This is a genomic window from uncultured Cellulomonas sp., from assembly GCF_947494015.1.
Classification (GTDB): Bacteria; Actinomycetota; Actinomycetes; order Actinomycetales; family Cellulomonadaceae; genus Pengzhenrongella.
In genome coordinates this window covers 230,687-344,779 of record NZ_CANLTL010000003.1, presented here as the reverse complement: position 1 = coordinate 344,779, position 114,093 = coordinate 230,687, and the positions used below count along the sequence as shown (strand labels likewise).

General features: G+C 74.8%; 103 protein-coding genes, 4 pseudogenes and 1 riboswitch (2 of these 108 only partly in view). Of the genes and pseudogenes, 55 read left to right on the top strand and 52 right to left on the bottom strand.

From position 1 onward, the window contains the following. Positions 1-357, bottom strand: partial view of a mycothiol transferase gene (locus Q0840_RS05280; protein WP_298457110.1) — the 5' portion only. The gene continues 156 nt to the left of window position 1, outside the view; the window shows 357 of its 513 coding nt (coding positions 1-357); it begins with the start codon at positions 355-357; its stop codon lies off the left edge, out of view. Between the two features lie 218 nt (positions 358-575). Between Q0840_RS05280 and Q0840_RS05275 the strand changes: the two genes are divergently transcribed. After that, complete coding sequence (locus Q0840_RS05275) at positions 576-2,360, top strand: thiamine pyrophosphate-requiring protein (RefSeq protein ID WP_298457108.1); 1,785 nt, start codon at positions 576-578, stop codon at positions 2,358-2,360. 25 nt (positions 2,361-2,385) lie between these two features. On the opposite strand, the gene Q0840_RS05270 is transcribed toward Q0840_RS05275, so the two are convergent. Together Q0840_RS05270 and Q0840_RS05265 are read right to left on the bottom strand one after the other, a co-directional pair. Then, positions 2,386-2,955 (bottom strand): DUF1697 domain-containing protein, encoded by a 570-nt coding sequence (locus Q0840_RS05270; RefSeq protein ID WP_298457106.1) that lies wholly within the window; start codon positions 2,953-2,955, stop codon positions 2,386-2,388. 17 nt (positions 2,956-2,972) lie between these two features. Next, positions 2,973-3,347, bottom strand: a complete 375-nt coding sequence (locus tag Q0840_RS05265; RefSeq protein ID WP_298457248.1) for a DUF5997 family protein — start codon at positions 3,345-3,347, stop codon at positions 2,973-2,975. Between the two features lie 116 nt (positions 3,348-3,463). Here Q0840_RS05265 and Q0840_RS05260 point away from each other — a divergent pair, with 116 nt between their 5' ends. Beyond that, positions 3,464-4,282: a LysR substrate-binding domain-containing protein gene (locus Q0840_RS05260; RefSeq protein WP_298457104.1), complete on the top strand. Its 819-nt coding sequence runs from the start codon at positions 3,464-3,466 to the stop codon at positions 4,280-4,282. Between the two features lie 320 nt (positions 4,283-4,602). On the opposite strand, the gene Q0840_RS05255 is transcribed toward Q0840_RS05260, so the two are convergent. Next, positions 4,603-5,790: a TerC family protein gene (locus Q0840_RS05255; protein WP_298457103.1), complete on the bottom strand. Its 1,188-nt coding sequence runs from the start codon at positions 5,788-5,790 to the stop codon at positions 4,603-4,605. A gap of 268 nt (positions 5,791-6,058) precedes the next feature. Between Q0840_RS05255 and Q0840_RS05250 the strand changes: the two genes are divergently transcribed. From Q0840_RS05250 to Q0840_RS05240, 3 genes are all read left to right on the top strand, one after another. Then, positions 6,059-6,274 carry a hypothetical protein gene (locus Q0840_RS05250; protein ID WP_298457102.1) on the top strand — a complete coding sequence of 72 codons (216 nt, stop codon included), beginning with the start codon at positions 6,059-6,061 and terminating at the stop codon, positions 6,272-6,274. A gap of 134 nt (positions 6,275-6,408) precedes the next feature. Further along, positions 6,409-6,828 (top strand): ChaB family protein, encoded by a 420-nt coding sequence (locus tag Q0840_RS05245; protein ID WP_298457101.1) that lies wholly within the window; start codon positions 6,409-6,411, stop codon positions 6,826-6,828. A gap of 196 nt (positions 6,829-7,024) precedes the next feature. After that, entirely contained in the window at positions 7,025-8,488 is a 1,464-nt protein-coding gene (locus Q0840_RS05240) for a sodium:alanine symporter family protein (RefSeq protein WP_298457100.1), read from the top strand. A 19-nt stretch (positions 8,489-8,507) separates the two neighbouring features. Here Q0840_RS05240 and Q0840_RS05235 read toward each other — a convergent pair whose 3' ends face one another. Together Q0840_RS05235 and Q0840_RS05230 are read right to left on the bottom strand one after the other, a co-directional pair. Beyond that, a complete protein-coding gene (locus Q0840_RS05235) occupies positions 8,508-8,747 on the bottom strand; it encodes a hypothetical protein (protein ID WP_298457099.1) in 240 nt (79 codons plus the stop codon). A 95-nt stretch (positions 8,748-8,842) separates the two neighbouring features. Further along, positions 8,843-9,685: a UbiA family prenyltransferase gene (locus tag Q0840_RS05230; RefSeq protein WP_298457098.1), complete on the bottom strand. Its 843-nt coding sequence runs from the start codon at positions 9,683-9,685 to the stop codon at positions 8,843-8,845. Between the two features lie 163 nt (positions 9,686-9,848). On the opposite strand from Q0840_RS05230, the gene Q0840_RS05225 reads away from it, so the two are divergent. The 8 genes from Q0840_RS05225 to Q0840_RS05190 all read left to right on the top strand — a co-directional run bounded on the left by Q0840_RS05225 (position 9,849) and on the right by Q0840_RS05190 (position 20,489). Next, complete coding sequence (locus Q0840_RS05225) at positions 9,849-10,928, top strand: type III polyketide synthase (RefSeq protein WP_298457097.1); 1,080 nt, start codon at positions 9,849-9,851, stop codon at positions 10,926-10,928. A gap of 3 nt (positions 10,929-10,931) precedes the next feature. Then, the gene (locus Q0840_RS05220; RefSeq protein WP_298457095.1) at positions 10,932-11,462 is read left to right on the top strand and encodes an isoprenylcysteine carboxyl methyltransferase family protein; all 531 of its coding nucleotides are present in this window, start codon (positions 10,932-10,934) and stop codon (positions 11,460-11,462) included. Next, positions 11,459-12,529: an NAD(P)/FAD-dependent oxidoreductase gene (locus tag Q0840_RS05215; RefSeq protein ID WP_298457094.1), complete on the top strand. Its 1,071-nt coding sequence runs from the start codon at positions 11,459-11,461 to the stop codon at positions 12,527-12,529. The genes Q0840_RS05220 and Q0840_RS05215 overlap by 4 nt, the downstream gene beginning before the upstream one ends. A gap of 34 nt (positions 12,530-12,563) precedes the next feature. Next, entirely contained in the window at positions 12,564-13,064 is a 501-nt protein-coding gene (locus Q0840_RS05210; protein WP_298457247.1) for a metallophosphoesterase, read from the top strand. Positions 13,065-13,230: 166 nt separating this feature from the next. Continuing rightward, on the top strand, positions 13,231-15,447 hold the full coding sequence (gene glgX, locus Q0840_RS05205) for a glycogen debranching protein GlgX (RefSeq protein WP_298457093.1): 2,217 nt from the start codon (positions 13,231-13,233) through the stop codon (positions 15,445-15,447). Continuing rightward, positions 15,444-18,032, top strand: a complete 2,589-nt coding sequence (gene treY, locus Q0840_RS05200; RefSeq protein ID WP_298457091.1) for a malto-oligosyltrehalose synthase — start codon at positions 15,444-15,446, stop codon at positions 18,030-18,032. Before glgX ends, treY begins: the two co-directional genes overlap by 4 nt. Beyond that, on the top strand, positions 18,029-19,852 hold the full coding sequence (treZ, locus tag Q0840_RS05195) for a malto-oligosyltrehalose trehalohydrolase (RefSeq protein WP_298457089.1): 1,824 nt from the start codon (positions 18,029-18,031) through the stop codon (positions 19,850-19,852). The genes treY and treZ overlap by 4 nt, the downstream gene beginning before the upstream one ends. A gap of 133 nt (positions 19,853-19,985) precedes the next feature. After that, positions 19,986-20,489, top strand: a complete 504-nt coding sequence (locus tag Q0840_RS05190; protein ID WP_298457087.1) for a GNAT family N-acetyltransferase — start codon at positions 19,986-19,988, stop codon at positions 20,487-20,489. A 54-nt stretch (positions 20,490-20,543) separates the two neighbouring features. On the opposite strand, the gene Q0840_RS05185 is transcribed toward Q0840_RS05190, so the two are convergent. Then, on the bottom strand, positions 20,544-21,632 hold the full coding sequence (locus tag Q0840_RS05185; RefSeq protein ID WP_298457085.1) for a DNA glycosylase AlkZ-like family protein: 1,089 nt from the start codon (positions 21,630-21,632) through the stop codon (positions 20,544-20,546). Between the two features lie 142 nt (positions 21,633-21,774). Between Q0840_RS05185 and Q0840_RS05180 the strand changes: the two genes are divergently transcribed. The 3 genes from Q0840_RS05180 (at position 21,775) to Q0840_RS05170 (ending at position 23,267) form a co-directional block, all read left to right on the top strand. Beyond that, on the top strand, positions 21,775-22,272 hold the full coding sequence (locus tag Q0840_RS05180) for a DUF2975 domain-containing protein (RefSeq protein WP_298457083.1): 498 nt from the start codon (positions 21,775-21,777) through the stop codon (positions 22,270-22,272). Next, positions 22,272-22,478 (top strand): helix-turn-helix transcriptional regulator, encoded by a 207-nt coding sequence (locus Q0840_RS05175; protein ID WP_298457081.1) that lies wholly within the window; start codon positions 22,272-22,274, stop codon positions 22,476-22,478. Before Q0840_RS05180 ends, Q0840_RS05175 begins: the two co-directional genes overlap by 1 nt. 102 nt (positions 22,479-22,580) lie before the next feature. Then, on the top strand, positions 22,581-23,267 hold the full coding sequence (locus tag Q0840_RS05170) for a DedA family protein (RefSeq protein WP_298457080.1): 687 nt from the start codon (positions 22,581-22,583) through the stop codon (positions 23,265-23,267). Between the two features lie 25 nt (positions 23,268-23,292). Here the strand turns inward: Q0840_RS05170 and Q0840_RS05165 are convergent, their stop codons facing one another. The 6 genes and pseudogenes from Q0840_RS05165 to Q0840_RS05140 all read right to left on the bottom strand — a co-directional run. Then, positions 23,293-23,961: a M23 family metallopeptidase gene (locus Q0840_RS05165; RefSeq protein ID WP_298457079.1), complete on the bottom strand. Its 669-nt coding sequence runs from the start codon at positions 23,959-23,961 to the stop codon at positions 23,293-23,295. Positions 23,962-23,974: 13 nt separating this feature from the next. After that, on the bottom strand, positions 23,975-24,835 hold the full coding sequence (locus Q0840_RS05160; RefSeq protein ID WP_298457078.1) for an ABC transporter permease: 861 nt from the start codon (positions 24,833-24,835) through the stop codon (positions 23,975-23,977). Further along, a complete protein-coding gene (locus tag Q0840_RS05155) occupies positions 24,832-25,953 on the bottom strand; it encodes an ABC transporter ATP-binding protein (RefSeq protein WP_298457076.1) in 1,122 nt (373 codons plus the stop codon). Before Q0840_RS05155 ends, Q0840_RS05160 begins: the two co-directional genes overlap by 4 nt. A gap of 2 nt (positions 25,954-25,955) precedes the next feature. After that, complete coding sequence (locus Q0840_RS05150; protein ID WP_298457074.1) at positions 25,956-26,945, bottom strand: hypothetical protein; 990 nt, start codon at positions 26,943-26,945, stop codon at positions 25,956-25,958. A gap of 507 nt (positions 26,946-27,452) precedes the next feature. Then, a pseudogene (locus Q0840_RS05145) lies at positions 27,453-27,593 on the bottom strand (DivIVA domain-containing protein); the annotation flags it as partial. Positions 27,594-27,620: 27 nt separating this feature from the next. After that, positions 27,621-27,881: pseudogene (locus Q0840_RS05140) on the bottom strand (DivIVA domain-containing protein); the annotation flags it as partial. Positions 27,882-27,962: 81 nt separating this feature from the next. Here Q0840_RS05140 and Q0840_RS05135 point away from each other — a divergent pair. The 3 genes from Q0840_RS05135 to Q0840_RS05125 all read left to right on the top strand — a co-directional run bounded on the left by Q0840_RS05135 (position 27,963) and on the right by Q0840_RS05125 (position 30,708). Continuing rightward, the gene (locus Q0840_RS05135) at positions 27,963-28,934 is read left to right on the top strand and encodes an oxygenase MpaB family protein (protein ID WP_298457072.1); all 972 of its coding nucleotides are present in this window, start codon (positions 27,963-27,965) and stop codon (positions 28,932-28,934) included. Positions 28,935-29,140: 206 nt separating this feature from the next. Beyond that, entirely contained in the window at positions 29,141-29,998 is an 858-nt protein-coding gene (locus Q0840_RS05130) for a hypothetical protein (protein WP_298457070.1), read from the top strand. 11 nt (positions 29,999-30,009) lie between these two features. Next, positions 30,010-30,708 carry a class F sortase gene (locus tag Q0840_RS05125; protein ID WP_298457068.1) on the top strand — a complete coding sequence of 233 codons (699 nt, stop codon included), beginning with the start codon at positions 30,010-30,012 and terminating at the stop codon, positions 30,706-30,708. 48 nt (positions 30,709-30,756) lie between these two features. On the opposite strand, the gene Q0840_RS05120 is transcribed toward Q0840_RS05125, so the two are convergent. Beyond that, entirely contained in the window at positions 30,757-31,488 is a 732-nt protein-coding gene (locus Q0840_RS05120; protein WP_298457065.1) for a glutamine amidotransferase, read from the bottom strand. Positions 31,489-31,603: 115 nt separating this feature from the next. Beyond that, positions 31,604-32,653 carry a cell division protein ZapE gene (gene zapE / locus Q0840_RS05115; protein WP_298457244.1) on the bottom strand — a complete coding sequence of 350 codons (1,050 nt, stop codon included), beginning with the start codon at positions 32,651-32,653 and terminating at the stop codon, positions 31,604-31,606. 72 nt (positions 32,654-32,725) lie between these two features. Between zapE and Q0840_RS05110 the strand changes: the two genes are divergently transcribed. Together Q0840_RS05110 and Q0840_RS05105 are read left to right on the top strand one after the other, a co-directional pair. Then, positions 32,726-33,550, top strand: a complete 825-nt coding sequence (locus Q0840_RS05110; protein WP_298457063.1) for a dihydrofolate reductase family protein — start codon at positions 32,726-32,728, stop codon at positions 33,548-33,550. Positions 33,551-33,560: 10 nt separating this feature from the next. Continuing rightward, positions 33,561-34,094 carry a hypothetical protein gene (locus Q0840_RS05105; protein WP_298457061.1) on the top strand — a complete coding sequence of 178 codons (534 nt, stop codon included), beginning with the start codon at positions 33,561-33,563 and terminating at the stop codon, positions 34,092-34,094. 37 nt (positions 34,095-34,131) lie between these two features. On the opposite strand, the gene Q0840_RS05100 is transcribed toward Q0840_RS05105, so the two are convergent. Next, positions 34,132-35,394 (bottom strand): hypothetical protein, encoded by a 1,263-nt coding sequence (locus Q0840_RS05100; protein ID WP_298457059.1) that lies wholly within the window; start codon positions 35,392-35,394, stop codon positions 34,132-34,134. Further along, positions 35,391-36,827, bottom strand: coding sequence for an NADP-dependent phosphogluconate dehydrogenase (gene gndA, locus Q0840_RS05095; protein WP_298457057.1), 1,437 nt, complete (start codon positions 36,825-36,827; stop codon positions 35,391-35,393). Before gndA ends, Q0840_RS05100 begins: the two co-directional genes overlap by 4 nt. A gap of 118 nt (positions 36,828-36,945) precedes the next feature. On the opposite strand from gndA, the gene Q0840_RS05090 reads away from it, so the two are divergent. The 7 genes and pseudogenes from Q0840_RS05090 (at position 36,946) to Q0840_RS05060 (ending at position 46,147) form a co-directional block, all read left to right on the top strand. Further along, positions 36,946-37,518: a DUF3000 domain-containing protein gene (locus tag Q0840_RS05090; protein ID WP_298457242.1), complete on the top strand. Its 573-nt coding sequence runs from the start codon at positions 36,946-36,948 to the stop codon at positions 37,516-37,518. Between the two features lie 582 nt (positions 37,519-38,100). Beyond that, positions 38,101-38,292, top strand: a pseudogene (locus Q0840_RS05085) (response regulator transcription factor); the annotation flags it as partial. A gap of 68 nt (positions 38,293-38,360) precedes the next feature. Continuing rightward, on the top strand, positions 38,361-39,620 hold the full coding sequence (locus Q0840_RS05080; protein ID WP_298457055.1) for an HRDC domain-containing protein: 1,260 nt from the start codon (positions 38,361-38,363) through the stop codon (positions 39,618-39,620). Positions 39,621-39,711: 91 nt separating this feature from the next. Beyond that, the gene (locus Q0840_RS05075; protein WP_298457053.1) at positions 39,712-40,986 is read left to right on the top strand and encodes a thiolase family protein; all 1,275 of its coding nucleotides are present in this window, start codon (positions 39,712-39,714) and stop codon (positions 40,984-40,986) included. After that, a complete protein-coding gene (locus Q0840_RS05070) occupies positions 40,986-43,166 on the top strand; it encodes a 3-hydroxyacyl-CoA dehydrogenase NAD-binding domain-containing protein (protein ID WP_298457051.1) in 2,181 nt (726 codons plus the stop codon). Before Q0840_RS05075 ends, Q0840_RS05070 begins: the two co-directional genes overlap by 1 nt. Before the next feature lie 125 nt (positions 43,167-43,291). Then, positions 43,292-44,911 (top strand): PQQ-binding-like beta-propeller repeat protein, encoded by a 1,620-nt coding sequence (locus tag Q0840_RS05065; protein WP_298457049.1) that lies wholly within the window; start codon positions 43,292-43,294, stop codon positions 44,909-44,911. Positions 44,912-45,157: 246 nt separating this feature from the next. Next, a complete protein-coding gene (locus Q0840_RS05060) occupies positions 45,158-46,147 on the top strand; it encodes a squalene cyclase (RefSeq protein ID WP_298457047.1) in 990 nt (329 codons plus the stop codon). A 7-nt stretch (positions 46,148-46,154) separates the two neighbouring features. On the opposite strand, the gene Q0840_RS05055 is transcribed toward Q0840_RS05060, so the two are convergent. Next, the gene (locus Q0840_RS05055) at positions 46,155-46,544 is read right to left on the bottom strand and encodes a VOC family protein (protein ID WP_298457045.1); all 390 of its coding nucleotides are present in this window, start codon (positions 46,542-46,544) and stop codon (positions 46,155-46,157) included. A gap of 111 nt (positions 46,545-46,655) precedes the next feature. Between Q0840_RS05055 and Q0840_RS05050 the strand changes: the two genes are divergently transcribed. Next, the gene (locus Q0840_RS05050; protein ID WP_298457043.1) at positions 46,656-47,255 is read left to right on the top strand and encodes a YdeI family protein; all 600 of its coding nucleotides are present in this window, start codon (positions 46,656-46,658) and stop codon (positions 47,253-47,255) included. A 43-nt stretch (positions 47,256-47,298) separates the two neighbouring features. On the opposite strand, the gene Q0840_RS05045 is transcribed toward Q0840_RS05050, so the two are convergent. The 4 genes from Q0840_RS05045 to Q0840_RS05030 form a co-directional block, all read right to left on the bottom strand. After that, on the bottom strand, positions 47,299-47,631 hold the full coding sequence (locus Q0840_RS05045) for a hypothetical protein (protein ID WP_298457041.1): 333 nt from the start codon (positions 47,629-47,631) through the stop codon (positions 47,299-47,301). Between the two features lie 143 nt (positions 47,632-47,774). Then, positions 47,775-48,242, bottom strand: coding sequence for an SRPBCC family protein (locus Q0840_RS05040; protein ID WP_298457039.1), 468 nt, complete (start codon positions 48,240-48,242; stop codon positions 47,775-47,777). Between the two features lie 71 nt (positions 48,243-48,313). After that, positions 48,314-50,206 (bottom strand): 1-deoxy-D-xylulose-5-phosphate synthase, encoded by a 1,893-nt coding sequence (gene dxs / locus Q0840_RS05035; protein ID WP_298457037.1) that lies wholly within the window; start codon positions 50,204-50,206, stop codon positions 48,314-48,316. A 64-nt stretch (positions 50,207-50,270) separates the two neighbouring features. Continuing rightward, complete coding sequence (locus Q0840_RS05030; protein ID WP_298457035.1) at positions 50,271-52,406, bottom strand: glycogen debranching N-terminal domain-containing protein; 2,136 nt, start codon at positions 52,404-52,406, stop codon at positions 50,271-50,273. Positions 52,407-52,651: 245 nt separating this feature from the next. Here Q0840_RS05030 and Q0840_RS05025 point away from each other — a divergent pair, with 245 nt between their 5' ends. The 8 genes from Q0840_RS05025 (at position 52,652) to Q0840_RS04990 (ending at position 61,443) form a co-directional block, all read left to right on the top strand. Beyond that, positions 52,652-53,740, top strand: coding sequence for a LacI family DNA-binding transcriptional regulator (locus Q0840_RS05025; protein WP_298457033.1), 1,089 nt, complete (start codon positions 52,652-52,654; stop codon positions 53,738-53,740). Between the two features lie 72 nt (positions 53,741-53,812). Further along, a complete protein-coding gene (locus tag Q0840_RS05020; protein WP_298457031.1) occupies positions 53,813-55,078 on the top strand; it encodes an ABC transporter substrate-binding protein in 1,266 nt (421 codons plus the stop codon). 119 nt (positions 55,079-55,197) lie between these two features. Further along, a complete protein-coding gene (locus Q0840_RS05015; protein WP_298457239.1) occupies positions 55,198-56,292 on the top strand; it encodes a carbohydrate ABC transporter permease in 1,095 nt (364 codons plus the stop codon). Then, complete coding sequence (locus Q0840_RS05010; RefSeq protein ID WP_298457029.1) at positions 56,289-57,209, top strand: carbohydrate ABC transporter permease; 921 nt, start codon at positions 56,289-56,291, stop codon at positions 57,207-57,209. The genes Q0840_RS05015 and Q0840_RS05010 overlap by 4 nt, the downstream gene beginning before the upstream one ends. A gap of 82 nt (positions 57,210-57,291) precedes the next feature. Then, positions 57,292-58,740 carry a GuaB1 family IMP dehydrogenase-related protein gene (locus tag Q0840_RS05005; RefSeq protein ID WP_298457027.1) on the top strand — a complete coding sequence of 483 codons (1,449 nt, stop codon included), beginning with the start codon at positions 57,292-57,294 and terminating at the stop codon, positions 58,738-58,740. Between the two features lie 7 nt (positions 58,741-58,747). After that, positions 58,748-59,455, top strand: a complete 708-nt coding sequence (locus Q0840_RS05000) for a CoA pyrophosphatase (RefSeq protein WP_298457025.1) — start codon at positions 58,748-58,750, stop codon at positions 59,453-59,455. A 2-nt stretch (positions 59,456-59,457) separates the two neighbouring features. Further along, complete coding sequence (locus Q0840_RS04995) at positions 59,458-60,345, top strand: aminoglycoside phosphotransferase family protein (protein ID WP_298457023.1); 888 nt, start codon at positions 59,458-59,460, stop codon at positions 60,343-60,345. A gap of 186 nt (positions 60,346-60,531) precedes the next feature. After that, on the top strand, positions 60,532-61,443 hold the full coding sequence (locus Q0840_RS04990) for a DUF4349 domain-containing protein (RefSeq protein WP_298457021.1): 912 nt from the start codon (positions 60,532-60,534) through the stop codon (positions 61,441-61,443). Positions 61,444-61,447: 4 nt separating this feature from the next. Here Q0840_RS04990 and Q0840_RS04985 read toward each other — a convergent pair whose 3' ends face one another. The 6 genes and pseudogenes from Q0840_RS04985 to Q0840_RS04960 form a co-directional block, all read right to left on the bottom strand. Continuing rightward, positions 61,448-61,960, bottom strand: coding sequence for a DUF1801 domain-containing protein (locus Q0840_RS04985; RefSeq protein WP_367183073.1), 513 nt, complete (start codon positions 61,958-61,960; stop codon positions 61,448-61,450). Further along, positions 61,940-62,287: pseudogene (locus Q0840_RS04980) on the bottom strand (DUF2200 domain-containing protein); the annotation flags it as partial. The pseudogene Q0840_RS04980 and the gene Q0840_RS04985, both read right to left, overlap by 21 nt. A 243-nt stretch (positions 62,288-62,530) precedes the next feature. After that, positions 62,531-65,356 (bottom strand): aconitate hydratase, encoded by a 2,826-nt coding sequence (locus tag Q0840_RS04975; protein WP_298457019.1) that lies wholly within the window; start codon positions 65,354-65,356, stop codon positions 62,531-62,533. A 140-nt stretch (positions 65,357-65,496) separates the two neighbouring features. Continuing rightward, positions 65,497-65,691 carry a translation initiation factor 2 gene (locus tag Q0840_RS04970; protein WP_298457017.1) on the bottom strand — a complete coding sequence of 65 codons (195 nt, stop codon included), beginning with the start codon at positions 65,689-65,691 and terminating at the stop codon, positions 65,497-65,499. A gap of 91 nt (positions 65,692-65,782) precedes the next feature. Next, entirely contained in the window at positions 65,783-67,033 is a 1,251-nt protein-coding gene (locus Q0840_RS04965; protein ID WP_298457234.1) for a class I SAM-dependent RNA methyltransferase, read from the bottom strand. A 67-nt stretch (positions 67,034-67,100) separates the two neighbouring features. Further along, complete coding sequence (locus Q0840_RS04960; RefSeq protein WP_298457016.1) at positions 67,101-69,104, bottom strand: APC family permease; 2,004 nt, start codon at positions 69,102-69,104, stop codon at positions 67,101-67,103. A gap of 89 nt (positions 69,105-69,193) precedes the next feature. On the opposite strand from Q0840_RS04960, the gene Q0840_RS04955 reads away from it, so the two are divergent. Then, the gene (locus tag Q0840_RS04955) at positions 69,194-69,841 is read left to right on the top strand and encodes a TrkA family potassium uptake protein (RefSeq protein WP_298457232.1); all 648 of its coding nucleotides are present in this window, start codon (positions 69,194-69,196) and stop codon (positions 69,839-69,841) included. Continuing rightward, positions 69,841-70,515, top strand: a complete 675-nt coding sequence (locus Q0840_RS04950; protein ID WP_298457014.1) for a TrkA family potassium uptake protein — start codon at positions 69,841-69,843, stop codon at positions 70,513-70,515. Before Q0840_RS04955 ends, Q0840_RS04950 begins: the two co-directional genes overlap by 1 nt. Here Q0840_RS04950 and Q0840_RS04945 read toward each other — a convergent pair. From Q0840_RS04945 to dut, 4 genes are all read right to left on the bottom strand, one after another. Then, entirely contained in the window at positions 70,448-71,176 is a 729-nt protein-coding gene (locus Q0840_RS04945) for a DUF3159 domain-containing protein (RefSeq protein ID WP_298457012.1), read from the bottom strand. The genes Q0840_RS04950 and Q0840_RS04945 overlap by 68 nt on opposite strands. Continuing rightward, a complete protein-coding gene (locus Q0840_RS04940) occupies positions 71,169-71,543 on the bottom strand; it encodes an OB-fold nucleic acid binding domain-containing protein (protein WP_298457010.1) in 375 nt (124 codons plus the stop codon). The genes Q0840_RS04945 and Q0840_RS04940 overlap by 8 nt, the downstream gene beginning before the upstream one ends. 11 nt (positions 71,544-71,554) lie before the next feature. Next, a complete protein-coding gene (locus Q0840_RS04935; protein WP_367183069.1) occupies positions 71,555-72,451 on the bottom strand; it encodes a DUF3710 domain-containing protein in 897 nt (298 codons plus the stop codon). 104 nt (positions 72,452-72,555) lie between these two features. After that, positions 72,556-73,020, bottom strand: a complete 465-nt coding sequence (gene dut / locus Q0840_RS04930) for a dUTP diphosphatase (RefSeq protein WP_298457007.1) — start codon at positions 73,018-73,020, stop codon at positions 72,556-72,558. Between the two features lie 135 nt (positions 73,021-73,155). Between dut and Q0840_RS04925 the strand changes: the two genes are divergently transcribed. After that, positions 73,156-73,641 (top strand): DUF3093 domain-containing protein, encoded by a 486-nt coding sequence (locus Q0840_RS04925; protein WP_298457005.1) that lies wholly within the window; start codon positions 73,156-73,158, stop codon positions 73,639-73,641. A 99-nt stretch (positions 73,642-73,740) separates the two neighbouring features. On the opposite strand, the gene Q0840_RS04920 is transcribed toward Q0840_RS04925, so the two are convergent. Then, the gene (locus tag Q0840_RS04920; RefSeq protein ID WP_146902053.1) at positions 73,741-74,040 is read right to left on the bottom strand and encodes a DUF4193 domain-containing protein; all 300 of its coding nucleotides are present in this window, start codon (positions 74,038-74,040) and stop codon (positions 73,741-73,743) included. Between the two features lie 236 nt (positions 74,041-74,276). Next, positions 74,277-75,116, bottom strand: coding sequence for an inositol monophosphatase family protein (locus Q0840_RS04915; RefSeq protein WP_298457228.1), 840 nt, complete (start codon positions 75,114-75,116; stop codon positions 74,277-74,279). Positions 75,117-75,292: 176 nt separating this feature from the next. Between Q0840_RS04915 and sepH the strand changes: the two genes are divergently transcribed. Beyond that, a complete protein-coding gene (sepH, locus tag Q0840_RS04910) occupies positions 75,293-76,375 on the top strand; it encodes a septation protein SepH (protein ID WP_298457003.1) in 1,083 nt (360 codons plus the stop codon). 44 nt (positions 76,376-76,419) lie between these two features. Here sepH and Q0840_RS04905 read toward each other — a convergent pair whose 3' ends face one another. From Q0840_RS04905 to Q0840_RS04890, 4 genes are read right to left on the bottom strand one after another with little or no spacing between them, the layout of a single operon-like run. Further along, complete coding sequence (locus tag Q0840_RS04905) at positions 76,420-77,067, bottom strand: thymidine kinase (protein ID WP_298457001.1); 648 nt, start codon at positions 77,065-77,067, stop codon at positions 76,420-76,422. A gap of 9 nt (positions 77,068-77,076) precedes the next feature. Then, positions 77,077-78,273, bottom strand: coding sequence for an alkaline phosphatase family protein (locus Q0840_RS04900; RefSeq protein ID WP_298456998.1), 1,197 nt, complete (start codon positions 78,271-78,273; stop codon positions 77,077-77,079). Next, positions 78,270-78,845: a DUF5998 family protein gene (locus tag Q0840_RS04895; protein ID WP_298456996.1), complete on the bottom strand. Its 576-nt coding sequence runs from the start codon at positions 78,843-78,845 to the stop codon at positions 78,270-78,272. Before Q0840_RS04895 ends, Q0840_RS04900 begins: the two co-directional genes overlap by 4 nt. A 46-nt stretch (positions 78,846-78,891) precedes the next feature. Then, a complete protein-coding gene (locus Q0840_RS04890) occupies positions 78,892-81,702 on the bottom strand; it encodes a GNAT family N-acetyltransferase (protein ID WP_298456994.1) in 2,811 nt (936 codons plus the stop codon). Between the two features lie 180 nt (positions 81,703-81,882). Here Q0840_RS04890 and Q0840_RS04885 point away from each other — a divergent pair, with 180 nt between their 5' ends. Continuing rightward, complete coding sequence (locus Q0840_RS04885; protein ID WP_298456992.1) at positions 81,883-84,363, top strand: DNA topoisomerase (ATP-hydrolyzing) subunit A; 2,481 nt, start codon at positions 81,883-81,885, stop codon at positions 84,361-84,363. Positions 84,364-84,489: 126 nt separating this feature from the next. Here the strand turns inward: Q0840_RS04885 and Q0840_RS04880 are convergent, their stop codons facing one another. Both Q0840_RS04880 and Q0840_RS04875 read right to left on the bottom strand, forming a co-directional pair. After that, the gene (locus tag Q0840_RS04880) at positions 84,490-85,563 is read right to left on the bottom strand and encodes a GNAT family N-acetyltransferase (RefSeq protein ID WP_298456990.1); all 1,074 of its coding nucleotides are present in this window, start codon (positions 85,561-85,563) and stop codon (positions 84,490-84,492) included. 51 nt (positions 85,564-85,614) lie between these two features. Next, positions 85,615-87,741, bottom strand: a complete 2,127-nt coding sequence (locus Q0840_RS04875) for a type IIA DNA topoisomerase subunit B (RefSeq protein WP_298456988.1) — start codon at positions 87,739-87,741, stop codon at positions 85,615-85,617. A gap of 231 nt (positions 87,742-87,972) precedes the next feature. On the opposite strand from Q0840_RS04875, the gene Q0840_RS04870 reads away from it, so the two are divergent. After that, positions 87,973-88,227, top strand: coding sequence for a hypothetical protein (locus Q0840_RS04870; protein ID WP_298457227.1), 255 nt, complete (start codon positions 87,973-87,975; stop codon positions 88,225-88,227). Positions 88,228-88,357: 130 nt separating this feature from the next. Here the strand turns inward: Q0840_RS04870 and Q0840_RS04865 are convergent, their stop codons facing one another. Next, positions 88,358-88,558 (bottom strand): hypothetical protein, encoded by a 201-nt coding sequence (locus tag Q0840_RS04865; RefSeq protein WP_298456986.1) that lies wholly within the window; start codon positions 88,556-88,558, stop codon positions 88,358-88,360. A gap of 15 nt (positions 88,559-88,573) precedes the next feature. Beyond that, positions 88,574-88,650: riboswitch (cyclic di-GMP riboswitch) on the bottom strand. A gap of 361 nt (positions 88,651-89,011) precedes the next feature. Between Q0840_RS04865 and Q0840_RS04860 the strand changes: the two genes are divergently transcribed. After that, positions 89,012-89,260 (top strand): hypothetical protein, encoded by a 249-nt coding sequence (locus Q0840_RS04860; protein WP_298456985.1) that lies wholly within the window; start codon positions 89,012-89,014, stop codon positions 89,258-89,260. 185 nt (positions 89,261-89,445) lie between these two features. Here Q0840_RS04860 and Q0840_RS04855 read toward each other — a convergent pair whose 3' ends face one another. The 3 genes from Q0840_RS04855 to Q0840_RS04845 form a co-directional block, all read right to left on the bottom strand. Then, positions 89,446-91,014, bottom strand: a complete 1,569-nt coding sequence (locus Q0840_RS04855; protein ID WP_298456984.1) for an RNA polymerase sigma factor — start codon at positions 91,012-91,014, stop codon at positions 89,446-89,448. 128 nt (positions 91,015-91,142) lie between these two features. Continuing rightward, entirely contained in the window at positions 91,143-91,574 is a 432-nt protein-coding gene (locus tag Q0840_RS04850; protein WP_298456982.1) for a universal stress protein, read from the bottom strand. A gap of 95 nt (positions 91,575-91,669) precedes the next feature. After that, positions 91,670-92,947 carry a DUF4192 domain-containing protein gene (locus tag Q0840_RS04845; RefSeq protein ID WP_298456980.1) on the bottom strand — a complete coding sequence of 426 codons (1,278 nt, stop codon included), beginning with the start codon at positions 92,945-92,947 and terminating at the stop codon, positions 91,670-91,672. 181 nt (positions 92,948-93,128) lie between these two features. On the opposite strand from Q0840_RS04845, the gene Q0840_RS04840 reads away from it, so the two are divergent. Next, positions 93,129-94,238 carry a polyprenyl synthetase family protein gene (locus Q0840_RS04840; protein WP_298456977.1) on the top strand — a complete coding sequence of 370 codons (1,110 nt, stop codon included), beginning with the start codon at positions 93,129-93,131 and terminating at the stop codon, positions 94,236-94,238. Between the two features lie 115 nt (positions 94,239-94,353). On the opposite strand, the gene Q0840_RS04835 is transcribed toward Q0840_RS04840, so the two are convergent. Further along, entirely contained in the window at positions 94,354-94,773 is a 420-nt protein-coding gene (locus tag Q0840_RS04835; protein WP_298456975.1) for an Rv2175c family DNA-binding protein, read from the bottom strand. 219 nt (positions 94,774-94,992) lie between these two features. Here Q0840_RS04835 and Q0840_RS04830 point away from each other — a divergent pair, with 219 nt between their 5' ends. Continuing rightward, on the top strand, positions 94,993-96,384 hold the full coding sequence (locus tag Q0840_RS04830) for a LysM peptidoglycan-binding domain-containing protein (protein WP_298456973.1): 1,392 nt from the start codon (positions 94,993-94,995) through the stop codon (positions 96,382-96,384). A gap of 50 nt (positions 96,385-96,434) precedes the next feature. Continuing rightward, the gene (pknB, locus tag Q0840_RS04825) at positions 96,435-98,423 is read left to right on the top strand and encodes a Stk1 family PASTA domain-containing Ser/Thr kinase (RefSeq protein ID WP_298456971.1); all 1,989 of its coding nucleotides are present in this window, start codon (positions 96,435-96,437) and stop codon (positions 98,421-98,423) included. Between the two features lie 68 nt (positions 98,424-98,491). Here the strand turns inward: pknB and Q0840_RS04820 are convergent, their stop codons facing one another. From Q0840_RS04820 to Q0840_RS04810, 3 genes are all read right to left on the bottom strand, one after another. Further along, complete coding sequence (locus tag Q0840_RS04820) at positions 98,492-99,868, bottom strand: class II 3-deoxy-7-phosphoheptulonate synthase (protein ID WP_298456969.1); 1,377 nt, start codon at positions 99,866-99,868, stop codon at positions 98,492-98,494. Beyond that, the gene (locus Q0840_RS04815; RefSeq protein WP_298456968.1) at positions 99,865-101,082 is read right to left on the bottom strand and encodes a pyrophosphate--fructose-6-phosphate 1-phosphotransferase; all 1,218 of its coding nucleotides are present in this window, start codon (positions 101,080-101,082) and stop codon (positions 99,865-99,867) included. Before Q0840_RS04815 ends, Q0840_RS04820 begins: the two co-directional genes overlap by 4 nt. A gap of 105 nt (positions 101,083-101,187) precedes the next feature. Beyond that, positions 101,188-101,985, bottom strand: a complete 798-nt coding sequence (locus Q0840_RS04810) for a 1-acyl-sn-glycerol-3-phosphate acyltransferase (RefSeq protein WP_298456966.1) — start codon at positions 101,983-101,985, stop codon at positions 101,188-101,190. Positions 101,986-102,053: 68 nt separating this feature from the next. Here Q0840_RS04810 and Q0840_RS04805 point away from each other — a divergent pair, with 68 nt between their 5' ends. Next, positions 102,054-102,668 (top strand): hypothetical protein, encoded by a 615-nt coding sequence (locus tag Q0840_RS04805; protein ID WP_298456965.1) that lies wholly within the window; start codon positions 102,054-102,056, stop codon positions 102,666-102,668. Between the two features lie 26 nt (positions 102,669-102,694). On the opposite strand, the gene Q0840_RS04800 is transcribed toward Q0840_RS04805, so the two are convergent. Next, on the bottom strand, positions 102,695-103,642 hold the full coding sequence (locus tag Q0840_RS04800; RefSeq protein WP_298456963.1) for an ROK family glucokinase: 948 nt from the start codon (positions 103,640-103,642) through the stop codon (positions 102,695-102,697). Positions 103,643-103,832: 190 nt separating this feature from the next. Between Q0840_RS04800 and Q0840_RS04795 the strand changes: the two genes are divergently transcribed. Beyond that, the gene (locus Q0840_RS04795; protein ID WP_298456961.1) at positions 103,833-105,653 is read left to right on the top strand and encodes a long-chain fatty acid--CoA ligase; all 1,821 of its coding nucleotides are present in this window, start codon (positions 103,833-103,835) and stop codon (positions 105,651-105,653) included. Positions 105,654-105,879: 226 nt separating this feature from the next. Here Q0840_RS04795 and Q0840_RS04790 read toward each other — a convergent pair whose 3' ends face one another. Continuing rightward, positions 105,880-106,128 carry a hypothetical protein gene (locus Q0840_RS04790; RefSeq protein WP_298456959.1) on the bottom strand — a complete coding sequence of 83 codons (249 nt, stop codon included), beginning with the start codon at positions 106,126-106,128 and terminating at the stop codon, positions 105,880-105,882. Positions 106,129-106,260: 132 nt separating this feature from the next. Here Q0840_RS04790 and Q0840_RS04785 point away from each other — a divergent pair, with 132 nt between their 5' ends. Both Q0840_RS04785 and Q0840_RS04780 read left to right on the top strand, forming a co-directional pair. Further along, positions 106,261-108,171 (top strand): DEDD exonuclease domain-containing protein, encoded by a 1,911-nt coding sequence (locus Q0840_RS04785; protein WP_298456957.1) that lies wholly within the window; start codon positions 106,261-106,263, stop codon positions 108,169-108,171. Between the two features lie 42 nt (positions 108,172-108,213). Continuing rightward, on the top strand, positions 108,214-108,495 hold the full coding sequence (locus Q0840_RS04780) for an Lrp/AsnC family transcriptional regulator (RefSeq protein WP_298456956.1): 282 nt from the start codon (positions 108,214-108,216) through the stop codon (positions 108,493-108,495). A gap of 141 nt (positions 108,496-108,636) precedes the next feature. Here the strand turns inward: Q0840_RS04780 and trpD are convergent, their stop codons facing one another. Next, positions 108,637-109,677 (bottom strand): anthranilate phosphoribosyltransferase, encoded by a 1,041-nt coding sequence (gene trpD / locus Q0840_RS04775; protein WP_298456955.1) that lies wholly within the window; start codon positions 109,675-109,677, stop codon positions 108,637-108,639. Further along, a complete protein-coding gene (locus tag Q0840_RS04770; RefSeq protein WP_298456953.1) occupies positions 109,674-110,111 on the bottom strand; it encodes a hypothetical protein in 438 nt (145 codons plus the stop codon). The genes trpD and Q0840_RS04770 overlap by 4 nt, the downstream gene beginning before the upstream one ends. 218 nt (positions 110,112-110,329) lie before the next feature. Between Q0840_RS04770 and Q0840_RS04765 the strand changes: the two genes are divergently transcribed. From Q0840_RS04765 to Q0840_RS04750, 4 genes are all read left to right on the top strand, one after another. Next, on the top strand, positions 110,330-110,977 hold the full coding sequence (locus tag Q0840_RS04765; RefSeq protein ID WP_298456951.1) for a heme-copper oxidase subunit III: 648 nt from the start codon (positions 110,330-110,332) through the stop codon (positions 110,975-110,977). A 67-nt stretch (positions 110,978-111,044) separates the two neighbouring features. Continuing rightward, positions 111,045-111,824, top strand: coding sequence for a c-type cytochrome (locus Q0840_RS04760; RefSeq protein WP_298456949.1), 780 nt, complete (start codon positions 111,045-111,047; stop codon positions 111,822-111,824). A 53-nt stretch (positions 111,825-111,877) separates the two neighbouring features. Next, a complete protein-coding gene (locus tag Q0840_RS04755; RefSeq protein ID WP_298457225.1) occupies positions 111,878-112,852 on the top strand; it encodes a ubiquinol-cytochrome c reductase iron-sulfur subunit in 975 nt (324 codons plus the stop codon). Next, on the top strand, positions 112,849-114,093 hold the 5' portion of the coding sequence (locus Q0840_RS04750) for a cytochrome bc complex cytochrome b subunit (protein WP_298456948.1). 486 nt of this gene lie beyond the right edge of the window; 1,245 of the gene's 1,731 nt are visible here — the first part of the coding sequence; its start codon is at positions 112,849-112,851; the stop codon falls past the right edge of the window. The genes Q0840_RS04755 and Q0840_RS04750 overlap by 4 nt, the downstream gene beginning before the upstream one ends.

Sequence of the window (114,093 nt, the reverse complement as noted above, 5' to 3'; positions counted from 1 at the left end):
GGACAGGTGCTCGGCCGTCCGCGCGTGCACGGCCTCCAGGTAGGCCAGCAGCAGCTGCCCGTCGACCTGCACCGCGGCGACCTGGTCGCCGTCGTGCCCGTACCCGGTGTCGGTCGGGTCGAAGGGCAGGCCGAAGCGCTCCACCCACCCCTGGGAGGTCCAGACCTGGTCGGCGTCGAACGCGTCGGCCAGGTGGTCGTCCTGAACGCGGGCCAGGTGCCACACCAGCCACCCGACGGAGTTGCCGACCCCGGACGGACGGTGCGCGAGCCCCTGCGGGTCGAGCCCGTCCAGCACGGAGCGCACCACCTCCCGGATCCGGCCGAACCCGTCCGCGAGCACCTCACCAGACAGCATCGTGCGTCCCCTCGTCGTCGCCGGTCGGCGGCCGCCGCGCGTGCCACCTGCCGCCCATCGTCACCCCGCCGGGCGACGCCGTCGCGTCGAGCGCGCCCGGATGCGGCCCGGGTGCCGCCCGCCGACCATGGAGCACCACCGCACCCACTCCAGGAGCCGGCCATGACCCGCACGACGACGACATCCGGGCACACCCACGGGACCGGGACGGCGCGGGCATGAGGACGGTCGCCGACGGCCTGGTCGACCGGCTGCGCGACTGGGGCGTGCGTCGCGTGTTCGGCTACGCCGGGGACGGCATCGACCCGATCCTCGCCGCGCTGGCCCGCGCGTCCGGTGACATCGAGCTGGTCACCGCCCGGCACGAGGAGATGGCGGCGTTCATGGCCACGGGCCACGCCAAGTACTCCGGTCAGGTCGGCGTGTGCCTGGCGACCCAGGGGCCGGGCGCGATCCACCTGCTCAACGGCCTGTACGACGCCAAGCTGGACCGCACGCCGGTGGTCGCCGTGGTGGGGCAGGTGGTCTCCACCGCGCTGGGCAGCGGGTACCTGCAGGAGGTGGACCTGCAGACGCTGTTCAAGGACGTCTGCGGCCAGTACGTGCAGACGGTCACCGCCCCCGAGCAGCTGCCGCTCGTGCTGGACAACGCGATCCGCACCGCGATCGCGACGTCCAGCCCGACCTGCGTGATCGTCACGCACGACGTGCAGCGCGCCGAGCTGCCGGACGACCTGCCGCAGAGCCACGGCGTGGTGCAGACCGGCGACGTCGTGCCGCGGTCGCGGGTGCTGCCCGCCGAGGCCGACCTGGCCCGTGCCGCCGAGCTGCTCGACGCCGGCAGCCGGGTCGCGCTGCTCGTGGGACGCGGTGCCGCCGGCGCGACCCGGGAGGTGCTCGACGTCGCCGAGCGACTCGGGGCGGGGATCGTGACGTCGCTGCTGGGCAAGCCGCTGCTGGACGAGGGGCTCCCGTTCCACTGCGGGGTCATGGGTCACCTGGGCACGACGGCGTCCGCGGACCTGATGGCCGCGTGCGACACGCTGCTCATCGTGGGCAGCAGCGATCCGTGGACGGAGTTCTACCCGACGCCCGGGCAGGCCCGGACGGTGCAGATCGACGTCGCGGCCCGCAACATCGGCTCGAAGTACCCCGTCGAGGTGGGCCTGGCCGGGGACGCCGCCCCCACGCTCGCGGCGCTGCTGCCGCTGCTGGCGCCGAAGGAGCGCACCTGGCGGGCCCGGGTCGAGGCCGACGTCCGGTCCTGGCGCGAGATCGCCGCCCGGCGCGTGCAGGACCCGGCCGACCCGCTTAACCCGCAGCTCGTGGTCAGCGCGCTGTCCGACCACCTGCCGGCGGACGCCCAGGTCTCCGTGGACGTGGGCTCGATCGTGTACTGGTACGCGCGGTTCCTGCGGCTGCCCGTGGGGGTGCCCGCGCACCTGTCCAGCACGCTGGCGTCGATGGGCTCGGCCATGCCGTACGGGATCGCCGCGAAGCTGCTGCACCCCGACCGTCCCGTCGTCGCGCTCGCCGGGGACGGCGCGATGCAGATGAACGGGCTGGCCGAGCTGATCACGGTCGCCGACCGGTGGCAGGACTGGGCCGACCCGCGGTTCGTCGTCCTCGTCCTGCACAACGGTGACCTGGCCGAGGTCTCCTGGGAGCAGCGCGAGATGGAGGGCGACCCACGGTTCGACGTCTCCCAGCACGTACCGGCCTTCCCCTACGCGGGCTACGCCGAGCTGCTCGGCCTGCGCGGCATCCGCGTCGACGACCCGGCGACGGTCCACGACGCGTGGCAGCAGGCGCTGGCCGCGGACCGCCCCTGCGTCGTCGAAGCCGTTGTGGACGGCCGCACCCCGCTGCTGCCGCCGCGCCGGGGTGAGGACGCCGTCGAGCCGATGTGGCGGGCGCTGGAGCAGGAGGCCGACGGTGAGCCGGCGGCGGGACAGCTGCGGCGGCAGCGCGCCCAGGAGGAGCAGGCCCCACCCGCCGGGTGACGCGCCCGCGCACCGAGCCGGGCGCTCAGTCGTCGTCGAGCATGGCGAGCAGGCGCGTGACGGTGGCCCAGTTGCGCAGGGTGATCGGGCCGCCGCACGCGGTCACCACGGCGCGGCGGGTCAGCTGGGCGGCCAGCTCGCTGCGCCCCAGACCGTCCGGCGTGTGCAGGTAGAGCGTCCCGCCGACGACGCACGCCTCGTCCGGGCTGCCCTTGGCGCGGGCCCGCTCCACGGCGTCCGCCACCGCAGCAGGCGCCTGCGGCCCGACACCGCCCTGGACGAAGCCGGCGTGCAGCCGGGTCGGCTCGTGCTCGTCGGGGAACGGGTTGCCGGCGACCACGGCCGCGAGCCCCTCGCGGGTCAGGACGACGACGTCCGGGCTGAGCGGCGTCCGCTCGGTCAGGGCGCGGGCGATGCCGGCGGCGACCTCAGCCGGGTCGTCGACGGCACCGGCGAGCACCACGTTCCCGCTCTGCACGTAGGTCGTCACGTCGCGGTGGCCCAGCGAGAGCACCGCCTCGCGCAGGTCCGCCATCGGCAGCCGGCCGCGGCCGCCGACGTTCACGCCCCGCAGCAGGGCGACGTGGGTGCGCACCGTCGACGCCGCCGTCGCTACGCCGTCGGGCCCGACGCCGCGCGACGCTCGGCGTCCCTGGCCTTGATCCGCTGCTCCTCGCGCTTGACCTCGGCGAGGCTCGCCCGCTCGCGCGACAGCCACGCCGGCGGGTTGGCGACCAGCTCCTCGATCTGCGCCGTGGTCAGCGGGTCGGTGAGCCCGTTGCGGGCCAGCCCACTGGTCGACACCCGCAGCCGGGCCGCGACCACCGACCGCGGGTGCGGCCCGTGGCGTCGCAGGTCCACCAGCCACGGCGGCGGCGTGCGCTGGAGCTCGTTGAGCTCCTCGCGGGTGACGACGCCGGTCTGGAACTCCGGCGGGGTGGCCGGCAGGTACACGTCGAGCTTCGCCGCGGCGGTCGCCGGCTTCATGGTCTGGGTCCGCGTCGAGCGCGCTGGCCGCTGGGCGTCCGGTTCCGTCACCGGCCCAGGATACGGCCCGCCGGTAGCCTGTCCGGCGACCACCCTGGGCGCACGAAGGGCCACCCATGCCGCACGACGAGCCCGACGCCGACCCGGACGCGAGTCCCCCGGGGTTCGGCCTGCTGGTGACGCCGGGGGTCAACCCTGCGAAGTGGCTGCGGGTGTGGGAGCAGCGGCTGCCCGGGGTCCCGCTGCGGCTGGTCGGGGCGACCACCGCCGAGCAGGAGGCCGTCCTCGGCCGCGGCGACGCGGACGCCGGCCTCGTACGCCTCCCGGTGGACCGCGACCACCTCAGCGCGATCCCGCTCTACACCGAGACGACCGTCGTCGTGGTGCCGATCGACCACGTCATCACGGCCGCCGACGAGGTGACCCCGGCCGACCTGGCCGACGAGACGGTCCTGGTCCCGCAGGACGACGTCCTGCCGTGGCCGGACCGGCCGGGCGCCACCAGCGCGCTGGCCGCACCGTCCACCACCGCCGAGGCCGTCGAGCTGGTGGCCGCCGGCGTCGGCGTGCTCGTGGTGCCGCAGTCCCTGGCCCGGCTGCACCACCGCCGGGACCTGACCTACCGGCCGCTCCTGGACGCGCCGACGTCGACCGTCGCGCTGGCCTGGGTGACCGACGCCCAGACCGATCTGGTCGAGGAGCTCATCGGCATCGTCCGCGGCCGGACGGTCAACAGCTCGCGCGGTCGCGCGGCCGCCGTCGGCCAGCGGGCCGGCGACCGGGCCGCGTCGGACGGTCCCGAGCCGTCGCCCCGGGCGGGTCGTCCTGGCGGCGAGGGCCGGGCCGGCGGCACCGGCCGGGCACGCGGGGCGGCCGGCGCGAGGCGGACGTCGCGCCGAGGAGGCGGCCGACCGGGCCGTGGCCGGACGGGCTGACGCGGTCGGTGTCGGGCGCGGTCGGCGTCGGGCGCGGTCGGCGTCGGGCGAGGTCGGCTCGTCGTCGCGTGCCGCGTGTCGCCCAGCCGCTCGGCGCAGAGCCGGACGACCAGGTCGGCTGGGCTGGCCGTGACCGCCGCCACGGCCGGCCACCGCCACAGCTCGGCGGCGGCGCGCTGGCCGCGCGGCCTCCCTCGCGCGGCCCGGGTCTTACGCGGCCCGGGTCATGCGCGGCCCGGGTCATGCGCCGTCGGCCGCGGCAGGCCCCATGGCGGCCGCCGGACGCGGGCCGACCGGCCGCGGGCGGGACGCGACGTGCGTCACCGCGTCGGCTGCCCCGCGTGCTCGGCGTGCGCCCGGCGCACCACGTCGGCCAGCCCGTGATCGCCCTCGAGCTTGGCCCGGTGCTTCGGGGCCAAGGCCTGCAGCCGCTGCTCCTCGGCGACGAAGCGGTCATAGGTCGCTTCCCGCTCGGCCGGTGTCGTGCCGTCGGCCGGGTCGAGGTAGTCCGTCGCGAGGTGGCGAACCCGCGTCGCCGTGGCCTGCGCCTTGCCGGCGGGGCTCACCAGCGAGGCGATGACGGTGACGATCAGCACACCGAGGATGACGCTCAGGGACTGCGGCGTGGTCACCTCGTAGACGTCGACGTGCTCGCCCCCGTTGATGAAGGGCAGCGTGTTCTCGTGCAGCGCGTGCAGCACGAGCTTGACCCCGATGAAGGCGAGGATCGCCGCGAGGCCGTAGGACAGGTAGATGAGCCGGTCCAGCAGGCCGTCGATGAGGAAGTAGAGCTGGCGCAGGCCGAGCAGCGAGAAGGCCGTCGCGGTGAAGACGATGAACACGTTCTGCGTCAGGCCGAAGATGGCCGGGATCGAGTCCAGCGCGAACAGCAGGTCGGTGCCGCCGATCGCGACCATGACCAGCAGCATCGGGGTCATCGCGCGGCGCCCGTCGTGCACCGTGAAGAGCTTGTCGCCGTCGTAGTAGCTCGTGGTGTGGAACACCTTGCGGGCGAGCCGGATGATGAAGTTGTCCGCCGAGTGGCTGTCCTCGCCCTCCGGCTTGAGCAGGTTTCCCGCCGTGACGAGCAGGATGAGCCCGAAGATGTAGAACACCCAGGCGAACGAGTTGATCAGCGCGGCGCCGAGGAAGATGAAGCCGGTCCGCGCGATCAGCGAGAAGACGATGCCGAACAGCAGCACCTTCTGCTGGTCCTCGCGCGGCACCTTGAAGCTGCTCATGATGATGAGGAACACGAACAGGTTGTCGACCGACAGCGCCTTCTCGGTGATGTAGCCGGCGAAGTACTCCGTGCCCATGTCGTGGCCACCGAAGACCCACACGCCGACCCCGAACAGCACGGCGAACCCGATGTAGAGCGCCGACCAGATCGACGCCTCGCGCAGGGTCGGGGTGTGCGCCTTGCGGACGTGGAAGACGAAGTCGAACAGCAGCAGACCGGCGATCCCGATGATCGTGCCGATCCACACCCCGATGGGTACGTCCACTGACAGGCTCCAATGTCGCGTTGCGGGCCGTGCGACCGGTCGGTCGTCGCCCGTGCGGAGGGGGCCGGGGCGCCGGCCGGCGCGCGCTGCCGCCGCACCCTCGGCCGCACAGCCTATCGACCGGCGGCCGGACCGGCCGGTCGGGAGCGGACGGGGGCGCCGGGGCGAGCTTGCAGACCCGCGCCGACGCTGACACGGTGGCCCCGGCGACTGCCGGCCGTCCGGCGCCGGTCGTCCACCACCCCATCAGCGCACCGGAAGGACCCCCATGGCGACGCATCAGGACGACGAGCTGCAGGACGTCCCCCCGGGCAAGGCCGGGAGCGCAGCCGTGTTCGTCCTGTGCCTGCTGGCCTTCCTCGGCAGCTTCTCCCTCATGTCGTTCGCCTTCGAGATCGGCTCGCCGCTGCTCTTCGTGGGCGGGCTGCTCCTGGCGTCCGCCGCCTTCTTCGTCCCCCAGCAGCTGCTCGGCCGGCCGGACTGATGTCCCCGGGCCGGTGCCGACCGGCCGCCACCCGAACCTTCCGGGCCGCGCCATGGACGATGACGTCCCATGCCTCGCCGGGCCGCCCGAGCGGCCGGAGCCGGTGATCCACCACCCCACGGAGGAGGAGCACGATGCCGAAGACGACCGAGGGCGGATCGCCGCGCGACGAGGAGCTGCCCAGCACGCTCCAGCGCTCCGACGCCAAGGCCCAGCGCACGTTCGCCAAGGCCCATGACTCGGCGGCCGAGGAGTACGGCGACGGCGAGCGCGCGCACCGGGTGGCGTACGCGGCGCTCAAGCACACCCACGAGAAGATCGGTGACCACTGGGAGCCGAAGGACAGCCCCGGCCCCTCGGACGCGCGCGCCGAGGGCGGCCGCGACACCCCCGAGCCGACCGCCGGAGGCGTGGACGCCAACGCCTCGAAGAAGCACCTGTACGACGTGGCGCGGCGGCTGGACGTCTCCGGCCGCTCGTCGATGACCAAGGACGAGCTGGTCGAGGCGATCGGCAAGGAGAACGACCGGCGTACGCGCCAGGCCCGCTCCTGACCTCGACCGCCCGCCGTCCACGCGCCGACCGCCCGCCGACCGCCCGCCGACCGCCGGCTGACCGCCCGACACCGCCCGGCGACCCGGACCCCCGTCAGCGGATCGGCGCGCGTGCCGACGCCGACGGGTGCACGATGACCGCAACCGGGTGCACGGTCGCCACCCGCCGGACCGGCAGCCAGCGCGGAGGCACCCCATGGACTTCATCCAGCTGTACCTCATCGGCCCCGTGTCGAACTTCCTGTGGACCTACGTGCTCGTCTACGTCCTGCTCGGCGTCGGCCTGTACCTCGGGGTGCGCACCCGCTTCGTCCAGGTCCGCCTGTTCGGCCGGATGCTGCGGCAGGTGGGCCGGTCACGCGGCGACGCCGAGGGCGGGATCTCGTCCTTCCAGGCGTTCTGCGTCGGGCTGGCCTCGCGGGTGGGCACCGGCAACATCGCCGGGGTGGCCATCGCGCTCACCCTCGGCGGGCCGGGGGCGATCTTCTGGATGTGGGTCGTGGCGCTGGTCGGCATGGCGACCGCCGTGGTCGAGGCGACGCTGGCGCAGATCTTCAAGGTGCCGGCCGCCGACGGCAGCTACCGCGGCGGGCCGGCGTTCTACATCGAGCGCGGGCTCGGCTCGCGCCGCGGCGGCATGGTCTTCGCCGTCCTGCTCATCTTCACGTTCGGCATCGCGTTCACCATGGTCCAGGCCAACACGATCGCCGACGTCCTGGACGGCGGTCACGGCGTCGCCCCGGGCTGGACGGCCCTGCTGCTCATGGTGCTCGTCGCCCCGGTCGTGTTCGGCGGGGTGCGCCGGATCGCCCGGGTCGCCGAGATCGTGCTGCCGGTGATGGCGCTGGTGTACGTGCTGCTGGCGTTCGTCATCATCGCGATGAACATCGGCCTGGTCGGGGACGTCCTGGGCGACATCGTCACCGCGGCCTTCGGTGTGGGCGAGGCCGCCGCGGGGCTCACCGGTGGGCTCGCGGCGGCGCTGCTCAACGGTGCCCGGCGCGGGCTGTTCTCCAACGAGGCCGGGATGGGCAGCGCCCCGAACGCCGCGGCGACGGCGACCACGAGCCACCCGGTCAAGCAGGGTCTGATCCAGTCGCTCGGCGTCTTCGTCGACACCATCGTGGTGTGCTCGGCGACCGCGTTCATCATCCTGTTCGCGGGCTCGGACGTGTTCACCCCCGGGGAGACGACGGAGGGGGCGTCGCTGACCCAGGCCGCTGTCGCGCACGAGCTCGGCAGCGGCACCACCTGGCTCATGACCGCGCTGGTCTTCGTGTTCGCCTTCTCCTCGGTGCTCGGCAACTACTCCTACGCCGAGGTGAACATGGTCTACCTGCGGGCCCGGCCGGCCACGCTGACGGCGTTCCGCGTCGTGGTGGTGGCCGTGGTGGGCATCGGCAGCGTGCTCGAGCTGGCCGCGGTGTGGGCGCTCGCCGACGTCGCGATGGGACTCATGGCGCTGGTCAACCTGGTCGCGCTGGTGCTGCTGGCGCGGTGGGCGCTGGGAGCCCTGCGGGACTTCGAGGAGCAGAGCGCCGCCGGTGCGGACCCCGTGTTCCGCACCGTCGGCAACCGGCACCTGCCCCGCGACCTGGTCGACAGCGTCTGGGAGAGCGAGCGGGCCGGCTCCCCCGCGCCGACGCGCACGGCCGGCTGACGGGCCGGTGCCCGCGGCGCTACGGCCGACGACGTCCCCGGCGCGCGGCCGCCCAGAGCCCGACCACGCCGGCCACCGTCACGGCGTAGCCGACCAGCACGACGAGCCCGCCGCCGATGTCGGTCGGCTGGCCGAACGTGCCGACCCCGAACGCGACGAGCACCCGGTGCAGCACGACCAGGGCCAGGCCGGCGAGGATCACGCCGACCCATCCGGCCGGTGAGGTCCGGCCGGGCCACGGGTTCTTCGGTGGGGTCATGGGGCCAGGGTGCCCGGTGCGGCGCCGAACCGGTCCCCCGGCGCGCCGCCGCGCCGCCGCCGCTGGGCTGCCGCTCGCGCGCCCCCCGGCGGCGGCTACGCGGGGACCAGCGATCCGGCGGCGGCGACCAGCAGCACGACGTCGACCGCGGCGACCGCCAGTGCGGCGCTGAACGGCACCCGGCTGCGGGTGCGACGGACGGCGACAGCCACCGCGGCCAGCGCGAGCACGGTCGCCAGGACGGCGCCCGCCCAGGCGAGCGGTGCGGGCGGGCCGGGGGGACCGCCCACGACCAGCGCCGTGGCCGCGACCAGCACCACGGGGGCCAGCAGGCTGGTGCCCGTCCGGCCCAGCCGGTGCGGCAGCCCGTGCACGCCCGTCGCCGCGTCGTCCTCCAGGTCGGGCAGCACGTTGGCCAGGTGCGCACCCACCCCGAGCAGCCCGGCCGCGGCCACCGCCCACCCGGGCGGGACCGTCGGGGCGGGCAGCGCGAGCGTCACCACGCACGCCAGCAGCCCGAACGACACGGCGTACGGCAGCCACGACCACGCGGTGCTCTTCAGCCGGGCGTTGTACGCCCAGGCGACCGCGACGGCGGCCACGTGGGTCACGCCCGCACGTGGGCCGAGCGCGAAGGACGCCACGACGCACAGCGCCGCAGCCACCAGGGCGGCCCGCCCCACCACCGCGGCCGTCACCGCACCCGCGGCGACCGGCTTGTCCGCGCGCCCCACGGCGACGTCGCGTGCGGCGTCGATCCAGTCGTTGGACCACCCCACCGACAGCTGTCCGGCGAGCACGGCGGTCCCCACGCCCACGGTGACCAGTGGCGGCGCACCGACGCCCGCGGCGAGCGCGGCCGCGAAGACCGTGACGGCGAGCGCCGGCGCCGGGTGGCAGCACAGCGCCAGCGCCCGAGCCGTCCCGAGCACCGCCACCACCGCCCTCCGCCGTCCTCGATCGCCATCGGCCACGCCCGGTCGATCGCCCCGGTCGATCGCCCCGGTCGATCGCCGCCGTCCGTGCCGCCAGGACCGTAGCCGACCGGCACCGTCACGGGTGGGCCGGGTGGCCGACGACCCGTCGTGGCACGATGCCGGGATGTCGCGCATCGCAGCGGTCGCCCCCGCTCTGCCCCCGTACGCGTACGCGCAGGAGGAGATCACCGCGGTGCTCGCGCCGCTGGTGGCGCCGGACGCGGGGTCGCCGCGGCGCGCGGTCCTGGAGCGGGTCCACGCGAACACCGGCGTGAGCACCCGGCATCTCGCGGTGCCGCTGGAGCGGTACCGGGACCTGACCACCTTCGGCCAGACGAACGACCTGTTCATCTCGGTGGGCCTGGATCTGGCCGAGCAGGCGGTGCGGGACGCCCTCAAGCTCGCCGGGCTCGTGCCGGAGGACGTCGACCACATCCTGTTCACGTCCGTGACCGGCATCTCGGCCCCCTCCCTGGACGCGCTGCTCGTCGCCCGGCTGGGCATGCGCCCGGACGTGCGCCGGGTGCCGGTCTTCGGTCTCGGCTGCGTCGCCGGCGCCGCGGGGATCGCCCGGGTGCACGACTACCTCGCCGGACACCCCGACGACGTCGCGGTGCTGCTGTCGGTCGAGCTGTGCTCGCTCACGCTGCAGCACGGCGACGACTCGATGGCGAACCTGGTCTCGAGCGGGCTGTTCGGGGACGGCGCCGCCGCGGTCGTGATGCTGGGCGACGACCGGGCGGCCCGCACCGGCGCGGTGGGTCCGGACGTGGTGGACAGCGCCAGCCGGCTGTACCCGGACACCGACGGCCTGCTCGGCTGGGACGTGGGCGGCAGCGGCTTCCGGATCGTGCTCTCGGCCAGCCTGTCCGACGTGGTCGAGCGCAACCTGGGCGACGACGTCGCCGCGCTGCTGGACGGTCACGGGCTCACGACCGCCGACGTCGGAACGTGGGTGGCGCACACCGGCGGCCCGCGCGTGCTGGAGGCCTGCGCCCGCACCCTCGGGGTCGGGCGTGAGGACCTCGAGCTCAGCTGGCGGTCGCTGGACCGGGTCGGGAACCTGTCCTCGTCGTCCGTGCTGCACGTGCTCGCGGACACCCTGGACGCCGGCACGACCGCCCCCGGCGGCCTCGGCGTCCTGTTCGCGATGGGCCCGGGCATCTGCGCCGAGCTCGTCCTGCTGCGCTGGCCGGAGGGCTGAGCCGTGCTGCTGCTGTTCGACGTCGTCATCGCCCTCGTCGCCCTGGAACGGCTCGCCGAGCTCGTCGTGGCCACCCGCAACGCCCGGTGGGCCTTCGCGCGCGGGGGCGTGGAGCTGGGCCGCGGTCACTACCCGCCCATGGTGCTGCTGCACACCGCGCTGCTGATCGCCTGCGTCGTGGAGGCGCACGCGGCCGACCGGCCGTTCGTCCCGTGGCTCGGCTGGACGGCGCTCGCGCTGGCCGTGGGCAGCCAGGCGCTGCGCTGGTGGTGCATCACGACGCTGGGCCCGCAGTGGAACACCCGGGTCATCGTCGTGCCCGGCGCGCCGCTGGTCGCCCGGGGCCCGTACCGCTGGCTGAGCCACCCGAACTACGTCGCCGTCGTCGTGGAGGGCCTCGCACTGCCGCTCATCCACACCGCGTGGGTGACCGCCGCGGTGTTCACCGCCCTGAACGCCGTGCTGCTGCTCGGGTTCAGGATCCCCACCGAGGTGCGCGCCCTGGAGACGCTGGCGGACGGGCCGCGACCGTGACCACCGGTACGGGCACGGGCTCGGGTGCGGGCACCGGATGGGGTACGGGCCCGGACACGGACGTCCTCGTGGTCGGCGGGGGGCCGGTGGGGCTCGCGGCCGCGATCGAGGCCCGGCTCGCGGGGCTCGACGTCGTGCTGGTCGAGCCCCGCCCCGGCCCGGTCGACAAGGCGTGCGGCGAGGGGCTCATGCCCGGCTCGGTCCGTGCCCTGGACCGCCTGGGCGTCCACCCCGAGGGGCACCCGCTGCTCGGCGTCCGCTACCTCGACCCGACCCGGCGCGTGACCCACCTGTTCCGCGGCACGGCCGGGCGCGGCGTGCGCCGGACGGCGCTGCACGGGGCGCTGGCCGCACGCGCGGCCGAGCTGGGGGTGCACCGGCACGAGGCGCGGGTCACCGACCTCGAGCAGACCGACGGCGCGGTGACGGCCGCCGGGGTCCGGGCGCGGTGGCTGCTCGGGTGCGACGGGCTGCACTCCACCGTCCGCCGCCTGGCCGGCCTCGAGGCGCCGGCCCGCGGACCCCGGCGCTACGGCATCCGGCGGCACTTCCGGCTCGCCCCCTGGGCGGACGTCGTCGAGGTGCACTGGGGGCCCCGAGCGGAGGCCTACGTCACCCCCGTGGGGGACGGTCTGGTGGGCGTCGCCCTGCTGGGCCCGCCGCGCACCGACTTCGCGACCACGCTGGCCGGCTTCCCCGACCTCGCGGCCCGGCTGGCCGGTGCCGAGCCCGACGGGCCGGTACGCGGCGCCGGGCCGCTGCTGCAGCGCACGTGGGCGCGCACCCGCGGACGCGTGCGCCTGGTCGGCGACGCGTCGGGGTACGTCGACGCGCTGACCGGCGAGGGGATGCGGGTCGGCTTCGCGCAGGCCGCGGCGGCGGTCGCGACCCTGGACGACCCGCCGGAGCGGTACGAGCGGGCCTGGGCCGCGTCGACCCGCGACTACCGCTACCTGACCAGCGGGCTGGTGACCGCCGCGACGTCGCCGGCCCGCCGCGGGATCGTCCCGCTCGCGACCCGTGCCCCGGCGGTGTTCGGCGCCGTCGTCGAACGGCTGGCCCGGTGACGGGCCGGTGACCGACCCGACGGCCGGTGCCGGTCTGCGGCTGCTGCTGCTCGCCGACACGCACGTGCCGCGGCGCGCGCGGGACCTGCCGGCCGCGGTCTGGGACGAGGTCGACCGTGCCGACGTCGTCGTGCACGCCGGGGACTGGGTGGACGTCGCCCTCCTGGACGAGCTCGAGCAGCGCGCCCGCCGGCTCGTCGCCTGCTACGGCAACAACGACGGCCCGGCGCTGCGCGAGCGGCTGCCGCTCGTGGCGCACGCGGACGTCGGCGGGCTGCGGCTCGGGGTCGTGCACGAGACCGGGCCCGCCGGCGGGCGCGAGCAGCGGTGCGACGCCGCGCACCGCGGCCTGGACGTGCTCGTGTTCGGCCACAGCCACATCCCGTGGGACACGCGCACGCCGGCCGGGATGCGGCTGCTCAACCCCGGCTCCCCCACCGACCGCCGCCGCCAGACCGCGTGCACGTACACCACCGCGACCGTGCACGACGGCGCGCTCGTCGACGTCGTCCTGCACGCCCTGCCGCGCCGGTAGCGGCGTCCAGCACGCGAGACCGCGCGTCCCAGCCTCGGGAGTGGCGTGCGGACGCGCGTCGCACCGGCGCCGACCGGTCGCGGGCGTCGTCGTCCGTGATGTGCCGTTCGTCCCGTTCACCCGGTTCGCCGCGCGGAGGAGCCGAGCGGGCTGGCACCCTGTGCACATGCAGATCTGGCCTGGACGTCCCTACCCCCTCGGCGCGACCTATGACGGAACGGGGACCAACTTCGCGATCTTCTCGGAGGTGGCCGAGCGCGTCGAGCTCTGCCTCATCGACGAGCTGGGCATGGAGACCCGCGTCGACCTGCCCGAGATGGACGCCTTCGTGTGGCACGGCTACCTGCCGGCGGCGCAGCCGGGCCAGCGCTACGGCTACCGGGTGCACGGCCCGTACGACCCCGCCAACGGGCACCGGTGCAACCCCGCCAAGCTCCTGCTCGATCCCTACGCCAAGGCCATCGACGGCCAGATCGACGGCGACCAGTCCCTGTTCTCCTACGAGTTCGGCTCCCCGGCCAAGCGCAACGACGACGACTCCGCCGCCCACACGATGACCTCCGTCGTCGTCAACCCGTACTTCGACTGGGGCCACGACCGTCCCCCGCAGCACGAGTACCACGAGAGCGTGATCTACGAGGCGCACGTCAAGGGCCTGACCATGCAGCACCCGGACGTCCCGGAGGAGCTGCGCGGCACCTACTCCGGGATGGCGCACCCGGCGATCATCGAGCACCTGTCCTCGCTGGGGATCACCGCGATCGAGCTCATGCCGGTGCACCAGTTCGTCAACGACCCGCACCTGGTGGAGAAGGGCCTGTCGAACTACTGGGGCTACAACACCATCGGCTTCTTCGCCCCGCACAACGCCTACGCCGCCTACGGCGGTCCCGGGCAGCAGGTGCAGGAGTTCAAGTCCATGGTCAAGGCGCTGCACGAGGCGAACATCGAGGTCATCCTCGACGTGGTCTACAACCACACCGCCGAGGGCAACCACATGGGCCCGACGCTGTCCTTCCGCGGCATCGACAACGCCGCCTACTACCGACTGGTCGACGAGGACCAGGCGCACTACTTCGACACCACCGGCACCGGCAACTCGCTGCTCATGCGGCACCCGCACGTGCTGCAGCTGATCATGGACTCGCTGCGCTACTGGGTCACCGAGATGCACGTCGACGGGTTCCGCTTCGACCTCGCCGCCACCCTGGCCCGCCAGTTCCACGAGGTCGACCGGCTGTCGGCCTTCTTCGACATCGTCCAGCAGGACCCGGTCATCTCCCAGGTCAAGCTCATCGCCGAGCCGTGGGACATCGGCGAGGGCGGCTACCAGGTCGGCGGGTTCCCCCCCCTGTGGAGCGAGTGGAACGGCAAGTACCGCGACACCGTGCGCGACTTCTGGCGCGGCGAGCCGTCGACCCTGGCCGAGTTCGCCAGCCGGGTCGCGGGGTCCTCCGACCTGTACGAGCACACCGGCCGCAAGCCCATCGCGTCCATCAACTTCGTCACCGCCCACGACGGGTTCACCCTGCACGACCTGGTCTCGTACAACGAGAAGCACAACGAGGCCAACGGCGAGGACAACATGGACGGGGAGAGCCACAACCGGTCCTGGAACTGCGGCGTCGAAGGCCCGACGGACGACCCCGACATCCTCGAGCTGCGCGCCCGCCAGCACCGCAACTTCCTCGTGACGCTGCTGCTGTCGCAGGGCGTGCCGATGCTGCTGCACGGTGACGAGATCGCCCGCACCCAGGACGGCAACAACAACGTCTACTGCCAGGACGACGAGATCTCGTGGGTCGACTGGGAGCTGGACCAGGACCGCTCGGAGCTGCTCGAGTTCACCCGGCGCGTCATCCACCTGCGCCGCGACCACCCCGTCCTGCGCCGGCGCCGGTTCTTCGCCGGTGCCGCCGAGCACGGCGGTGAGTCGGACCTGCAGGACATCGCCTGGTTCAGCCCGTCGGGCGAGCACATGGCGGCCGAGGCCTGGCAGGAGGACTTCGCCCGCGCCGTCATGGTGTTCCTCAACGGCGAGGCGATCGGCGAGCCCGGCGCCCGCGGTGAGCCGGTCGTGGACGACAGCTTCCTGGTGCTCTACAACGCCCATCACGAGGACCTCGACTTCACCATGCCCGACGCCGCCTTCGGCAAGCTGTGGACCTGCGTGCTGGACACCGACCACAACCTGGACCCGGTCCAGGAGGTCAAGGCCGGCGAGACCATCTCGGTCACCGGCCGCAGCACCGTCGTGCTGACCCGTCCCGCCGGTGGCGTGGACCGTCCCGCGGTCGCCGAGCCGGCCACCCCGGCCGCCGCCGGCGAGGCCGCCGCCCTCACCCGCGGCCGCACCAAGGCCGGAGAGGCGCACACCCGATGAGCCTGCCCACCGACGGCGGCCACGGTGCCGGTCAGGCTGCTGGTCAGGCCGCTGGTCACGCGGCCGGTCACACGGGCTCCGCCCGCCGCCGCCCCGCGCCGGGCCGCCCGGTCCCGGTGTCCACCTACCGGCTCCAGCTCGGCGCCGACCTCACCCTCGACGACGTCGCGGAGCGGGTCGGCTACTACGCCGACCTCGGGGTCACGCACCTGTACCTGTCGCCGATCCTGACCGCCGCCCCCGGCTCGACGCACGGGTACGACGTCGTCGACCACACCGAGATCTCGCCGGTGCTCGGCGGGCGCGAGGCGCTGGACCGGCTGCGGGACGCGGCCCGGTCCCGGGGCCTGGGCATGATCGTCGACATCGTCCCGAACCACATGGCCGTGCCGACCCCCGCCTGGCACAACCGCGAGCTGTGGTCGGTGCTGGCCGAGGGCCCGGACTCCCCGTACGCGGCCTGGTTCGACGTGGACTGGTCCGCCGGTGACGGCGCCCTGCTCATGCCGGTGCTGGGCGACCGGATCGGGGCCGTGCTCGGCAACGGCGAGCTGACCCTGGACCGGATGGTCGTCCCCGGGCACTCCGACGCGGGGGAGGTCGACGTGCTGCGGTACTACGACCACGTCTTCCCGGTCCGGGCCGGCACGGCGGCGCTGCCGCTGGCCGAGCTCGTCAACCGCCAGCACTACCGGCTGGCGTTCTGGCGGGTCGCCGACGAGGAGCTCAACTACCGCCGGTTCTTCGACGTCGGCACGCTCGCGGCGATCCGGGTGGAGGACCCCGACGTCTTCGACGCGAGCCACTCCCTCATCCTGGAGCTGGTCGAGAACGGCACGTTCGACGGCCTGCGGATCGACCACCCGGACGGCCTCGCGGACCCGACCGGCTACCTGGCCCGCCTGAACGAGAAGTCGGGCGGCACCTGGGTCGCGGTGGAGAAGATCCTGGCCGGCGAGGAGGAGCTGCCGGCCGACTGGGACACCGTCGGCACGACCGGCTACGAGGCGCTGTGGCGCCTGCAGTCGACGTTCGTCGACCCGGGCGGCGCCTCCGGGCTCGGCGCGGTGATGCACCGCATCGCCGGGGACAGCCCCGACGAGCTGCCGGCCCTGGTCGACGAGGCAAAGCGCGAGATCGTCGACGGCGCGCTGTACGCCGAGGTGCACCGGCTCACCGAGCTCGCCGCGAGCATCTGCCGCGACGACCTGCGGCTGCGCGACCACACCTGGCGCGCTCTGGAGGAGTGCCTCATCGAGCTGCTCGTCGCGTTCGACCGCTACCGGGCCTACGTGGTGCCCGGCGAGGAGGTGCACCGCGACAGCGTCGAGGCGATGCTGACCGCGGCCGGGATCGCGCGCTCCCGGCTCAGCCCGGACCGCGCCGAGACCCTCGACGTGCTGGTCGACCTGCTGCTCGGCCGGGAGGCCGGCAGCGCGGGGCTGACCCGAGGACGCCGTCGCGACGAGCTCGTGGTGCGCTTCCAGCAGACCTGTGGCGCGGTGATGGCCAAGGGCGTCGAGGACACCGCGTTCTACCGCTGGACCCACGACATCGGCCTGTGCGAGGTCGGCGGCGAGCCGGCGAAGTTCGCGGTCAGCCCTGACGAGTTCCACCACTGGGCGGCCCGCGCGCAGTGGCAGACGCCGGTCGGCATGACCACCCTCAGCACGCACGACACCAAGCGCGGCGAGGACACCCGCTCGCGCCTGGGCGTGCTGTCCGAGCTCGCCGCGGACTGGTCGCGCCTGGTGGACGCCCTGCGCGTCGTCACGGCGCCGTACCGCACCACCCTCGTGGACGGCCGCACGGAGAACGTCGTGTGGCAGACCCTGGCCGGCACCTGGTCCGAGGACGGCCCGATCGGCGCCGACCGCCTCGAGGAGTACCTGCTCAAGGCGATGCGCGAGGCCAAGAGCCACACCCGCTGGACCGCTCCGGACGAGGCGTACGAGTCGGCCGTGGTCGACCTGGCCACCCGCGCGATCGCCGACCCGAAGGTCGCGGCGCTGTTCGAGGAGTGGGTGTCGCGGGCGGCGTCGGGCGTGCGCGCGGCGACGCTCGGCACCAAGCTCGTCCAGCTCACGCTGCCCGGGGTGGCGGACGTCTACCAGGGCACCGAGGTGCCGTCCCTGAGCCTGGTCGACCCGGACAACCGCCGCCCGGTGGACCAGCCGATGCTGGTCGAGCGGCTGGAGCGGCTCGACGGGGGCGCGAACCCGCACGACCTGGCCGACGAGAAGCTGCTGGTGACCTCGCGGGCCCTGCGCGTGCGCCGGGACCTGCCCGGTGCGTTCGTCGAGGCCGGCGCGGGCTACGTGCCGCTCGCGTCGTCCACCGCGCACCTGTTCGCGTTCACCCGGACCGACGGCGGCACCCCCGAGGTGGTCACGCTCGCCACCCGCCTGGCCATCCGCCTGGACCGCCTGGGCGGCTGGGCCGGCCACACCGTCGCCCTGCCCGAGGGGCGGTGGCGCGACGTCCTGTCCGACCGGGTCGTGGACGGCGGCGTGCAGCCGATCGCTCCGCTGCTGGAGAAGCTGCCGGTCGCCCTGCTGGTCCGGCACGAGGAAGAGACACCATGAGACCGACCGTGTGGGCCCCGGACGCCGGGGCTGTGGAGCTCGTGCTGCCCGCGACCGACCGTCGCGTCGCCCTCCAGCGCGACGACGACGGCTGGTGGGCGCCGCCCGCCGGCGACGTCGACCTCGAGCACGGCGAGGACTACGCGTTCAGCGTCGACGGCTCCGACCCGCGTCCCGACCCGCGCAGCGCCTGGCAGCCGGCCGGCGTGCACGGCCCCAGCCGCGCGTTCGACACCGGAGCGCACCCCTGGTCCGACGCCGGCTGGCCCGGCCGCGACGTGCGCGAGGCCGTCGTGTACGAGCTGCACATCGGCACGTTCACCCCGGGCGGGACGCTGGACTCGGCGGTCGAGCGTCTGGACCACCTGGTGGACCTCGGGGTCGGCATGGTCGAGCTGATGCCCGTGGCCGCCTTCGACGGGCAGCACGGCTGGGGCTACGACGGCGTCGACCTGTACGCGGTCCACGAGGCCTACGGCGGGCCGGCGGCCCTGCAGCGCTTCGTCGACGCCGCGCACGCGCGCGGCCTGGCGGTGTGCCTGGACGTGGTCTACAACCACCTCGGCCCGGCCGGGAACTACCTGGACACCTTCGGGCCGTACTTCACCGAGGCGCACGAGACGCCGTGGGGACGTGCGGTCAACCTGGATGGTCCCGGCTCGCCGGGCGTGCGCCGCTGGATCTGCGACAACGCCCTGCGCTGGCTGCGTGACTTCCACCTCGACGCGCTGCGGCTGGACGCCGTGCACGCGCTGGTGGACGACTCCACGCCGCACCTGCTGGCCCAGCTCGCCGACGAGGTCGCCGCGCTGTCCGCCGAGGTCGGCCGTCCGCTGTCGCTGATCGCCGAGTCGGACCTCAACGACGCTGCCATGGTCACCCCCACCGCGGACGGCGGCCTGGGGATGACCGCGCAGTGGGCCGACGACGTCCACCACGCCGTGCACACCTTCCTGACCGGGGAACGGCAGGGCTACTACGCCGACTTCGGCTCCCCCGACGTGCTCGCCAAGGTGCTCACGAAGGTCTTCCTGCACGACGGGGAGTTCTCCGCCTTCCGCGGCGAGGTCTGGGGCGCGCCGGTCCCCGCCGGGACCGACGCCCGCCGGTTCGTCGTCTTCGACCAGGACCACGACCAGGTGGGCAACCGCGCCCTGGGCGACCGGCCCTCGGCCCGGCTGGACGACGGCACCCTGGCCGCGTCGGCCGCGCTGTTCCTGCTGTCGCCGTTCACGCCCATGCTGTTCATGGGCCAGGAGTGGGGCTCGCGCACACCGTTCCTGTACTTCACCGACCACCAGGACCCCGAGCTCGCCGAGGCGGTCCGCAACGGCCGCCGCGAGGAGTTCTCCGGTCACGGCTGGGCCGAGATGTACCCCGAGCAGGCCGTCGACGGCGACCTGGAGGTGCCCGACCCGCAGGACCCGGCGACGGTCGCGTCCAGCACCCTGGTCTGGGACGACCTCGACCAGGACCGGCACGCGCGCATGCTCGCCTGGTACCGGGACCTGATCGCCCTGCGTGCCGCGGTGCCCGACCTGCACTCCGGCGACCTCGCCGCGACGTCCGTCGAGTGGGACCAGGATGCCGACGGCGGGTCCGCCACCGGGTTCGCGTCGTGGGTCGTGATCTCCCGCGGCGCCGTGCGGGTGGTGCTCAACCTGGCCGACGACGCCGCCGCCGTGCCGGTCCCGGACGCGGGGGACCTCGCGGTCCTCGCGGCGTGGGAGCCGACCACCTCGGGCGAGCCGGTGGTGGACGGGCAGGTGCGGGTGCCGGCACGGTCCGTGGTCGTCCTCGGCCCGGACGGCGCGGCCTGAACGCCGACCGACACCCGACCGACGCCGACCGACGCCGGCACGCCGTCCCCGCGCGGCGGCGCGCCGCCGCCCGGGGACGGCGACCCGCTCGTGCCGGAGCCGTCGCCCGCGCGGCACGGCCTACAGTCCGTCCGTGATCATCCGCGAGGCCGTGGCGCAGGACTGGCCGGACATCTTCCCCGTGTTCCGCTCGATCGTCGCGGCCGGGCGGACGTACACCTACCCCGACGGGCTGTCGTCGGACGAGGCCCGCGTGCTGTGGATGGCCCGGCCGCCGGGCCGGACGGTGGTCGCCGTCGACGGCGACACCCTGCTCGGGACGGCGACGACGGGCCCCAACCGGCCGGGCCGTGGCTCGCACGTCGCCACCGCGTCGTTCATGGTGCACCCCGACCACCACGGCCGCGGCGTCGGACGACGGCTCGGCGCCGAGGTGCTCGAGTGGGCCCGCGACGCGGGCTACCGGAGCATGCAGTTCAACGCCGTCGTGGAGACGAACACGCCGGCCGTGCACCTGTGGCAGAGCCTCGGCTTCCGGGTCCTGGCGACCGTGCCCGAGGCGTTCGACCATCCCGAGCACGGGCTCGTCGGGCTGCACGTGATGTACCGGCGCCTCGACGCGGACGGGCGGGCCTGATCGGGCGGCTCTCCCGCGCCGGAACGCCGGCTGAACGGTGCGCCGAACGACCGGTCACGCGTCCGCGCGCGTGACGCCCAGGCCGAGCCAGGCCGCCAGCGCCTCGATCTCCGCGTCGACGTCGTCGGCCATGGCCGGGGTGAACGGCACGTCGCGGTGGAGCGCGTGGACGGTGAGCGCGCCGGCCTTGCGGTCCGCGGTCGCGTCGAGCTTGCCGACGAGGCGGTCGCCGTGCAGCACCGGCAGGGCGAAGTAGCCCCAGCGCCGCTTGGCCTGGGGCTTGTACATCTCCAGGGTGTAGTCGAAGTCGAACAGCTCCAGCGCGCGGGCGCGGTCGTGCACGAGCCGGTCGAACGGCGAGAGCAGCGCGGTTCGGCCGTCCCACGACCCGTCGAGCGCCGCCGGGTCGACGCGCCACTCCCCCACGGTCCCCTCGACGGTCGCCGCCTCGCCGGCGTCGCCGACGTCGGCCGGCTCGACCGGCTGGCCCGTCGTCGACGCGCGGGCGATCCCCAGGGCGGCCAGACGCCTCGCGTCGCGCCGGCGCACCGCCTCGTCGTGGGGCACCTCGCCGAGGTCCATCGCCAGCACCCGCTCGGCGAGGTCCCACCGGCGCTGGCGGCCCTGCCGTCCGGTCACCGCGACCTCGCCACGGGCCGCGAGGATCTCCAGCATCTGCGTCACGTTGCGGTTGTTCGTCCACCCCGTCGACGGCCACGGGACGACGCTGAGGTCCGGCACGTCCCGCGACAGGGTCGGGCCCCGGTCGCGCAGCCCGTCCAGCACGGCGCGCCGGAACGAGGCGTTCGCCTCCAGCCACTCACGCGCCTGGCGGTGCTGCGGCGCGCGGGCCATCTGCGCCCGGTACAGCGGCAGGTCCGCCATCAGCCGCACCGTGGCCCGGAACTCGAACACCGTGCGGTCCTCGTCGAGGGCGCGCTGCAGGTGCGCCGGCTGGTAGGCCCCGCCCAGCCGGGTCCAGGCGACCAGATCGGCGCTCGGCGCGACGGCCGCCGTCGGGTCGAGCTGCAGGAACGTCAGCCGCCTGACCACGTCGAGCAGGTCGGCGGGGCGTCCGGCGTCCAGCAGCTGCGCGCGGACCGCGACCCGCCGCGCCTGCTCACGGCTGAGGTGGTGTGTCATGACGGCACGCTAGCCGTGACGGCGGCGGCCGGGCGGCTGCCGGGCAACGAGCGGCGCACCGCGGCTGCCGGTCGACCTCCGGCTCGCGCGGACGCGCGTGTCGTCTATTGACTTTCGATAGATGCTCGCCGATCCTCGATGCATGAACCTGACGCATAACGTGGTGGGACTCCTGCGCGTCCTGCTCGTCCTGCTGTTCGCCGCCTGCGTGGTCGGGCAGACCCTCTCCGTGCCCGGCCAGTTCTCCGACGTCGGGCAGGGGTCCGGGGCGATGGCGGGCCTGCGCTGGCCGCTGACCGTCGTCGGCGTGCTGGAGCTGCTGTGCGTCCAGGTCGTCATCGTGTGCACCTGGAAGCTGCTGACCATGGTCAAGGCGGACCGGATCTTCAGCCGGGACGCCTTCGTCTGGGTGGACGGGATCGTCTGGGCGATCACCGCGGCCTGGCTGCTGCTGGCCGGCATCGCCACCGCGCTGACGGTGGTCATCTACGTCACGCCCGAGCTGCGCGACCCCGGGACGCCGATGCTGCTGTTCGGGCTGGTGCTGGTCGGCGGCGTCGTCGTCATGCTGATGATCGTCATGCGCGCGCTGCTGCGGCAGGCGGCGGCGCTGCGCACCGACATGGATGCGGTCATCTGATGCCCATCGTCGTGCGCATCGACGTCGAGCTCGCCAAGCGGAAGATGAGCGTCGGCGAGTTCGCCGAACGCGTGGGCCTGACGCCCGCGAACGTCGCCGTGCTGAAGAACGGCCGGGCCAAGGCCGTGCGGTTCAGCACGCTGGAGGCCATGTGCCGGGTGCTCCAGTGCCAGCCCGGCGACCTGCTCGAGTGGGTCGACGAGTGACCGGCGCCAGGCGCCCGGTGCGGCCGCCGGCGGACCGTCCGGGGCCGGTGCACCCGGCGGCCGCACCCGCCGCGCCGCGCGCCGCCGGACCGAGGGTGCGGCGTGCCTGAGCTCGCCGCGTGGGCCGACGTCGCCGCCGGGTCACCGTGGGTGCTCGTCCTGCTGTGGCTGACGACGACGCTCGACGGCGTGCTGCCCCTGGTCCCCAGCGAGTCGCTGGTGATCGGGCTCGCGGCGCTGCCGGCGGTCAGCGGTCGTCCCTCGCTCTGGCTGCTGGGGGCCGCAGCCGCCGCCGGCGCGTTCTGCGGCGACCAGCTCGCCTACTCCTTCGGCCGACGGGTGCCGCTGCGCGGCCTGCGGGTGCTGCGGTCCGCCCGCGGGCAGCGGGCCGTCGACCGCGCCGAGCGCGCGCTGCGGCACCGCGGGGCCGCCTTCATCATCGGGGCCCGCTTCGTCCCCGGCGGCCGGGTCGCGGTCGCGATGGCCGCCGGCGCCGCGCGGTTCTCCCGTCGCCGGTTCAGCGCCATCGCGGCCGTCGCAGCCCTGCTGTGGTCGGCCTACTCGCTGGCGCTGGGTGTGGGGGCCGGGCAGCTGCTGGACCGCCACCACCCGGTGGTCGGCGTGGTGGCCGGTGTGGCCGGTGGCCTGCTGACCGGGGCCGTCGTCGACCGGGTGCTGCAGCGGCTGAGCCGCACCCGCGGGGCCGGTCGCGCCGCGCCCCCCGCCCCTGCGGCGGCCCCGCCGGCGACGCCCGCAGTCGTCGGTGCGGACCCGTGCGGACCCCGCTGACCGGGCGTCGTCGCCGGCGCTGCGCTCAGGCCTCGACGACCTCCCCCTCGCCCGGCACCCGGGGCGGCCCGGCGCGCCGGCGGAATGCGAGCGGCAGCCCGCGGGCCACCTCCCACCGGATGGAGTCGCAGACCTGCAGGTGCACGTGCGGCTCGGTGCTGTTGCCGGAGTTCCCGCACTCACCCACCAGGTCCCCCGTCCGCACCCGGTCCCCGGGGCGCACCCGCACGGTGCCCGCGCGCAGGTGAGCCAGCAGCACGTACGGCCCACCCTCGCCCACGGCGATCACGACGTGGTTGCCGGCGACCGCCGGGGCGCCCGCGCGGACGCGTCCGGCCTGGCCGAGCGCGTACGGGACGAGGGTCAGGGCCGAGCGCCGGGCGTGGTGGTCGGGCTCGCCGTCGTGCGCGAGGACCACCGTGCCGGACACCGGCGCGAGGACGGGCCGGCCGAACCCGACGACGAGCTCGGGCGGCTCGGGGGCCACCAGGCGGCGCCAGGTGCGCGGCGCGGAGCGGCCGGCGTCGTCCACGGGGACGAAGTCGATCGCGTGCGAGGTGCCGAAGGACCAGGTCCCGTGGCTGGGCACCCGTCGGGCCGGGCTGTTCTCGACCCGCCAGCGCCCACCGGCACGCTCGAACGGCAGGTCGAGCACGACCGCGCCGCGGGGCAGGTCACCCTGACCATCACCCATCGCCCGGACTCGCTCACAGGTCCTTGCGCTGGAACGAGGCGGCAGCGACGGCCCACACCAGGGCCACCCACACCGCCGCCCAGGCGAGGTAGCCCGGGCTCAGCGGCGCCACGCCGAGGAACGGGAAGGCCCCGACCTCGTCGCCGCCCATCTGGACCAACGCGGAGGGGTCCTGGAAGGCGTGCATCGCGCCCCGCCACAGGCCGTCGGTCGGCAGCAGCATGCGCGACACCGTGCCCACCCGGGCGACCGCGTCGTTGCCGAGCGACGACCCGATGCCGCCCACCACACCGGCGATCCATGTCGCACCGAAGATGCCGACCGCCACCACGCCCGAGGCCATCGGCGAGATCAGCGTGGACAGCAGCAGCGCCAGGGTCAGGAGCACGACCGTCTGCGCGGCCAGCAGGGCGAGGGCGACGGCGGGCTGCGGCGGCCAGTAGTCCACCGTCACCAGGACGACGAGGCACTGCGCCAGGCCGGCGACGACGACGAACCCGGTCCCGAACGTCACCAGCCCGAGCCACTTGCCCAGCAGCACGGCCGGGCGCCGGACCGGGCGCGCCAGCACCGCCAGGGCGATGCCGGACTCGGTCTCGCCCGACAGCGTCGGCCCGGCGAGGAAGGCGGTGCCCAGGGCCGCGATCAGGCTGAACCCGAACATGACCAGGTTGAGCACGATCGAGGCGGTCAGCCGGGCCTCCCCGCTGGTCAGCCCGCTCTCGCCGGCCTCGGCCGCGAGCCGCGAGAAGCCCCAGCCGCTGAGCGCGAGCAGCACCACGGTCAGCCCGGCGACGGCCAGCACGACCCGGCGCCGCGAGGCCTCGCGCAGCGTCAGTGCCGCGATGGTCAGGACGGTCCGGCTCGTGCTCACTGCTCCCCCTCGGTGGGTCGTCCGGCGGTGCCCGCGCGCAGGATGCCGAGCAGACGCTCCTCCAGGCTGATCCGGCCCGGCTCGACCGCGTGCACGCGCGCTCCCAGGCCCACCAGGTCACGGACCAGGTCCGGGACGGCGAGCCCGTCACCGGTCGGCCCGTCACCGCCCGGCCCACCGTCGCCCGGCCCGTCGTCGGCCGGCAGGGCGACCGTGAACCAGTCGCCGACGCGCTCGACGACGCCCGTGGCCCCGAGCCGCTGCTCGGCGGCCGGGCCCAGCTCGGTCAGGTGCAGCCGCACCTCCCGTCGGCCCAGCAGCTCCGGGAGGCTGCCGGACGCGGCGACGCGCCCGGAGTCGAGGATGACGACCCGGTCGCACACGCGCTCCACCTCGCCGATCAGGTGGGAGTTGAGCAGCACCGCGACACCGCGCGACCTCAGGCTCAGCACGATGTCGCGCACGTCTGCGCGGCCGAGCGGGTCCAGCGCACTGGTCGGCTCGTCGAGGATGACGAGCTCGGGCCGCGCCACGAGGGCGACCGCGAGGCCCAGTCGCTGCTGCATGCCCTTGGAGAACCCGCCGAGCCGGTCGCCGGTCCGCCCGGCGAGCCCGACCAGGGAGAGGCAGTCGCGCTGCTCGGCCACGGGGACGCTCGCCCCGGCCAGCCGCACGTGCAGGGCGAGCACCTCCGCCGGCGTCAGCCACGGCTGGTAGCGGAACAGCTCGGGGAGGTAGCCCACGCGGGCGCGGGCGGCCGGGTCGGTCGAGGGCCGGCCCAGGATCATGGCCTCGCCCGCGTCCGGCCGGGCCAGACCCAGGAGCATCTTGATGACCGTCGTCTTGCCGGCGCCGTTGGGGCCGAGCAGCCCGACCACCTCGCCGCGCGCGACCTCCAGCGACACGTCGCGGACGGCCGGACGGCGCCCGTACCCCTTGCGCAGGCCCGCGCACCAGATCGCGGGTGCGGGCGGCAGCCCGGCCACCAGGCGAGCGGCGTCCGCGCGGGCGGCGTCGGGTCGGGGGGCGTCGGGCCGGGCGGCGTCGGGCAGGGCGGCGTCGGGCCGGGGGGCGTCGACCGCCTCGCGGCTCGCCCCGGCGCCGGTTCCCTCGGCCACGGTCAGCGCAGCCCGCGGGCGACGGCGAGCACCTCGTCGACATCCAGCGGACCGCCGACGGCGGTGACCACCCCGTCCTGCACCCACACCACGGCCGAGATCGTCCCGTCGCGGGTGGTCAGCACGGTGGCAGGCACCCCGTGGACGTCCGCGGTCGACGTCGTGACGAGGTCGACTGGCACCGGCAGCGGCAGGGTGGCGCGGTCCGCGGTGACCGTGCGCAGCTGCGCCGCGACGTCGTCGGGCACGCCGGGCAGCGACAGCAGGTAGTCGCGCGCGGTCTCCAGCGGCACCCCGCTGGAGGAGGCCGACGGCGCGACCGCGCGGCCGACGACGAGGGACGGTCCCCCGGCGCCGCCGGACCACACCTGGGCCACGCCGGGACCGGCGACCAGGCGCAGCTCGCTCCCGTCCAGACCGGGCGGCGGGGACGGCAGCGTCGTGCCCGCGTCGGCGGCCACCTGGGCGGCGCGCTCGGCCGAGAAGGTCAGCGTCACGCCCACCTCACCGGCCACATGGTGCGCCGGCTCGCCGGTCACCCCGCGCGGCAGGCGTGTGGACTGCGGCACCTCCAGGCCGGTCGCCGCCTCGGCGGCCGCCGCGTCGGCGACACCGCGCAGGTCGTCGTCGCCGCTCACCACGACGTCGCCGTACGCGCTGAGGTCCGGCAGCGCGACCAGGTCCGCGGCGGCCACGCCGACCGGCGCCACCCCCTCGGTGCGGAAGACGGGCAGCCAGTCCTGGGCGGCCGCCGTCGCGCCGCCGGCGAGGACCGTGACGACGGCCAGGACGGCGACGGCCGGACGGCGCAGCACGTCACGGAACGGGCCGGCGCCGGGCGTCGCCGGCCGCTCGCCGACGTCGCGGCGGCGCGCCGCCACCAGCCCGTCCAGGCACTGCGGGCATCCGACGACGTGGTCACGGTCGGGGTCGGCGACGGCGGCGGGCTGCTCGGCCAGTCGGCGCAGCACCTCGGCGGACGGATGGCGCATGACGACGATCTCCTCGGCTGGGCGGTCGGGGCTGGGCGGTCGCGGCTGGGTCGTCGCCGTGGCGAGCACGCCCGATGCATCGAGTCTCGCGCGGTCTCTATCGAGAGTCAATAGGTACGGGCTACGCTTCGTCGCCGACGCACCCTCCGCCTGGACCGGTCGACCCGACCGCGGGCCGGTGGCGAGTCACTCCCCGAGGGCGGCGGCGATCTCGTCCAGGAGCGGGTCCACGAGCGGCCGGGCGTACCCCGGTCGCCACCAGGTGGCGGTCAGGGTCGCGCCCCGGAGGTCGCGCCCCGTCATCCGCGGGGTGCTGCCGCGCTCGCGCCGGTCGAGCTCGGTGGCCGCACGCTCCAGCAGGTCCTCGACGTCGGTCGTCGACAGGCCCGGTGCCAGGCGTACCGGCGTGAGCCCACGCTGCGCGGTCCGGATCCAGCCCCCGCCCGACTCGTCGGGCGGGGCGGCACCCGCGGCGCGGCGGGCGACCCGCAGCCGGGTGTGGTGCTCACGCAGGGCCAGGATGACGGTGTCCAGGAAGTCGTCCACCTGGTCCTGGTCGTACCCGTCGCGGAACTTCGTCGCGGCGAACCTGGCGTTGAGCACGTCGTCGGCGCCGAGCGTGTGCGGGCCGACGCGTCCAGCGGCCAGCTCGTCGAGACTGACCGCGACGCGGTCGAGCAGTGCGTCGACCTCCGCGGGCTCGTAGCCCTCACGGAACCGGGTGGACGCGAACCGCGCGGCGCGGACGTCGTGGGAGGTGGGGGAAGGCACGCGGGGACCTCTCGCTCGGTGGGACGGTGGGGCCGCGGCACGGCGACCTCGGGCGGCACGGCCCGCCTGCCCATCGACCAGCCGCCCCGCTGGATGAACCCCGGCCCACGGCGCCGTGAGCCGCGCCGGCCGCCGTAGGGTGGCCGCCGGACCGGTGCACGGCATCCGCCGCCCGGACCCTGCGCGCCAGCGTGGGACGCCCGCGCGGCCACCACGGGAGCGCACGCAGCAGCGAAGGAGGTGCCAGTGCCCGGGCTGAGTGACTTCTTCCCGCCGGCACCGTCCCCCGGGCACCCCGGTGATCCGGGCCTGTTCGGTCCCGGATCCGCGGCCTGGCGCATCGGACGCGAGCGACTGCTGCTCGCCGCCGGGCCCGCCGCCCTGCTGCTGCAGGTGGCGCACCCGCTGGTGGCCGCCGGTGTCGCGGCGCACAGCGACTTCACCGCGGACCCGCTGCGCCGGCTGCAGGGAACCCTGGACGCCGTGCTCACCGTCACCTTCGGCGACACCGCCCAGGTCCGCCAGGCGGCGCGGCACGTCGCGCGCCGGCACCGGCCCGTGCAGGGCACGCTGCCGGTCACGACCGGCCCGATCGCCGCGGGCACGAGGTACCGGGCCACCGACGCCGACCTCGCGCTCTGGGTCTTCGTGACCCTGCTCTGGACGTCCGTGACCGTGACGGACCGCTTCGCGCGGCCGGTCGGCCGGCTCGAGCGCGACGCGTACCTGCGCGACCTGAGCCGGGCGGGGCGCCTCTTCGGCGTCCCGGCCGGGACGGTCCCGGGCGACTGGGCCGCGCTCGAGCAGTACGTCCGCGACCAGGTGCGCCAGGTCCTCACCGTCGGTCCCGCGGCGTCCCGGCTCGCCGCCGACGTGCTGCGCCCGGACCCGCCGCTGGTCGCCCCGCCGCTGCGGCGGCTGCCCGCGCTGCTCGCCGCGGACCTGCTGCCCGCCGCGGTCCGCGAGGCGTACGGGCTGCCGTGGCGACGGCGCGACCGGGCGGCCGTGCAGGTCGTGCGGTCGGCGACGCGGCACGCCGTGCCGTTGCTCCCGCCGGCCGTCCGGTACTGGCCGCACCACCTCGTGGCGGTGGACCGCCTCCGAGCCGGGGAGCCGGCGCCGCCGGCGCCGGCGCCGGCGCCGGCACGAGCGGCGGGAGAGGAGCCCGTGGGCCGGTCCGCCGGCGGAACGCCCGCCGGCACGACGTCGGCACCCTGACCGGCTCGTCCCGTCGGGCCCGGCACGACATCGCGGGACCGGCCCGGCGCTCCGGGTGCGTGCCCGCGACCTTCCGCCGCACCCGCCGTCAACTCCGCCTGTGAAACCCTTGATCAACTCCTGTGAGTGTGCTGTGTGACCGAACCCTCTACCATCGACCCGCGCCGTCGAACCTCCTCGTCGGCCCACTCGAGAGGCGGAAGAATTTGACCCCGACGACACGCAAGCTCCTGGCTGTCCCCGCGATGGGCTTCGCCGCGATGCTCGCCATGGCCGGCCCCGCGGTGGCGGCCGAGGGCATCGCCGCCGGTGAGCTCCTGCCCGTCCCGCTCAACGGTGAGGACGACGGCGCCGCGGCGCTCGTGGTCGAGGTGTCCGGGACCACGGTCTCGTTCGCGCTCGCCGCGGAGAACCTCGCCGACGGCCCCCACGCCGCACACATCCACTTCGGCGCCGACGCCGCCCACGCGTGCCCCACCGAGGACGCGGACACCAACGACGACGGGCAGATCCTGACGTCCGAGGGCGTTCCGCTCTACGGCGGCATCGTCCTGTCGCTGACCACCGAGGGTGACACGTCGCCGGCTTCGGCCCTCGACGTCCCGCGCTTCGCGACCGGGTCGGACTTCGAGTACCTCCGCGAGGAGATCGAGGTCACCGAGGACGTCGCCGCGGCGCTGCTGTCCGGCCAGGCCGTCGCGGTCGTGCACGGCGTCGATGCCGACGGCAGCGGCACCTACGACGGTCCGCCGTCGGAGCTCGACCCGTCGGTCCCCGAGGAGGCCACGCTGCCGGCACTGTGCGGCGTCGTGCTCGCCGAGGTGGCGCCGGAGCCGACGCCCACCCCGACGCCGACCCCGACCACGCCGGCGACCCCCGCACCGACCCCGGCCCCGACCGCTCCGGCCGGTGGCCAGGTCGTCAAGCCGCGGGGCGGCGTGCAGACCGGTGAGGGCTCCACGGCCGGCATCGAGAACGCCGGCCTGATCGGCATGGGCGCCGTCGCCCTGCTGACCGGTGGCGCCGTGCTCGCGCGTCGTCGCCTCTCCGGCGACCGCGGCTGAGGATCTCCGCGTTGACGGACGACGACGGCGCCGGGCCCGGGGGCAGCGCTCCCCGGGCCCGGCGCCCTCGGCGCAGGATCATCACGGCCCTCGCGACGGTCCTCGTCGTGGGCGGCGCCTCGGCGGTCGCCTACGGCGTCGTCGACCAGGACCCGGACCCGGTCGCCCCGCGCCCGGTCGCGGCGTCCTCGCCCACGCCGACGCGGGCCGCTCCCGAGCCCCCGCAGCCCGAGCCGACGCCGACACCGGCGCCGGACCCGCACGCCCCGCCGGTGCGGGTCACCATCCCGGCCATCGGAGTCGACTCCGATCTCACGTACGTCGGCCTCAACCCCGACGGCACCCTGGAGGTGCCGCAGCGAGGTCCTGACTACGACAAGGCCGCGTGGTACGACGGCTCGCCGGTCCCTGGCCAGGTCGGTCCGGCCGTGATCATCGGCCACGTCGACGGCATCGAGGGGCCATCGGTGTTCTACCGGCTCGGCGCGCTCGCGCCCGGGGACATGATCGACGTGGCCCGGCAGGACGGCTCCACGGCCCGGTTCGTCGTGGACTCGGTGCAGGCGTTCCCGAAGAACGCCTTCCCCACCGACCTGGTCTACGGCGACACCAGTCGGCCCGAGCTGCGGCTGATCACCTGCGGTGGGGAGTTCGACCGGTCGGCGCAGAGCCATGTGGACAACACCGTGGTGTTCGCCCACCAGGTCTGACAGCCGGGCGGGGCCCGGACAGCCGGCCCCGCCGAGGGGCCGGTGGGCTCAGCGGGCGTACCGGTGCACGAAGGCGGTGAGCAGCCGCGGTGGGTGCACGACGTGCGACGTCTGCAGCGCGTCGACGACCCGTTCGAGGTCGTCGGCGGGGAAGTACCCCGCCCCCGAGTAGATCCGCACCCGGTCGACGATCCCGGGCACGTCGAGCTCGGGGTGGAACTGCGTCGCGTACAGGTTGCGCCGCACCCGGAACGCCTGCACCGGGCACCCGGGGGACGACGCGAGGACGACGGCATGCGGCGGCGTCTGCGCCAGCGCCTCCTTGTGGCCGACGAAGGCGTCGAAGACCGGTGGCAGCACGCCGAAGACCGGGTCCGCACGCCCGTCCGCCGTCAGCGTCACGGGCACCGCCCCCACCGGCTCGCCGTACGTCCGGTCGACGACGCCGCCCTGGTGGACCCCCAGGGTCCCGATGCCGTAGCAGGCGCCGAGGAACGGGATGTCCCGCTCGGCCACGACGTCGAGGAGCACGGCGAGCTCGCGCTCCACGCGGCGCTGCACGTCGGACTTCTCGTCCTCGGGGTCGCTGGTGCAGAACGGGCTGCCGCCGACGACCACGCCCGACCACTGCGCGAGGTCCAGGGCCGGCAGGGGGCCCTGCTCGAGCCTGATCTGGTGCAGCCCGTCGTGGGCGAGCCCACCGAACCGCCGGAAGGCCTCGTACTCCCCCGCAGCCGCGTCGGCGTCCGCACGGGTGGACAGCAGCAGGAACGGCCTCACGACCGTCGAGCGTATCCGCCGGACGGCTCCGGCGTGCCGACCGGGGGTCTCCGGCGTCAGAGCCCGTCCGGTGCGCGCAGCGCGGCGGGGGCCGTCCCGGCGTCGCCGTCGCGCGTCAGGCGGCCCGGGACCGACCCTGCTCGGCCAGGGCACCGAGCCGGGACAGCGCCCGGTAGTACTTCTTGCGGTAGCCGCCCGCGAGCATCTCCGCCGGGAACAGCCCCTGCACCCCGCTGCCGCCCAGCAGCACCGGCACGTCGCGGTCGTAGAGCCGGTCGACGAGCACGACCAGCCGCAGCGCGGTGCTCTGGTGCTCGACCGGGCGGACCCCGGTCAGGCCCACCAGCGCGACGTCGTCCAGCAGGGCGCCGTACCGGCTGGGGTGGATCTGGGCGAGGTGGTCCAGCAGCTCGGTGAAGCCGTCGACGGTCGCCCCCGGCCGCCCAGCGGCCGTCGCGCGGACGACGTCGTCGGGCAGGCCGCCGAGGTCGGTGACCGGGACCCGGTGCCGGTAGTCCTCGCCGTCGACCCGCAGCACCTCGAACCGGTCGGCCAGGGCCTGGATCTCACGCAGGAAGTCCTCAGCGGCGAAGCGCCCCTCGCCGAGCGAGCCGGGCAGCGTGTTCGACGTCGCCGCGAGCGACACGTCCCGGTCCGCGAGCTCGCGCAGCAGCCGGGACATCAGCACGGTGTCGCCCGGGTCGTCGAGCTCGAACTCGTCGATCGCCACCAGGCGGCGGGCGCCGAGCGCCTCCACCGTGGGACCGAACCCCAACGCGCCGACCAGGTTCGTGTACTCCACGAACGTCCCGTAGGCGCTCGCCTCCGGACCGACCGCGCGCACCAGGGAGGTCAGCAGGTGCGTCTTGCCGACGCCGAACCCGCCGTCGAGGTACACCGCGGCCGGGGCGGCGCGGCGGCGCAGGCCGAACCAGCCACCGCCCGCGCCGGCGCGCCCCACCTCCGAGGCCACCGCGCGCAGCCGCTCGACCGCGCGGGCCTGGCTCGGGTACGCCGGGTCGGGCCGGTAGGTGTCGAACGACTCGTCGGCGAAGTGCCGCGGCGGGACGAGCTCGGCCAGCAGCCGCTCGGTGGGTACCCGGGGGTTGCGGGCGGTCAGGCTGGCAGCGGTCGGCCCGCCGGGCACGGTGGGGACGGTCGGCATGGTCACGGTCGACCAGCCTAGGCAGGTGCCCGGCTCCGTGCCCGGCACGGGCTGCGCACCTAGCCTGGGCCCGTGCACCCTGCCCCCGGTCCGGTCCTCGACGTCCTGCTGCCGGTCGGCAGCCCACGGCCACGGGTCGAGGTGGAGCCCGGCGAGCCGGTCCTGACCGAGCTCTACGCGCACCCCGCCCCGGCCGGGGCCGGGGCATGGGTGCGCGCCAACATGATCGGGACGCTCGACGGCGCGGCGACCGGCAGCGACGGCCGGTCGGGGTCCATCAACGGGCCCGCGGACCACCGCGTCTTCGCGGTGCTCCGGTCGCTCGCCGACGTCGTCCTGGTGGGTGCGGGCACGGTCCGCGCCGAGGGGTACGGCGAGCTGCCGGTCCGGGACGACCTGCGTCGCGCCCGGGCCGACCGCGGGCAGCGCCCGGAGCTCGAGCTCGCGGTGGTGACCCGCTCCGGCGCGCTCCCCGACCACCTCCTGGACGCCGGCCGTCCGCCGTGGGTGCTCACCGTGGAGGACCGGCCCGACCTGGACGCGCTGCGGCGCCGTGTCGGCGCCGAGCGTGTGCTGGCGGCCGGCGTGGGCGATGTCGACCTGGCGGCGGCGCTGCGCCTGCTGGCCGCACGGGGACTGCCGCGGGTGCTGACCGAGGGCGGCCCGCGCCTGCTCGGCGACCTGCTGGCGGCCGGGCTCGTCGACGACCTGTGCCTGACGACGACCCCGTGCCTGGTCGGCGGCACCGCTCGGCGCGTGGTGGACCGCGACGACTGGCTGGCTCCCCCGGAGACGGCACGCTGCGCCCACCTGCTGCACAGCGACGGCGTGCTGCTCGGCCGCTGGCTGCTCACCGCGCCCGGGGCCCGGGCCGTCGAGCCGCGCACGCTCGACTAGGGTCGTGCGGGTGACCGCACCCACGTCCGGCCCGGCCGCCCCGGGCCCCGCCGACCCGCTCGCCCGCACCGTCGTCGTCCTCACCGAGGACACCCTGACGCCGGCCGACGCCCAGCACATCACCGCCCTGCACACCCAGGTCGACGTCGACTACCGGGTGCTCGTCCCGGCTGACACCGAGCGCAACCTGCTGGTGTCCGTGGTCGACCACCTCGGGCTGGGTGAGCTGCGCGAGGCGCTCGACGAGGTGCTCGGTCGTGAGCCGCGGCCCGCTGAGGCCAGGGCGGAGGCCGCCGAGCAGCTCGCCGGCAGCCTGCAGGTGCTCACCGCCGCCGGCGCGACCGCGGAGGGCGACGTCGTCGGCGACGACCCGATCCCGGTGCTCGCGGCGGAGGTGGCCCGCGGCGGCGTCCGGGAGATCGTCGTGGTGACCTACCCGCACGCGGTCGAGGACACCTTCCACCGTGACTGGGCGTCCCGGGCGCGCGAGGAGCTGCGTGTGCCGGTCCTGCACCTGTACGCCGGGACCAGCGAGGTCGGCTGACTCCCACGCGGGAGGTGGCCGGCCCCGGCGCGCGCGGTCAGAAGCCGGTGTCGGTCGGCCTCGGGTAGTGGGTGCGGAACTTGCGCACCTGGTTGAGCATCGCCGTGGCGACGTACGCCCGGCGCGACAGGGACGCGTCCGCCGCGTAGCGCAGCGGGTGCGCGACGGCGCCCGCCCGGATCAGGCCCTGCACCTTGGCCCGCAGCGCGGGCTCGCGCACGTACCGCAGCAGCAGCCGGTGCGGCAGGATCGAGTACAGCACCTCGCGGTCGACCACGACCGGATCGACGGTGCGGCCGTGCACGCGGTCGTCGACCAGGAACCGCATGGGATTCGCGCCCGCCGCGGTGACGTAGTAGTTGTTCCGGCCGATGCGCGGGTTGACCTCGAAGAAGCGGTACGAGCCGTCGCGCGGGTCGACCTTGACGTCGAAGTTCGCGAACCCGACGTAGCCGGTCGCGTCCAGGAACCGCCGGGCCTGGTCGAGCATCTCGTCCGAGCGTCCGGTGATCATCGCCGCAGGATTGCCCAGCCCCGACGGGGTGTGCTCCTCGAGCAGCACGTGCGCGGTGCACAGCAGCGTGATCATCCCGCCGTTGTCGACGTACGCGGTGATGGACCGCATCTGGGTGTCGTCGCCGGGGATGAGCTCTTGCACGACGAACCGCCCGCGGAACCCCGCGTCGCGCAGCGAGACCCACAGGGCGTCCAGCTCGGCGGGCGTGGCGATCTCGAAGACCTTCTTCTTGCCCTCGAAGTGCACGTCCTGGTAGTCCGCACTGCTGGCCGCCTTGGCGATCAGCGGGTAGGGGACGTCGACCGGCACCGGCCGCCAGCCCGGCTCGGCCGCCCCGGCGAAGTCCTGCACGACGGTCCGCGGCACCGAGATCCCGAGTCCGGTGCAGATCCCGGCGAACGTCGCCTTGTCCGAGATCCGGCCGAGCAGGTTCTCGGACAGGAACGGCACGACGTAGTGCTTCTCGAGGCGGGCCCGGTGCCGGACCACGACGCGCACCAGCCAGTCCGAGTTCGCCAGCAGGATCAGCCGCTTGCCGGGGTGCTCACCGGCCAGCGACACCAGCCGCTCGACCATGTCGTCCGGGGTGGCGCCGGGACCGAGCAGCACGTTGTCGATGATGCTGGAGCGAGCCACCGGGCCGAGCGCCGCGCCGCTGACGACGATCGACCGGACGCCGTACGCCTCGTGGAAGGAGCGCGCCAGCGCGTACACGCCGATGTCCGCGCCGAGGATGACCGGCTGGAGCAGGGCCTCGTCCTCGTCGGGGCGCGCCTGCGTCACTGGGCGGTCTCGGTGCGGTCGAGCGTCCACTCGGTGTGGAAGGTGCCGGGGCGGTCGGTGCGGGCGTAGGTGTGGGCGCCGAAGAAGTCGCGCTGGGCCTGGATGAGGTTGGCCGGCAGCCGCTCGGCGCGGACCCCGTCGTAGTAGGCCAGCGAGGAGGAGAACGCCGGCACCGGCACCCCGTTCTGCGCGGCGGAGGCCACGATGCGCCGCCAGGCCGCGACGCCGTTGCCGACCGCGCCGGTGAAGTACTCGTCGGCCAGCAGCAGGGGCAGGTCGGGGGTGCGCTCGTAGGCCTCGGTGATCCGGTTGAGGAACCGGGCCCGGATGATGCAGCCCCCGCGCCAGATCCGCGCCATCGCCCCCCGGTCGATGTCCCACCCGAACTCCGCCGACGCGGCCGCGATCTGGTCGAACCCCTGGGAGTACGCCACGACCTTCGAGGCGTACAGCGCCAGGCGCACGTCCTCGATGAACGCGTCCCGGTCGGTGACGTCCCAGGTCGAGGTGTGCGCCGGCAGCACCCCCACCGCCGCCGACCGCTGCGGGGTCGACCCGGACAGGGCCCGGGCAAACGTGGCCTCGGCGATGCCGGTGATCGGCACCCCCAGGTCCAGGGCGTTCTGCACCGTCCACCGCCCGGTGCCCTTCTGCTCGGCGCGGTCGGCGACGACGTCGACGAACGCCCGCCCCGTGGCGGCGTCCACGTGCGCCAGCACCTCGGCGGTGATCTCGATCAGGAACGACTCCAGGTCCCCGGTGTTCCAGTCCGCGAAGATCTGCCCGATCTCGGCAGCCGACGCCCCCAGCCCCTGCTTGAGCAGGTCGTACGCCTCGGCGATCAGCTGCATGTCGGCGTACTCGATGCCGTTGTGCACCATCTTCACGAAGTGCCCGGCACCGTCCGGACCGATGTACGTGCAGCACGGGGTCCCGTCGACCTTCGCCGAGATGTCCTCCAGGATCGGCCCGAGCACCGTGTAGGACTCCCGCGACCCCCCGGGCATGATCGACGGCCCGTTCAACGCCCCCTCCTCACCACCCGACACCCCGGACCCCACGAAGTGCAGGCCGTGAGCCGCCAGCTCCCGCTCACGGCGGATCGTGTCCGGGAAGTGGGCGTTGCCGGCATCGATGACGATGTCGCCCTCCTCCAGCAGCGGCACCAGCTCGGCGATCACCGCGTCCGTGGGCCCACCGGCCTTGACCATGATCACGACCTTGCGCGGCCGCTCCAACGACGCCACGAAGTCGCCCATCGACTCCGACGCCACGAACGTGCCCTCATCCCCGTGATCGGCCACCAGCGACCGCGTCTTGGCGTACGACCGGTTGTGCACCGCCACCGTGTACCCGTGCCGGGCGAAGTTGCGAGCCAGGTTCCGGCCCATCACGGCCAGGCCGGTCACACCGATCTGTGCAGCTGCGGACATGGGTCGGTACTCCTTCACCACGGGGATCTGTCGCGCGTCACCCTAGTCGCGCGCCGCCGTCGCCGATCGGCGCGCCACACCTCGGGACGCGGGCCGCGCCCGTACGCTCGCAGGCGTGATGACGACCGGCCCGGGGGACGTCCCGGCGGAGTTCCTGCGTGCGCTGCACTCGCTGCGCGCGGCCCGGCTGCGGCCGGAGGTGCACCTGGAGGAGGTGCCCGGTCCCGGCCGGATCGCGCCGTACTCGGTCGCGCTGACCGCCGACGTCCGCCTGCCGCGTGACGAGGAGGACCTCGCGGCGGGGCGCTTCGTCGTCCTGCACGACCCGGCCGGGCAGGAGGCGTGGGACGGCACGTTCCGGGTGGTGACGCTGGTGCGCGGGACGCTCGAGCCGGAGGTCGCGACGGACGGCCTGCTCGCGCAGGTGGCCTGGACCTGGCTCGAGGACGCGCTCGCCGGCGCCGGGATCGTCGCGCACGCCGCGGGAGGCACCGTCACCCGGGTGCTGTCCCAGAGCTTCGGTGCGCTGGCCGACCGCCCCGACGAGGTCGAGGTGGAGATCCGCGCGTCCTGGACGCCGGCCGACGGCGACCTCGGCCCGCACCTGGCCGCGTGGTCCACGTTGCTGTGCACGACGGCGGGCCTGCCCCCGATGCCCGACGGCGTCACGGTGCTCGGCCGCCGGCACTGACCCCCGGCACGTCCCACCGGCACGTCCCCACCGGCACGTCCGACCGGCACGTCCCACCGGCACGTCGTACACCGGCACGTCCGAGCGGCACATCCCCGTGCGCGGGCGACCGCTGTCGCGGGCGGCCCCGACCTCAAGCGACGCGCCCGAAATCCTCACAGTGCGGGTGGCGTGTCCCGATATCACGGGAGAGACATCCCACCTGGCGAAAGTGTGACCACCGTGACCATCGAGAGCCTGCGCACCCCCACCCACGCCGCGCGTGTGGTGGCCCCCGCCGGACCCGCGCGCCGTCCGGCGGCGGGCGCCCAGATGTGCATCGTGGTCAACGAGCTCGCCGAGGGTGGCGGCACGACGCTGGTCGAGAACCTCGGCCGCCGCGGGTCGACCCGCGTCATCCTGCTCGCCCGCCAGGCCGCCCGCCGCGACGTCGTCCAGCTGCTCGCGGGCGGTCTGCGCGGCGGCGTGACCGCCGACCCGCGCCGCATGCAGGCCGCGTTCGCCCAGCGGGCGCTGCGCGTGCAGCAGGCCGAGGTGGCACCGGAGCCCGAGGTCGAGGAGGCGCCGGGGCGCGACCTGCCCGAGCTGACGGCGCGCGAGCTCGGTGTGCTCGAGCTCGTCGCGGCCGGCCGCACCAACCGCATGATCGGCGAGGAGCTCGGCCTGTCGGCGCTCACCGTCAAGAGCCACCTCGCGCGCATCTCGCGCAAGCTGGGCACTGGCGACCGCGCCGAGCTCGTGGCGATCGTCATCCGCGCGGGCCGCATCGCCTGAGCGCCGAGCCCCCGCGCCGCGCGACGGGTGCGCGCGGAGGCGACCGGCGGAGAGCCTACGGTTGCCCCATGGAGTCTGAGCAGTCCACCGCGACCGCGACCGACGTGGAGGCGGTGCCGCCGGAGCTCGACGTCGTCCCCCTCGTGCAGCCGGCCGACGGTGTCCCGCCCGTCCTGACCACGCCGGACGAGCTCGCCCGGGTGGTCGAGGCGTTCGCCGCGGGCACCGGCCCCGTCGCGGTGGATGCCGAGCGCGCGTCCGGCTACCGCTACGGGCAGCGCACCTACCTGGTCCAGCTGCGACGCGAGGGCGCCGGCACGGCGCTGATCGACCCGATCGCCCTGCCCGACCTGTCGGCGCTGTCGCAGGCACTGGTCGGCGTGGAGTGGGTGCTGCACGCCGCGTCGCAGGACCTGCCGGGCCTGGCCGAGCAGGGCATGCGGCCCAGCCGGGTCTTCGACACCGAGCTCGGCGCCCGACTGCTGGGCCTGGAGCGGGTCGGGCTGGCCGCGGTGGTCGCCGAGCTGCTCGGCCTGGGTCTGGCCAAGGAGCACTCAGCGGTCGACTGGTCCACCCGCCCGCTGCCGACCGAGTGGCTGCGCTACGCCGCGCTGGACGTCGAGGTGCTCGTCGAGCTGCGCGCCGTGATGGCCGACCGGCTCGCCGAGGCGGGCAAGGCCGCCTGGGCGGCCGAGGAGTTCGAGGCGGTGCGACTGACCCCGCCACCGCCGCCCCGGGCCGAGCCGTGGCGCCGGGTGTCCGGCCTGCACGCAGTCCGTGACGCCCGCCGTCTCGCCGTCGTGCGCGCGCTGTGGGAGGCGCGCGACCGCAACGCCCGCGAGCGCGACATCTCCCCCGGGCGCGTGCTGCCGGACGCCGCGATCGTGGCGGCCGCGCAGGCGCTGCCCCGGTCGGTCGAGGCGCTGTCCGCGCTGCCCGCCTTCTCCGGCAAGGGCGCCCGCCGGCGGATCACGGTCTGGCAGGCGGCCGTCCAGCGCGGGCTGGCCGTGCCCGAGGCCGAGCTGCCGTCGGTCCGCGGCCCGCGCAGCGACGCGCCGCCGCCGCCGCGCGCCTGGGCCGACCGGGACCCGGCGGCTGCCGCCCGCCTGGCCGCGGCCCGCGAGGTGGTCGCCGAGCTGTCCGACCGGCACACCGTGCCGGTGGAGAACCTGCTGCAGCCGGACCTGCTGCGTCGCCTGTGCTGGACGCCGCCGGACGAGCTCACCCCCGAGACGGTCGGCGAGTTCCTCGCCACGGGCGGGGCCCGCCCGTGGCAGGTCACCCTGACGGCCCCCCTGCTCGCCGAGGCACTGGTTACCGACCAGTAACATCGCCGGCGGACGGCTCCCGCCGGGACCGTCCGCCACCGGCGCCCGCTCCCCGGACGCCAGGACACCGCCGTCCACGCCAGGAGGTCCGATGCCCAGCGCATCGCCACGTACCGTCCGCCCCACCGTGTTCGTCGAGGGGGTGCGCACACCGTTCGGTCGAGCGCGGGCCGACGGGCTGTACGCCCACACCCGCGCCGACGACCTGGCGGTCAAGGCGGTCCGCGAGCTGCTGCGCCGCCATCCCGAGCTGCCGCCCGAGCGCGTCGACGAGGTCGCCATCGCGGCGACCACGCAGACCGGCGACCAGGGGCTCACCCTGGGCCGCACCGTCGGGGTGCTCGCGGGCCTGCCCCGCAGCGTCCCCGGGTACGCCGTCGACCGGATGTGCGCCGGGGCGATGACCGCGGTCACCTCGACCGCCGCCGCGATCGGCGTCGGCGCGCAGGACGTCGCACTGGCCGGCGGCGTCGAGCACATGGGCCGGCACCCGATGGGCTTCGACGCCGATCCCAACCCACGCTTCGCCTCCGAGCGTCTGGTCAGCGGCGACGCGCTGCTCATGGGCCGGACCGCCGAGAACCTGCACGACCGCTACCCCGCCCTGACCCGCGAGCGCGCCGACGCGTACGGCGTGGCGAGCCAGGCGAGGTACGCCGCGGCCCTGGCCGCCGGCCGCATCGCACCGGACCTCGTCCCGGTCGCCGTGCGGGACCCCGAGCGCGGCTGGGGACTGGCCACCGCCGACGAGCCGCCGCGGCCCGGCACGACGCTCGACGCCGTGCGCGGGCTGCCCACCCCGTTCCGCCCCGGCGGGCGGGTGACCGCGGCGACGTCGGCCCCGCTGACCGACGGCGCGGCGATGTGCCTGCTCGCCGCGCAGGACACCGCGGCCGAGCTCGGGCTCGCGCCGCGGATGCGGATGGTCACGTTCGCCTACGCCGGCGTCGACCCGGCCGTCATGGGGCTCGGCCCGGTGCCCTCGACCGAGCGGGCGCTGGCGCGGGCCGGGCTCGGCATCGACGACATCGGCCTGGTCGAGATCAACGAGGCGTTCGCCGTCCAGGTGCTGGCGTTCCTGGACGCGTTCGGGATCGACGACGACGACCCGCGCGTGAACCCGGACGGCGGGGCGATCGCCGTCGGGCACCCGCTCGCGGCGTCCGGCGTGCGGCTCATGACCCAGCTCGCCCGACACTTCGCCGCCCGGCCGGACGTCCGCTACGGGCTGACCACGCTGTGCGTGGGCCTCGGGCAGGGCGGCTCGGTGGTCTGGGAGAACCCGCACCACCGCGACTACGACGGCCCGCGCCCGGCCGCCTCGGGCACCACCTCCCCCGCCGCGACGACGCAGGAGCAGCGCTGATGACCACGCCCACCACCCCGGCCACCGCGACCACCTCGGCCGGCTCAGGCCCCCCGGCGGGCTCGGGCGCCGCGACCACCCCACGACCGGAGCGGGTCGCCCGGGCGCTGGTCCGCGACGTCGCCCTGCCCGGCGGCGCCGGGACGCTGGCGCTGGTGACCATCGACAACGGCCTGGACCACACCAAGCCGACGACGCTCGGCGCGGCCGGCATGGCCGGGATCGCCGAGGCGCTGGAGGGGGTCCGCGACCGGGCCGCCGCGGGCGAGGTCGTCGCCGTCGGCGTGACCGGCAAGCCGTACTACCTCGCCGCCGGAGCCGACCTGACGGCGGTCGCCGCCATCGCCGACCGGCGCGACGCGCGCGCCATCGCCGAGCTCGGTCACGCCGCGCTCCGGCTGCTCGGCGAGATGGACGTGCCCACGTTCGCCTACATCAACGGTGCCGCCCTGGGTGGCGGCCTGGAGCTGGCCCTGCACTGCACGTACCGCACCGTCGCCTCGGATGTGTCGGCGATCGCGCTGCCGGAGACCTTCCTGGGCCTCGTGCCCGGCTGGGGCGGGTGCTCGCTGCTGCCCCGGCTGATCGGCCTGCGCCCCGCGCTCGACCTGATCCTGACCCGGCCGCTGGCCAACAACCGGATGACCACGGCCGCGCAGGCGGTTGAGATGGGCGTCGCCGACGTGCTGCTGCACCCGGCCGACTTCCTCGAGCAGTCGCTGGTGTGGACCGCCGACGTGCTCGCCGGGCGGGTGGCGGTCCGTCGTCCCGAGCCGGAGGACGACGCCTCCTGGGACGCCACCATCGCCGCCGCGCGGTCTCAGCTCGACGCCCGGCTGCACGGTGCCCGGCAGGCGCCCTACCGCGCGCTCGAGCTCGTCGCCGCCGCGCGCACGGCGGACCGGGACACCGCCTTCGCCGCCGAGGACGACGTCCTGACCGACCTGCTCATGTCCGACGAGCTGCGCGCCGGGCTCTACGCCTTCGACCTCACCACCCGCAAGGCCCGCCGGCCCGCCGGGGCCCCCGCCGAGGACCTCGCGGTCCCGGTCCGCTCGGTCGGCATCGTCGGCGCCGGCCTGATGGCCGGGCAGCTCGCCGTGCTCATGGCGCGGCGGCTGCGGGTGCCCGTCGCGATGCGCGAGGTCGACGACGAGCGCGTCGCCGCCGGCCTGGCCGGGGTGCGGTCGCAGGTCGAGGGCCTGGTGAGCAAGGGGCGGCTGTCCACCGACGAGGGCAACCGGGTGCTGGCCTCGATCACGGTGAGCACCGACCTCGGCACGCTCGCCGGCGCCGACCTCGTGATCGAGGCGGTGACCGAGGTCATGGCGATCAAGCAGCGGGTGTTCGCCCAGCTGGAGGAGCTCGTCGGTGAGCACACCGTGCTCGCGACGAACACCTCGGCGCTGTCGGTCGGGCAGATGTCGGAGCACCTGCGCCACCCCGAGCGCGTCGTCGGCCTGCACTTCTTCAACCCGGTCGCGCAGATGCCGCTGGTGGAGGTCGTCCGCACCGGCCGCTCGTCGGACGGGGCCGTCGCGACCGCGTTCGCGGTCGCGAAGGCGCTGGGCAAGACGGCGGTCGGGGTCGGCGACCGCCCGGGGTTCGTGGTGAACCGGCTCCTGCTGCGCATGCTGGCGGAGGTGGCGGCGGCGGTCGAGGGCGGCACCCCGGTGCGCGTCGCCGACGTCGCGCTGCGGCCGCTGGGTCTGCCGATGAGCCCGTTCGCGCTGATCCAGCTGGTCGGCCTGCCGGTGGCCCTGCACGTGCTGCGCTCGCTGCACGAGGACCTCGGTGACCGCTACCCGCTGTCCCCGGGGCTCGAGCGGCTGTCGTCCGAGGGGCGCCGGGTCGTCCCCCGGCCCGACGGCCGCGGCGCCGAGCACGCCGTCGATCCCGACATCCAGGACGTCTTCGGCACGCCGGGGCGTCCGGGGTCGCTGGACGAGGCGGGCCTGCGCGACGCCGTGCTCGGGGGCCTGGCCGAGGAGATCGGGCTCATGCTCGACGAGGGCGTCGTGGGGTCACCTGAGCAGATCGACCTCGCGATGATCCTCGGCGCGGGGTGGCCGTTCCACCTCGGGGGCATCACGCCGTACCTGGACCGCAGCGGGTGGGCCGAGCGGGTGCTGGGCCGGCGGCTGCTGCCGCCCGGGGTCGCGGACGTGCCGCGGGGCTGACCTCCGCGCGCCTGCCGGGGCTGCGACGCCGGCCGGCGTGAGCGACGGACAGCTCGCTGCCCAGGGCCGCGCTCCACCGGCGTGAGCGACGGCCCGGCGTGCGGGAGCGCGGCTACGCTGATGGCATGCGCCGATCCCGGTCGCGGCCAGCTCCGGGCCTCGACGTGGTCGACGTCCTCCTCGTCGACGACGACGACGACGACGTGGCCGCGGACGAGGTCCGCGCGGTGCTGCACGAGCTGGCGCTGGAGGCGATGGCCCGGCGCGCGATGTGGGCGCGGGACCTGGGTCCGCTCCGGCCCGACGCCGAGGTCGGCGTCGACGTCGTCGTCGCCGGCCCGGTGCCCACGGGCCTGGCCCGCCGCCTGGTCGCCCGGTACCGCCGGCGGGCGGTCGCCGTCGGCGTGCTGGTCGTGCTGGTGGCGGCCACGACGGCGGTCGTCGACGCCCGCCGGACCGCGGCCCGGGTGGCGGCGTTCGAGGCGATGCCGGCGGTCCTGGCGCAGACGTCCGGACCGCTGGCCGAGGTGTGGCGCATCCCGGGACGGGTGGTGGGCGACGGGGACGACACGCTGCTCGTGGTCGACGACGCGGCGCTGCGGTCGGTGGACCCGGCGACGGGGACGACGACGTGGACGGCGTCGGCGGCGGCCGCGCGCGCGGCCGGCACCGGTGACTGCTTCGCTGTGGACGAGTCGCTCCGACCGGACCGGGCACCGGTCGAGGCGGGGACCGGACCCGGTGGTCTGGTCGCCTGCGTCGCCGGCGCGTCCCCGGACGGGACGGGGTCCGTGGGCGGGTCCGTCGGCGAGGCGACGACCGGCGTCGACGTGGTCGTCGTCGACTCCACGACCGGGCGCACCCGGCAGGCCGTCGCCGCGGACGGCGCCCTGCTGCTCGCCGAGCCGGTCGGCCGGGACCTGCTGCTGGCCACCGCGCTCCCCGACGCCACCGTCCGGGTGACCCGCTGGGACCTGGCGACCGGCACCCCGCGGTGGGACGTCCGCAGCCCCCAGCCCGTGCACCCCGCGGGTGGGACCCCTGCGGGTGGGGCCCCTGCGGTCGAACGTCGGCCCGACACGCTGACCGTCGGCACCTTCGCCGTCGACCTCGCGACCGGCGAGGCGGTCGACGCGCAGCGGGTGAGCACGCAGCCGTACCCGTATGAGCAGCACGTGCTCCCGGGCGGCGCGCGGGCCATCTGGGCGTGGCACCGCGAGGGCACCTCCGGCCGGGGAGCGGTCACCGGCGGCACCGCCGGTGCACGGTTCTCGCTGCCCGGCCCCCCGCTGGCACCGGCCGTCACGGACGGCTCGGGCGACTCGGTGCTGGTCGTGCGCACCGCCGGGCGGGACCGGCTGCGCGGGGTGGACCTGCGCAGCGGACGGACCCGGTGGTCCCTGCCGTACCCGGGCGCCCCCACGGCGGTCGCCACGGGCGTGGTGGACGGCGCCCTGCTGCTGGACGACGGCGCCACCGTGACCGCGCTGCGGGTCGGCACCGGCGAGACCGTCTGGCGCGCCCCGGTCGACCCGGAGGCGACCGGGGACGCCGCCGTCACGGACGGCGACGTGGTGGTCCTGCCGGTCCGCGCCGACGACGGCATCCTGCACCTCGCCGGGTACCGGGTCGCCGACGGGCGCGTGCTCTGGCGCACCCCGGCGCCCGCGGGCACCGTGTCGGTCGCCGTGGTGGACCACGGCCTGGTCGCGGTGACCGGGCACGAGGTGATCGGTCTGCGGTGACGGGCCGGCCCGGCAGCCGTGGGCGGTCATCGAGCCACGCCTGACCCGCACCATGGCGGCGGCCCACCGGGCCGCAGCACGATGGCAGCCATGACGACCCGTCTCACGCGGATCTACCTCAGCCACCCGCGCCGGACGGCTCCGCAGCGGCTGCGCACGATCCTGAGGCAGCCGGTGCCACCCGCCTGACCGCGGCTGCCGCTCCGGTCGCGCGGTCGTGTCGGTCCCCCTGGCTAGCGTGTCGACATGGCGATCGACGGCGCACTGCTCGACTGGCTGCTGGACACCGACCCGGCCCTGCGCTGGCAGGTCGAGCGCGACCTCGCCGGGGCACCGCCGCAGGTGTGGCAGGCGACCCGGGCACGGATCGCGACCGAGGGGTTCGGCGCCCGGCTGCTCGCCCTGCAGGACGCCGACGGCCAGTGGGCCGGTGGCGCCTACTTCCCCGCCGGGTTCGACGTCGACGGGCCCGAGGCGGCCGCGGACGCCGGGCAGCCGTGGACCGCGACGACCTGGACGCTCAACGCGCTGCGCGAGTGGGGGCTCGACGCGTCCGCGCTGGCCGGCACGGCGCAGGCGCTGGCCGCCCACAGCCGCTGGGAGTACGACGACCTGCCCTACTGGGGCGGCGAGGTCGACTGCTGCATCAACGGCTACACGCTCGCCAACGGGGTGTGGCTGGGCGCGGACGTCACCGGGATCGCGCGGTGGTTCGTCGAGCACCGCCTGCCCGACGGCGGCTGGAACTGCGAGTGGGTGGCCGGCGCGACCAGGTCCTCGTTCCACTCGACGCTCAACTCGCTGCGGGGGCTGCTCGACTTCGAGGTCGCGACCGGGGACCCCGACGTCCGCATCGCCCGCCGGGGCGGCGAGGAGTACCTGCTCGAGCGCCGGCTGCTGCGCAGGCGGTCGACCGGGGAGCCTGTCGGCCCGTGGGCGACCCGGTTCGCGTACCCGTTCCGCTGGCCCTACAGCGCGCTGAAGGCGCTCGAGCACTTCCGGGCGGCCGCTCAGCACGACGGCGTGGCGCCCGATCCGCGGCTGGCGGACGCCGTCGAGGTGGTCCGGGCAGCGCGCCGTGCCGACGGCACCTGGCTGCAGGAGCACCGGTACCCCGGCCGCGCGTGGTTCGAGGTCGACGCGCCGCCGGGTGAGCCGTCGCCGTGGCTGACCCTGTACGGCACCCGGGTGCTGGCCTGGTGGGACGACGCGCACGACGACGCCGTCGGCGGCTGAACCGCGCTCACCCCTCGGAGGTCACCCAGATGTGGTTGCCGTCCGGGTCGCGCAGCGAGAACAGCAGCGGGGCCCCCGGGGCCCGGGTGGGCGCGGGGTCCAGGTCCACGCCGCCGATCGCGGTCAGGCGGGCGTGCTCGGCCGGCACGTCGTCGACCTCGACGACGACCGCCGACCCACCCGGGCTGCCGCCCATCGGCGCGTTGAGCGCGAGCCGCGCGACCGACCCGGACGGTGCGACCTCGAGCCAGCGGCTCTCCCCGTCGGGCCCGAACCGGGCGTCGCCGCGGACCTCCCAGCCGAGCCGGCCGGTGTAGAAGGCCAGGGCGGCGTCCTGGTCCGAGACGGTGAAGATGGCAGTGGCGAGGTGGGCCCTCGAGGCCGTCGTGGTGGTCATCCCCGGTGGACCGGGCCGGCGGCCCGAACTCATCGCCCCGCGAGCCACGCCCGGCGCCGGTTCGGGACGGGGCACCTACCGGTGGCGCACGCGCTCTGCCAGGCTCGACCGATGGCCCCCAACGCCCCCCAGCTCCTCGTCGCCGACGTCGACGCGTGGCGGGCGTGGCTCGCCGAGCACGTGACGGAGCAGACCGGCGTGTGGCTCGTGCTGGCCAAGAAGGGGACCACCCACCCGACCAGCCTCACCTACGCCCAGGCGCTCGAGGAGGCGCTGTGCCAGGGGTGGATCGACGGCCAGGCCCGCACGATCGACGCGGCGACCTACCGTCAGCGGTTCACGCCGCGTCGCGCGCGCAGCATGTGGTCCCGGCGCAACGTCGAGCACGTCGCACGGCTGACGGCCGAGGCCCGCATGCAGCCCGCCGGGCTGGCCGAGGTCGACCGGGCCCGCGCCGACGGGCGGTGGGACGCCGCCTACGCCGGCCCGGCGACGATCGAGGTCCCCGCGGACCTCGCGACGGCGCTCGCCGCGAGCCCGGCGGCGCAGGCGGCGTTCGCCACGCTGAACGGCCAGAACCGCTACGCCGTGCTGCACCGGGTCGTGACGGCGGTGCGGCCCGACACCCGCGCCCGCCGCATCGCCCAGTACGTCGCGATGCTGGAGTCGGGACAGACGCCCTACCCGCAGCGCGGGCCGGCGCCCGGGTGATCCACGCGCCGCCCCTCCCGGCGACGGACGGGCCGGCTCGGCGCTACGGCGCGACCTGCAGCGGCCACACCTCGACCACGCCGTGGGCGACCGCGCACGGCGTGGCCGACACCATCGCGATCGCGTCCTCGAGCGTGGCCGCCTCCAGAACGGCGAACCCGGCGAGGGGCAGGCCGAAGGTCGCGAAGGCCCCGGGCAGCGTCGTGGTCCCGGCCGCGTCGGGGTTGCGCACCTGCACCGGAGCTCCGGCCGTGCCCATCACGACCCCACGTCGGCGGAGGTCGGCGTCGTGCGCGTGCGCCGCGTCCCGCACCTCGGGGGCCGTGCGCCGATAGCCCTCCGCATCGCCGTAGCCGATCGTCACGAACGTCGCCATGGTGCGCACCCTCCGCCGCCTCGTGACCCGCCGGTCGGCGGGCCCGTCACGGGGTGGACCGCCCGCACCCGCCGATCTCATCGCGGCCGGTCCCCTCGTCGCCGATCTCGTGGTGGCCGACGTGCTCGTCGCGACTCCCGCGCTCAGGCGCCGCCCCGAGCGATCCTGGCGATCGCCGCCAGGGTCGCCGGGATGCCCTCGTGCGCGGCGCGGCTCCGGTCGTCGATCTGCCGCTGCGCGTCCTGGCCGTACCGCTCGCGGAACGCCGCGAGGCCCGCGGGCAGGAAGGTCCACGACTCCGTGACGCGGGTCCCCTCGGCCGCCGGCGTAAAGGTGAAGCCCCACCGGACCCGGTCGCCGCCGACGACGAACGCGAACTCCCGTCCCCGGTCGGCGACCACCACCTGGCTGCGTGTCTCCCACACGCGACCGGGGACCTCGTTGCGGCCGGTGAACCAGGCGCCGACCCGGGCGTCGTGCCCCTCGTCCCACCAGCACCCGGTGCAGACCGGGCTCCACTGGCCGGTCCGCGTCACGTCCGAGACGAGGTCGTACAGCTCGTCGGGTGTCGCGGGGACGACGAGGGAGTCCGAGAAGGTCAGCGCGGTCACGCGACGATGGTGCCAGGCCGGCGAGCCGTCGTCGTCCGGCACGCCACGGCAGGGCGACCCGGCCGGCCGGGTCAGGCGGCGGGACCGGCCAGGGCGGTGAGCACGTCGCGTGCGACGTCCTGCGGGCGCAGCCGCAGCTGGCCCACGATCTGCTCCCGGGTCGCGTGGTCGAGGAAGCCCGACGGGATCCCGATGGACTGCACGGGTGTGCTGATGCCGGCCTCGCGCGCGCGCTGCCCGAGCAGCGCACCGACGCCGCCGTCGACCAGCCCGTCCTCGAGCGTCACCACGTGCGTGTGCTCTCCCACCAGCTTGACCAGCGCCGGCGGGACCGGCAGCACCCACCGCGGGTCGACGACCGTGACCCGCAGGCCGTGCGCCGCCAGCAGCTCGGCCGCCTCGAGCGCGGTCGGTACCATCGCGCCGATCCCGACGACCAGCACCTCACCGTCAGGACCGTCGCCCGGGCCACCGTGCCGGGCCAGCACGTCGACGCCGTCGACGGACTCGAGGGCCTCGATCGGGTCGGTCAGCGCACCCTTGGGGTACCGCACGACGCTCGGGGCGTCGTCGATGTCGACCGCGGCCCGCAGCGCCTCGCGCAGCGTCGTCTCGTCGCGCGGCGCGGCCAGCCGCAGCCCCGGAACGACCGAGAGCATCGCCATGTCCCACATGCCGTTGTGGCTCGCGCCGTCGTCGCCGGTGATGCCGGCGCGGTCCAGCACGAACGTCACGCCGGCGCGGTGCAGCGCGACGTCCATGAGCACCTGGTCGAACGCGCGATTGAGGAACGTGGCGTACACGGCCACCACCGGGTGCAGGCCCGCGAAGGCCATCCCGGCCGCCGACGTCGCCGCGTGCTGCTCGGCGATGCCGACATCGAAGGTCCGGGTCGGGAACTCGGCCGCGAACGGCGCCAGCCCGACCGGCGCCAGCATCGCGGCGGTGATCGCCACGACGTCGGGACGCCGTCGACCGATGGCGACTATCTCGTCGGCGAACACCTTGGTCCAGCCGAACCGGGACGGGGCGACCGGGAGCCCGGTCTCGGGGTGGATCTGCCCGACCGCGTGGAACCGGTCGGCGACGTCCTGCTCGGCCGGGGAGTAGCCGCGGCCCTTCTCGGTCATGACGTGCACGATCACCGGGCCGCCGAACGCCTTGGCGCGGCTCAGCGCGTGCTCGACCGCCGCGGCGTCGTGCCCGTCCACCGGGCCGACGTACTTGATGCCCAGGTCCTCGAACATGCCCTGCGGCGCGACGACGTCCTTGATGCCCTTCTTCAGCCCGTGCAGGGCGTCGTAGGCGAACCGGCCCGGCATGCCCGAGCGGTGCAGCGCGCGCTTGCCCCAGGTCAGGAAGCTCTCGTAGCCGCGCGTGGTGCGCAGGGTGTCCAGGTGGAACGCGAGCCCGCCGATCGTGGGGGCGTACGACCGGCCGTTGTCGTTGACCACGATCACCAGCCGCCGGTCGTGCCCCTCGGCGATGTTGTTCAGCGCCTCCCAGGCCATCCCGCCGGTCAGGGCGCCGTCGCCGATCACCGCCACGACGTGCCGGTCGGTCAGCCCGCGCACCACGTTGGCCTTGGCGATGCCGTCCGCCCAGCTCAGCGCGGTCGACGCGTGCGAGTTCTCCACGACGTCGTGCACGGACTCGGCCCGGCTGGGGTAGCCGGACAGGCCGTCGCGCTTGCGTAGCGCGGTGAAGTCCTGCCGGCCGGTGAGGAGCTTGTGCACGTAGGCCTGGTGCCCGGTGTCGAACACCAGGGTGTCCCGTGGGGAGTCGAACACCCGGTGCATCGCCAGCGTGAGCTCGACGACGCCGAGGTTGGGGCCGAGGTGGCCGCCGGTGCGCGAGACCGACCGGACGAGGAAGTCGCGGATCTCCTGGGCCAGCCCTTCGACCTCCGCCGGGCGCAGCCGCTTGAGGTCCGACGGGGACCCGATCCGGGTGAGCATGCCCATCTGTTCCTCCTCGTGCGGCGTCGTCGCCACACCGATGCCCTGCCGCCGGATGGCGCCCCCCAGTCTAGGTCGCCGCCGGCCCGGCCGTGCCCGGCGGCGCGGGGACCGCCCCGACCGTGGCCGCCGCCGCCCCGCCCGCACCGGCGTCGACCCGGACCGCGCCGCCGGCGTCCACCCCGACGACCGCACCGCGGGCGTCGACCTCGACCGCGAGCGGCCGGCCGTCGAGCCGCAGTCCCGAGACCCGCACCGCCCCGACCGGCGACGGCGCGACCGGCGTCACCCGTAGCGTTCCCCCGGGGACGTCGGGGTCCAGCCCCAGCGTCGCGGACAGCACCGCGACGGCCGCGGCGGCCGACCACGCCTGCGGCCGGCACGCGGCGGGGTACGGCACGAGGGTCGGGACGCTGCCGCGGGCAGCGCCGGAGTACAGCTCGGGCAGCCGGTACCCGGTCGCGTCCCCGGCGGCGAGCAGTCCGTCCACCAGCGCGGCGGCGACGTCGGTGTGCCCGCTGCGGGCCAGGCCGGCGACCGTGATCGCCGTGTCGTGCGCCCACACGGCGCCCCCGTGGTACCGCAACGGCCAGTAGCCGCCGGACGTCGTGGACATCGTCCGCAGCCCGTAGCCCGAGCTCATGTCGGGGGCACCCAGGCGCCGGGCCACCTGGCGCTCCTCGTCCGGGTCGAGCAGGCCGGTGCCCAGCAGGTGGCCGATGTTGCTGGTCAGCGTGTCCACCGGTCGCTTGTCGGCGTCCAGCGCGATCGCCGGGTAGCCGCCGTCGTCGTCGGCCACCCAGAAGCTGCGCCGGAACCGCGCGGCGAGGTCGGCGGCCCAGGACCGCCAGCGGTCCGCGCCCGGGCGGCCGAACGCCTCCAGCAGCGCGGCGCCGCCCAAGGCAGCCTCGTGCGCGTACGCCTGCACCTCGCACAGCGCGATCGGACCGGTGGCCAGCGACCCGTCGCGCCACTGCACCGAGTCCCCGGAGTCCTTCCAGCCCTGGTTCGCCAGGCCGCGTCCCGTGGTGTCGATGTACTCCAGGAACCCGTCGCCGTCGGCGTCGCCGTGGTCGGTCATCCAGTCCAGGGCGCGCTCCATGGCCGGCAGCAGTGCCCGGACCTGCTCGGCCGGCATCCCCCAGCGCCAGGCGTCGTGCAGCAGGCAGACCCACAGCGGGGTCGCGTCGACCGTCCCGTAGTAGACCGGCGGCAGCACCCGGCCCTCGCCGCCGAGGTCGAGCGGCTGGGCCCGCACCTCGTGCAGGATCTTGCCCGGCTGCTCGGCGGTCTCGGGGTCGGCGACGGTGCCCTGCCGGGCCGCGAGCACCCGCAGCGTCCCGGCGGCCAGCTCGGTGCCCAGCGGGAGCAGCATCCGCGCCGCCCAGATCGAGTCGCGCCCGAACAGCGTGAAGAACCAGGGCGCACCCGCGGCCAGGAAGGTGTCGCCGGGGGCGAAGTCCGCGGTCATCCGCAGCGTCGTCAGGTCGGCGAGCGCCTGGTCGAGCAGCGCGGCGAGCCGCCGGTCGTCGGCGGCGACCGCGGGCACGGACCACTCGGGCGCGGTCGCCACCGGCGGACCGACCGTCGTGGCCGCGGCCGTCACCGTGACGCCCCAGCCCACGGCCGTCGTCGCCCCGGGACGCACGACGACGTCCCACTCCAGCCGCGGCCGGGCGGGGTCGTCGGCGGTGATCCGCGCGCCGGGCGCCGTGAGGGTCACGCTCGTCCCGTCGGGGCCCGACCAGCGCACCGACCCGCCGTGCGCGGCGACGGCGCCGGGGAGCTCGCAGGTCGCGCGCCCCTGCTTGACCGCCTCGACGGCAGCCAGGTCGCACGCCACCTCCAGCCGCAACGTCAGCGTGACCGGCTCGCGCGTGGCGGCGGTGACCTCCAGGTCTTCGTGGACCTGCCCGGGGTCGACCCGGCGCAGGCGGCGCAGCTGCACGGTGGGGTCGGCGCCGTCCTCGTCGACCCCGCGCAGCAGGCCGAGCACCTCGACCGCGCCGGGACCGGCCGGCCCGCCGGCGATGGTCTCGGGCTCCTCCCCGTCCACCGTGAGCACGGCGCGGGACAGGGTCCGCAGGTCACCGTAGAAGTACCCCTGCGCCCCGCCCGGGCGGATCTGCCCGTCCGGGCCGGACCACGCCTGGCTCGGCGCCATCGTGGCCACCAGCAGGTCGTGCAGCAGCGGCTGACGCTCCATGGGGTCCCCCTCGTCCTCGACGCGTGACCGATCCGTGATGCGCACCTGCGCCGCTCGTCTTGACAGCACTCGACACGCGGATCCACTCTGACACTGTCATTGGATCGATCCAAGGCCCGCCACGGTAGCGGGTTTGATCGATCCAGAACAGCCGCACCCGTCCCGCTCCGCACCGGCCGGGCCGGCCACGCACAGCACCACCCGGTGACGAGGACGTCATCGGCCGCACCGGACCCGGAGGCGCCGTGAGCGACGACCGCCGTCCCACCCTGGCCACCGTCGCCGCGCGGGCCGCCGTCTCCCGCCAGACGGTGTCCAACGCCCTCAACGCCCCGCACCTGGTCCACCCGGAGACGCTCGAGCGGGTGCTGGGCGCCGTCGCGGAGCTGGGCTACCGCCCGCACGGCGCCGCGCGCCAGCTGCGCACCCGCAGGTCCGGGGTGGTCGGCCTGCGGCTGGAGCCCACCGCCGACGGCATCAGCGGCGCCGTCCTGGACCGCTTCCTGCACTCGGTCACCGAGCAGGCCCAGCTGCGTGGCTACCGCGTCATGCTGTTCACGGCCGCCGACGACGACGCGGAGATCGACCAGTACGGCGAGCTGGTCGACGTGCTCGGGGTCGACGCGTTCGTGCTGACGTCCACCCATCACGGCGACCCGCGCACGCGCTGGCTCAGCGCGAGCGACGTGCCGTTCGTGACGTTCGGCCGGCCGTGGGCGACCACGTCCGCCGACGACCGCGACCCGGCGGACGTCGCCGACCACGCCTGGGTCGACGTCGACGGCGCCGTCGGCACCCGCGCCGCCGTGGAGCACCTGCTCGACCTCGGGCACCGGCGCATCGCCTTCATCGGGTGGCCGTCCGGCTCCGACGTCGGCGACGACCGGCGCCGGGGCTGGGAACGGGCCATGCGCGCCGCCGGCGCGACCGGCGACGAGGAGCTGGACCGGCTCTCGATCAGCGTGGTCGACGGCGTGGGGACCGGCGTCCTGGCCGCCGAGCGGCTGCTCTCCCGCGCGCAGCCCACCGCGTTCGTCTGCGCGAGCGACTCCCTCGCGCTCGGTGCCCTGTCGGCGTCACGGACGCTCGCCGCGGCGGCGTCCGGGGACCAGCCCGCCGTCGTCGGCTTCGACGACACGCCCGTGGCCCGCGCGGTCGGCCTGAGCTCGGTCGCGCAGCCGCTCACCGAGGCGGCCGGCCGGGCCTTCGAGCTGCTCCTCGCGCAGCTGACCGACCAGCACCGCGCCGGCGGCGAGCCCGCCGACCGCGCCGTCCTGCTCAACCCCCGCCTCGTCGTGCGCGACTCCAGCGCGCACCGGCGCCCCCCGACCTGACCACCCGACCCTGACCCGGTCGCACCCGACCCGCGCTCGACCCGTCCATCCGCGCCCCTCAGGAGACACCCCATGAGCAGCCCCGCCCGCACCACCACCCTGACCGCCCTGCTCGCCTCGGGCGTCCTCGCCCTGTCGGCGTGCGGTGGCTCCGGCTTCGACGACGACCCGGCCGGTGACACCGGCGCCGGCGGCGACGACGCCGCCACCGGCGAGCTGTCCGTCCTGATCGGCTCCAGCGGCGACGCCGAGACCGACGCCGTCACCGCCGCCGTGGACGCGTGGTCGCAGGAGTCCGGCGTCGAGGCGAGCGTCAACGTCGCCACGGACCTCAACCAGGAGCTCGCCCAGGGCTTCGCCGCCGGCAGCCCGCCGGACGTCTTCTACGTGAGCACCGACCAGCTCGCCGGCTACGTCGCCAACGGGTCCCTGTACCCCTACGGCGACCAGGTCGCCGCGGCCGACGACTTCTACCCCTCGCTGCGGGACAACTTCACCGTCGACGGGGAGTTCTACTGCGCCCCGAAGGACTTCTCGACCCTCGCCCTGGTGATCAACACCGCGGCCTGGGAGGCCGCCGGCCTGACCGACGCCGACATCCCGACCGACTGGGAGGGTCTGCGTGAGGTCGCCCGGACCCTGACCACCGGCGACCAGGTGGGGTTGAGCTTCGGTCCGGAGTACCAGCGGCTGGGGGCGTTCATGGAGCAGGCCGGCGGCGGGCTCGTCGACGAGGACGGCACCACGGCCGTCGCCGACAGCCCCGAGAACGTCGAGGCGCTGACGTTCGTGCAGGACATGTACACCGAGGGCATCGTGCAGTTCCCCTCGGACATCGACGCCGGGTGGGGCGGCGAGGCGTTCGGCACCGGTCGCGCCGCCATGACCATCGAGGGCAACTGGATCGTCGGCGCGCTGCAGAACGACTTCCCCGACGTCGCCTACCAGGTCGTCCCGCTGCCCGCGGGCCCGGCCGGCCGGGGCACGCTGCAGTTCACCAACTGCTGGGGCATCGCCGCCGACAGCGACAACCAGGAGGCGGCGGTCGAGCTCGTGGACGCCCTGACCTCCACCGAGCAGCAGGTCGAGTTCGCCGAGGCGTTCGGGGTCATGCCGTCGGTGGAGTCGGCGGCGGAGGACTTCCGCAGCCTGTTCCCCGACCAGGTCGCCTTCCTGGACAGCGCCGAGTTCGCCGTCGGGCCGCCGACCGCGCAGGGCGCGTCCGAGGTGATCGCCGACCTCAACGGTCAGATCGAGGGCCTCGGCACGGCCGACATCACCAGCATGCTGGCCTCCGTGCAGACCAACATGCAGGCCGCCCTCGACTCCGCCGGCTGATGTCCACCGCCACGACCGCGCGGGTGCCCCGCCCGGCACCCGCGCCGGACGGCGGACGCACCCGCCGGTCACGGATCCACGGCCGCGAGGGTGCGGCCGGGTGGACCTTCATCACGCCGATGGTCGTGATCCTCGGGCTCTTCCTCGCCGTCCCCATCCTCATGGCGGCGTGGGTCAGCGTGTCGGACTGGTCCGGCCGGGGCAGCCCGCTGTCGTCCGAGGTGGACTTCGTCGGGCTGGAGAACTACCGGCAGCTCGTGGCCGGCGGCGGGCTCGCGACCCAGGACTTCGGCACGGCGCTGCGCAACAACGCCTGGTACGTCCTGCTGGTCGTCCCGCTGCAGACGACGCTCGCCCTGTTCCTGGCCGTCCTGGTCAACCGCAAGGTGCTGCGCGGCCGGGGGGCGTTCCGGACCGCGTTCTACTTCCCGTCGGTGACCAGCTCGGTGGCCATCACCGTGCTGTTCCTGTTCCTGTTCTCGGCGTCCGGGGCGGTCAACCGGTTCGTCGGCTTCCTGGGTGTGGACGGGCCGAACTGGTTCGCCGACGCACGGGGCGTGGTGCACCTGGCCCTGTCCGCGGTCGGCGTCGACAGCGGACCGGCGGCGCTCACCGGCCACGGCTTCCTGGGCATCACCTGGTGGGAGTGGCTGAGCGGTCCGAGCATCGCGATGAGCGTGCTCGTCCTCATGGCCGTGTTCACCACGTCCGGCACCTTCATGCTGCTCTTCATCGCCGGGCTCCAGCAGATCTCCGGGGACGTGGAGGAGGCGGCCATGATGGACGGCGCCACCGCCTGGCAGCGGTTCCGCCTCGTCACGCTGCCGATGCTGCGACCGACCCTGTTCACCGTGCTGACCCTGGGGCTGATCGGCTGCTGGCAGGTGTTCGACCAGGTCTACACCGCCACCCAGGGCGGTCCCGCCAAGACGACCCTGACCCCGGCGTACCTGTCCTACCAGGCGTCCTTCGAGCAGCAGGACTGGGGCCGCGGGGCCGCGATCGCGTTCGTCCTGTTCGGCATCATCGTCGCGTTCGCGGCCTTCCAGCGGTGGGTCCTGCGCGAGCGGACGACGGTCCCGCGGCGCCGGCGCTTCGTGCCGACCGGCGTCGCGGCCGCCACCAGCGCGCGTGGCGCGGGCGGCGCACCCGACTCGGGCGCCGCGGTGGCGGCCACCGACCGCCGCACCACCGAGCCGGAGGAGGAGCGATGACCGCCGCACCCACCGTCGCCGGCACCGGCGACCGCGCCGGTGCCGGTGCCGCCTCGGCCCGTGGGCCGGTGCGTCCGGACCGGTCCTCCCGGCGGCGCAGCCGGGGCACCGTGGTGGTCTACGCGATCCTGCTCGGCTTCGTCGTGCTGTACCTGTACCCGTTCCTGGTCCAGGTGGTGACCTCGTTCAAGACCGACACCGAGGCCGTGGCGTCGCCGCTGTCCCTCGTGCCGCAGACCTGGACGACGGCGGCGTACGAGCGGCTCTTCCTGCGCTCGGACTTCCCCCTGTGGTTCACCAACTCGGTCGTGGTGACCGTCTGCGTGACGCTGGGCCGGGTGTTCATCGACTCGCTGGCGGGCTACGCCCTCGCCCGGCTGCACTTCCGCGGCCGGGGTGTCGTCTTCGCGCTGCTGGTCGCGGTGATGGCCGTCCCGGGCGTCGTCCTGCTCATCCCGAAGTTCCTGGTGCTCAACCAGCTCGGCATCTACGACTCCTACGCGGGCCTGATCATCCCGCTGCTCGCCGACGCGGCCGGGATCTTCATCATGAAGAACTTCTTCGAGTCCATCCCGCGCAGCGTCGAGGAGGCGGCACGCATCGACGGCGCCGGGACGTTCCGGACCTACTGGTCGATCGTCCTGCCGATGGCCACCCCGGCCCTGGTGACCCTGGTCATCCTGTCGTTCCAGGGGTCGTGGAACGAGCTGTCGCACTTCATCGTCGCCGCGCAGTCACCCGAGCTGGCCACCCTGACCAAGGGCGTGGCCGGGCTGGCGGCGGGCGGCCTGGGGCAGGGCAGCCAGTTCCCGCTCAAGCTCGGCGCGGCGGCGCTGATGACCGTGCCGGTGGCGATCCTGTTCTTCGTGTTCCAGCGCCGGATCATGAACACCGTCACCGGGGCCGTGAAGGAGTAGCAGCGCCGGCCTCGGGGCCTGACGCCCCGGGGCCGCGCCCGGCCCTCGGGAGCGAGGCGCACGCGTCCGTAGACTGGCGCCCATGCGCTTCCTGCCCGGCCACGTGCCGACCTCCGACCTGACCTACGGCGACGTCTTCCTGGTCCCGTCCCGCTCGGAGGTCGCGTCCCGGTTCGACGTCGACCTGTCCACGGTGGACGGCACCGGCACCACCATCCCGGTCGTGGTGGCGAACATGACGGCCGTCTCCGGCCGGCGGATGGCCGAGACGGTGGCCCGCCGCGGCGGGCTCGCGGTCATCCCGCAGGACATCCCGAGCGAGGTGGTCGCCGACGTCGTCGCCTCGGTGAAGGGGCGGCACACCGTCGTGGAGACCGCCGTCGTCGTCGACCCGACCGACACCGTGCACACCGCGCTGACCCTCATCACCAAGCGCTCCCACGGTGCGGCCGTCGTCGTCGCCGACGGCCGCCCGGTCGGCGTGGTGAGCGAGGCCGACTGCGGCGGCGTCGACCGGTTCACCCGGGTCGCCGACGTGATGACGCCCGATCCCACGGTCGTCGAGGCCGAGGTGCTGACCGGGCCGGGCGGGCTCGAGGCCGCGTTCGAGCGGCTGCACGCGTCCCGGCGCCGCTTCTCCCCCGTGGTGCACGACGGCGCCCTCGTCGGCGTGCTGACCCGGGTCGGCGCGCTGCGCTCGTCGGTCTACGCCCCCGCCGTGGACGACGACGGCCGCCTGCGCGTCGCCGCCGCGGTCGGCATCAACGGCGACGTCCGGGCGAAGGCCGCGGCGCTCCTCGAGGCCGGCGTCGACGTGCTGGTCGTCGACACCGCCCACGGCCACCAGCGCAAGATGCTCGACGCCGTCGCCGCCGTCCGCAGCCTGTCCCCCGACGTCCCGGTCGTAGCCGGCAACGTCGTCACCGCCGACGGCACCCGGGACCTGATCGAGGCCGGCGCGGATATCGTCAAGGTGGGCGTGGGCCCGGGGGCCATGTGCACGACCCGGATGATGACCGCCGTCGGCCGACCGCAGTTCTCGGCCGTCCTGGAGTGCGCCGGTGAGGCACGGCGCCTGGGCCGGCACGTGTGGGCGGACGGTGGCGTGCGCCACCCCCGCGACGTCGCGCTCGCCCTGGCGGCGGGCGCCTCCCAGGTCATGGTGGGCTCGTGGTTCGCGGGGACCCACGAGAGCCCCGGCGACCTGCACGAGGACGGCAACGGCCGGCTGTACAAGGAGAGCTTCGGCATGGCGTCGGCGCGGGCGGTCGCCGCCCGCACCCGTGGCGGCTCGGCGTTCGACCGCGCACGCAAGGGCCTGTACGAGGAGGGCATCTCCAGCTCGCGGATGTACCTCGACCCCGAGCGGCCCGGCGTCGAGGACCTCCTGGACCGGATCACCTCGGGTCTGCGGTCGGCGTGCACCTACGTCGGTGCGGCGACCCTGGAGGAGCTCGCCGAGCGCGCCGTCGTCGGCATCCAGTCAGCGGCGGGCTACGACGAGGGCCGGCCGCTGCCCGCCGGGTGGTGAGCCCGGCATGACGGACGGGCCGGCCGCGCACCGGGACGCCGCCGCGCCCTCGGCGGCCACCGCACGCGAGCAGCTCCTGGCGCTGGCCGCGCGCGGGGTGAGCTGGCAGGGTCACCTGGGGCGGGTGGCCGGTCCGTCCGCCCGCCCGGCCGCGGTGCTCGTCCTGTTCGGCGTGCTGGACACGCGGCCGGGGCTGCACGCCGCCGACGCCGTCCCCGCCGACCTCGACGTGCTGCTCGTCGGCCGCGCCGCCACCCTGCGGCACCACTCGGGCCAGGTGGCCTTCCCCGGCGGCCGGGTGGACCCCGGGGACGCCGGACCCCAGGACGCCGCCGTGCGCGAGGCGGTCGAGGAGACCGGGCTGGACGCGGGCGGCGTCGACGTCCTGGGCACGCTCGGCGAGGTCGCCGTGCCGGTGAGCGATCACCTGGTGACCCCCGTGCTGGCCTGGTGGTCGCGGCCGTCCCCGGTCGGCGTGGTCGACGCCGGGGAGTCGGCGCACGTGTTCCGGGCACCGGTCGCCGACCTGCTCGACCCCGCGAACCGCCGGGTCACCGAGCACCGGACCGGCGGCGCGGTGTACCGCTCCCCCGCGTTCCTCGCCGGCGAGCACCTCGTGTGGGGCTTCACCGCGATCGTGCTGGACCGGGTGTTCGACGCGGTGGGCTGGACCGAGCCGTGGGACCGCCGCCGCACCGTGCCGGCGCCGGTCTGACCGTGGCGACCCGTCCGCCCGCCGAGGTCGACGTCACCGGCGACCTCGTGCGCGACCTGCTGCGCGACCAGCACCCCGACCTGGCCGGACTGCCGCTGCGAGTCGCGGCCAGCGGGTGGGACAACGCCGTGCTGCGGCTCGGGGACGACCTCGCCGTGCGGGTGCCCCGCCGTGCCGCAGCCGCCGAGCTGGTGCGCCACGAGCAGCGCTGGCTGCCCGTGCTGGCGCCGGCGCTGGCCGTCCCGGTGCCGGTCCCGGTGCGGGTCGGGGCGCCGTCCGGGCGGTACCCGTGGGCCTGGAGCGTCGTGCCCTGGTTCACCGGCCGCCCGGCGACCACCGTCCCGCCCGCCGCCCGCGGCGGGCTGGTGGCGCCGCTCGGCCGCGTGCTGGTGGCCCTCGGCGTCCCCGCGCCCGCCGGCGCGCCCCACAACCCGGTGCGCGGCGTGCCGCTGGCCACGCGCGACGACGCCGTCCGGGACCGGCTCGCGTCCGGCCACGTCCCCGACGCGGACCGGGTGCTCGACCTGTGGCGGGAGGCCGTCAGCGTCCCGCGGTGGGCCGGTCCGCCGGTCTGGGTGCACGGGGACCTGCACCCCGGCAACCTGCTGCTCACCCCGGACGGCGGGCTCGCGGCCGTCCTCGACTTCGGTGATCTCACCGCCGGGGACCCGGCGACCGACCTGGCCACGGCGTGGCTGACCTTCGACGCCGACGGCCGGCGCCGGCTGCGCCGGCAGGTCACCGCCGCGACCGGCGTGGACGACGCGACGTGGGCCCGGGCCCGCGGGTGGGCCCTGTGCATGGCGTCGGCGCTGCTCGCGCACTCCGACGACGACCCGACTTTCGCCGCGCTCGGCCGGGACGCGATGGCCCAGGTGCTGGCGGGCTGAGCGACCGCCACTCGCAGCGCACCGCGCTGCGCCCGGTCCGGCCCGTGCCCGTCCGGGGCGCCGACGAGGTGCCGTCGGGGCGCCGCCAGGTCACGGAACGGCACCGGATCGGCGCGGTCGGGCACGATCCGGTCACGGACGCCCCGGCCCGCCGGTGCCCGGGCGCCGGGTTCCTACGGTGGTCGCATGAGACGCCTCGCCGCCGCCCTGGTCCTGCTCGTCGCACTGCTCGCCGGCTGCACCGCCGCGGGCGGCGACAGCGCGAGCGGTGACGAAGCCGCCGTGGCCGACGGCGGCGGGCTGAGCGGTGCGGAGCCCGCCCAGGGCGGCGCCGAGGGTGGTGCCGCGGTGGACACCGCGGGCCTGGGCGCCCCCGTCGCGGACGAGCAGCGCCAGGTGATCACCGAGGGCACGGTGGTGCTCACGGTGGACGACCCGCGGGCCGCCGTGCACGACGTCGCCGCGCTCGTCGAGCAGTCCGGCGGGAGGGTTCAGGAGCGGGTCGAGCAGGCGGCCACCGAGGAGCAGCCAGCCTCCGCGCGCCTGGTGGTGCGCATCCCGTCGGACACCCTCACCCCGGTGCTGTCCGAGCTCGAGCGGCTGGGGACCGTGGAGGACGTGCAGCTGCGCAGCACGGACGTGACCGGTCAGGCGCAGGACCTCGACGCCCGCATCCGGGCCCTGCAGATCTCCGTGGCCCGGCTGGAGGACCTGCTCTCCCGCGCCGAGTCCACCGCGGACCTCGTCGCCGCCGAGAGCAGCCTGACCCAGCGGCAGTCCGACCTCGAGGCGCTGCAGTCCCAGCGTGCCCGGCTCGCCGACCAGGTCCAGATGTCCACCCTCGCGCTGGAGCTGCGCGCCGAGCCGGACGAGACGATCCCGGTGATCGAGTCCGCGGGCTTCTGGGGCGGGCTGGTCACCGGCTGGCGGTCGCTGGTCACCACGCTGTCCGCCGCGCTGCTGGTCACGGGGGTGCTGCTGCCGTGGGCGGCGCTGGCCGGCGTGCTGGGCGCGGTGTGGCTGGCCGCGCGACGCCGCCGCGTGCGTGGCCGGACCGGCGCCCCGACGCCGTCGTCCTCGGACGCGTCCGCGACGTGACCCGCTAGCCGCCGTCGGCGCCGGTCGTCGCCGCGTACGACCGGCGCAGCAGCTCCTCCAGCACGGTGAGGTCCACGGCCGCGACGTCCTTGAGGTACAGGCACGACCGGCCGGTGGTGTGCGGCCCCAGCCGCTCGAGCAGGTCGCCGTAGGCGTCGAACCCGTCCACCAGGTACACCGTGGTCGCCGCCTTGCGCGGGGAGAAGCCGACGGCGGCCATGTCGCCCTCGCGACCGGTGTCGTACCGGTAGTGGTACCGGCCGAAGCCCACGATGGACGGTCCCCACATCCGCGGCGGCTCACCGGTCACCCGCCCCAGGAGCTCGACCAGGGTCGCCGCGTCGCGACGCCGGACGTCGTGCTCGACCGCCGCGAGGAACCCCGCCACGTCAGCGTCGTTCGGCACGGTCGTCACCGCACGCCGGTCGCGCGACGTCGCGCGTCCGGTGGCCGCGTCGGTGCCGCCCGCCGCCGCGGGCCCACCGTCGACCTCACCGCCCCGCAGGACCGCCGTCATCCGCTTGCCGCGAGCGACCTCGTCGACCAGCTTGTCCAGGTAGCGGATCCGCTGCATCAGCGGGTCCTCGATGTCCTCCACGCGGTGCCCGCAGATCACCCCGGTGATCAGCGACGCGTGCGGGTTGAACCGTGGTGCCCGGGCGAAGAACGTCTCCAGGTCGACGTCGGCGGCCAGCACCTGCTCCAGGCCGGCCGCGTCGTACCCGGTGAGCCAGGTGATCACCTGGTCGACCTCGGCCTTGCTGCGCCCCTTGCGCTCCGCCTTGGCGACGTAGTGCGGGTAGATGCTCGCGAAGCTGGTGGCGAAGATCCGATGCCCCGTCATGGCGTGCCCTCCAGGCTCTCGTCCGGCCGGTCCCGTCCGGCCGGAGTGGTTCGGCCGGTGCGGTTCGACCGGTGCGGTTCGGCCGGTGTGGTTCGACCGGTCTCGTCCGGCCGGGGTCGTGCCCCGCGCCGAGGCTACGCCCGGCCGCCGACACGCTCGTCGGTCGGCACACGGACGCCGGCACCCACCCCGAGGTGGGGTGAGTGCCGGCGTCGTCGGGCCGGGGCGGCGCGGCCGCGCGGGTCAGGCCGTGGCGACCAGGGACCGCAGCACGTACTGCAGGATGCCGCCGTTGCGGTAGTAGTCCGCCTCGCCAGGGGTGTCGATGCGCAGCACGGCGTCGAACTCCACGACGGCGCCGTCGGGCTTGGTCGCCGTGACGTGCAGCGTGCGCGGCGTCGTGCCGTCGTTGAGCGCGGTCACGCCGGCGACGTCGAACGTCTCGGTGCCGTCGAGCCCCAGCGACTCGGCGTTCTCGCCGGCGGGGAACTGCAGCGGCAGCACGCCCATGCCGATCAGGTTCGAGCGGTGGATCCGCTCGAAGCTCTCGGTGATGACCGCGCGGACACCGAGCAGCCGGGTGCCCTTGGCTGCCCAGTCGCGCGAGGAGCCCGACCCGTACTCCTTGCCGCCGAGGATGACCAGCGGGACGTCCGCGGCGGCGTACGCCTGGGCGGCGTCGTAGATGGTGGTCTGCTCACCGGTCAGGTGGTTGACGGTGAACCCGCCCTCGACGCCGGGCACCAGCTGGTTGCGCAGCCGGATGTTGGCGAACGTGCCGCGGATCATGACCTCGTGGTTCCCGCGGCGCGAGCCGTAGGAGTTGAAGTCGCGGCGCTCGATGCCGTGCTCGGCGAGGTACGCGCCGGCCGGGCTGTCGGCCTTGATGGAGCCGGCCGGGCTGATGTGGTCGGTCGTGACCGAGTCCCCCAGCTTGGCCAGCACCCGCGCCCCGGAGATGTCGGTGACCGGCTCCGGGGTGGCACCCATGCCGTCGAAGTACGGGGGCTTGCGCACGTAGGTGGACTGCGGGTCCCACTCGAAGGTCGACCCCTCCGGCGTGGGCAGGCCCTGCCACCGCTCGTCGCCGGCGAAGACGTCGGCGTAGTCCTTGGTGAACATCGACCGCTGGACGGCGAAGTCGATCGTCTCCTGCACCTCGGCCGGGGACGGCCAGATGTCCTGGAGGAACACCGGCTCGCCCGCCTCGGTGGTGCCCAGCGGCTCGTTCGCGAAGTCGAAGTCCATCGTCCCGGCCAGCGCGTACGCCACCACCAGCGGCGGCGAGGCGAGGTAGTTCATCTTCACGTCGGGGTTGATGCGGCCCTCGAAGTTCCGGTTGCCCGAGAGCACGGACACGACCGAAAGGTCGTGCTCGTTGACGGCCGCGGAGACCTCCTCGGGCAGCGGGCCGGAGTTGCCGATGCAGGTGGCGCAGCCGTAGCCGACCAGGTGGAAGCCGAGCTTCTCCAGGTACGGCCAGAGCTCGGCCTTCTCGTAGTAGTCGGTGACGACCTTCGAGCCCGGGGCCATGGAGGTCTTGACCCACGGCTTGGCGACGAGGCCCCGCTCCACGGCCTTCTTCGCCAGGAGGGCCGCTGCCAGCATGACCGACGGGTTGGAGGTGTTGGTGCACGACGTGATGGACGCGATCACCACGTGGCCGTGGTCCAGCTCGGTCTGCGTGCCGTCGGCGAGGGTGACCGGGACGCGCTGGTGCGGCCGGTGCGCCGAGTCGCCGCCGTCGACGTGCCGCGGTGCGTCGGAGCCGTCCGAGTGCGCGCTGGCCGCGATCGGGTCGGAGGCCGGGAACGTCTCCTCGACCGACTCGTCCAGGCCCCGGGTGTCCTGGTGCGCGGCGTCGTCGACGTAGTCCAGGATCGACGTCGCGAAGGACTCCTTGGCGTCGGTGAGCTCGATGCGGTCCTGCGGGCGCTTGGGGCCGGCGATGGACGGCACCACGGTCGACAGGTCCAGCTCGAGGTACTCGGAGAACACCGGCTCGGTGGAGGACGCCGACGACGGGTCGTGCCACAGGCCCTGCTCGCGGGCGTAGGCCTCGACCAGGGCGATCTGGTCCTCGGTGCGGCCGGTCAGCCGCAGGTAGTCGATCGTGACCTCGTCGATCGGGAAGATCGCGCAGGTGGAGCCGAACTCCGGGCTCATGTTGCCGATCGTGGCGCGGTTGGCGAGCGGGACCTCCGCGACGCCGTCGCCGTAGAACTCCACGAACTTGCCGACCACGCCGTGCTCGCGCAGCAGCTGGGTGATCGTCAGCACGACGTCGGTGGCGGTGACGCCGGCCGGGATGGCGCCGGACAGCTTGAAGCCGACGACGCGCGGGATGAGCATCGACACCGGCTGGCCGAGCATGGCCGCCTCGGCCTCGATGCCGCCGACGCCCCAGCCGAGCACCCCGAGGCCGTTGACCATCGTGGTGTGCGAGTCGGTGCCGACGCAGGTGTCGGGGTAGGCGCGCGTGACGCCGTCCACGTCGCGCGTCATGACACCCCGGGCGAGGTACTCCAGGTTCACCTGGTGCACGATGCCGGTGCCCGGCGGCACGACCTTGAAGTCGTCGAACGCCGTCTGGCCCCACCGCAGGAACTGGTAGCGCTCGAAGTTGCGCTGGTACTCGAGCTCGACGTTGCGCTCGAACGCGTCCCGCCGGCCGGCCACGTCGATCTGCACCGAGTGGTCGATCACGAGCTCGGCCGGAGCCAGCGGGTTGATCCGGTTCGGGTCACCGCCGAGGTCGGCGACCGCCTCCCGCATCGTGGCGAGGTCCACGACGCAGGGCACGCCGGTGAAGTCCTGCATGACCACGCGGGCCGGGGTGAACTGGATCTCGGTGTCGGGCTCCGCGGCCGGGTCCCAGGACGCGAACGCGCGCACGTGGTCGGCGGTGATGTTGGCGCCGTCCTCGGTGCGCAGCAGGTTCTCCGCCAGCACCTTGAGGCTGTAGGGCAGCCGCTCCAGGCCCGGCACCGCGGACAGGCGGTAGATCTCGTAGGAGGTCTCGCCGACCTCCAGAGTCCCCTTCGACCCGAACGTGTCGACGTTGCTCACATCTGCTCCTTCGCTGCGACGGCCCGGCGGCGCTCAGGCACCGCCACCGGGCGTGGGCGCCTCCCGCGAGGGCCCGAATATCTTGACGTCAAGATACATCGTACCCGCTCCGCGGGGGCGGCACACGCCGGAGGCGGCCCTCAGCCGGTCGGCGCGGCTGTGCCGGCCTGGACCGCCGCGAGCGCCTCCGCCGCCTTGCGCTCGTGCTCGACGGCGCGGTCGTGCGCCCGGTGGTCGTAGTCGGGCGTCCCGGCCTTGCGGGCCTCGGCCGCCGCGATGCGGCCCGCCTCGACGTAGCGTCGCTGGGCGGTCTCGAGCTCGTCGGTGTCTGCCACGGCTGCACCCCTTCGCGTCGGTCGCCCGCGGGGCGCGGGCGCCACCCCTCGACGCTATGCCCGACGGCGCGTCACGGCCAGGGCCCGGCTGTCATCCGCGCTCGAGCACGGCCACGCACTCGACGTGGTGCGTCATCGGGAACAGGTCGAACGCGCGCAGCCCGCTCAGCGCGTACCCGGCCTCGCCGAGGTAGGACACGTCGCGCGCGAGCGCCGCGGGGTCGCACGCGACGTAGACGATGCGCTCGGGGCGCAGCTCGGCGATCGCGGCGACCACCTTCCGGCCGGCGCCCACCCGCGGCGGGTCCAGCACGACCGCGTCGGCGTGCACGACGTCGGAGTCCGCGTCCACCGCGCCGGACAGCACCCGCGCGACCTCACCGGCGTGCAGCTCGACCTGCGGCCGGTCGTGCACGTTGCGCCGGGCGTCGCGCACCGCGCGCTCGTCACCCTCGACGCTGACGACCTCGCCGGTGGACCCGACGGCGTCGGCGAGCGGCAGGGTGAACAGCCCGGCACCGGCGTACAGGTCGAGCACCGTGGCGCCGTCCACGTCGCCCAGGCCGTCCAGCACGGCCCGCGCCAGCACGCCCGGCGCCTGGCGGTGCACCTGCCAGAAGCCGTCCGCGGCGACGCGGTAGGTGTACTCGCGGTCGCCCAGGCGCAGGTGCTCGCGCACGGTGCTGCGGGCGTTGGGGCGCGTGTCGGCGCGGCCGCCCACGTGCGGGACGCCGTCGACCAGCACCAGCGGCGCCTCGCCGACCGGCGCGACGGCCTCGATCCGCGCGCCGGGCCGCCAGGTGCGGGCCCACAGGTCCAGGTCGGCGATCGCCTCGCTGGCCAGCGGCATCGTGGTCAACGGGTGCACGGTGTGGGAGCGGTGACCGAGCATGCCGGCGCGCCCGGACGGGTCGGCCACCAGGTCGATGCGCGTGCGCCAGCCGAGGCCACCGCGCTCGTCGTCGCCCGGCGCCGCCTCGACCACGACCTGCCGGTCCAGCTTCGCCAGCCGCTGCAGCTGCTCGGCGACGACGGCGGCCTTCCACGCCCGCTGGGCGGGCAGCGCGACGTGCGCGAGCTCGCCGCCCCCGACGCCGCCCGGGCCGGCCTCCGGCCAGGCCGACGGAACCCGGTCCGGTGACGCCTCGAGCACCTCGACCGCGTCCGCGCGCCAGAAGGAGGCGTCGGCGGCCGTCTCGGTCAGCCGCACCCGGACGCGCTCGCCCGGCAGCGTGTGCCGGACGAACACCACGCGGCCGCGCCCGCCGGCGGCGCCGTCGTCGTCGAGGCGGGCGACGCAGTGGCCGCCGTGGGCGACCGGGCCGACCGTCAGCTCGACCAGGCGGCCGTCCGCCTCGCCGGTGCGAGGGGTCCGGGGGACGGGACGAGGGCTGCGGGGGCGACGGCGATCAGAAGGCACCCGGCACGGTACCCCGCACCGGATCCTCCAGGCCGGTCTGCCCCTCGCTGGAGGACAGCTGCCACGGCACCGACGCGACGACGACGCCCGGCGTGAACAGCAGCCGGCCCTTGAGCCGCAGCGCGCTCTGGTTGTGCAGCAGCTGCTCCCACCAGTGCCCCACCACGTACTCCGGGATGTACACCACGACGAGGTCCCGCGGGCTCTCGCGGCGGATGGACCGCACGTAGGTGATCACCGGCCGGGTGATCTCCCGGAACGGGGAGTCCAGCACCTTCAGGGCGACCGGCAGGTCCAGCGCGTCCCACTGCGCCCGCAGCGCGGCGACGTCCTCGGGGTCGACCCCCACGGTGACCGCCTCGAGGACCTGGGGCCGGGACGCCCGCGCGTAGGCGATCGCCCGCATGGTGGGCTTGTGCAGGCGTGAGATCAGCACCAGCGCGTGCACGCGACTGGGCAGCGCGCGCGCCGCCGTCGGGTCGTCACCCAGGGCGAGCTCGGCGTTGACGAGGTCGTAGTGCTTGCGGATCCCCTTCATCAGCGCGAACACCACGGCCATCGCCAGGATCGCGATCCACGCGCCGAGCAGGAACTTGGTGACCAGCACGATCACCAGCACCACGCCCGTCATGCCGAAGCCGACCGTGTTGATCACCCGCGAGCGCAGCATCCGGCGCCGGTCGTCGGGGTCCGGGGCGGTGCGCAGCTCGCGGGTCCAGTGCCGGACCATCCCGAGCTGGCTGAGCGTGAAGGAGACGAAGACGCCGACGATGTACAGCTGGATGAGCCGGGTCACCTGCGCGTCGAACGCCCAGATCAGCGCGACCGCGGCCAGGGCCAGCGCGATGATCCCGTTGGAGAAGGCGAGCCGGTCCCCGCGCGTGTGCAGCTGGCGCGGCAGGAAGCCGTCCTTGGCCAGGATCGACCCCAGGACGGGGAAGCCGTTGAAGGCGGTGTTGGCGGCCAGCACGAGGATGACCCCGGTGATCACGGCGATCGACACGAACACCACGGGGTACCCCGCGAAGATCGTCTCGGCGAGCTGGCCGATCACCGGGTGCTGGACGTACTCCTCGCCCACCGGGACGCCGTCGCGCAGCAGCTGCGTCGTGGGGTCCTCCACGTAGTGCACCCCGGTGGCCCGGGCGAGCACGAGGATCGACATGATGAAGGTGATCGAGAGGCCGCCCAGCAGCGCCAGCGTGGTCGCCGCGTTGCGCGACTTGGGCTTGCGGAAGGCCGGCACGCCGTTGCTGATCGCCTCCACACCGGTGAGCGCCGCGGACCCCGAGGCGAACGCCCGCAGGATGAGGAACGCCCCGCCCAGCCCGGTCAGCCCCTGCTCCAGCCCGGACTGCGGCACGATCTCCAGCGACGCGCTCTCGGCCTGCGGCAGGTCGCCGGCGAGGTACCGGATGAACCCGACCACCGCGACCGACCCCACGGCGACCATGTACAGGTAGGTGGGGACGGCGAACGCCGCGCCCGACTCCCGCACCCCGCGCAGGTTCGCCAGCGTCAGCACCGCCACGACGGCGATCGCGAACGCCGACTCGTGCCCGCGCAGCGCCGGCAGCGCCGAGGCGGCGTACTGCGCACCGGCGGACACGGACACGGCCACGGTGAGCACGTAGTCGACCAGCAGCGCGCTGGCGACCGACACCCCCGCCGTGCGGCCCAGGTTCACGGTGGCGACCTCGTAGTCCCCGCCACCCGAGGGGTAGGCGTGCACGTTCTGCCGATAGGACGCGATGACGGTGAGCATGACCAGGACGACGGCCACCCCGACCCACGGGGACACCACGGTCGCGGCCAGGCCGGCCAGCGCGAGGGTGAGCAGGATCTCGTCCGGCGCGTACGCGACCGACGACAGCGCGTCCGACGCGAACACCGGCAGGGCGATGCGCTTGGGCAGCAGGGTGTGACCCAGCCGGTCGCTGCGCATGGGACGACCGAGCAGGAGCCGCTTGGCGGCGTCCGCGATGTCAGACACGAGGCACCACTCTAGGCACTGGCCCGCCGCGCCGACGCGACCCGCCCCCCGCCCGCGGGGTAGCGTTCACGCCTGTGCACTTCGTCATCATGGGCTGCGGTCGCGTGGGCGCGACGCTCGCCGCGACCCTGGAGGCCAGCGGGCACTCCGTGGCCGTGATCGACCAGAATCCCGACTCGTTCCGCCGGCTCGAGCCGGACTTCGCGGGCAAGAAGGTCACCGGCCTCGGCTTCGACCGCGACACACTCGGGCAGGCGAGCATCGAGGACGCCTACGCGTTCGCGGCCGTCTCCGACGGGGACAACTCCAACATCCTCGCCGCCCGGGTGGTGCGCGAGACGTTCGGGGTGGCCAACGTGGTCGCGCGCATCTACGACCCGCACCGGGCCGAGATCTACCAGCGCCTGGGCATCCCGACCGTCGCGACGGTGCGCTGGACGTCGGACCAGGTGCTGCGCCGCATGCTCCCGATGGGCGCCACCGACGAGTACCGCGACGAGTCCGGTCAGATCCACCTGATCCGGGCGGACGTCCACCCCGGCTGGGTCGGCACCCCGCTGCGCACCGTCGAGTCGGCCACGGGGGCGCGCATCGCCTACCTGCAGCGCTACGGCGAGGGCGTGCTGCCGCCGCCGGACGGCGTCCTGCAGGAGAACGACGTGCTGCACGTCCTGGTCCGCGCCGCCGACACCGCCGCCGTCGAGCGGATCCTGACCCGGGCCCCGGAGGTCTCCTGATGCGCGTCGTCATCGCCGGTGCCGGCTCCGTGGGGCGGTCCATCGCGCGCGAGCTGCTCGGGCACGGCCACGAGGTCACGATCATCGACCGGCAGCCGAGCGCGATGCGCATCGCCCAGGTGGCCGACGCGGACTGGCTGCTCGCCGACGCGTGCGAGCTGCCGACGCTCACCGAGGCCAAGGTCGACGAGTGCGACGTGGTGGTCGCGGCGACCGGTGACGACAAGGCGAACCTCGTCATCTCGCTGCTGGCCAAGACCGAGTACGGGGTGCCGCGCACGGTCGCGCGGGTCAACAACCCCAAGAACGAGTGGATGTTCGACGAGGCGTGGGGGGTGGACGTGGCGGTGTCCACCCCGCGCATCATGACCGCGATGGTCGAGGAGGCCGTCGCGGTCGGGGACCTGGTGCGGATCTTCACCTTCCACCAGTCCGGAGCGGACATCCTCGAGCTCACCCTGCCCGAGGGGTCCCCGCTCGCCGGCGCCCGCGTGGGTCAGGTGCAGTGGCCGACGGACACCGTGCTGGCCTGCATCGTGCGCGGGGACCAGCCGATCGCACCGAGCGCGGACGACACCCTGGAGGAGCGCGACGAGCTCATGTTCGTCACGGGGCGGCTGGCGGACGAGACCGAGCTGGAGAAGATCCTGGGGTCCGGACCAGCAACCAGGTGACCCAGAGCGTCAGCGCCCACAGCGGGACGCCCATCACCAGCCGCGCCGTGCCGAGCCAGCCCACCGATGCGCCCAGGTACAGCGGGACCTGGACCACCAGCCGGACGCCGAACATCGCGACCCAGACCCAGGTCGCCAGCGCGTAGCGCCGACGCTGCGTGCGGTCCGCGCGCCACGCCGTGCCCTCGCCGCGCAGCAGGCCCACGACGACGCCGACCAGGGGCCAGCCCACCAGCACCGACACGACGCACGCGACGAGGTACGCCGCGTTGGTCCACAGGCCGTACGCGAAGTAGTCCTGCGCCTCCCCCGACCGCCACGCCCAGAACACGCCGATGGCCACGCCGACGACGCCGGCCAGCGCCTGGGTGACGGGTGTGCGCTGCACGAGGCGCAGGACGACCGCGGCGAGGGTGACCGCGACCGACGCGACCAGCGCCGGCGTCAGCGACGACGTGGCGACGTAGGCGACGACGAACACCATCCCGGGGGCGACCGACTCCACCAGTCCGCGAACCCCGCCGACGGCGTCCGCGACCGAGAAGTCCTCACCCAGGACCGCCCCGACACCGCGGGGTGCGGCGGCGTCCGCGCCGCCGGTCGGCTCACGCACCGGGTCCCCGACCGGGCCGCGGGGCCCGGCCCCGCCGGGCTCACTCACCGGGTCGGGGCTGGAGCTCGTAGCGGGGGTTGTACACGGTGCGGCGGCCGCCGACCCCGCACACCAGGCCCTCGAACGAGCCGCGCCGGCCCGGCTCGATGCCGCTGATCTCGCGCCGGCCGAGCCACACGAGGTCCAGCGTCCCGGTGCCGTCGTACAGCTCGGCCTCGAGCGCCGGGACACCCTGGCGCGGTCGCAGCGTGATCGACCGGATGACGCCGTGCACGGTCGCACGACGGCGCTCGGGCAGCTCGGCGACCGGCGTGCACCCGTGGCGGTGCGACTCCGTGCGCTCCTCGTCGGCCTCGAGCTCGGCCTGCGAGGCCAGCGCGCGGTGCAGCGCACCCTTGACGTCCAGCTTGTCCATGTCCGTCGTCCCTAGCGGATCTCGGTGATCTCCGGCCCCCGGGTCAGGGGGTCGAGCGTGGGCGCCGCGGCCGCCGGTGCGGCGGGCGCCCCCGGGCGCTGACCGGGCAGGCGCAGCGCGAGCAGGTCCCGGGGCGCACGCGCCTCGGTCCCCCGGACCACGACGATGTCGGCGAACAGCGCCTCGAGGGTGGCCGCCCGCTGCGGGTCGACGGCGGCAGCGCCGGTGAGCACGCCGCGCAGGAACCAGCGTGGGCCGTCGTACCCGATGAAGCGGGCCGGGCGGTGCCCCGTGCGGCCCTCCGGCGTCCGGACCGGCAGGCGGGCGAGCAGCTCGCGGCCGAACGGTCCGGGGACCTCGTCGACGGCGCCACCCTGCTTGGTCACGGACTGCGCGATCTCCGCGCGGATCTCGTCCCAGATGCCCTCGGTGCGGGGGGCGGCGAACGCCTGCACCTGCAGCGCGGACCCGGCCAGGGTCACCGCGACGCCGGTCACCTGGTTGGAGGCCTTGTCCACCTCCATCCGCAGCTCCATGCCCACCACTCCGGGCAGCCAGATGGAGCCCAGGTCGAGCCGGCGGCCGACGCCCTCGACGGCGGACTCGTCCCACGGCCCGCCCGGGCGGGGACGGTCCAGCGGGGACGGGACGGGGCCCGTGCCGGTCGTCGTGACCTCGTCGCCGGTCCCGGTGTCCTCGGCGGTCCCGTCATCGGTCGGGGCGTCCTCGGCCGTCGCAGGGTCCACCGGCCCGTCGGTCCCCGGCGCGTCGAACCCGCGCTCGTCGGTCGCGGCGGGTGCGGCGACGTCGTCGGCGGGCGTCGCGTCCCCCGAGGTGGTCCCGGCGTCGTCGGTCGCCTGGACGGCCCCGGTGTCGCGGACGTTCGCTCCACGTCGGAACAGACCCACGTGTGCTCTCCTTCGCTGCTCGGCCATGGCGCGGACCGTCCGGGACGGACGTGCCTGCGCGCCGGTGCACCATGTCGACACTAATAGCCCCGTCGGGGGCCGACCTACTCCCCCGGCGCTTTCCACCCGCCGGTGGAGCCGTGCCCCGACCGGCCGCGGTGGGAGCCGGGCAGGCGCTCGGCCCGCACGAACCGTGCCCGCTCCACCCGCTGGACCACGAGCTGCGCGATGCGGTCGCCCCGGCGCAGCCGGATCGGCTCGGTCGCGTCGGTGTTGAGCAACGTCACCTGGATCTCGCCGCGATACCCGGCGTCGACCGTGCCGGGAGCGTTGACGACCGTCAGCCCGTGCCGGCTCGCGAGCCCCGACCGGGGATGCACGAAGGCGGCGTAGCCGTCCGGCAGCGCGAGGCAGACGCCGGTGGGCACGGTCGCCCGGCCCTGCGGCGGCAGCTCGACGTCGACCCGGGTCACGAGGTCGGCACCCGCGTCACCCGCGTGGGCGTACGCCGGGACCGGCAGCTCGTCGTCGAGCATGACCAGCAGGACCTCGAGGTCGGGGGGAGCCACGGGGCAGGACTCTAGCCCCGCCCGCACCGAGCCCCGTGCGAGCCCCGTGCGAGCCCCGTGCGAGCCCCGCACCCGCGCGCCCGGCCGGCCGCGGCCTGCGCGGGGCACCCGTGGCGACCTGGGATGCTGGACGGCATGGTCGCCCGTCCCGCCACCCCTGCCACCACCCACGACGAGCGACTCTGGTTCGGCCCTGCGGGCTGGGTCGCGGTGGTCGCGTTCGCGCTGGGGGCGGTCGTCGTGCTGTACCCGGTCGGGACGACGGTCGCCGTCACCGGCGGCGTCGTCGTCCTGGTGGTCGGCCTGCTGGTCGCCCGGGCCTGGGCGACCCCGGTGCGGGTGACCGACGGCGAGCTGTGGGCCGGCTCCGCGCACCTGCCGCTGGCGGTCGTCGGCGAGGTCACCGCGCTCGACCGCGAGGCCACCCGGGCCGAGCTCGGGCCGCGGCTGGACGCGCGCGCGCACGTCTGCCTGCGCGCGTGGGCGCGCACGGCCGTGCGCGTGGAGCTGCTCGACCCGCAGGACCCGACGCCGTACTGGCTGGTGTCCACACGGCACCCGGCCGAGCTCGCCGCAGCCGTGGCAGCCGGACGCGACCGGCCGGTGGCGCGGGACACGTAGTCCCGCGCCACCGGCCGGGCACGTCGGGTCGGCCGTGCGGTCGGACCGGCGGGTCGCGCAGCAGCCGGTCGGACCCGTCGCCAGGTCAGACGCGAGGGGTCAGGCGGCGCACTCGGTGCAGACCGGCTGCCCGTTCTTCTCGAAGGCGAGCTGGCTGCGGTGGTGCACCAGGAAGCAGCTCGAGCAGGTGAACTCGTCGGCCTGGCGGGGCAGGACGCGGACGGACAGCTCCTCGCCGGACAGGTCCGCGCCCGGGAGCTCGAACCCTTCGGCCGCCTCGGTCTCGTCCTCGTCCACGACTCCCGAGCTCTTGTCGGAGCGGCGCGCCTTGAGCTCCTCGAGGGAGTCCTCGCTGAGGTCCTCCTCGGTCTTGCGCGGGGCGTCGTAGTCGGTTGCCATCTGTGTGGTCACACTCCGTGTCGTTCGTCGGTCGGTAGGTCCAGGCGCCCCGGCCGACGAGAGGCCGGCCGGTGGGACTGGGTGGTGCGGCGGTGCAGCATCGGTGATGAGGTACGGACTCAATGCACGGGCGCACTGGTTTGTTCCCCGCCGGGCGCTGCGGATTGTGCCTCATTTCCGCCGTCGCCGCACTCCCCGCGCGGCGCCCGTCCGTGCGCCACCCGCCGACCGTGGCGTCAGGCGCCCGACGTCGCCCGTCGCTCCTCGAGGAACGCCACCAGCCACTCGACGGACTCCGGCGGGCCGGCGACCGTCATCGGCTCACCGGCCGGCTCGCCGCGCAGGCCGCACACCCGCGCCCCGGCCTCGGTGGCCACGAGCGCACCGGCCGCCAGGTCCCACGGCTTGAGCCCTCGCTCGTAGTACAGGTCGAGGTTGCCCGCCGCCACGGCGCACAGGTCCAGCGCGGCCGACCCGATCCGGCGCACGTCCCGGATGTGCGGCATGAGCTCGGCGAGCAGCTGGGCCTGCTCCCCGCGGCGCTGCGCGGTGTAGGCGAACCCCGTCGCCACCAGCGACTCGGCGGGTGGCCGGGCCGCGTTGACGCGCAGCGGCCGGCCGTCGCAGGCCGCACCCAGCCCCCGGCCGGCGGTGTACGTGCGCCCGTCCGCCACGCCGTGCACCGCACCGGCCACCGCCGTCCACCGCTCGGGGACGGCCGGTCCGGCCACGACGGCGACCGACACGGCGTAGGCCGGGATGCCGTACAGGTAGTTGACGGTGCCGTCGATGGGGTCGAGCACCCAGGTCAGCCCGGACGTCCCGGTGACCGGCTCGCCCTCCTCGCCCAGGATGCCGTCGTCGGGCCGCTCGCGGGCCAGCAGCGAGCGCAGCAGCGCCTCGGAGGCGAGGTCCCGCTCGGTGACGACGTCGACCGGGCTGGACTTGGTCGCCGCGACGTCCACGCGGTCCGGGCGTCCCTCGCGGACGAGGTCCCCGGCCTGCCGCGCGAGGTCCGCCGCGAGGTCGACGAGCCGGGCGGTCGCTGCGGCGTCGGGCAGGGCGGCGTCGGGCAGGGCGGCGTCGGGCAGGGCGGCGGGGCCGGGGGTCCCCGGCGTGGGGGCTGTGCTCACCGGCCCATCCAACCCCAGCGGACCGCGGGGCACGTCCCGAGGCGGCGGCGCACCGGGTCAGATGTCACCGATCGGGCGGCGCAGATGGCACCCTCGTCACTGGAGCCGGGAGGTACGTCATGGGTGAGCTTGAGCTGGTGGGTCTGCACGAGGACGGCGAGCACGTCGTCCTGGTCGGACCGGACGGGCAGCGGTTCCGGCTGCGGATCGACGAGCCGCTGCGCGCGGCCGTCCGTCGCGACCGGCCGCAGCTCGAGCAGCTGCGCGCCGAGCGCTACGGGTCGCTGGCGCCGCGGGAGATCCAGGCGCGCATCCGAGCCGGTCAGACGGCCGATGCGGTCGCCGACAGCGCGGGCATCGCCGTCGAGCAGGTCCGTCGCTACGAGGGTCCGGTGCTCGCCGAGCGCGAGCACGTCGCGGGGCTGGCCCGCGCGACCCGGGTCGGGCGCGACAGCGGCGCCCCGGTGCTCGGCGACCTCGTGCCCGACCGGCTCGCCGCGCGAGGGGTCGCGTTGGACTCGATCGAATGGGACGCCTTCCGTGAGGGCTCGGCGCCCTGGACGGTCGTGGTCCGGTTCGTCGCCGGTGACGCCCCCCGTGAGGCGCTGTGGACGTTCGACACACAGGCCCGGGTGGTGCAGGCGATCGAGGACGAGGCGCGCTGGCTGTCCGAGACGGAGATCGCCGACGAGGTCATCCCCCGCCGGCACCTGGCCTCGGTCCGCGACGTCGTCTTCGACGTCGGGGCGGACGGCGCCGTGCGCCCGCTGACCCCGCTGGACGACGGCTTCGTCCTGGAGCCGGAGCCCGAGCCCGAGCCGGACCCCGCGGAGGCCACCGCGGCCCTGCTCGACGACCTGCGCACCAAGCGGGGCATCCGCCAGCAGCTCGACGAGGGCGACCTCGAGGAGTTCGAGGGCTTCGGGCCGCAGCACGCGTTCGACTTCTCCGGGATGGACGAGCCGCCCGCGGCGCACCCGGCGCACTCCAACCCGGGCGCCGCGACCGACGACACCGTGCTGCCGCAGCCGACCGGACCGCGACGGCTGCCCGAGCCGCCGACCCCGGTCGCGCTCGAGCCCGACGAGCCGCTGCCCGACGACGACACCCCGCCGCCGCTCGCCGAGCGGCCGCGCGGGCGCCGGGGCCGCGCGAGCGTGCCGAGCTGGGACGAGATCGTGTTCGGCGCGAAGCCGGAGTGACCGGCCCCTGAGGCCACCGGCCGGACGGCCCGGTCGGGCCGTGCTCAGACGTCGAGCGTGAGGGTGTCCGGCGACGGCGAGGCGGACCGGGCGGCGGCCGCCGTCATCCGGCGCAGGTGGTGCCGGCGGCACAGCACCTCGTAGGCGACGTCGTCGTCGTGCGGGGCGGTGTCGCCGACGACGACCTGCTCGCCCTCCACCACCATGATCCCGCGGACGGTGCGCGCGTTGTGCGTCGCCCGGGCCCCGCACCAGCACAGCGCCTGGACCTGGAGCACCTCCACCCGGTCGGCCAGCTCGATCAGCCGCTGCGAGCCCGGGAACAGCCGGGTGCGGAAGTCCGCGGTGATGCCGAACGCGAAGACGTCCACCCCCATCTCGTCGACCAGCCGGGCGAGCTGCTCGACCTGCGCGGGCGTGTAGAACTGCGCCTCGTCGCAGATGACGTAGTCCACCCGCTCGCCGCGCATGCGCCGCTCGACCACCTCGTGCCAGAAGTCGGTCGTGTCGTGGACCTCGTGGGCACGGGTCTGCAGGCCCAGCCGGGACGACAGCACGTCGGTGCCGGCCCGGTCGTCGCGGGTGAAGATCACGCCACCACGACCGCGCGCGGCGTGGTTGTGGTCCATCTGGAGCGCGAGCGTGGACTTGCCGCAGTCCATGGTCCCGGAGAAGAACGCCAGCTCGGCCACCCCGGCCCCCTAGCGGCTGTGCACGGTCAGCAGGGGCACGGTCATCTCGGCCGGGGTGAAGGACCCGTGCACGCCGATCAGGTCCAGCGACGCGGCGCTCTGGGTCCGCGAGTCCACCACGGTGCTGCGTCCCGTCGTCGCCACGACGACGTCGCCCAGCACGGGCCGCACGTGGTCGGCGATCGGTCCGAACCACCCCGCGGCGATCGCCTCGTCGCGGGTCGCCACCACGGCCGCGGGTCCGAGCGTGGCACGCCACCGGGCGGCGACCGCCTCGACGTGCTCCGCACCGGTGCCGCGGGTGTGGACGTGCAGCGCGCGCGGCTCGCCCGCGACCAGCTCGACGTCCTCGGCGAGCGCGGGGGTGGTGGCGACGTCCCACCGGCTCGACAGGTCGACGTCCACCATCCCGTGGTCGGCCGTCACGGCCAGCAGGGTGCCCGGCGGCAGCATCCGGGCGAGCCGAGCGAGCTCACGGTCCAGCTCGGCCAGCGCCTCGCCCCACTGCCACGACCCGACCCCGTGGTGGTGGCCGGTCTTGTCGACGTCGCCCCAGTACAGGTAGACGAGCGCCGGTCCCATCAGGGCGTACACGGCGGCGTCGACCCGGTCGGCCAGGCTCTCCGCACGCTGGTACGCGCCACCGCGCAGGACGGCCTCGGTGAGCCCCGACCCTGCGAAGCGGGCGGGCCCGACGGTCGTGACGGGGACGCCGCCGGCGTCGACCTGCTCGAAGACGGTCGGCTCGCGCTGCCACTGCCGGGCGGGGCCGACGTCCGTCCACGACACGAGGTTCGCCAGCGCCCCGGTCCCCGGGTGGCGCGCGGTGTAGCCCACCATCCCGGTGCGCCCCGGTCCGCGGCCCGTGCCGAGCAGCCCGAGGGACGCGGCGGTGGTCGAGGGGTACCCCGTGACGAGCCGCCGCCCGTCGGCGAGCAGCGAGCGCAGGAACGGGGCGTGACCGGCCCGCTCGGACAGGTTCTCCCACCCCAGCCCGTCGACCAGCACGAGGCAGACCCGGTCCACCCGGGGCAGCCCGAGGTCCGCCCTGGACCGCGCGGAGAGCCCGTCGCCGAGCGGCACGCCGACCGCGTCGGCGACCGCGGGCAGCACCGCACCCAGGCTCTCGCCCGTGTACCGGGGGGCGACGAGGCCGGCCTCACGGAAGCCCGGCACCAGCGTGGTGCCGGCGGCCGGGGCCGTCATCGGGTGCGCGCGCTGGCGGCCGAGAGCCGGCGGGCGAACTCCGCCGCGGCACGCACCGCCCCCGGGCCCTCCGCGCCCGAGCTGATCCGGACCACGATGTCGTCCGGCGTCATGGTGCCGGTGAGCCCGTGGTCGGCCTCGCAGGACGGGTCCGGGCAGCTCGCCGGCTCCAGGTCGATGCGGGACACCGCACCCCAGCCGACCGCGAGCGTGAGCTCGGCGGCGACCACGCCGGCGATGTGCTGCTCGGGGTTGGTGATGACGTGGGTGAGCGCGACCGACCGCAGCTCCGACAGCGGCACGGACTCGGTGGTGGCCGACGCGCTGGTGGCGGGGTGCTCGCTGTCGGCCGGGTGGTCGTCGACGTGGGCGACCACGAGCCGGGTGCCCGTGAGCACGAGCACGGTGACGTGGCGCCGCACCTCGTTGGCGTCGAAGGTGGTCTCCGGGTGCACCAGGTGGGCGAGGACCGGCTCGTCCGCGAGCGCGACGTCCAGGACGTCGGCGACGAGCTCGGGGTAGTACCCGGCGCGGTGGAGGTCGGCTTGCAGGTCGGTGGTTGCTCCGGTCACCGCGCCATCTTTCCATCCGGTGCGCACCGACGCGTACCCACGCAGGTCACGCCGGCAGCGAGCGTCGTGACGTGTCGGTCCGGCTCGCGACCGCGAGCTCGACCCGGGCGGAGAGCACGGCCGCCCCGCTCTCGGCGACGACGACCGGGTGCAGCTCGAGCGTCCGCACCTCGGGGTGGTCGGCCGCGAGCACCGACACGCGGGCGATCACGTCCTCGAGCGCGGTGACGTCGGCCGGCGGCAGCCCGCGGTAGCCGAACAGCCGCGGCGCGGCGCGCACCGACCGCACGAGCTCGGCGACGTCGACGTCGGTCAGCGGCGGGATGGCCTGGGAGATGTCCCCGAGCAGCTCGCTCGCGTCCCCGGCGAGCCCGAACGACACCACGGGCCCGAACAGGGGGTCCTCGGTCGAGCGGACGACGCAGGCCACCCCGGCCGGCGCCATCCGCTGCACCTCCAGCGGTGCGTAGTGCGCACCCAGGTGGGCCGCGCGCTCCTGGAGCTGCTGGACGTCACCGCGCAGGCCCTCGGGCGTGTCGATGTCCAGCCGCACCCCGCCGAGGTCCGCGCGGTGGCGCAGCCGCGACGCCGTGCTCTTGAGGGCCACCGGCCAGCCGAGCTCCTGCGCCGCGGCGACCGCCTCGTCCGGCCCGGTCACCGTGCGCGCCGGCCACAGCTCGATCCCGTACAGCCCCAGGAGCTGGGCGGCCTCGGCCCGGGACAGCCGGACCGGACCGTCGCCGCCCGCCGCGTCGAGGTGCGCCCGGATCACCCGGCGCGCACGGTTGCGGTCGATCCCCGAGGGGACCACGGGCTGCCCGTGGTCCTTCTGCTGCCAGGCCGCGTACCCGACCACCGCGCCTAGTGCGGCCACGGCGCCCTCGGGGGTGGAGTAGGCCGGGACCGTCCACGCCCGCCCGTCGCCGTCGGTGGCGGTCAGGGTGTCGGTGAGTCCGTGCAGGCCCAGCACGCAGGCGACGGTCGTCGCGCCGGACCCGGCGGCCGCCTCGGCGACCGCGCGCGCCAGCCGGGTCGAGGCGCCGCCGACCGTCGGCACGTGCACCGCGATCACCACGTCGCACTCGCCGTCCGCGTACAGCGCGCGCAGGGCCGCGCCGAGCGCCTCGTCGGTCGTGTCCTCGTCGAAGGTGACCACACGGCCCGTCGTCTCCAGCTTGGCCGCGGCGGCCGCCTCGGTCGCGATCGCCGCCGTCGACGAGGAGCCGGCCACGATCCCGACCCGGCGCCCGCGCGGCAGCGGCTGGCTGGCGAACAGCTGGGCGATGTCGAGCATCGCGTGGGTGTTGGCGGCCCGCACCACGCCCGACTGGCGCAGCACCTCCTCGACGGTGCGGCGCGAGGAGCGGGTGGGTCGCACCGCGTGGCCCGGCGGCACGACGGGGCCCGACTGCCCCGCGGTCACCACGACGACCGGCTTGACCGCCGAGAGCCGGCGGGCGATGCGGGAGAACTTGCGGGGGTTGCCGATGGACTCCAGGTACAGGCCCACGACCTCGGTGGCCGGGTCCTCCTCCCAGAACTGCATGAGGTCGTTGCCCGACACGTCGGCGCGGTGGCCGGCCGAGACGAACGAGGACACGCCGAGGGCCCGGTTCGTGACCGAGGCCAGGATCGGCACCGCCATCGGCGCGGACTGGCAGAACAGCCCCAGCACGCCGGGGCGCGGCAGCTCCTCGGCGAGCGAGGCGTTCATCGGCGGGCCGGCCGCGGCGTCGAAGAAGCCGTACGACGCCGGGCCCACGAGCCGCATCCCGGCCGCGTGCGCGGACCGGACGAGCTCGCGCTGCAGCGCGAGCCCCGCCTCGCCGGTCTCGGCGAACCCGGTGGAGAGCATCACCACGCTGCGCACGCCGAGCGGCCCGAGCCGGCGCACGACCGACACGACGTCGGCCGGCGGCAGCGCGACGACCGCGAGCTCGACCGGGCCGGGGACGTCCGCGAGCCGGTCCCAGTACTCGACGAGGGTCGCCTCGCCGTCGGCACTGCCGGGCCCGGACCACCACGTCTGCAGCGGCAGCCCGTCGTGCCCGGTGGTCTCCGGCAGTCCCACCACGTGCAGCGCGCGGGTGCTGCTGCCGGCCAGCGCCGCGAACGCGCGCCGCACCAGCAGGTCGAGCACCGAGCCGTGCGGGGCCCGTGCGGCACCGACCAGGAGGACCGAGCGCGCCCCGAGCAGCCGCTGGACGCTGCGAGCCTCGGCGCGGTGCTCGCGGTCGGCGGTCACCGCGAGCGACTTGTCGGTCGGGTCGATGTCGAAGACCACCGTCACGACGCCGTCGTCCACGGTCTGGGACACCTCGTAGCCGGCCTCGCGGAACACCGCGATCATCCGGCCGTTCTGGGGCAGCACCTCGGCGGTGAAGCGTCGGACGCCGACCTCGCGGGCCGCCGCCGCGAGGTGCTCGAGCAGCACCGACCCCAGTCCGCGGCCGTGGTGGGCGTCGGCGATGTTGAACGCCACCTCCGCCTCGTCGGTGGTGATCCGGTCGAACCGCGCGACCCCGATGATCTGCTCCGTCGCGGCGTCGGCCGCGGCGGTCTCCCCCGGCTCCTGCGGCGGCACGGCGCGCACGGCGATCAGCGCCACCCGGTCGACGTGGTCGACGGTGGTGAACCGGGCCAGGTCCCGCTCGGGCAGCCGCTCCAGGGCGGCGAAGAACCGCATGTACGTCGACCGCTCGGACTGCGCGACGTGGAAAGCCTGCAGCGCGGGCGCGTCGGCCGGGGTGATCGGCCGGATGTGCGTCGTCTCGCCGTCCCGCAGGACGACGTCGGCCTCCCAGCCTTCGGGGTAGGGGGCGTCGGACTGCGGGCGAGGATCGGTCGGTCCGGCCATGGGCCCCAGGCTAGGGGGTGCGCCGGGCGCGCCGGGTGCCGGACCGGCGCGCGCAGGCGGGACAATAGGGCCGCCGCCCGGCGTGCCCGCACGCCCACGCGGCCGACCGCACGCACCGCCCCACCCGACCGCCGTCGGCCCCCGGGGCGCACACCGCACCACCGAGAGGCTGCCCCACCCATGGCGCGACGCACGGCCACCCCGCCCCCGGCCGGAGAGGACTTCGCCGAGCACATCGTCGACATCGACGTCTCGGAGGAGATGCGCGGGTCGTTCCTCGAGTACGCGTACTCGGTCATCTACACCCGGGCCCTGCCGGACGCGCGCGACGGGCTCAAGCCGGTCCAGCGACGCATCGTGTACCAGATGGCGGACATGGGGCTGCGTCCGGACCGCGCGCACGTGAAGTCCGCGCGCGTGGTCGGCGAGGTGATGGGCAAGCTGCACCCGCACGGCGACGCGTCGATCTACGACGCCCTGGTGCGGCTGGCGCAGTCGTGGGCGCTGCGGGTGCCGCTCGTGGACGGCCACGGCAACTTCGGCTCGCTCGACGACGGCCCGGCGGCCTCCCGGTACACCGAGGCCCGGATGGCGCCGGCGGCGCTGGTCATGACGGCGGGCCTGGACGAGGACGTCGTCGACTTCGTGCCGAACTACGACAACAAGCTGACCCAGCCCGACGTCCTGCCCGCGGCCCTGCCGAACCTGCTGGTCAACGGCGCGTCCGGGATCGCCGTCGGCATGGCCACGAACATGGCCCCGCACAACCTGGTCGAGGTGATCGCCGCCGCCCGCCACCTGGTCACCCACCCGGACGCGACGCTCGAGGACCTGATGCGCCTGGTGCCCGGGCCGGACCTGCCGACCGGCGGCAAGATCGTCGGGCTCGACGGCGTCCGGGACGCCTACCGCACCGGCCGCGGCGCGTTCCGGACCCGGGCGACGACGCGGATCGAGAGCGTCACCGCCAAGCGCAAGGGCATCGTCGTCAGCGAGCTGCCCTACATGGTCGGCCCGGAGAAGGTGATCGAGAAGATCAAGGAGGGCGTGCAGGCCAAGAAGCTGGCCGGGATCAGCGACGTGATGGACCTGACCGACCGCACCAACGGCCTGCGGCTGGTGATCGAGATCAAGACGGGCTTCAACCCCGAGGCGGTGCTCGAGCAGCTGTACCGGTACACGCCGCTGGAGGAGTCGTTCAACATCAACAACGTCGCGCTCGTCGACGGCCAGCCGCGCACCCTGGGCCTGGTCGAGCTGCTGCGGGTGTGGGTGGACCACCGGGTCGACGTCGTGCGGCGCCGCAGCCGGTTCCGGCTGGCCAAGCGGACCGACCGTCTGCACCTGGTCGAGGGTCTGCTCGTCGCGATCACCGACATCGACGAGGTGATCCAGGTGATCCGGACGTCGGACGACGCCGAGGTCGCCAAGGCCCGGCTGCGGGACGTCTTCGACCTGACCGACCCGCAGGCCGAGTACATCCTCGAGCTGCGGCTGCGTCGGCTGACCCGGTTCTCCCGGATCGAGCTCGAGAGAGAGCAGGCCGGGCTGCTCGAGGAGATCGCCGCGCTGCGCGCGATCCTGGACGACGAGGCCCGGCTGCGCGACGTCGTCTCCGACGAGATGGCCGAGGTCGCCCGCGCCCACGGGACCCCCCGCCGCACCATCCTGCTGGACTCCGCCGGCGGCGAGGCCGCCGTCACCCGCCGGACGGCGGCCCCGCTGGAGATCGAGGACACCGCGTGCTGGGTCCTGCTCTCGGCGACCGGGCTGCTGGCCCGCACCACCGACGACGCGCGCCCGTCCCGCGCGGGCGCCCGGCACCGCCACGACGTGCTGCGCGCCGCCGTCCCCGCCACCGCCCGCGGCGAGGTGGCGGCGGTCACCAACCGCGGCCGGCTCGTGCGCGTGCCGGTGCTGGACCTGCCGTCCCTGCCGCCGACCGAGGGCGCGCCCAGCCTGTCCGGGGGCGTCCCGGTCGGCGAGCTCGTCGCGCTGGCCGCCGGCGAGACCCTCGTCTCGCTGGCCTCGCTCGACCCCGGCGCCGCGACCCTGGCCCTGGGGACGGCGGCCGGCGTCGTCAAGCGCGTGGCCCCCGGCGACGTGCCGGCCCGCGAGTCGTGGGACGTCATCGCGCTCAAGGACGGCGACGAGGTGGTCGGCGCCGCCCCCGCCGCGGACGGCGACGAGCTCGTGCTGGTGAGCTCGGACGCGTCGCTGCTGCACTTCGCCGCCTCCGCGGTCCGCCCGCAGGGCCGGTCGGCGGGTGGCATGGCCGGGATGAAGCTCACGCCGGGGCAGCGCGTGGTGTTCTTCGGTGTCGTCTCCCCCCCGACCTCCGCCACCGACGACGCCGCCGACGACGACGGCGGTCTCGCGGTGGTGACGATCGCGGGCTCGTCCGCGGCACTGCCCGGCACGGAGGTGGGCAGCGCCAAGACCACACCGTTCGGGCTGTACCCCGGCAAGGGGCGGGCGACCGGCGGCGTCCGCGCGCACCGCTTCCTCAAGGGCGAGGACTCGCTCGTGCTGGCGTGGGTCGGTCCGACCCCGCCGCGGGCCACCGGCTCGGCGGGGCAGCCGGTCGAGCTGCCCCCGGTGGACCGGCGCCGCGACGGGTCCGGCGTCGTGCTGCCGGCCCCCGTGCACGCGGTGGGCTGAGCGCCCGCACAGGCCCCCGCATCGCGCACCGCACACGCGGCCGGCCGCCCCCGGGCCCGGGGGCGGCCGGCCGACACGCCCCGGGCGCCGGTGCGCTCGGCGGGCGCGCTCGGTCGCCGGGGTCTCTCAGAGCTCGATGGAGTACATCACCGAGCCGTGCCGCACCTCGTACCCCAGGCGCTCGTACAGGCCGTGGGCACCGGACGGGTTCTCGGTGTCGACGTCGAGCTCGGCGTACTGGATCCCGTCTGCGCGGAACGCCGCCATCGACGCGGCGAGCAGCGCGGGGGCGAGCCGCCGGCCGCGGTAGGCCCGGCGCACCCCGAGGATCTCGGTGTACCCGCTCGTGTAGCCCGCCACCGCCCAGTCCTGCTCGTACCGGCCCGTCATCGCGTACGCGGCGACGACCGGGGCGCCGTCGACGGGCTCGGCGGCCTCGTCGAGCACGAGGAAGCTCCACTCCGGGGCGAACTTGGACCGGCCCGTGCTCCAGCTCTCCGCGGTCGCCGGCTCGCTGCCCCAGTGGTCGCGGAACGCGTCGTTGTGCGCGAACCGGACCGCCTCGTCGAGCTCCGGCGACCACGGCACGACCCGCAGGCCGGCGTCGAGCTCCACGACGGGCAGCTCGCCGGCCAGGTCCCGGCGCATCGTCCGGTAGTACCGGCGCGGCTCGAGACCCGCCGCGGCCAGGAGCCGGCGGGTCCCGGCCGCGTCCTCCTCGGCGTACGCGGCCAGCCGGGCGGGCAGCTCCTTGCCGGACTCGGCGAGCTTCTGCCGGCCCCGGCCGAGCTGCCAGGCGAACAGCGCACGACCGATGCCCCGGCCGCGCCACTGCGGGTGCACGCCGCCGTCGAGGAATGCGCGCACCGTCCTGGAGTCGCCCGGTCGCACCTCGGCGGTCCCGTAGGCGCGCAGGACGCCGTCGGCGTCCCACCCGGCGAGGGAGTCGCGGGCCATGTCCTTCCAGTCGCCGTCGAACTTCTCGGCGACCTCGTCGACGTCCGTGCGGGTGGGCGGCTGGTCGGCGTCCTCGATCGCGGCGACGAGCCCGTGCAGCTCGCCGGCGTCGGCGCGCTCGAGCGGGCGCCACCGCAGCCCGAGCGCCTGGGGCGGCTCGCTGAGGGTGGCGGGCGGCTGGGCCCGCTCGGCGATCGGGCGCAGCGTCGGCGCAGGCGAAGGCTGGGTCGAGGTGTCGGTCATGCGCTGCACGCTATCGACCCGGTCGCGGGCGCCGCGACCGGATATGGCGGGTCAGACGTCGATGCGGCTCGAGTCGACGTGGTGCGCCCCGGCGACGATGAAGTCCTTGCGCGGTGCGACGTCGGTGCCCATCAGCAGCTCGAACACCCGCTCGGCGGCCTCGGCGTGCTCCATCCGGACGCGGCGCAGGGTCCGGTGCCGCGGGTCCATCGTGGTCTCCGCGAGCTGGTCGGCGTCCATCTCCCCCAGGCCCTTGTAGCGCTGGATGTCCTCCTTGTAGCGCTTGCCGGCCCGGTCCAGCCGCTTGAGCGTCGCGACGAGCTCCGCCTCGGAGTACGTGTAGATGTACTCGTTCTTGCGCGAGCCGGCGCCGATCACCTCCACCCGGTGCAGCGGCGGCACCGCCGCGTACACCCGGCCGGCATCGATGAGCGGGCGCATGTACCGGAAGAAGAGCGTCAGCAGCAGGGTGCGGATGTGGGCGCCGTCGACGTCGGCGTCGGTCATCAGCACGATCTTGCCGTAGCGCGCGGCGTCGAGCTCGAACGAGCGACCGGAGCCGGCCCCGATCACCTGGATGATCGCGGCGCACTCGGCGTTCTTGAGCATGTCCGTGATCGACGCCTTCTGGACGTTGAGGATCTTGCCGCGGATCGGCAGCAGCGCCTGGAAGTCCGAGCTGCGCGCGAGCTTCGCCGTCCCCAGCGCGCTGTCCCCCTCGACGATGAACAGCTCGGAGCGGTCGACGTCGTCGCTGCGGCAGTCCGCGAGCTTGGCCGGCAGGGACGAGCTCTCAAGCGCGTTCTTGCGGCGCGAGATCTCCTTCTGCTTGCGTGCGCTCATCCGGGCGCGCATCTCGGCGACGACCTTGTCCAGCAGCAGGCTCGCCTGCGCCTTCTCGTCCCGCTTCGTGGAGGTGAGCAGCGCCCCGAGCTCGGTGTCGACGACCTTGGCCACGATGCCGCGCACCGGCGCGGTGCCCAGCACCTCCTTGGTCTGGCCCTCGAACTGCGGCTCGGCGAGCCGGACCGTCAGCACGGCGGTCAGCCCGGCGAGCACGTCGTCCTTCTCGATGCGCTCGTTGTCCTTGGTGGACACCTTGAGCCGGCGCGCGTTCGCATCGACCGCCTTGCGGACGGTGCGCAGCAGCCCGGTCTCGAAGCCCGCCAGGTGGGCGCCGCCCTTCGGCGTCGCGATGACGTTGACGAAGCTGCGCACCTCGGTCTCGTAGCCGGTCCCCCACCGCAGGGCGATGTCGACCTCGCAGTCGCGGGTGACCTCCTGCGGGCTGAGGTGACCGCGGGAGTCGAGCACGGGCACCGTCTCGGTGAAGCTGCCCGAGCCGGTCAGGTGCCAGGTGTCGGTGACCGGGGCGTCCGGCGCGAGGAACTCCACGAAGTCGCGCGTGCCGCCGTGGTGGACGAAGGACTCCTCGTGCGGTCCGTCTGCACCGGGCGTGCCGGGCAGGCGGCGCTCGTCGCGCACGGTGATCGCGAGGCCCGGCACCAGGAAGGTGGTCTGCCGGATCCGGGTGACGAGCTCGTCGTAGGAGAAGACGGCGGTCTTCGGGAAGACCTGCCGGTCGGCCCAGTAGCGCACCCGCGTCCCCGTGCGCCCCCTCGGGACCTTGCCGACGACGGCGAGCTCGGAGTTGTCGACGAACGGCCGGAACGGCGCGTCCGGGCGCGGGCCGGCGACGCCGTCGTCGAACACGCCGGGCTCGCCCTGGTGGAACGTCATGCGGTGCGTCCGGCCGCCGCGGTCCACCTCGACGTCCAGGCGCGCGGAGAGCGCGTTGACGACGCTCGACCCGACCCCGTGCAGGCCGCCCGAGGCCGCGTACGAGCCACCGCCGAACTTGCCGCCCGCGTGCAGCTTGGTGAAGACGACCTCGACGCCGCTGAGCCCGGTCTTGGGCTCCGCGTCGACCGGGATGCCACGCCCGTCGTCACGCACCTCCACGGACTGGTCCTCGTGCAGGATCACGTCGATGATCGAGCAGTGCCCGGCCAGCGCCTCGTCGACGGAGTTGTCGATGATCTCCCACAGACAGTGCATGAGGCCCCGGGAGTCGGTCGAGCCGATGTACATCCCGGGGCGCTTGCGCACCGCCTCCAGGCCCTCGAGCACCGACAGGTGCCGGGCGGTGTAGCTGGACTCAGCGGAAGCGGTCGACACGAGGTCCGAGCCTAGTCGTTGCACCGCCGCCCCCCGCGGCGCCATGCCGTCGAGCCCGCCCGGGCGGCGCGCGCAGGCGTGTCGGCGCGGTCTCCGCGCCGCGGTGCGGCCGGGTGCCGGCCGTGGTGCGGACCGCGGCGCCGGCGGTGGTGCCGACGCCCCGGTCGGGGTCCACACCGCCGGTCGGGTGGTCCCGGCTTCGCGGTGAGCGAATTGCGGTTCCCCGACGGCATGCATCCTGCGGTCGGATGGTTACATGTTCTCGTGACAGCAACGACGACCGAACCCCTGACCGCGGCAGACCGTTGCGACCGTTGCAACGCCCAGGCCTATGTCCGTGTGGTGATGCCGAGCGGCGAGCTCCTGTTCTGCGCCCACCACGCCCGAGAGCACGCCCCGAAGTTCACCGCCCTGGCGACCCACGTCCAGGACGAGACCGACCGCCTCCTCGCCGAGCACGGCGCCGGCGCCGCGGCGGTCCGCTGAGCCGGACCGGGCAGCGGGTCCCCTGCGACCCGCGACCCCCGCGACGAAGGGCCCGACCATCCGGTCGGGCCCTTCGTCGTGCTGCGGTCCGGGTTGCTCCTCGCCCCCGCGATCCCGGGGGGACGCGCGGTCAGCGCACCTGGGCCGGGACGAAGCCGAGCAGGGTGGCTCCGGTCGTGATGGTCTGGCGGCGCAGGAGCCGCTCCAGCGCGGACCCGGCCTCCGGTCGCTGCGGCCCCGTCGGCGACAGCGTCAGGTGGGGGCCCTGCTCCGAGGACGGCACGCCGTCGCCGGTCATGCCCGCGCGGGAGGGGGTGGTGTAGTCGGACATCTGTCGCTCCTGTCGTTCGGTGACCCGGCTGACCCCTCGGGGGTCCCGTGGCTTTGCGTCCCCGCCTCTCGACGGGTTTGCCCTTCTCGCTGACGACCCAGAACGTATCGCACGAATCGGGCAAGTCCGCCGGTGGTGCCCGGTTTTCACCCGCTTGCACCCCCGGTGGGTGCAACCGGGCGCGCCCCCGGTGCCGGCGGCACGTCGACGCCGCGGACGACGCCGGGCCGTCGACCCGATCCCTCGAGCCGGGGCGGCCACCGGACCAGGCGGCGACGGCACGCGTCCACGGACGGGTGACGGCCCCCTCTCGACGAGCCGGTCCTGCGACCTCCCGGTACGCTCAGGCAGAACTTCACCCGGGTGATCGGCCGTCGTCACCACACGTTCACGCCTCGCCGTGATAGTGGCCGCGAGCCCGGTGTGCCGGGACCGGTCGGAGAGGACGTCACCGTGTCGACCTACGTGTGCGTGGATGGCCCGCTCGAAGGACGATCCTTCCGCTGGCGGCGACTGCCGCGCCGAGGTCGTCCGGTCAAGGTCGCCCTGGTCGACGTCGGGCACGCGGTGCTCGAGGTCGAGTACGAGGTGCAGCGGCCGGCGGACAGCACCCGCCCGGGTGACCTGCGCTTCGTGCGGGCGCGTGACGTCCGGCACCAGCCGGCGTGGCGGGTGCGGGCCCGCCGCCCCCTGCACCTGTGACCCGCCGGTCCGCGCACCCGCACGCCTGACGGCGTCGGGCGGTTCCGGCCCCGTTCCCGTCGGGCCCCGCGGCGGGTGGGCCACGGGACGACGCCCCCGTCCGGGACGCGAGGCCCGGGACGACCGTGGGCCCCGTCCCGACCGGGTGGTCGGGACAGGGCCCACGGTGCAGCTCGAGCTCGGCGTCAGTCGAGGTAGTCGCGCAGCACCTGCGAACGGCTGGGGTGACGCAGCTTGGACATCGTCTTGGACTCGATCTGACGGATCCGCTCGCGCGTGACCCCGTACACCTTGCCGATCTCGTCCAGCGTCTTGGGCTGGCCGTCGGTCAGGCCGAACCGCATGGACACGACGCCGGCCTCGCGCTCGGACAGGGTGTCGAGCACCTGGTGCAGCTGCTCCTGCAGCAGCGTGAAGCTGACCGCGTCCGCAGGCACGACCGCCTCGGAGTCCTCGATGAGGTCACCGAACTCGCTGTCGCCGTCCTCGCCGAGAGGGGTGTGCAGGGAGATCGGCTCGCGACCGTACTTCTGGACCTCGACGACCTTCTCCGGGGTCATGTCGAGCTCCTTGGCGAGCTCCTCCGGCGTGGGCTCGCGGCCCAGGTCCTGGAGCATCTGCCGCTGGACGCGGGCGAGCTTGTTGATGACCTCGACCATGTGCACCGGGATGCGGATGGTCCGCGCCTGGTCCGCCATCGCGCGGGTGATGGCCTGGCGGATCCACCACGTCGCGTAGGTCGAGAACTTGTAGCCCTTGGTGTAGTCGAACTTCTCGACCGCACGGATCAGGCCGAGGTTGCCCTCCTGGATCAGGTCCAGGAAGAGCATGCCGCGACCGGTGTAGCGCTTGGCCAGCGACACCACCAGGCGCAGGTTGGCCTCGAGCAGGTGGTTCTTGGCGCGACGGCCGTCGCCCGCGATCCACTCCAGCTCGCGCCGCATCTTCGGCTCGAGCTTCGTCCCGGAGTTCAGCCGCTCCTCGGCGAACAGGCCGGCCTCGATCCGCTTGGCGAGCTCGACCTCCTGCTCGGCGTTGAGGAGGGCGACCTTGCCGATCTGCTTGAGGTAGTCCTTGACCGGGTCCGCGGTGGCACCGGCGGTGACGACCTGCTGCGCCGGGGCGTCGTCGTCGTCGGCGTCGGAGTAGACGAAGCCGACACCCTCCTCGGTCTCCTCGCCCGGCTTGGTGGCTGCACCGTCGACCACGGCGTCGTCGCCGACCACCGCGGCGTCGACGTCCTCGACGGCGACGTCCTCCGGGTCCGGCGCGTCGGTCACGGCGCCCGGATCGGCGGCCGCGGCCTTCGCGGCAGCGGCGGACTTGGCGGTGGAGGCCTTGGCGGTGCTGGCCTTGGCTGCCGTCGTCTTGGCGGCGCTCGCACGCTTGGTCGCCGGCTTGGCGTCGGCCGGGTCGCCCTCGGCCGCGGTGGCCTTCTTGGCCGGCGTGCGGCGCTTCGCCGGGGCGGGCGTCTCGGGGTCGACCGTCGCGCTCGCGCCCTTGCGGGCGGTGGTGGTGGCGGCAGCGACCTTGACCGTGCCGGTCACCGGCTCCGCGACGGTGACACCGGCGGCCGCGAGGCCGCGGTAGACGACCTTCAGCCGCTTGGCGTCGTTGACCTCCGCGGACTCGCACGCAGCACGGAACGCCTCAGCGTCCACCGTGCCGTGCGTACGTCCGTGCACCACCAGCTCCTGGAGTGCGGGGTGCTCGAACTCGCGCGGTAGTGCAGGATTCGGGGAGAGGGATGACACGAACGACCTTTCGGCAGCGCAGGCTCGGACGTCGAGCCCCGGGGGTACACATCTATTGTACCGGCCGAGGCCCCTCACGACGGGCTCGCGTGCGCCTCGATCGGGGGCTGGGCGCCCGGACGGGCGGGTTACGACGACCTAACCGTCGGCTCCGCGTCGTCATTCCCCCCGGGCTTGACCGCGAGCACGGGACAGGGTGCGTCGAGCAGGATCCGCTGGGCGTTGACCCCGAGGATGAGCTTGCCGACCGGGCTGCGCCGGCGCAGCCCGATCACGATCAGCGTCCCGTCGCTCTCCTCGGCGGCGCCGATGAGGTCCTCGGCGACGTCGCGCCCCTCGGACGACTCACGCACGTCGTACGGCACACCGGTCGCGTCCAGCTCGCGGCGCAGGTCCTCGAGCTGACGTGCGGCGTCGGCCGTCGCCTGCTCCGACGGCGGGGCCGGCTTCGCGCTCTGCACCACGAGCAGCCGGGTGGAGCGACGCCCCGCCTCGGCGATCGCCGCGTCGAGCGCTGCTCGACCTTCGCGTGTGGCCAGGTACCCGACGACGATGGTCATGCGTCCTCCGCTGCGCTCGCCCGCACGTCCCTCCGATGGGCCGCGGTCGGTCGACCGTACCGGAGCCGATGGGTGGCGTCAGCGCCGGTCCGGCCTCAGCCGCTCATGCGTACCCATCCCGGTGCCAGGCCGGCGCCGACAGCCTCGGCGAGCAGGTGCGCGAGCCGGTGTCCGGGATCCGCGGCGAGCGCACGGTCGATCAGCACACCCGCCCGGGCACCGTCGCCGCCCCACCACGCCAGCAGGCCCAGGAGCGTCAGCGCCGGGGCCCTGGCCGCCCCGGCCGAGTGGCCGACCACCTGCTCCAGGAGCAGCGTCGCGGGCAGGTGCACGTCGGGATCGGGCGGCACGCCGTCGCGCGGGCTGACCACGGCCGCCAGCACCCGCGCCACCTCCGTGCCGAACCCCACGGCGCCGACCGCCGACGGGTGCAGCGATCGCTCCGGCAGATCGGCCGCGCCCGGCACCAGCGTCAGCAGGACGGCGTCGCGCACCGGGACGTCGCCGAGGTCCGCGGCCAGCCGCCCGAGCGCGGCGGCGCCCGGACCGCGCCCTCCACGCCGCACCTCCTCCAGCTCACGACGCCACGACAGCAGACCGTCGGCCCGCCACCGCCCGAGCGCCGCGGGCCCCTGCTCCTGCGCCACGGCCCGTCGGACCGTGCGACGCGCCGCGGCCCGCGCGGCGTTGCGCCGGGCGGCGGCACCTGCCGGGACGTCCGGGACGAGCGCCTCGCGGGAGTCGGCGACCATCGCACCGGCGAGCACCATGTGCGCACCCACCTCCGTCGACTCCAGGTCCCGCAGCGGTCGCCCTCCGGGCGGGCAGCAGTCGACGTCGAGGCAGTCCAGCGACAGGTAGCCCGTGGGTGCGACCACCCACACCGCGACGTCGCCGAGGAAGGCCGTGGCGGCCTGCCGAAACGTCCGGACGGCAGCCAGCGCCTGTGGGGCAGGGTCCGGCGTGCCCCCGGGTCCCGCCGGCCGGACCACACCGGCCGGGACGGCCGCGCCCGCCGCGTCCCCGGGCGCCCCCGTCGCGCCGCGCTCGGCCGGACGAGATGACGGGGATGACCGCGACGGCAGGGACGGCCGCGACGGCAGGGCGCGCGGATCGACGTCGGCGTACAGCACGAGCACGGCCTGCGCCGCGCCGTCACCCACCAGGTGGGTGACCAGGCGCCGGGCGAGCTGGGGGCCCAGGCACGCGTCGGCGAGGTCGGCGAGGTCCACCCGGGCGATGAGCCCGACCCGACCACGCGGTGGGCGGAGCGCCACGGCGACGGCGCTCCGCTCGGGCCGGAAGCCCAGCTGGTACGGCAGCAGGGCGAGCAGCTCGCGGGGCTCGCGGACCCGGATCGTGGTGGCGTCCATGGACACGAGCGAACCGGCACCGCCGGCTCGCCGGACCGGCGACGGGGGGGCCGTGTGGACGCGACCGCCGTGTCGATGCCTGGGGTCGGCACTCGCGCCGGGTGTCCGCGCGGGCGGGCGCCAGCGTCGGGTCGCGCGTGGGCTCGGCTCGGGGCCCCGGAGCGCCCGTAGGCTGCCCCGCGTGAGCCGAACCGCCGCCGCCCTGGTCGACGTCGAGGGCGTGCGACCGCACGTCGACGCCCTGCTGGCCGAGTACGTCGCCGCCGAACGGGCGGTCCTGACGGAGCTCGGCCCGGACAGCGCCGTGCTCACCGACGCCGTCGCCCGGATGCTGACGGGTGGAAAGCGGCTGCGTGCGGCGTTCTGCTACTGGTCCTTCCGTGCGCACGGCGGCCGGCCGGGGACCCCCGAGGCCGACGCCGTGCTGCGCGTGGGTGCGGCGCTCGAGCTCTTCCAGGCGGCCGCGCTCTTCCACGACGACGTCATGGACGACTCCGACACGCGGCGCGGCCTGCCCGCCGCGCACCGCAGCTTCGCGGACCTGCACGAGCGGTCGGGCTGGTCGGGGAGCCACGAGAGGTTCGGCGAGGCCGCGGCGATCCTGCTCGGCGACCTCACGCTGGTCGCGAGCGAGTCGCAGTTCAGCCGGGCGACCGCTGTGCTCGACCCGTCGATCGCCGCCGCGGCACGGGACGTGTTCGACCTGATGCGCACCGAGGTGACGGCCGGGCAGTACCTCGACGTGCTGGCCCAGGCCCTGCCGTGGGGTCTGGACCCCGAGGCGGACGAGACCCGTGCTCGCGAGGTGATCCGTGCGAAGTCGGCCCGGTACAGCGTCGAGCACCCGGTCGTGCTGGGTGCCGCGCTGGCCGGCGCGGACGAGCCCGCCCGCCGCGCGTGCACCGCGTTCGGCCTGCCGCTGGGCGAGGCGTTCCAGCTGCGCGACGACCTGCTCGGCGTCTTCGGTGACCCCGCGGCGACGGGGAAGCCCGCAGGCGACGACGTCCGGGAGGGCAAGCGGACGGTGCTGGTGGCGCGGGCCATGGCGGCGGCGGACGACAGCCAGCGGGCCACCCTCAGGTCGCGGCTCGGCGTGCGTGACCTGTCCGACGACGACGTCGCCGAGGTGGCGCGGGTGATCCGGGGCACGGGTGCGGACGATGCGGTGGAGGCGCTGATCGCGAGCCTGTCCGCCACGGCGTTCGGCGCACTGCGGAGCGCTCCGCTCGCCGAGCCGGGCAAGTCCATGATCACCGAGCTCGCGCACGCCGCGGTCGACCGCGCGGCCTGACCGGGCCACGACGCACCGCCCGGCGGGAGGCGGTCGCCCGGACCTGCGCGCGCGACGCGGACGCCCCGGACCGGGGCACGGGAGGCCGGCCGCCGGGGCGAGGGCCCGGGCGCCGTCAGACCAGGGTCTGAGCGCGGCGGCGCACCTCGCTCTTGGAGCCGGCGCGCAGAGCCTGCATCGGCGCGCGGCCCAGGACGTCGTCGGGCGAGAACAGCCACTCGACGGACTCGGCGGCGTCGAAGCCCGCGTCGCCCAGCACGGTCAGCGTCCCCCGCAGCGCCGTGAGCACGGCCCACTGCGGGGAGTCGGGGGCGGTCGACGCCGCAGCGGGAGCGGCGGGGTTGGCCAGGTGCACCGGCACGAGGAAGTCGGCCGGCACGGACAGGACCGGCGGGTCGCCCCGTCGGACCGCGGCCAGCCGCCCCTCCTGGAGCAGCCGGCGCACCTTGCCGACGTCGATCCCGAGCCGGTCGGCGACATCCGGGAGCGTGAGCCAGTCCGGGACGAGGGCATCGAGAGCAGCGGTGTCCGTCACGGCGCCAGCGTACGCAGCCCGGCCCCGTACCCGGGTCGTCCGGCCGGCGTCCGGGCGTCCACGACCGGCGAGCTGCGGACGTCCGGGTGAATCACACCGTCGGAATTCGCCGGCTCTGCTTTCCACCCGCCTGGGCCTCCGATACGTTCAGCGCAGTCCCAGCAGTCACAGCAGTCACTGCTGCCCCAGTTTTCTCATCACTCACACGCGAGGACCGACATGACGCAGCCCGCCACCGCCCGCCAGGACGCGACCCCGCGCTCGGCCGACCGGCCGAGCGCCACGGATGTCGGCGGCCTCTCGCGGTCGGCCCGCCGGCGGGTGACGGCGGGTACCGGTGCGACGCTCGCGCTGGCGGTCGCGTCCGTCACCGGCGCCGGCACCGCGCACGCGGACGAGCAGTACACGGTTCGCTCGGGCGACACGGTGTCGCACATCGCCCTGCGCACGGGCAGCTCGGTCGGGGCGATCACCCGGGCGAACAACCTGCCCAGCAGTGCCGGGATCCGGATCGGTCAGACCCTGACCATCCCGTCGGCGGCCGCCGCGGCGCCCGCGGCCGCCGCACCGGTCGGCTACACCGTCCGGTCGGGTGACACCGTCTCGGCCATCGCGCACCGGCACGGCACGACCGTGGCCGCCGTCGTCGCCGCCAACGGCCTGGACGCCCGGGCGCTCATTCGCATCGGCCAGCAGCTGACCATCCCCGGCGCCGCCGGCACCGCCGCCCCCGCCCCGACAGCGGCCCCGGCAGCGGCAGCCGGCTACACCGTGGTCCCGGGTGACACCGTCTCGGGCATCGCCCGCAAGCACGGCACCACCGTCGCCGCCGTCGTCGCCGCCAACGGCCTGGACGCCCGGGCGCTCATCCGCATCGGCCAGCGGCTCACCATCCCCGGCACCGCCGCGCCCGCGCCGGCCGCAGCCCCGGCTCCGGCCGCGGCGGCCGGCTACACCGTCGTCCCGGGTGACACCGTCTCGGGCATCGCCCGCAAGCACGGCACCACCGTCGCCGCCGTCGTCGCCGCCAACGGCCTGGACGCCCGCGCCACCATCCGCATCGGCCAGCGGCTCACCGTCCCGGGAGCGACCGCCTCCGCCTCCGCTCCGGCGCCCGCCACCCAGCTCGTCGGCAACACCTTCGCCGGACGGACCTACGCGGACTCGGTCGTCGCCTCGGCGAACGCCAACAAGGCCAGCCTGCTGGCCATGGGCGTGCCGTCGAAGGCCGCCATGCAGTCCAAGGTCGTCGAGACGGCGCGTGCGATGGGCGTGGACCCGGCGCTCGCGCAGGCGGTCGCGTTCCAGGAGTCGGGCTTCAACCAGACCGCCGTCTCACCCGCCAACGCGATCGGCACGATGCAGGTGATCCCGTCCTCGGGCGTGTGGGCCAGCGACCTCGTGGGTCGCCAGCTCAACCTGCTCGACCCGGACGACAACGTCACCGCGGGCGTGGCCATCCTGCGCCAGCTCCTGCGGATCAGCCCGGACCTGCCGTCGGCCATCGCCGGCTACTACCAGGGCGCGTCCTCCGTCAAGCGCAACGGCATGTTCGCCGACACCCGTCGGTACGTCGCGAGCGTCCAGACGCACATGAGCCGCTTCCGCTGACCGACGCGCCGTGACGGGTCCGCGGGACGGTCGCCCGTAGGATGACGCCCGTGGGAACCACCATCAGCGATCCCCTGGTCGGCCACCTGGTCGACGGGCGCTACGAGGTCGTCTCCCGCATCGCGCGTGGCGGCATGGCCACCGTCTACCTGGCCGTCGACCGGCGGCTGGACCGCGAGGTCGCGCTCAAGGTCATGCATCCCCACCTGGCCGAGGGAGCCAGCGGGACGGCTTTCGTGGCCCGGTTCCGGCGGGAGGCACGCGCGGCTGCACGCCTGACCCACCCGGGGCTGGTCGGCGTCTACGACCAGGGCATCGACGGCGACACGAGCTACCTGACGATGGAGTACGTCGACGGCACGAACCTGCGCCGGCACCTGGGCGAGCGCGGTTCGCTGTCCGTCGGGGAGTCGTTCGCGGTGCTGGAGTCCGTCCTGGACGCGCTCGCCGCGGCGCACCGGTCCGGGCTGGTGCACCGCGACGTCAAGCCCGAGAACGTGCTGCTCGCGTCGGACGGGCGGGTCAAGCTCACCGACTTCGGCCTGGCTCGAGCGGTCACCGAGGTGACGTCGACGACCACCGGCACCGTGCTCGGGACCGTCGCGTACCTCGGGCCCGAGCTCGTCTCCCGCGGGCTGTCCGACACCCGTACCGACGTGTACGCGGCGGGCATCCTGCTCTACGAGATGATCACCGGCCGGCAGCCGTTCACCGGCGAGACGCCGATCCAGGTCGCGTTCCAGCACGTCAACTCCGACATCCCCGCGCCGTCGCGCGCGGTGGACTGGCTGCCGCAGGAGGTCGACGAGCTCGTCGCCGCCCTCGCGGCACGCGAGCCGGACGACCGGCCCGCCGACGCGGGCGCGGCGCTCGCCCTGGTCCGGCGCACCCGCACCTCGCTCGACGAGGCGACCTTGGGCCGGCGCGCCGACGTCGCCCCCACCATCACCCTGCACCCGGCGACCGTCGATCCCGAGGCCCAGCCGGCCGAGCAGGCCGGACCGGGGGACGACCGTCGTCCCCGCACCGGGGCGACGGCACGGATCGACGTCGACGACCACGGCTCGACGGTGGCGCTGCCCATCGGCGCCGGGGTCCGCACCGAGCAGGAGCGCGCCGCCGACGACCGCCGCGCGACAGCTCCCGCCCGCCGCCGCCGGCGACTGGTCTGGGCGCTCGTCCTCGCCCTCGTGGTCGCGCTCGTGACCGCCGGTGGCTGGTGGTTCGTCACCCTCGGGCCTGGTGCGTTCACCACCGTGCCCGACGTCGTGGGCGAGGAGCAGGCGGCGGCGACCGAGGAGCTCACGGCGGCCGGCCTCGAGGTCGACGCCGTGGAGGCCTTCGACGAGGAGGCGGCCGGCACGGTCATCGCGTCGGCTCCGGACCCGGGTGCGGCCGTCCGCCGCGACGGCACGGTCGAGATCACCGTGTCCCGCGGCCCGGAGATGACCACCGTGCCGGCGGACCTGGTCGGGGCCACGTCGGAGGCGGCGCAGGAGGCGCTGCAGACCGCCGGGCTCGTGCTGGGCGAGACGCAGGCCGTCTACGACGACGACGTCCCCGAGGGTGCCGTGATGGCCGTCTCCCCCGAGGGCGGGACCGAGCTGCCCAAGGGCGACGAGGTGGTGCTCACGGTGTCGCGGGGGCCCGCGCCGGTCACCATCCCGCAGGTCATCGGGGCCACCCGGGATCAGGCGACCGAGGACCTCGAGTCCGAGGGACTCGCCGTCGAGGTGACCGAGGCCTACAGCGACACCGTCCCGGCCGGGTCGGTGATCGAGCAGAGCCCGGTGCAGGGCACGGCCGGCCGGCGCGGCGACGTCGTGACGGTGGTCGTCTCGCTCGGGCCCGAGCTCATCGAGGTGCCGGACGTGGTGGGCGAGCAGTACGCGGCCGCGGCCGAGCGGCTGACCGCGCTCGGGTTCGTACCCAGCCGGGAGAACGTCCTGGGCGGGTTCTTCGGCACGGTCCGCCAGCAGAGCGTCGAGGGCGGCGACCGGGTGCCGCGGGGCACCACCATCCGGCTCACGGTCGTCTAGGCCGCCCGGACCGCGCGACGGCGGGCCACCCCCGGGAAGGAGGCGGCCCGCCGGTCAGGTGCCGACGGTCAGTGACCGCGCATGAGCTGCACGACCCCGAACGCCATCTCCAGCGACTGCTGGTGGTTCAGGCGCGGGTCCACGAGGGTCTCGTAGCGCCGGGCCAGGCCGGCGTCGTCGATCTCCTCGCTGCCGCCGAGCACCTCGGTGACGTCGTCGCCGGTCAGCTCGATGTGCAGGCCACCCGGGACCGTGCCCAGCCCGCGGTGCACCTCGAAGAAGCCCCGGACCTCGTCGAGCACGTCGCTGAGCCGGCGGGTCTTGTACCCGCTCGCGGACGTGATCGTGTTGCCGTGCATCGGGTCGCACACCCAGGTGACCGGCGACCCGTGCGCGGTGACCTTCTCCACGAGGGACGGCAGCGCGTCGCGCACGGTGCCGGCGCCCATGCGGGTGATGAACGTCAGCCGTCCCGGCTCGCCGGCCGGGTTCAGCCGGTCCATCAGGCCCAAGGCGTCGTCGGGCGTCGTCGTGGGTCCCAGCTTGACACCGACCGGGTTGCGCACCCGGGACAGGAAGTCGACGTGGGCACCGTCCACCTGACGGGTGCGCTCCCCGATCCACAGGAAGTGGGCCGAGCAGTCGTACGGCAGCCCGGTCCGCGAGTCGATCCGCGTCAGCGGCCGCTCGTAGTCCAGGAGCAGCGCCTCGTGGCTGGAGAAGAACTCGACCGTGCGCAGCGCGTCGAAGTCCGCGCCGCACGCCGCCATGAACCGGATGGCGCGGTCGATCTCCGCCGCGGTCTCCTCGTAGCGGGCGTACGCCGGGTTGGCCATGAAGCCGCGGTTCCACTCGTGCACGCGGCGCAGGTCGGCGAACCCCCCGGTCGTGAAGGCGCGCAGCAGGTTCAGCGTCGCGGCGCTCGTGTGGTACGCCTGCAGCAGTCGCTCGGGATCCGGCACGCGCGCCTCGGGCGTGAAGGCGTGCCCGTTGATGATGTCCCCGCGGTAGGCCGGCAGCGTGACGTCGTCGCGCGTCTCGGAGTTCGCGCTGCGCGGCTTGGCGTACTGCCCGGCCATCCGCCCCATCTTGATCACCGGCAGGCTGGCGCCGTACGTCAGGACGACGGCCATCTGCAGGATCGTCTTGATCTTGTTGCGGATGTTGTCCGCCGTGGCCTCGGCGAAGGTCTCCGCGCAGTCACCGCCCTGGAGCAGGAACGCCTCCCCCCGCGCGGCGGCCGCGAGCCGGCTCTTGAGGACGTCGGCCTCACCCGCGAACACGAGCGGCGGCAGCGCGGTCAGGCGCTCCCCGACCTGCGCGACGTGCTCGGGGTCGGGCCAGGTCGGCTGCTGCGCGACCGGCAGCGTGCGCCAGTGGTCCAGCCCGGCCAGGACCGAGGGGTCCGGCACGACGTCGGCGACGTCCGCCTGCGGGAAGATCATGACGTCACCGGGACGAGCCGCTGGCCGATCCCGTCCAGCAGCGCGCCGAACCAGTCCTGCGAGACGTCGAACGCCTTGCCGCCGGCGATCCGCGGGAACGCGATCGCCTTCAGGCGGTCGCCGTCCTCCTCGTCGTGGCCGATGACGCCGGACTCGCCGCGCAGCGCACACTCCACCGCGAGGTCGGTCATCGACTTGATCAGGCGCAGGTCCTCGGCGTTCGCGGCGGCGGCCCGCGAGTAGTAGCCGCTCTTCTGCACCATGACCTTCTCCGCGCCCAGCTTCTCGGCGAACTGCTTGGCGAACCACTGCCCGGGGTTGATGGTGTCCAGGCGGACGTGGCCGAACGGGTCCCTCGGGACCTCCTCGCCGGAGGACTCGAGCTGCTCGACGATCTCGTGCATGCCGGCGCCCTCGGACAGGAAGATGTTGACGTTGCCGACCTCGTCCATGACGCCCCGCAGCCGCTGCGCCTCGGCCTCGATGTCGAGCGTCAGCTCCGGGAGGAAGACGGCGTGGATGTCCCAGCGCTCGCGCGTCAGGCCGATGCCGGGCACCCACTCCTGGGTGTCCAGCCACCTGCGGTACTCCGCGGCCGCGGCGGCGGTCAGCCAGCCGCAGTGCCGCCCCATGACCTCGTGCACGATGAGCATGCGCGGGCCCGAGCGGTGCTCGCCGATGACGTTGCGGGCGAACCCGGCCGCCTCCTCGGCGGCGGTCCAGGCACCGAGCGACTGCTTGATCGGCACGACGTCGTTGTCGATCGTCTTGGGCAGGCCGACCACGGTCAGCTCGTAGCCGTTCTCGTGCAGGTACGCGGCGAGGTCCGCCGCCGTGGTGTTCGTGTCGTCACCGCCGATGGTGTGCAGGACGTCGACGCCGTCGGCCTTGAGACGGTCGGCCGCGACCTTCAGCGGGTCCTGCCCGTCCTCGACGAGGCCGCGCCGGACGAGGTCCGCCGCGTTGGTCAGCTTGACGCGCGAGTTGCCGATCGGCGAGCCGCCGAACCGGTGCAGGATCCCGGCCTTGGCGCGGGTCTCGTCGTCGACGACCAGGGTGTTGCCCGTCAGGAGACCGTGGTAGCCGTGCTGGTAGGCGATGATCTCGACCTCCGGCGCGATCTCGGTGTAGCGCTCGATGAGGCCTCCGACAGCGGAGGACAGGCACGGAGCGAAGCCACCCGCGGTCAGGAGAGCGACGCGACGGACCGACATGAGACAGCACCCTTCGTAGATCTGCACCGGGCGGCCCTGTGCGCACCGATCCGGCGACGTGGCCGTACCGGGCGAGGGCCGGGGGTCACCGCACGGGCGACCCGGTCATCCTACTGACGGCGCGGAGTCGTCCTCGGGCGGGACCGGAACGTGGACCTCGGGCGCCGGACGGCCGCCGGGCGCGGTCACCGGGGTGGCACCCGACTCCCCCGGACCGGCGTGGCCCGACGCGATCCGGGCCTTCTGGGTGGCCGCGTACACGTCGACGTACTCCTGACCGGACAGGCTCATCAGCGCGTACATGATCTCGTCCGTGACCGAGCGCAGGATGAAGCGGTCGCTCTCCATCCCCCGGTACCGGCTGAAGTCGAGCGGCTCCCCGATCACGATGCCGATCCGCATGACCTTGGGGATCCGCTTGCCGATCGGCTGGGCGACGTTGGTGTCCACCATGGCCACCGGGATGACGGGTGCGCCCGACTCGATCGCCAGCCGCGCCACCCCGGTCTTGCCGCGGTACAGGCGTCCGTCCGGGCTGCGGGTGCCCTCGGGGTAGATCCCGAACAGGCCCCCGTCCTTGAGCCGGCGCAGTCCGGTGCGCAGGGCCGCCTCGCTCGCCTTGCCGCCGCCCCGGTCGACCGGGATGGTGCCGACACCGCGCATGAACCGTGCGGTCAGCCGCCCCTTGAGACCCGCACCCTGGAAGTACTCGGACTTGCCGATGAAGACGATCTCGCGCGGGAGCACGAGCGGCAGGAAGAACGAGTCGATCACCGCGAGGTGGTTGCTGGCCAGGATCGCGGGGCCGTCGGTCGGGACGTTCTCCAGTCCACGCACCCACGGGCGGTACACCAGGCGGAGCAGCGGCCCCACCATCACCCGCTTCATGAACCAGTAGAACAACGCGCCACCTCCGCTACTGCGCCCGCGCGACCCACGCGCAGCATCCGTACGACTCTAGAGTGCTGCCCATGGCCGCACGTCACGACGACACCGGGGACGCGCCGGACCGCAGGGAGCCCACCGGCGACGAGGTGGCCGCGCGCTGGGCCGAGATCGTCGCCGATCTGGGCCGGCTGGGCACGGTCGACCCTCGGGGCGACACCGACACCGACACCGACACCGAGACCCAGACCGGCTCGGACGGCCGCGACCCGGTTCCCGACCCCGGCCCCGGCCCCGACCACCGCGGCGCCGTCGACGCGCGGGACGAGGGCGCCGGCGCGGCCGTGACCTACCCGGTCGCGCCGTGGGTCTCCGCACGCCCCGTCGAGCGTGAGCTCACCGGACGTGACTGGGCCGGGACGGACGACATCGACGCCGCCGAGTCCGAGATCGACGACCGCGAGCACTTCGTGCCCCCGGACCCCGGCCCGGTGTTCGGCGGCGACCCGCTGCTGACGATGGCGTGGTTGGGCGCGGCGGGCATCCCGATCGCCCTGCTCGTGGTGCTGGTCGCCTGGCGGGACGCACCGACCGTCCTGCTGCAGGCCGCCGGCGTGGTGTTCGTCCTCAGCTGTGCCCTGCTGGTGTGGCGCATGCCGCACCGGCGCGACGACGGCGGCGGGCCGGGCGCCGTCGTCTGACCGCCGGGCCGCGGGCGCTGTCCCGTTCAGATCCGTGCGAGGTCGGCGGCGCCGACGATGCCTGCGGCGTTCCCCATGGACGCGAGCGTGAGCGTCGCCTCGGGGCGGTGACCGCGGGCCGAGAGCTGGTCGGCGAAGGCCTGCCGGGCAGGGTCCAGCAGCAGGCTGCCCGCCGCCCCGACGCCGCCGCCGATGACGACCAGGGCCGGGTCCAGCAGAGCGGCGACCGAGGCCGAGCCCTCGCCGAGCCAGCGACCCAGCTGGGCCAGCAGGCTGACGGCGAGCGGGTCGCCGTCCTGCGCCGCCTCGGTGACCTGCGGTCCCGTCAGGTGCGCGGGGTCGCCGCCGGCCAGCGCCAGCAGCGCCGCACCGCGCTCTGGGTCGACGACCAGGGCCGCCTGGGCGTCCCGCACGAGCGCGCTGCCGGACGCGTACTGCTCCCAGCACCCCTCGTGTCCGCAGCCGCAGTAGTGCCCCCCGGGCACGACGCGCATGTGCCCCACCTCGGCGGCGACCCCCCACGCCCCGCGGACCAGGCGACCGTCGACGATCAGCGCACCTCCCAGGCCGGTGCCGACGGTCAGCATGAGCATGTCGTCGACGTCGCGGCCGGCACCGAACCGGAACTCCGCCCAGCCCGCCGCGTTGGCGTCGTTCTCCACCACCACGCGCACGTCGTCGTCGTCGATCAGCGCGCGGACCCGGTCGCGCAACGGGTAGTCGCGCCAGGCGATGTTGGGCGCGAACAGGACGGTCGAGCGCCCGGAGTCGACGAAGCCGGCCGCGGCGACGCCGATCGCACCGACCTCGTGGTCGCGGGACAGCTCGGCGTACACGTCGGCCACGGCCCGGTCGATGCTGCCCGCGTCGTCGGGCTCGGTCACGCGGCGCGTCTGCGCGAGGATCCTGCCCTCGGCGTCCACGACCCCAGCCGCGATCTTCGTCCCGCCGATGTCCACACCGATCGCGTGCATGTCCGTCCTTCTGTCGGAGCTGGGTGGGTACCGGGCCGGCACCGGCCGACACGCTACGCGGGTCGGGGGCGGGCGCTCACCGTACGGCGCGCGGGTGAACCGCGCGCGCGGCCCCGAGGGGGTGCGCCGCGCACCTGGAGGCTGGCGCTATCGTCGGGCCACACTTTCGCCGTCTGACAATGGAGCCAGCATGGACGAGATCCACACCCCCCTCCTCGTGGACGTCGACCCTTCCCGCAACCTGAACGACATGCTCGCCGAGCGCGTGCGGACCCGCCCGGACGCGAGCCTGGTCGAGCGCAGGTCGCCCGACGGCAGCGGGTGGACCGCGATGTCCGCCCGTCAGTTCGACGCCGCGGTGGTCGCCCTGGCCAAGGGCCTGGTCGCGCGCGGTGTCGCGCCGGGCGACCGGGTCGGCATCATGTCCCGGACCCGGTACGAGTGGACGCTGCTCGACTGGGCGATCTGGGCCGCGGGGGCGATCCCGATCCCCCTGTACGAGACCTCCTCCGCCGAGCAGGTGCACTGGATCCTCACCGACTCGGCCGTCTCGTTGCTGGTCGTGGAGACCGCCGAGCACGCCGCGGTGGTGGAGTCCGTGCGCGCCCAGACGCCCGACCTGCGCGAGGTCCTGACGATCGACTCCGGCGCGGTGGATGCGCTCGTCGCTCAGGGGGTCGAGGTGCCCGACGAGGAGATCAGCCGACGCCGCGGACTGGCGAACCTCGCCGACGTGGCGACCATCATCTACACCTCGGGAACGACCGGACGCCCCAAGGGCGCCGAGCTCACGCACGAGAACTTCTACGTCCTCGTGGTCAACGCCGTGAAGGGACTGCACGAGGTGGTCGCCACCCCAGGCGCCCGGACCCTGCTGTTCATGCCGCTGGCGCACGTCTTCGCGCGGTTCGTCGAGGTGCTGGTCGTCTGCGCGGGGGCCGCCATCGGGCACACCCCTGACACCAAGGACCTGCTGCCGGACCTGGCGACGTTCAGGCCCACCTTCATCCTGTCCGTGCCCCGGGTGTTCGAGAAGGTCTACAACTCCAGCGAGCAGAAGGCCGTCGCCGGCGGCAAGGGCAAGATCTTCCACCGGGCCGCCACCGTCGCGATCGCCTACTCCCGCGCCCTGGACGCCGGTGGGCCGTCGCTCGCGCTTCGCCTGCAGCACAAGGTCGCCGACGCCCTCGTGCTCTCCAAGCTGCGCACCGCGCTCGGCGGGCAGGTCGAGTGGGCGATCTCCGGTGGGGCCCCGCTCGGTGAGCGCCTCGGGCACTTCTACCGCGGCGTCGGACTGAAGGTGCTCGAGGGGTACGGCCTGACCGAGACCACCGCACCGGCGACCGTGAACATGCCGGGACGGACCAAGATCGGCACGGTCGGCCCGCCCCTGCCCGGCACCGCGGTCCGGCTCGCGACCGACGGTGAGATCGAGGTCAAGGGGCCGCACGTGTTCCGCGGCTACCACCAGAACCCGTCCGCGACGGCGGAGGTCTTCGACGACGGCTGGTTCCGGACCGGTGACCTGGGCACGATCGACGACGACGGCTTCCTGCGGATCACCGGCCGCAAGAAGGAGATCATCGTCACCGCGGCGGGCAAGAACGTCGCCCCGGCGGTGCTCGAGGACCGCCTGCGCGCCCACCCGCTGGTGAGCCAGTGCGTCGTCGTGGGTGACCAGCGACCCTTCATCGGAGCACTCATCGCGCTGGACGCCGACGCGCTGCCGGGGTGGCTGGCCGCGCACGGCCACCCCGAGATGGACCTGGCCACCGCACGGACGAACCCCGCCGTGCTGGCTGCCGTCGACGAGGCCGTGGAGCGCGCCAACCAGGCCGTGTCCCGGGCGGAGTCGATCCGCAAGTACCGACTGCTGGAGACGGACCTGACGATCGCCGACGGCTACCTCACGCCGAAGTTCAGCGTGAAGCGCAACGTGGTGCTCAAGGACTTCGCCGCGGAGGTCGACGCGCTGTACGACGGCCCGGCCCCGTCCGGCCTGCACGCCTGACCACCCCGACGCCGGGTCCGGCGTCACCGCGTCCCCGGATCCCGGCAGGCGCGCACCACGTCACCGCGGGCCACGGCACTGCGCACCACGTCACCGCGGGCCACGGCACTGCGCACCACGTCACCGCGGGCCACGGCACCGCGGGCCACGGCACTGCGGGGCGGCCGCTTCACGGTGCCGGCGCACGCGGTTCCGCCACGGTGCGGATGGCCGCGCCCCGTGCCGGTCACAGCGCGCGCACCATGCGCAACGGTGGGACCAGCCCCGAGGAGGCGAGCACGTCCAGTGCGGCGCGCTCGTCCGCGTCGAGGTCGACCGGCAGCGCGTTCGCGGCCGACCCGCGGGCCGCCGCCCCGGTCGCGGTGCCGGTCGCCGGTGCGTGCCCCGACGGGCGGACGGGGATGGTCAGGAAGGTCACCACGCAGTCCGTGCAGGCGGCGCCACGGACGGTGCAGCTGTCGCAGTCGATGATCATGGTCGCGACCGTAGGGACACCCACCGACACGGACGGTCGGCCGGCACGGCGGCGGCCGCCGGACCCGTGCTCCGGACCGTGCACGGCGAGCCCCTTCCGGCCGTGTCGGTCCCCCGGGTTAGCGTCCGGGCCATGTCGATGGTGCAGTCCCCCAGCCCCGCCGGAGGAGGCGTCCCGGTCGCCGGGGCCCCCGTGCAGCCGACCCTCGACGACCTCGGGACGCCGCTGCACGACGTCACCTTCGTCGTGGTGGACCTGGAGACCACCGGGGGCACCCCGGGCGCGGACGGGATCACCGAGATCGGCGCCGTGAAGGTGCGGGGCGGGCAGGTGCTCGGCGAGTTCCAGACGCTCGTGAACCCGGGCACGCCCGTGCCCGCCTTCATCTCGACGTTGACCGGCATCACCACCGGCATGGTCCGCTCCGCCCCGACGATCGAGCAGGTGCTGCCGTCGTTCCTCGAGTTCGCCACCGGCGCCGTCCTGGTGGCGCACAACGCGCCCTTCGACATCGGGTTCCTCAAGGCCGCGGCCCGGGCCGGCGGCTACCCCTGGCCGGGGAACGCCGTGCTGGACACGGTGCGGCTCGCTCGCCGGGTGGTGCTCCGCGACGAGGCGCCGAACCACAAGCTCGGGACGCTCGCCGCACTGTTCGGTGCCTCGGTGACCCCGGACCACCGGGCGCTGTCCGACGCGCGCGCGACGGTCGACGTGCTGCACGCGCTGCTGGGCCGGCTCGCACCCCTGGGGATCACGCACCTGGAGGACCTCGCCACGGCGACGGACCCCGTGCCGGCCGACGTGCGCCGCAAACGGCACCTGGCCGGCGACCTGCCCGACGCGCCGGGTGTGTACATGTTCCGTGGACCGGGTGAGGAGGTGCTGTACGTCGGGACGTCGACGTCCATCCGGACGCGCGTGCGCAGCTACTTCACCGCCGCGGAGAAGCGCGGTCGGATCACCGAGATGGTGCGGATCGCCCACGCCGTGACCCCCGTCGTGTGCGCGACGGCGCTCGAGGCGCGCGTGCGCGAGCTGCGCCTCATCGCCGAGCACTCGCCGCGCTACAACCGGCGCTCGCGGTTCCCCGAGCGGATGCCGTGGGTCCGGCTCGCGGCCGGCGCCGAGCCGCGGCTGCAGCTCGTGCGCGACGTGCTGGCGGGGCGCCCGCACATCGGGCCGTTCAGCTCCCGCTCGGCGGCGGTGCTCGCACTGGAGGCGCTGCACGCCACCTTCGGGTCGCGCACCCCGGGGACGCGGGCGACGGCCGTCCTGTCCCCCGAGGCGGCCGCGGCGGTGGCCGCCGCGATGACCGGGGACCCCCGCCCGGTGGTCGAGGCGCACGCGTCGCGCATCGCTCGTCTCATCGGCGACGAGCGCTTCGAGGAGGCCGCCGTCGCGCGCGACCGCCTGGAGACCTTCCTACGGGGTGCCGCGCGCGCCCAGCGGTTCGGACCGCTCGCGGCGTGCCCCGAGCTCGTCGCGGCCCGCCGCGGTGACGACGGCGGCTGGGAGGTGGTCCTCGTCCGGCACGGGCGGCTGGCCGGCACCGCGTCGGTCGAGCCGCGCACCGACCCCCGGCCCGCCATCGACTCGCTGCGGCTCACCGCGGAGCACGTCGCGCCGCCGGTCGTCCCGGCGCCGGCCGCCCACCCGGAGGAGACGGATCTGGTCCTGGACTGGCTGGACTCCCCCGGCGTGCGGCTGGTGGACGTCGATGCCGGGCCGGGCGCGCCGCCGGCCCGGTGCAGCCCCGTCGTCGGAGCGCAGGCGTTCACCGACCCGGCGCGGGTCGCCGCCGCGGTCGCCCGGGCCCTCGACCAGACACGACCGGGGCCACGGGGTCCGGTGTCCGCCCCGGCGCCCCCGCCCGGAGCGGCCGACGCCCGCGACCTGACCTGGGCGGTGGCGGCGGCTGCCGGCGTCGTGGGCGACCACGGGCTGGCCGTGCCCGGCCGGCTTGCTCCGGACCCCGAGGACCACGGACCGGGCGGGACGCCGGCCCCGCCAGCGAGCGTCGAGGTGGGCCGCGGAGCGGCATGATGAGCGGGTCGCCGTCCGGCGGCACCCGGAGGAGGGACGAGCATGCTCACAGCCATGGTGCTGATCGACGTCGACGCCGGACGCATCCCGGAGGTCGCGTCCGAGATCGCCGATGTACCCGGTGTCAGCGAGGTGTACTCGGTCACCGGTGAGGTGGACCTGATCGCGATGATCCGGGTACGCCAGCACGAGGAGCTCGCCGACGTCATCGCCGACCGGCTGAGCAAGGTCCCGGGGGTGCTGCGGACCCAGACCTACATCGCGTTCCGCGCCTACTCCAAGCACGACCTGGAGCAGGCGTTCGACATCGGTCTGGAGGACTGAGCCGCCGTCCCCGGCTCACCCGGCGAGCGCACGACGAGCGCCCGACGACCCGCGCGCGGGTCGTCTGCGCGGGCGGCGGCTCGGCGGACGCATGCCCTCGCGCCCGGCGGCCCTCGCACCGGCCGGCCCCGCTCCCGCGGCTCAGGCGCTCGCGAGCCGCCAGCGCTCGAGCACGGCCGCGGCCGCCCCGTCGTCGACCGCCCGCGCGGCCACCGACATCCCCGCAGCGAGCCGCTCGACGAGCGTGCCCGCACGCGGTGTCGTCGACCCGTCGGCCACCAGCGCGGCCGCCGCGTTCAGCAGGACCGCGTCGCGCACGGGACCACGTTCCCCGTCCAGCACGCGCCGGGCGACGTCGGCGTTGTAGGCGGCGTCGGCGCCGCGCAGGTCCGACACCTGCGCGGGCGCCAGGCCCAGGTCGGTGACCGCGTCCAGCACCTGCTCGGTGACCGCGCCGTCGCGGACCTCCCACACGCGCGACCGCGCGGTCGGGGCCAGCTCGTCGAGGCCGTCCTCGCCCCGGAACACCAGGGCGTCCGTCCCCCGCGACGCGAACACGCCGGCGATCAGCGGAGCCATCCGGGCGTCCGCCACTCCGACGGCCGTGGCCGCCGGCCCCGCGGGGTTCGTCACCGGCCCCAGGAAGTTGAAGGCCGTGGCGATGCCCAGCTCGCGCCGGACCACCCCGGCGTGGCGGAACGACGGGTGAAACATGCCGGCGAAGCAGAAGGTGATGCCCACCTCGTGCGCGATCTGCGCCACCCGCTCGGCCGGCTGGTCCAGCCGGATGCCCAGCGCCTCCAGCACGTCCGCCGAGCCGGACGACGACGACGCGGCGCGGTTGCCGTGCTTGACCACCGTGGTGCCGGTACCCGCGACGACCAGTGCGGCCATGGTGGAGATGTTGACGGTGTGGGCGCGATCCCCACCGGTGCCCACGAGGTCGACGGTGCGTCCGGGCACCTCGATGCGGACCGCGTGCTCGAGCATCGTGTCGGCCAGGGCGGTCAGCTCGGCGACGGTCTCGCCCTTGGCGCGCAGGGCGGTCAGGAACCCGGCCAGCCGGGCCGGGGACGCGCTGCCGGTCATCACCTCGCGCATCGCCCACGCGGTCTGCTCCGGGGACAGGTCCTGGCGGGCGAGGAGGTCGGTCAGCAGGCCGGACCAGGTCGGCGCGGTCACCCGCGCGCCATGCGGGTGCGCAGCAGACCGGCGACGACCCGCTGGAGCTCGATCGGGTCCAGGGGGTGCGCCAGCACGGCGTCGGCCAGCGACCACGACGCCAACCAGGCGTCCTGCGTCCGCCCGGTCAGGACCAGCACCGGTGGGCAGTCGAACACCTCGTGCTTGAGCTGGCGGCACAGTCCCATCCCCCCGGACTTCGCCGCCTCGCCGTCGAGGATCATCAGATCCAGCCCGCCCGCGTCGGCGGTCTCGACGACCACCGGATGCGTGGCCGCCTCCAGCCACTCGATGTCGGGTGCCCCCTTGGCGAGCCGGCGACCGACACCCATCCGCACCTGGCTGCGGGTGTCGACGTCGTCGCTGTACAGCAGCACCCGCGGCGCGCGCTCGCTCGCGCCGCGGGTGTCCACACCCGTGACCTCGGTGGTCATGCTCAGCCCCGTTCCGCTGGTGGTCCACGTCCTCGGGCATCTTGGCACGCCCGTCACCCGCGACGTGCGATGCAGGCGCCGCACCCCCGCTGCGACGCGGGCGACGCGCCGAGCCGGGACGAAGGGGACGAATGCGGACGGATGCACCGCGAGGGTGTGACATTCGCCGCGCCGCACACGCCCGCCCAGGCGCCCACCTTCACAGCTTCTCCCCCATAATGGGCTCTGTGTCGACCGCAACGGCTGCCTCCAGCACCCCCGTCCACGTCAGTGTGAACCGACCGAACCCTGTCTCGGTCGGGACCATCGTGTGGCTGGCCAGCGAGCTGATGTTCTTCGCCGGCCTGTTCGCGATGTACTTCACGCTCCGGGCGCAGGTGCCGGAGATCTGGGAGCGCGAGAACGAGCTGCTCAACCTGCCGTTCGCGTCGATCAACACCACCGTCCTGGTGCTGTCCTCGGTCACGTGCCAGATGGGTGTCTGGGCCGCCGAGCGCTTCCAGCCCGTGCGGACCGGCTCGCTGCTGGACGTGCGCAAGTGGGGGATGAACGAGTGGATGACCCTCACGTTCCTCATGGGTGCCTTCTTCATCGGCGGGCAGCTGTTCGAGTACGCCGAGCTGGTCAGCGAGGGCTTCACGATCGCGTCGAGCCCCTACGGCTCGGTCTTCTACCTGACGACCGGCTTCCACGGTCTGCACGTCGTCGGCGGCCTGCTCGCCTTCCTGTTCCTGCTCGGCCGGTCCTTCAGCGCCAAGCGCTTCGGCCACCACGAGGCCACGACGGCGATCGTCGTGTCCTACTACTGGCACTTCGTCGACGTCGTCTGGATCGCCCTGTTCGCGGTCATCTACCTCCTGCGGTGACCGGCGCGGCGCCGTCCGCCCCCACCACATCGTTCCTGCTTCCCACCTGTGAGACGAGGACCCACCCGTGAAGGCACTTGCAGCCCGCAGGCACCACCGGTCTGCCCCGGTCGTGCTGCTCCTGCTGGCGCTGCTGGTCACCGGCGGCCTGTACGCCGCCCTCGTGCCCAGCTCGGCCGGTGCGGCCGAGGCGACCGCTCGTGACATCGAGTACGGCTCGGAGCTGTTCCAGGCGAACTGCGCCACCTGCCACGGCATGAACGCCGAGGGCACGCAGGACGCGCCGTCGCTGATCGGGGTGGGCGCGGCGTCCGTCGACTTCCAGGTGAGCACCGGCCGGATGCCCATGGAGGCGAACGGCCCCCAGGCCCTCGCCAAGCCGCCGCAGCTCACCGACGAGCAGGTCGCCGCCCTGGCGGCCTACGTCGCGTCCCTGGGCTACGGCCCGGCCATCCCGACCGCGGAGCAGGTCGACCCGGCCGAGGGGGACCCGGCGAACGGCATGCAGCTGTTCCGCACCAACTGCGCGATGTGCCACAACGCGGTCGGTGCCGGTGGCGCTCTGTCCGAGGGCAAGTTCGCGCCCGCGCTGTGGGACAGCACGCCCACCGTGATCTACGAGGCGATGGTCACCGGACCGCAGGCCATGCCCGTCTTCAACGACGCCAACCTCACCCCCGAGGAGAAGCGTGACGTCATCTCGTACATCCTCGCCCAGCGCGACGGGAGCCCGGGCGGCATCGAGCTCGGCGCGCTCGGACCGGTGAGCGAGGGCATGTGGGCCTGGATCGTCGGGATCGGCCTGCTCGTCGCCTGCAGCGTCTGGATCGGAGCCAAGTCCTCGTGACCGACCACAACTCGTCCACCGACCTCACGCCCCGCGGCGGCGGGGACGGCCGGCTGCCGGCCCGGTTCACCGACCCCGGCCACGCCCCGCACAAGCTGCGTCGCGCCGACGTCGACCCGGACGCCAACAAGCGCGCCGAGCGCCAGGTCGTCCTGCTGTTCGGCGTGTCGATCCTCGGCACGATCGGGTTCCTGGTCGCCTACGCCCTGGTCCGGCCGGGCGAGACGATCGGCAGCATGCGGCTGTCCAACCTGCTGCTCGGCCTCGGGCTCTTCCTCGGCATGTTCGGCATCGGCGCGGCCGCCGTCCACTGGGCGAAGACGCTGATGAACGACCACGAGGTGAGCCAGGAGCGCCACACGCTCATCAGCTCCCCGGAGACCCGCGCCGCGGCGGTCCAGGACCTCAAGGACGGCGCCGCGGACTCCTCGATCGGTCGCCGCGGCGTGCTCAAGGGCGCCATGGTGTCCGCGCTCGCGCTGGCGCCGCTGTCGATCGCCGTCCCCCTCATCGGTGAGGTCGGCGAGGACTGGGACATCTCCAAGTTCGGCCGCACGATCTGGGCTAAGGGCGTCCGGCTCGCGCAGGACCCGTCGGGACGTCCCATCCGCGCCGCCGAGGTCACCATCGGCTCGGCCTTCCACGTCATCCCCGACAACCTCGAGGAGTTCGAGCACCCGCTCGACGAGAAGGCCAAGGCCATCGTGCTCATGGTCCGCATGGACCCGCGCGACCTCAAGGAGGCTCCCGGCCGTGAGGGCTGGTCCTACGAGGGGATCGTCGCGTACTCCAAGGTCTGCACGCACGTGGGGTGCCCGGTGGCGCTCTACGAGCAGCAGACGCACCACCTGCTGTGCCCGTGCCACCAGTCCACCTTCGACCTCGCCGACGGCGCGAAGGTCGTCTTCGGACCCGCGAACCGCCCCCTGCCGCAGCTGCCGATCTCGGTCGACGACGAGGGCTATCTGGTCGCCCAGAGCGACTTCCTCGAGCCTGTTGGACCTAGCTACTGGGAGCGTCTGAAGTGACGACCACGATCGAGCGCGGCGCGGCCGCCGGCGCGGACTACCTGGACCAGCGCACCGGCATCGGTGCCGCGGTCAAGAGCTTCGCGCGCAAGGTGTTCCCGGACCACTGGTCCTTCCTGCTCGGCGAGGTGGCGCTGTACTCCTTCGTCGTGCTGCTCATCTCCGGGGTGTTCCTCACCCTCTTCTTCGTGCCCAGCATGGCCGAGATCCACTACGAGGGTCCCTGGGCCGCGATGCAGGGCGTGGAGATGTCCGAGGCGTACGCCTCGACCCTGCGGCTCTCGTTCGAGGTCCGCGGCGGGCTGCTGATGCGCCAGGTGCACCACTGGGCCGCCCTGATCTTCATGGCGTCGATCGTCACCCACATGATGCGGGTGTTCTTCACCGGCGCCTTCCGCAAGCCGCGTGAGCTCAACTGGCTCGTCGGCTTCGTCCTGATGATCCTGGGCCTGGCCGCCGGCTTCTCCGGCTACTCCCTGCCCGACGACGTCCTGTCGGGCAACGGTCTGCGCATCACCGACGGCGTGGTCCGCGCGATCCCGATCATCGGCAGCTACCTGTCGTACTTCATCTTCGGCGGGGAGTTCCCCGGCCAGGACCTGATCCCGCGTCTGTTCACGGTGCACGTCCTGCTGGTCCCCGCGCTGATCCTCGCGCTCATCGTGGTGCACCTGCTGATGGTCGTCATCCACAAGCACACCCAGTACCCGGGCTCGGGGCGGACCGACCAGAACGTCGTCGGCTTCCCGCTGTTCCCGGTGTACGTCGCCAAGGCCGGTGGGTTCTTCTTCATCGTCTTCGGCGTGATCGCCCTGATGGCGGCCACGATGCAGATCAACCCGGTGTGGAACTACGGCCCGTTCGACCCGTCGATCGTCTCGGCCGGCGCCCAGCCGGACTGGTACATGCTCTTCCTCGAGGGGTCGCTGCGGCTCATGCCCGGCGCGGGCACGGAGTGGGTCATCGGTGGCTACACCCTCTCGCTCAACGTGCTGATCCCCGCGGTGGTCATCCCGGGCATCCTGTTCTCGCTGCTGGCGCTCTACCCGTTCGTCGAGGCCTTCGTCACCCGCGACACCGGCGAGCACCACGTGCTGGACCGCCCGCGCAACCGGCCCTTCCGCACCGCCTTCGGGGTGGCCGTCCTGACCGCCTTCTTCGTCCTGCTGGTGGCCGGGGCCAACGACCTCATCGCGGCGCACTTCTACATGTCACTCAACGACCTCACACGCATCTTCCGG

Excerpts from the sequence above, each read along its gene's own strand:
- zapE (WP_298457244.1), bottom strand. The coding sequence starts at position 32,653 with ATGCCGACCGTCCCCACCGTGCCCGGCGGGCCGACCGCTGCCAGCCTG.
- Q0840_RS04785 (WP_298456957.1), top strand. The coding sequence starts at position 106,261 with ATGTCGATGGTGCAGTCCCCCAGCCCCGCCGGAGGAGGCGTCCCGGTC.
- Q0840_RS05245 (WP_298457101.1), top strand. The coding sequence starts at position 6,409 with ATGCCGAAGACGACCGAGGGCGGATCGCCGCGCGACGAGGAGCTGCCC.
- treY (WP_298457091.1), top strand. The coding sequence starts at position 15,444 with ATGAGCCTGCCCACCGACGGCGGCCACGGTGCCGGTCAGGCTGCTGGT.
- Q0840_RS04950 (WP_298457014.1), top strand. The coding sequence starts at position 69,841 with ATGCGCGTCGTCATCGCCGGTGCCGGCTCCGTGGGGCGGTCCATCGCG.
- Q0840_RS04870 (WP_298457227.1), top strand. The coding sequence starts at position 87,973 with ATGCATCCTGCGGTCGGATGGTTACATGTTCTCGTGACAGCAACGACG.
- Q0840_RS05150 (WP_298457074.1), bottom strand. The coding sequence starts at position 26,945 with ATGCGCCATCCGTCCGCCGAGGTGCTGCGCCGACTGGCCGAGCAGCCC.
- Q0840_RS05070 (WP_298457051.1), top strand. The coding sequence starts at position 40,986 with ATGACCACGCCCACCACCCCGGCCACCGCGACCACCTCGGCCGGCTCA.
- Q0840_RS05010 (WP_298457029.1), top strand. The coding sequence starts at position 56,289 with ATGACCGCCGCACCCACCGTCGCCGGCACCGGCGACCGCGCCGGTGCC.
- Q0840_RS04765 (WP_298456951.1), top strand. The coding sequence starts at position 110,330 with ATGGGCTCTGTGTCGACCGCAACGGCTGCCTCCAGCACCCCCGTCCAC.
- Q0840_RS05050 (WP_298457043.1), top strand. The coding sequence starts at position 46,656 with ATGGCCCCCAACGCCCCCCAGCTCCTCGTCGCCGACGTCGACGCGTGG.
- Q0840_RS05240 (WP_298457100.1), top strand. The coding sequence starts at position 7,025 with ATGGACTTCATCCAGCTGTACCTCATCGGCCCCGTGTCGAACTTCCTG.
- Q0840_RS04845 (WP_298456980.1), bottom strand. The coding sequence starts at position 92,947 with ATGGACGCCACCACGATCCGGGTCCGCGAGCCCCGCGAGCTGCTCGCC.
- Q0840_RS04900 (WP_298456998.1), bottom strand. The coding sequence starts at position 78,273 with ATGACGGCCCCGGCCGCCGGCACCACGCTGGTGCCGGGCTTCCGTGAG.
- Q0840_RS05180 (WP_298457083.1), top strand. The coding sequence starts at position 21,775 with ATGAACCTGACGCATAACGTGGTGGGACTCCTGCGCGTCCTGCTCGTC.
- Q0840_RS04985 (WP_367183073.1), bottom strand. The coding sequence starts at position 61,960 with ATGACGGCGGTCCTGCGGGGCGGTGAGGTCGACGGTGGGCCCGCGGCG.
- Q0840_RS05260 (WP_298457104.1), top strand. The coding sequence starts at position 3,464 with ATGCCGCACGACGAGCCCGACGCCGACCCGGACGCGAGTCCCCCGGGG.
- gndA (WP_298457057.1), bottom strand. The coding sequence starts at position 36,827 with ATGTCCGCAGCTGCACAGATCGGTGTGACCGGCCTGGCCGTGATGGGC.
- Q0840_RS05005 (WP_298457027.1), top strand. The coding sequence starts at position 57,292 with ATGCGCTTCCTGCCCGGCCACGTGCCGACCTCCGACCTGACCTACGGC.
- Q0840_RS04925 (WP_298457005.1), top strand. The coding sequence starts at position 73,156 with ATGGTCGCCCGTCCCGCCACCCCTGCCACCACCCACGACGAGCGACTC.
- Q0840_RS04820 (WP_298456969.1), bottom strand. The coding sequence starts at position 99,868 with ATGATCTTCCCGCAGGCGGACGTCGCCGACGTCGTGCCGGACCCCTCG.
- Q0840_RS04850 (WP_298456982.1), bottom strand. The coding sequence starts at position 91,574 with ATGACCATCGTCGTCGGGTACCTGGCCACACGCGAAGGTCGAGCAGCG.
- Q0840_RS05060 (WP_298457047.1), top strand. The coding sequence starts at position 45,158 with ATGGCGATCGACGGCGCACTGCTCGACTGGCTGCTGGACACCGACCCG.
- Q0840_RS04800 (WP_298456963.1), bottom strand. The coding sequence starts at position 103,642 with ATGCACGCGATCGGTGTGGACATCGGCGGGACGAAGATCGCGGCTGGG.
- Q0840_RS04885 (WP_298456992.1), top strand. The coding sequence starts at position 81,883 with ATGGCGCGACGCACGGCCACCCCGCCCCCGGCCGGAGAGGACTTCGCC.
- Q0840_RS05165 (WP_298457079.1), bottom strand. The coding sequence starts at position 23,961 with ATGGGTGATGGTCAGGGTGACCTGCCCCGCGGCGCGGTCGTGCTCGAC.
- dxs (WP_298457037.1), bottom strand. The coding sequence starts at position 50,206 with ATGGGCATGCTCACCCGGATCGGGTCCCCGTCGGACCTCAAGCGGCTG.
- Q0840_RS05275 (WP_298457108.1), top strand. The coding sequence starts at position 576 with ATGAGGACGGTCGCCGACGGCCTGGTCGACCGGCTGCGCGACTGGGGC.
- sepH (WP_298457003.1), top strand. The coding sequence starts at position 75,293 with ATGGGTGAGCTTGAGCTGGTGGGTCTGCACGAGGACGGCGAGCACGTC.
- Q0840_RS04790 (WP_298456959.1), bottom strand. The coding sequence starts at position 106,128 with ATGATCATCGACTGCGACAGCTGCACCGTCCGTGGCGCCGCCTGCACG.
- Q0840_RS05075 (WP_298457053.1), top strand. The coding sequence starts at position 39,712 with ATGCCCAGCGCATCGCCACGTACCGTCCGCCCCACCGTGTTCGTCGAG.
- Q0840_RS04795 (WP_298456961.1), top strand. The coding sequence starts at position 103,833 with ATGGACGAGATCCACACCCCCCTCCTCGTGGACGTCGACCCTTCCCGC.
- Q0840_RS04815 (WP_298456968.1), bottom strand. The coding sequence starts at position 101,082 with ATGTCGGTCCGTCGCGTCGCTCTCCTGACCGCGGGTGGCTTCGCTCCG.
- Q0840_RS04770 (WP_298456953.1), bottom strand. The coding sequence starts at position 110,111 with ATGACCACCGAGGTCACGGGTGTGGACACCCGCGGCGCGAGCGAGCGC.
- Q0840_RS05065 (WP_298457049.1), top strand. The coding sequence starts at position 43,292 with ATGCGCCGATCCCGGTCGCGGCCAGCTCCGGGCCTCGACGTGGTCGAC.
- Q0840_RS04780 (WP_298456956.1), top strand. The coding sequence starts at position 108,214 with ATGCTCACAGCCATGGTGCTGATCGACGTCGACGCCGGACGCATCCCG.
- Q0840_RS05265 (WP_298457248.1), bottom strand. The coding sequence starts at position 3,347 with ATGAAGCCGGCGACCGCCGCGGCGAAGCTCGACGTGTACCTGCCGGCC.
- Q0840_RS05175 (WP_298457081.1), top strand. The coding sequence starts at position 22,272 with ATGCCCATCGTCGTGCGCATCGACGTCGAGCTCGCCAAGCGGAAGATG.
- Q0840_RS05000 (WP_298457025.1), top strand. The coding sequence starts at position 58,748 with ATGACGGACGGGCCGGCCGCGCACCGGGACGCCGCCGCGCCCTCGGCG.
- Q0840_RS04940 (WP_298457010.1), bottom strand. The coding sequence starts at position 71,543 with ATGGACAAGCTGGACGTCAAGGGTGCGCTGCACCGCGCGCTGGCCTCG.
- Q0840_RS05030 (WP_298457035.1), bottom strand. The coding sequence starts at position 52,406 with ATGGAGCGTCAGCCGCTGCTGCACGACCTGCTGGTGGCCACGATGGCG.
- Q0840_RS04830 (WP_298456973.1), top strand. The coding sequence starts at position 94,993 with ATGACGCAGCCCGCCACCGCCCGCCAGGACGCGACCCCGCGCTCGGCC.
- Q0840_RS04955 (WP_298457232.1), top strand. The coding sequence starts at position 69,194 with ATGGGCTGCGGTCGCGTGGGCGCGACGCTCGCCGCGACCCTGGAGGCC.
- Q0840_RS05045 (WP_298457041.1), bottom strand. The coding sequence starts at position 47,631 with ATGGCGACGTTCGTGACGATCGGCTACGGCGATGCGGAGGGCTATCGG.
- Q0840_RS05090 (WP_298457242.1), top strand. The coding sequence starts at position 36,946 with ATGACGACCGGCCCGGGGGACGTCCCGGCGGAGTTCCTGCGTGCGCTG.
- Q0840_RS04890 (WP_298456994.1), bottom strand. The coding sequence starts at position 81,702 with ATGGCCGGACCGACCGATCCTCGCCCGCAGTCCGACGCCCCCTACCCC.
- Q0840_RS04990 (WP_298457021.1), top strand. The coding sequence starts at position 60,532 with ATGAGACGCCTCGCCGCCGCCCTGGTCCTGCTCGTCGCACTGCTCGCC.
- Q0840_RS05225 (WP_298457097.1), top strand. The coding sequence starts at position 9,849 with ATGTCGCGCATCGCAGCGGTCGCCCCCGCTCTGCCCCCGTACGCGTAC.
- Q0840_RS04865 (WP_298456986.1), bottom strand. The coding sequence starts at position 88,558 with ATGTCCGACTACACCACCCCCTCCCGCGCGGGCATGACCGGCGACGGC.
- Q0840_RS04880 (WP_298456990.1), bottom strand. The coding sequence starts at position 85,563 with ATGACCGACACCTCGACCCAGCCTTCGCCTGCGCCGACGCTGCGCCCG.
- Q0840_RS04920 (WP_146902053.1), bottom strand. The coding sequence starts at position 74,040 with ATGGCAACCGACTACGACGCCCCGCGCAAGACCGAGGAGGACCTCAGC.
- Q0840_RS05250 (WP_298457102.1), top strand. The coding sequence starts at position 6,059 with ATGGCGACGCATCAGGACGACGAGCTGCAGGACGTCCCCCCGGGCAAG.
- Q0840_RS05185 (WP_298457085.1), bottom strand. The coding sequence starts at position 21,632 with ATGACACACCACCTCAGCCGTGAGCAGGCGCGGCGGGTCGCGGTCCGC.
- Q0840_RS05020 (WP_298457031.1), top strand. The coding sequence starts at position 53,813 with ATGAGCAGCCCCGCCCGCACCACCACCCTGACCGCCCTGCTCGCCTCG.
- Q0840_RS04805 (WP_298456965.1), top strand. The coding sequence starts at position 102,054 with ATGGCCGCACGTCACGACGACACCGGGGACGCGCCGGACCGCAGGGAG.
- Q0840_RS05080 (WP_298457055.1), top strand. The coding sequence starts at position 38,361 with ATGGAGTCTGAGCAGTCCACCGCGACCGCGACCGACGTGGAGGCGGTG.
- Q0840_RS05235 (WP_298457099.1), bottom strand. The coding sequence starts at position 8,747 with ATGACCCCACCGAAGAACCCGTGGCCCGGCCGGACCTCACCGGCCGGA.
- glgX (WP_298457093.1), top strand. The coding sequence starts at position 13,231 with ATGCAGATCTGGCCTGGACGTCCCTACCCCCTCGGCGCGACCTATGAC.
- Q0840_RS05055 (WP_298457045.1), bottom strand. The coding sequence starts at position 46,544 with ATGACCACCACGACGGCCTCGAGGGCCCACCTCGCCACTGCCATCTTC.
- Q0840_RS05015 (WP_298457239.1), top strand. The coding sequence starts at position 55,198 with ATGGTCGTGATCCTCGGGCTCTTCCTCGCCGTCCCCATCCTCATGGCG.
- treZ (WP_298457089.1), top strand. The coding sequence starts at position 18,029 with ATGAGACCGACCGTGTGGGCCCCGGACGCCGGGGCTGTGGAGCTCGTG.